The 113,692-nt window shown below is 69.4% G+C and carries 107 protein-coding genes and 2 pseudogenes (2 of these 109 only partly in view); 36 read left to right on the forward strand and 73 right to left on the reverse strand.

The features are described 5' to 3' along the window. Together ELQ94_RS08315 and ELQ94_RS08320 are read left to right on the forward strand one after the other, a co-directional pair. Positions 1-1,643, forward strand: the 3' portion of a protein-coding gene (locus ELQ94_RS08315) for an MMPL family transporter (RefSeq protein WP_127049062.1). Its footprint begins 475 nt before the window's first position; only the last 1,643 of its 2,118 coding nucleotides appear in the window; its start codon lies off the left edge, out of view; it ends in the stop codon at positions 1,641-1,643. 181 nt (positions 1,644-1,824) lie between these two features. Continuing rightward, entirely contained in the window at positions 1,825-2,781 is a 957-nt protein-coding gene (locus ELQ94_RS08320; protein ID WP_127050209.1) for an NADP-dependent oxidoreductase, read from the forward strand. Here the strand turns inward: ELQ94_RS08320 and ELQ94_RS08325 are convergent. The 10 genes from ELQ94_RS08325 to ELQ94_RS08370 form a co-directional block, all read right to left on the reverse strand. After that, positions 2,778-4,118, reverse strand: coding sequence for a DUF6716 putative glycosyltransferase (locus tag ELQ94_RS08325; protein WP_127049063.1), 1,341 nt, complete (start codon positions 4,116-4,118; stop codon positions 2,778-2,780). The two genes, ELQ94_RS08320 and ELQ94_RS08325, sit on opposite strands and share 4 nt — an antisense overlap. A gap of 26 nt (positions 4,119-4,144) precedes the next feature. After that, positions 4,145-5,017 (reverse strand): N-acetylneuraminate synthase family protein, encoded by an 873-nt coding sequence (locus ELQ94_RS08330; RefSeq protein WP_127049065.1) that lies wholly within the window; start codon positions 5,015-5,017, stop codon positions 4,145-4,147. Beyond that, the gene (locus tag ELQ94_RS08335) at positions 5,014-6,351 is read right to left on the reverse strand and encodes an acylneuraminate cytidylyltransferase (protein WP_127049067.1); all 1,338 of its coding nucleotides are present in this window, start codon (positions 6,349-6,351) and stop codon (positions 5,014-5,016) included. Before ELQ94_RS08335 ends, ELQ94_RS08330 begins: the two co-directional genes overlap by 4 nt. A gap of 362 nt (positions 6,352-6,713) precedes the next feature. Beyond that, positions 6,714-9,410: a helix-turn-helix transcriptional regulator gene (locus ELQ94_RS08340; RefSeq protein WP_127049069.1), complete on the reverse strand. Its 2,697-nt coding sequence runs from the start codon at positions 9,408-9,410 to the stop codon at positions 6,714-6,716. Between the two features lie 211 nt (positions 9,411-9,621). After that, positions 9,622-10,140: a universal stress protein gene (locus tag ELQ94_RS08345; RefSeq protein ID WP_166404693.1), complete on the reverse strand. Its 519-nt coding sequence runs from the start codon at positions 10,138-10,140 to the stop codon at positions 9,622-9,624. 195 nt (positions 10,141-10,335) lie between these two features. Beyond that, the gene (locus tag ELQ94_RS08350; RefSeq protein WP_127049073.1) at positions 10,336-13,470 is read right to left on the reverse strand and encodes a LamG-like jellyroll fold domain-containing protein; all 3,135 of its coding nucleotides are present in this window, start codon (positions 13,468-13,470) and stop codon (positions 10,336-10,338) included. A gap of 177 nt (positions 13,471-13,647) precedes the next feature. After that, on the reverse strand, positions 13,648-14,748 hold the full coding sequence (locus ELQ94_RS08355; protein WP_127049075.1) for a substrate-binding domain-containing protein: 1,101 nt from the start codon (positions 14,746-14,748) through the stop codon (positions 13,648-13,650). A 49-nt stretch (positions 14,749-14,797) separates the two neighbouring features. Then, the gene (gene mmsB, locus ELQ94_RS08360) at positions 14,798-16,114 is read right to left on the reverse strand and encodes a multiple monosaccharide ABC transporter permease (RefSeq protein ID WP_127049076.1); all 1,317 of its coding nucleotides are present in this window, start codon (positions 16,112-16,114) and stop codon (positions 14,798-14,800) included. Further along, positions 16,111-17,661, reverse strand: coding sequence for a multiple monosaccharide ABC transporter ATP-binding protein (gene mmsA, locus ELQ94_RS08365; RefSeq protein ID WP_127049078.1), 1,551 nt, complete (start codon positions 17,659-17,661; stop codon positions 16,111-16,113). Before mmsA ends, mmsB begins: the two co-directional genes overlap by 4 nt. Positions 17,662-17,924: 263 nt before the next feature. Next, positions 17,925-18,965 (reverse strand): LacI family DNA-binding transcriptional regulator, encoded by a 1,041-nt coding sequence (locus tag ELQ94_RS08370; protein WP_127049080.1) that lies wholly within the window; start codon positions 18,963-18,965, stop codon positions 17,925-17,927. Between the two features lie 308 nt (positions 18,966-19,273). On the opposite strand from ELQ94_RS08370, the gene ELQ94_RS08375 reads away from it, so the two are divergent. Both ELQ94_RS08375 and ELQ94_RS08380 read left to right on the forward strand, forming a co-directional pair. After that, entirely contained in the window at positions 19,274-19,465 is a 192-nt protein-coding gene (locus ELQ94_RS08375; RefSeq protein WP_127049082.1) for a DUF3073 domain-containing protein, read from the forward strand. 27 nt (positions 19,466-19,492) lie between these two features. After that, positions 19,493-20,143 (forward strand): NUDIX domain-containing protein, encoded by a 651-nt coding sequence (locus ELQ94_RS08380; protein WP_243696922.1) that lies wholly within the window; start codon positions 19,493-19,495, stop codon positions 20,141-20,143. Between the two features lie 84 nt (positions 20,144-20,227). Here ELQ94_RS08380 and purF read toward each other — a convergent pair whose 3' ends face one another. The 4 genes from purF to ELQ94_RS08400 form a co-directional block, all read right to left on the reverse strand. Continuing rightward, complete coding sequence (gene purF / locus ELQ94_RS08385; protein ID WP_127049085.1) at positions 20,228-21,685, reverse strand: amidophosphoribosyltransferase; 1,458 nt, start codon at positions 21,683-21,685, stop codon at positions 20,228-20,230. A gap of 123 nt (positions 21,686-21,808) precedes the next feature. After that, the gene (gene purM / locus ELQ94_RS08390; RefSeq protein WP_127049087.1) at positions 21,809-22,915 is read right to left on the reverse strand and encodes a phosphoribosylformylglycinamidine cyclo-ligase; all 1,107 of its coding nucleotides are present in this window, start codon (positions 22,913-22,915) and stop codon (positions 21,809-21,811) included. Then, a complete protein-coding gene (locus tag ELQ94_RS08395; RefSeq protein ID WP_127049089.1) occupies positions 22,912-23,349 on the reverse strand; it encodes a cell division FtsX domain-containing protein in 438 nt (145 codons plus the stop codon). The genes purM and ELQ94_RS08395 overlap by 4 nt, the downstream gene beginning before the upstream one ends. A 97-nt stretch (positions 23,350-23,446) precedes the next feature. Then, positions 23,447-23,821 (reverse strand): sterol carrier family protein, encoded by a 375-nt coding sequence (locus ELQ94_RS08400; RefSeq protein WP_127049091.1) that lies wholly within the window; start codon positions 23,819-23,821, stop codon positions 23,447-23,449. Between the two features lie 19 nt (positions 23,822-23,840). Here ELQ94_RS08400 and purD point away from each other — a divergent pair, with 19 nt between their 5' ends. Continuing rightward, positions 23,841-25,130 (forward strand): phosphoribosylamine--glycine ligase, encoded by a 1,290-nt coding sequence (gene purD / locus ELQ94_RS08405; protein ID WP_127049093.1) that lies wholly within the window; start codon positions 23,841-23,843, stop codon positions 25,128-25,130. A 48-nt stretch (positions 25,131-25,178) separates the two neighbouring features. Here the strand turns inward: purD and ELQ94_RS08410 are convergent, their stop codons facing one another. The 3 genes from ELQ94_RS08410 to ELQ94_RS08420 all read right to left on the reverse strand — a co-directional run bounded on the left by ELQ94_RS08410 (position 25,179) and on the right by ELQ94_RS08420 (position 32,472). Continuing rightward, positions 25,179-27,029: a glucoamylase family protein gene (locus ELQ94_RS08410; RefSeq protein WP_127049095.1), complete on the reverse strand. Its 1,851-nt coding sequence runs from the start codon at positions 27,027-27,029 to the stop codon at positions 25,179-25,181. A 134-nt stretch (positions 27,030-27,163) separates the two neighbouring features. Beyond that, positions 27,164-28,819, reverse strand: a complete 1,656-nt coding sequence (locus tag ELQ94_RS08415) for a glucoamylase family protein (RefSeq protein ID WP_127049097.1) — start codon at positions 28,817-28,819, stop codon at positions 27,164-27,166. A 254-nt stretch (positions 28,820-29,073) separates the two neighbouring features. Continuing rightward, a complete protein-coding gene (locus tag ELQ94_RS08420; protein ID WP_166404694.1) occupies positions 29,074-32,472 on the reverse strand; it encodes a LamG-like jellyroll fold domain-containing protein in 3,399 nt (1,132 codons plus the stop codon). A gap of 210 nt (positions 32,473-32,682) precedes the next feature. Here ELQ94_RS08420 and ELQ94_RS08425 point away from each other — a divergent pair, with 210 nt between their 5' ends. Then, positions 32,683-33,615 (forward strand): phosphoribosylaminoimidazolesuccinocarboxamide synthase, encoded by a 933-nt coding sequence (locus ELQ94_RS08425; protein WP_127049101.1) that lies wholly within the window; start codon positions 32,683-32,685, stop codon positions 33,613-33,615. 30 nt (positions 33,616-33,645) lie between these two features. Here the strand turns inward: ELQ94_RS08425 and ELQ94_RS08430 are convergent, their stop codons facing one another. From ELQ94_RS08430 to ELQ94_RS08450, 5 genes are all read right to left on the reverse strand, one after another. Continuing rightward, positions 33,646-34,500: a PKD domain-containing protein gene (locus ELQ94_RS08430; protein ID WP_166404695.1), complete on the reverse strand. Its 855-nt coding sequence runs from the start codon at positions 34,498-34,500 to the stop codon at positions 33,646-33,648. Beyond that, positions 34,485-35,060 (reverse strand): hypothetical protein, encoded by a 576-nt coding sequence (locus tag ELQ94_RS08435; protein WP_127049105.1) that lies wholly within the window; start codon positions 35,058-35,060, stop codon positions 34,485-34,487. The genes ELQ94_RS08430 and ELQ94_RS08435 overlap by 16 nt, the downstream gene beginning before the upstream one ends. A gap of 116 nt (positions 35,061-35,176) precedes the next feature. Beyond that, complete coding sequence (locus ELQ94_RS08440; RefSeq protein ID WP_127049107.1) at positions 35,177-36,580, reverse strand: HNH endonuclease signature motif containing protein; 1,404 nt, start codon at positions 36,578-36,580, stop codon at positions 35,177-35,179. 170 nt (positions 36,581-36,750) lie between these two features. Then, positions 36,751-37,386, reverse strand: a complete 636-nt coding sequence (locus tag ELQ94_RS08445) for a TetR/AcrR family transcriptional regulator (protein ID WP_127049109.1) — start codon at positions 37,384-37,386, stop codon at positions 36,751-36,753. Between the two features lie 159 nt (positions 37,387-37,545). Beyond that, entirely contained in the window at positions 37,546-38,820 is a 1,275-nt protein-coding gene (locus ELQ94_RS08450; protein WP_166404696.1) for an alcohol dehydrogenase catalytic domain-containing protein, read from the reverse strand. A 255-nt stretch (positions 38,821-39,075) separates the two neighbouring features. Between ELQ94_RS08450 and purS the strand changes: the two genes are divergently transcribed. The 7 genes from purS to ELQ94_RS08485 all read left to right on the forward strand — a co-directional run bounded on the left by purS (position 39,076) and on the right by ELQ94_RS08485 (position 48,753). Continuing rightward, entirely contained in the window at positions 39,076-39,372 is a 297-nt protein-coding gene (gene purS, locus ELQ94_RS08455; RefSeq protein WP_127049113.1) for a phosphoribosylformylglycinamidine synthase subunit PurS, read from the forward strand. Next, positions 39,369-40,064, forward strand: a complete 696-nt coding sequence (gene purQ, locus ELQ94_RS08460) for a phosphoribosylformylglycinamidine synthase subunit PurQ (protein WP_127049115.1) — start codon at positions 39,369-39,371, stop codon at positions 40,062-40,064. Before purS ends, purQ begins: the two co-directional genes overlap by 4 nt. 343 nt (positions 40,065-40,407) lie before the next feature. Next, a complete protein-coding gene (locus tag ELQ94_RS08465; protein ID WP_166404697.1) occupies positions 40,408-42,066 on the forward strand; it encodes an ABC transporter ATP-binding protein/permease in 1,659 nt (552 codons plus the stop codon). Beyond that, positions 42,063-43,841: an ABC transporter ATP-binding protein gene (locus ELQ94_RS08470; protein ID WP_127049119.1), complete on the forward strand. Its 1,779-nt coding sequence runs from the start codon at positions 42,063-42,065 to the stop codon at positions 43,839-43,841. Before ELQ94_RS08465 ends, ELQ94_RS08470 begins: the two co-directional genes overlap by 4 nt. A 358-nt stretch (positions 43,842-44,199) precedes the next feature. Beyond that, positions 44,200-44,472, forward strand: a complete 273-nt coding sequence (locus ELQ94_RS08475; protein WP_243696923.1) for a hypothetical protein — start codon at positions 44,200-44,202, stop codon at positions 44,470-44,472. Positions 44,473-44,730: 258 nt separating this feature from the next. Continuing rightward, positions 44,731-47,037 (forward strand): phosphoribosylformylglycinamidine synthase subunit PurL, encoded by a 2,307-nt coding sequence (gene purL, locus ELQ94_RS08480; protein ID WP_243696924.1) that lies wholly within the window; start codon positions 44,731-44,733, stop codon positions 47,035-47,037. 231 nt (positions 47,038-47,268) lie between these two features. Beyond that, a complete protein-coding gene (locus ELQ94_RS08485) occupies positions 47,269-48,753 on the forward strand; it encodes a sugar porter family MFS transporter (protein WP_127049127.1) in 1,485 nt (494 codons plus the stop codon). Positions 48,754-48,766: 13 nt separating this feature from the next. Here ELQ94_RS08485 and ELQ94_RS08490 read toward each other — a convergent pair whose 3' ends face one another. Next, positions 48,767-49,060, reverse strand: a complete 294-nt coding sequence (locus ELQ94_RS08490; protein WP_127049129.1) for a DUF2510 domain-containing protein — start codon at positions 49,058-49,060, stop codon at positions 48,767-48,769. A gap of 103 nt (positions 49,061-49,163) precedes the next feature. Between ELQ94_RS08490 and ELQ94_RS08495 the strand changes: the two genes are divergently transcribed. From ELQ94_RS08495 to ELQ94_RS08515, 5 genes are read left to right on the forward strand one after another with little or no spacing between them, the layout of a single operon-like run. Then, entirely contained in the window at positions 49,164-49,889 is a 726-nt protein-coding gene (locus tag ELQ94_RS08495) for an AAA family ATPase (protein ID WP_127049131.1), read from the forward strand. A 20-nt stretch (positions 49,890-49,909) separates the two neighbouring features. Next, positions 49,910-50,818, forward strand: coding sequence for a serine hydrolase domain-containing protein (locus ELQ94_RS08500; RefSeq protein WP_127049133.1), 909 nt, complete (start codon positions 49,910-49,912; stop codon positions 50,816-50,818). 9 nt (positions 50,819-50,827) lie between these two features. After that, positions 50,828-52,693, forward strand: coding sequence for a glycoside hydrolase family 15 protein (locus ELQ94_RS08505; RefSeq protein WP_127049135.1), 1,866 nt, complete (start codon positions 50,828-50,830; stop codon positions 52,691-52,693). Further along, positions 52,690-53,565 carry an SMP-30/gluconolactonase/LRE family protein gene (locus tag ELQ94_RS08510; protein WP_127049137.1) on the forward strand — a complete coding sequence of 292 codons (876 nt, stop codon included), beginning with the start codon at positions 52,690-52,692 and terminating at the stop codon, positions 53,563-53,565. Before ELQ94_RS08505 ends, ELQ94_RS08510 begins: the two co-directional genes overlap by 4 nt. A 47-nt stretch (positions 53,566-53,612) precedes the next feature. Then, positions 53,613-54,248 carry a Pr6Pr family membrane protein gene (locus ELQ94_RS08515; RefSeq protein ID WP_127049139.1) on the forward strand — a complete coding sequence of 212 codons (636 nt, stop codon included), beginning with the start codon at positions 53,613-53,615 and terminating at the stop codon, positions 54,246-54,248. On the opposite strand, the gene ELQ94_RS08520 is transcribed toward ELQ94_RS08515, so the two are convergent. The 4 genes from ELQ94_RS08520 to ELQ94_RS08535 form a co-directional block, all read right to left on the reverse strand. Continuing rightward, positions 54,245-54,871: a DUF1349 domain-containing protein gene (locus tag ELQ94_RS08520; RefSeq protein ID WP_127049141.1), complete on the reverse strand. Its 627-nt coding sequence runs from the start codon at positions 54,869-54,871 to the stop codon at positions 54,245-54,247. The two genes, ELQ94_RS08515 and ELQ94_RS08520, sit on opposite strands and share 4 nt — an antisense overlap. A gap of 58 nt (positions 54,872-54,929) precedes the next feature. Continuing rightward, the gene (locus ELQ94_RS08525) at positions 54,930-55,232 is read right to left on the reverse strand and encodes a hypothetical protein (protein WP_127049143.1); all 303 of its coding nucleotides are present in this window, start codon (positions 55,230-55,232) and stop codon (positions 54,930-54,932) included. A gap of 83 nt (positions 55,233-55,315) precedes the next feature. After that, positions 55,316-55,693 carry a VOC family protein gene (locus ELQ94_RS08530; RefSeq protein WP_127049145.1) on the reverse strand — a complete coding sequence of 126 codons (378 nt, stop codon included), beginning with the start codon at positions 55,691-55,693 and terminating at the stop codon, positions 55,316-55,318. A 77-nt stretch (positions 55,694-55,770) separates the two neighbouring features. Then, positions 55,771-56,478, reverse strand: coding sequence for a helix-turn-helix transcriptional regulator (locus tag ELQ94_RS08535; protein ID WP_127049147.1), 708 nt, complete (start codon positions 56,476-56,478; stop codon positions 55,771-55,773). 278 nt (positions 56,479-56,756) lie between these two features. Between ELQ94_RS08535 and ELQ94_RS08540 the strand changes: the two genes are divergently transcribed. The 3 genes from ELQ94_RS08540 (at position 56,757) to ELQ94_RS08550 (ending at position 59,503) form a co-directional block, all read left to right on the forward strand. Then, positions 56,757-57,557, forward strand: coding sequence for an SDR family NAD(P)-dependent oxidoreductase (locus ELQ94_RS08540; RefSeq protein WP_127049149.1), 801 nt, complete (start codon positions 56,757-56,759; stop codon positions 57,555-57,557). 73 nt (positions 57,558-57,630) lie between these two features. Then, positions 57,631-58,176, forward strand: a complete 546-nt coding sequence (locus ELQ94_RS08545) for a Dps family protein (RefSeq protein WP_127049151.1) — start codon at positions 57,631-57,633, stop codon at positions 58,174-58,176. A gap of 133 nt (positions 58,177-58,309) precedes the next feature. Beyond that, entirely contained in the window at positions 58,310-59,503 is a 1,194-nt protein-coding gene (locus tag ELQ94_RS08550) for an NAD(P)/FAD-dependent oxidoreductase (RefSeq protein WP_127049153.1), read from the forward strand. 27 nt (positions 59,504-59,530) lie between these two features. Here the strand turns inward: ELQ94_RS08550 and ELQ94_RS08555 are convergent, their stop codons facing one another. Then, on the reverse strand, positions 59,531-59,734 hold the full coding sequence (locus tag ELQ94_RS08555) for a hypervirulence associated TUDOR domain-containing protein (protein ID WP_127049155.1): 204 nt from the start codon (positions 59,732-59,734) through the stop codon (positions 59,531-59,533). A 63-nt stretch (positions 59,735-59,797) separates the two neighbouring features. Here ELQ94_RS08555 and ELQ94_RS08560 point away from each other — a divergent pair, with 63 nt between their 5' ends. Next, positions 59,798-60,679: an SDR family oxidoreductase gene (locus tag ELQ94_RS08560; protein WP_127049157.1), complete on the forward strand. Its 882-nt coding sequence runs from the start codon at positions 59,798-59,800 to the stop codon at positions 60,677-60,679. An 85-nt stretch (positions 60,680-60,764) separates the two neighbouring features. On the opposite strand, the gene ELQ94_RS08565 is transcribed toward ELQ94_RS08560, so the two are convergent. Both ELQ94_RS08565 and ELQ94_RS08570 read right to left on the reverse strand, forming a co-directional pair. Beyond that, the gene (locus tag ELQ94_RS08565) at positions 60,765-61,631 is read right to left on the reverse strand and encodes an AraC family transcriptional regulator (RefSeq protein ID WP_127049159.1); all 867 of its coding nucleotides are present in this window, start codon (positions 61,629-61,631) and stop codon (positions 60,765-60,767) included. A 150-nt stretch (positions 61,632-61,781) separates the two neighbouring features. Continuing rightward, positions 61,782-62,390 (reverse strand): class I SAM-dependent methyltransferase, encoded by a 609-nt coding sequence (locus ELQ94_RS08570; RefSeq protein ID WP_127049161.1) that lies wholly within the window; start codon positions 62,388-62,390, stop codon positions 61,782-61,784. Positions 62,391-62,569: 179 nt separating this feature from the next. On the opposite strand from ELQ94_RS08570, the gene ELQ94_RS08575 reads away from it, so the two are divergent. After that, on the forward strand, positions 62,570-62,986 hold the full coding sequence (locus tag ELQ94_RS08575; RefSeq protein WP_243696925.1) for a GNAT family N-acetyltransferase: 417 nt from the start codon (positions 62,570-62,572) through the stop codon (positions 62,984-62,986). Between the two features lie 24 nt (positions 62,987-63,010). Here the strand turns inward: ELQ94_RS08575 and ELQ94_RS08580 are convergent, their stop codons facing one another. Continuing rightward, positions 63,011-63,721 (reverse strand): CPBP family intramembrane glutamic endopeptidase, encoded by a 711-nt coding sequence (locus tag ELQ94_RS08580; RefSeq protein WP_127049163.1) that lies wholly within the window; start codon positions 63,719-63,721, stop codon positions 63,011-63,013. A gap of 50 nt (positions 63,722-63,771) precedes the next feature. Here ELQ94_RS08580 and ELQ94_RS08585 point away from each other — a divergent pair, with 50 nt between their 5' ends. Then, a complete protein-coding gene (locus ELQ94_RS08585; protein WP_127049165.1) occupies positions 63,772-64,359 on the forward strand; it encodes a TetR/AcrR family transcriptional regulator in 588 nt (195 codons plus the stop codon). A 27-nt stretch (positions 64,360-64,386) separates the two neighbouring features. Here the strand turns inward: ELQ94_RS08585 and ELQ94_RS08590 are convergent, their stop codons facing one another. The 12 genes from ELQ94_RS08590 to ELQ94_RS08645 form a co-directional block, all read right to left on the reverse strand. After that, positions 64,387-64,824 (reverse strand): GNAT family N-acetyltransferase, encoded by a 438-nt coding sequence (locus ELQ94_RS08590; RefSeq protein WP_208007590.1) that lies wholly within the window; start codon positions 64,822-64,824, stop codon positions 64,387-64,389. A 13-nt stretch (positions 64,825-64,837) separates the two neighbouring features. Continuing rightward, positions 64,838-65,353 (reverse strand): tetratricopeptide repeat protein, encoded by a 516-nt coding sequence (locus tag ELQ94_RS08595; RefSeq protein ID WP_127049169.1) that lies wholly within the window; start codon positions 65,351-65,353, stop codon positions 64,838-64,840. A gap of 11 nt (positions 65,354-65,364) precedes the next feature. Continuing rightward, complete coding sequence (locus ELQ94_RS08600; protein ID WP_166404698.1) at positions 65,365-66,015, reverse strand: GrpB family protein; 651 nt, start codon at positions 66,013-66,015, stop codon at positions 65,365-65,367. A 55-nt stretch (positions 66,016-66,070) separates the two neighbouring features. After that, the gene (locus ELQ94_RS08605) at positions 66,071-66,826 is read right to left on the reverse strand and encodes an ABC transporter permease (RefSeq protein WP_127049173.1); all 756 of its coding nucleotides are present in this window, start codon (positions 66,824-66,826) and stop codon (positions 66,071-66,073) included. 5 nt (positions 66,827-66,831) lie between these two features. Further along, entirely contained in the window at positions 66,832-67,608 is a 777-nt protein-coding gene (locus ELQ94_RS08610) for an ABC transporter permease (protein ID WP_127049175.1), read from the reverse strand. Continuing rightward, positions 67,605-68,342, reverse strand: a complete 738-nt coding sequence (locus ELQ94_RS08615) for an ABC transporter ATP-binding protein (protein ID WP_127049178.1) — start codon at positions 68,340-68,342, stop codon at positions 67,605-67,607. The genes ELQ94_RS08610 and ELQ94_RS08615 overlap by 4 nt, the downstream gene beginning before the upstream one ends. Before the next feature lie 80 nt (positions 68,343-68,422). Further along, positions 68,423-69,073, reverse strand: a complete 651-nt coding sequence (locus ELQ94_RS08620) for a response regulator transcription factor (protein ID WP_127049179.1) — start codon at positions 69,071-69,073, stop codon at positions 68,423-68,425. Beyond that, positions 69,070-70,224: a sensor histidine kinase gene (locus tag ELQ94_RS08625; protein ID WP_127049181.1), complete on the reverse strand. Its 1,155-nt coding sequence runs from the start codon at positions 70,222-70,224 to the stop codon at positions 69,070-69,072. The genes ELQ94_RS08620 and ELQ94_RS08625 overlap by 4 nt, the downstream gene beginning before the upstream one ends. Positions 70,225-70,251: 27 nt before the next feature. Continuing rightward, complete coding sequence (locus tag ELQ94_RS08630; RefSeq protein WP_127049183.1) at positions 70,252-72,213, reverse strand: glycogen debranching N-terminal domain-containing protein; 1,962 nt, start codon at positions 72,211-72,213, stop codon at positions 70,252-70,254. Then, on the reverse strand, positions 72,210-73,001 hold the full coding sequence (locus tag ELQ94_RS08635; protein WP_243696973.1) for a carbohydrate ABC transporter permease: 792 nt from the start codon (positions 72,999-73,001) through the stop codon (positions 72,210-72,212). Before ELQ94_RS08635 ends, ELQ94_RS08630 begins: the two co-directional genes overlap by 4 nt. A 110-nt stretch (positions 73,002-73,111) precedes the next feature. After that, positions 73,112-74,242: a carbohydrate ABC transporter permease gene (locus ELQ94_RS08640; RefSeq protein ID WP_127049187.1), complete on the reverse strand. Its 1,131-nt coding sequence runs from the start codon at positions 74,240-74,242 to the stop codon at positions 73,112-73,114. A 2-nt stretch (positions 74,243-74,244) separates the two neighbouring features. Next, on the reverse strand, positions 74,245-75,495 hold the full coding sequence (locus ELQ94_RS08645) for a sugar ABC transporter substrate-binding protein (protein ID WP_127049189.1): 1,251 nt from the start codon (positions 75,493-75,495) through the stop codon (positions 74,245-74,247). Positions 75,496-75,671: 176 nt separating this feature from the next. On the opposite strand from ELQ94_RS08645, the gene ELQ94_RS08650 reads away from it, so the two are divergent. Together ELQ94_RS08650 and ELQ94_RS08655 are read left to right on the forward strand one after the other, a co-directional pair. Then, positions 75,672-76,709: a LacI family DNA-binding transcriptional regulator gene (locus tag ELQ94_RS08650; protein ID WP_243696926.1), complete on the forward strand. Its 1,038-nt coding sequence runs from the start codon at positions 75,672-75,674 to the stop codon at positions 76,707-76,709. Between the two features lie 10 nt (positions 76,710-76,719). Continuing rightward, a complete protein-coding gene (locus tag ELQ94_RS08655) occupies positions 76,720-77,274 on the forward strand; it encodes a hypothetical protein (protein WP_127049193.1) in 555 nt (184 codons plus the stop codon). Here ELQ94_RS08655 and ELQ94_RS08660 read toward each other — a convergent pair. From ELQ94_RS08660 to ELQ94_RS08675, 4 genes are all read right to left on the reverse strand, one after another. Beyond that, positions 77,263-77,778 carry an AAA family ATPase gene (locus ELQ94_RS08660; RefSeq protein WP_127049196.1) on the reverse strand — a complete coding sequence of 172 codons (516 nt, stop codon included), beginning with the start codon at positions 77,776-77,778 and terminating at the stop codon, positions 77,263-77,265. The two genes, ELQ94_RS08655 and ELQ94_RS08660, sit on opposite strands and share 12 nt — an antisense overlap. 85 nt (positions 77,779-77,863) lie before the next feature. Beyond that, positions 77,864-78,718, reverse strand: a complete 855-nt coding sequence (locus ELQ94_RS08665) for a hypothetical protein (protein WP_208007592.1) — start codon at positions 78,716-78,718, stop codon at positions 77,864-77,866. Between the two features lie 60 nt (positions 78,719-78,778). Then, entirely contained in the window at positions 78,779-79,153 is a 375-nt protein-coding gene (locus tag ELQ94_RS08670) for an HNH endonuclease (RefSeq protein WP_127049198.1), read from the reverse strand. Positions 79,154-79,303: 150 nt separating this feature from the next. Continuing rightward, positions 79,304-80,227, reverse strand: a complete 924-nt coding sequence (locus ELQ94_RS08675; RefSeq protein WP_127049200.1) for an AraC family transcriptional regulator — start codon at positions 80,225-80,227, stop codon at positions 79,304-79,306. 111 nt (positions 80,228-80,338) lie between these two features. On the opposite strand from ELQ94_RS08675, the gene ELQ94_RS08680 reads away from it, so the two are divergent. Next, positions 80,339-81,076 carry an SDR family oxidoreductase gene (locus ELQ94_RS08680; RefSeq protein WP_127049202.1) on the forward strand — a complete coding sequence of 246 codons (738 nt, stop codon included), beginning with the start codon at positions 80,339-80,341 and terminating at the stop codon, positions 81,074-81,076. A gap of 107 nt (positions 81,077-81,183) precedes the next feature. Here the strand turns inward: ELQ94_RS08680 and aztD are convergent, their stop codons facing one another. The 4 genes from aztD to aztB are packed head-to-tail and all read right to left on the reverse strand — an operon-like array spanning position 81,184 to position 85,500. After that, positions 81,184-82,389, reverse strand: coding sequence for a zinc metallochaperone AztD (aztD, locus tag ELQ94_RS08685; protein ID WP_208007593.1), 1,206 nt, complete (start codon positions 82,387-82,389; stop codon positions 81,184-81,186). Positions 82,390-82,426: 37 nt separating this feature from the next. Next, positions 82,427-83,353: a zinc ABC transporter substrate-binding protein AztC gene (gene aztC, locus ELQ94_RS08690; protein ID WP_127049204.1), complete on the reverse strand. Its 927-nt coding sequence runs from the start codon at positions 83,351-83,353 to the stop codon at positions 82,427-82,429. 2 nt (positions 83,354-83,355) lie between these two features. Further along, entirely contained in the window at positions 83,356-84,591 is a 1,236-nt protein-coding gene (locus ELQ94_RS08695) for an ABC transporter (RefSeq protein ID WP_127049206.1), read from the reverse strand. A gap of 45 nt (positions 84,592-84,636) precedes the next feature. Beyond that, positions 84,637-85,500, reverse strand: a complete 864-nt coding sequence (aztB, locus tag ELQ94_RS08700; protein ID WP_208007594.1) for a zinc ABC transporter permease AztB — start codon at positions 85,498-85,500, stop codon at positions 84,637-84,639. A 56-nt stretch (positions 85,501-85,556) separates the two neighbouring features. Here aztB and aztA point away from each other — a divergent pair, with 56 nt between their 5' ends. Then, positions 85,557-86,255: a zinc ABC transporter ATP-binding protein AztA gene (aztA, locus tag ELQ94_RS08705; protein WP_127049208.1), complete on the forward strand. Its 699-nt coding sequence runs from the start codon at positions 85,557-85,559 to the stop codon at positions 86,253-86,255. Here the strand turns inward: aztA and ELQ94_RS08710 are convergent. After that, positions 86,233-86,601, reverse strand: coding sequence for a VOC family protein (locus tag ELQ94_RS08710; protein WP_127049210.1), 369 nt, complete (start codon positions 86,599-86,601; stop codon positions 86,233-86,235). The genes aztA and ELQ94_RS08710 overlap by 23 nt on opposite strands. Positions 86,602-86,664: 63 nt before the next feature. Between ELQ94_RS08710 and ELQ94_RS08715 the strand changes: the two genes are divergently transcribed. Beyond that, positions 86,665-87,114, forward strand: a complete 450-nt coding sequence (locus ELQ94_RS08715; protein ID WP_127049212.1) for a MarR family winged helix-turn-helix transcriptional regulator — start codon at positions 86,665-86,667, stop codon at positions 87,112-87,114. 37 nt (positions 87,115-87,151) lie between these two features. Here ELQ94_RS08715 and ELQ94_RS08720 read toward each other — a convergent pair whose 3' ends face one another. Next, the gene (locus tag ELQ94_RS08720; RefSeq protein ID WP_127049214.1) at positions 87,152-87,820 is read right to left on the reverse strand and encodes a TetR/AcrR family transcriptional regulator; all 669 of its coding nucleotides are present in this window, start codon (positions 87,818-87,820) and stop codon (positions 87,152-87,154) included. A gap of 107 nt (positions 87,821-87,927) precedes the next feature. Here ELQ94_RS08720 and ELQ94_RS08725 point away from each other — a divergent pair, with 107 nt between their 5' ends. Further along, entirely contained in the window at positions 87,928-90,732 is a 2,805-nt protein-coding gene (locus ELQ94_RS08725) for an MMPL family transporter (protein WP_127049216.1), read from the forward strand. Further along, positions 90,729-92,738 (forward strand): YhgE/Pip domain-containing protein, encoded by a 2,010-nt coding sequence (locus ELQ94_RS08730; protein ID WP_127049218.1) that lies wholly within the window; start codon positions 90,729-90,731, stop codon positions 92,736-92,738. Before ELQ94_RS08725 ends, ELQ94_RS08730 begins: the two co-directional genes overlap by 4 nt. A 70-nt stretch (positions 92,739-92,808) precedes the next feature. Here the strand turns inward: ELQ94_RS08730 and ELQ94_RS08735 are convergent, their stop codons facing one another. The 7 genes from ELQ94_RS08735 to ELQ94_RS08765 all read right to left on the reverse strand — a co-directional run bounded on the left by ELQ94_RS08735 (position 92,809) and on the right by ELQ94_RS08765 (position 99,483). Continuing rightward, positions 92,809-93,741, reverse strand: coding sequence for an SDR family NAD(P)-dependent oxidoreductase (locus tag ELQ94_RS08735; RefSeq protein WP_127049220.1), 933 nt, complete (start codon positions 93,739-93,741; stop codon positions 92,809-92,811). Next, on the reverse strand, positions 93,738-94,037 hold the full coding sequence (locus tag ELQ94_RS08740) for a chorismate mutase (protein WP_127049222.1): 300 nt from the start codon (positions 94,035-94,037) through the stop codon (positions 93,738-93,740). Before ELQ94_RS08740 ends, ELQ94_RS08735 begins: the two co-directional genes overlap by 4 nt. A gap of 29 nt (positions 94,038-94,066) precedes the next feature. Beyond that, on the reverse strand, positions 94,067-95,473 hold the full coding sequence (locus ELQ94_RS08745) for a permease (RefSeq protein WP_243696927.1): 1,407 nt from the start codon (positions 95,471-95,473) through the stop codon (positions 94,067-94,069). Then, positions 95,470-96,423 (reverse strand): ABC transporter ATP-binding protein, encoded by a 954-nt coding sequence (locus ELQ94_RS08750; RefSeq protein ID WP_127049224.1) that lies wholly within the window; start codon positions 96,421-96,423, stop codon positions 95,470-95,472. Before ELQ94_RS08750 ends, ELQ94_RS08745 begins: the two co-directional genes overlap by 4 nt. 410 nt (positions 96,424-96,833) lie before the next feature. After that, on the reverse strand, positions 96,834-97,793 hold the full coding sequence (locus ELQ94_RS08755) for a DMT family transporter (protein WP_127049226.1): 960 nt from the start codon (positions 97,791-97,793) through the stop codon (positions 96,834-96,836). 129 nt (positions 97,794-97,922) lie between these two features. Further along, positions 97,923-98,549: a GNAT family N-acetyltransferase gene (locus tag ELQ94_RS08760; protein ID WP_127049228.1), complete on the reverse strand. Its 627-nt coding sequence runs from the start codon at positions 98,547-98,549 to the stop codon at positions 97,923-97,925. A gap of 76 nt (positions 98,550-98,625) precedes the next feature. Next, positions 98,626-99,483: a helix-turn-helix transcriptional regulator gene (locus tag ELQ94_RS08765; RefSeq protein WP_127049230.1), complete on the reverse strand. Its 858-nt coding sequence runs from the start codon at positions 99,481-99,483 to the stop codon at positions 98,626-98,628. Between the two features lie 165 nt (positions 99,484-99,648). Between ELQ94_RS08765 and ELQ94_RS08770 the strand changes: the two genes are divergently transcribed. Then, positions 99,649-99,972, forward strand: coding sequence for a putative quinol monooxygenase (locus tag ELQ94_RS08770; protein WP_127049232.1), 324 nt, complete (start codon positions 99,649-99,651; stop codon positions 99,970-99,972). A gap of 20 nt (positions 99,973-99,992) precedes the next feature. Then, complete coding sequence (locus tag ELQ94_RS08775) at positions 99,993-100,685, forward strand: SDR family NAD(P)-dependent oxidoreductase (protein ID WP_127049234.1); 693 nt, start codon at positions 99,993-99,995, stop codon at positions 100,683-100,685. 177 nt (positions 100,686-100,862) lie between these two features. Here ELQ94_RS08775 and ELQ94_RS17745 read toward each other — a convergent pair. From ELQ94_RS17745 to ELQ94_RS08790, 4 genes and pseudogenes are all read right to left on the reverse strand, one after another. Next, positions 100,863-101,908: pseudogene (locus tag ELQ94_RS17745) on the reverse strand (agmatine deiminase family protein). Continuing rightward, positions 101,905-102,249, reverse strand: a complete 345-nt coding sequence (locus ELQ94_RS17725; RefSeq protein WP_341807726.1) for an amidohydrolase family protein — start codon at positions 102,247-102,249, stop codon at positions 101,905-101,907. Before ELQ94_RS17725 ends, ELQ94_RS17745 begins: the two are co-directional and overlap by 4 nt. 11 nt (positions 102,250-102,260) lie before the next feature. Further along, positions 102,261-103,613, reverse strand: a pseudogene (locus ELQ94_RS08785) (amidohydrolase); the annotation flags it as partial. Positions 103,614-103,801: 188 nt separating this feature from the next. Further along, positions 103,802-104,995, reverse strand: coding sequence for a lactonase family protein (locus ELQ94_RS08790; protein ID WP_127049236.1), 1,194 nt, complete (start codon positions 104,993-104,995; stop codon positions 103,802-103,804). Between the two features lie 38 nt (positions 104,996-105,033). Between ELQ94_RS08790 and ELQ94_RS08795 the strand changes: the two genes are divergently transcribed. After that, complete coding sequence (locus tag ELQ94_RS08795; RefSeq protein WP_127049238.1) at positions 105,034-105,642, forward strand: maleylpyruvate isomerase family mycothiol-dependent enzyme; 609 nt, start codon at positions 105,034-105,036, stop codon at positions 105,640-105,642. Between the two features lie 73 nt (positions 105,643-105,715). On the opposite strand, the gene ELQ94_RS08800 is transcribed toward ELQ94_RS08795, so the two are convergent. From ELQ94_RS08800 to ELQ94_RS08835, 8 genes are all read right to left on the reverse strand, one after another. Continuing rightward, positions 105,716-107,002 carry an adenylosuccinate synthase gene (locus ELQ94_RS08800; protein ID WP_127049240.1) on the reverse strand — a complete coding sequence of 429 codons (1,287 nt, stop codon included), beginning with the start codon at positions 107,000-107,002 and terminating at the stop codon, positions 105,716-105,718. A 58-nt stretch (positions 107,003-107,060) separates the two neighbouring features. Continuing rightward, complete coding sequence (locus tag ELQ94_RS08805; protein ID WP_127049242.1) at positions 107,061-107,543, reverse strand: DUF3151 domain-containing protein; 483 nt, start codon at positions 107,541-107,543, stop codon at positions 107,061-107,063. 185 nt (positions 107,544-107,728) lie between these two features. After that, complete coding sequence (locus tag ELQ94_RS08810; RefSeq protein ID WP_127049244.1) at positions 107,729-108,685, reverse strand: ABC transporter substrate-binding protein; 957 nt, start codon at positions 108,683-108,685, stop codon at positions 107,729-107,731. Positions 108,686-108,708: 23 nt separating this feature from the next. Then, positions 108,709-109,539 carry an ABC transporter permease gene (locus ELQ94_RS08815; protein WP_127049246.1) on the reverse strand — a complete coding sequence of 277 codons (831 nt, stop codon included), beginning with the start codon at positions 109,537-109,539 and terminating at the stop codon, positions 108,709-108,711. Next, on the reverse strand, positions 109,536-110,207 hold the full coding sequence (locus tag ELQ94_RS08820) for an ABC transporter permease (protein ID WP_127049248.1): 672 nt from the start codon (positions 110,205-110,207) through the stop codon (positions 109,536-109,538). The genes ELQ94_RS08815 and ELQ94_RS08820 overlap by 4 nt, the downstream gene beginning before the upstream one ends. Further along, complete coding sequence (locus ELQ94_RS08825) at positions 110,204-111,061, reverse strand: ABC transporter ATP-binding protein (protein ID WP_127049250.1); 858 nt, start codon at positions 111,059-111,061, stop codon at positions 110,204-110,206. Before ELQ94_RS08825 ends, ELQ94_RS08820 begins: the two co-directional genes overlap by 4 nt. A gap of 140 nt (positions 111,062-111,201) precedes the next feature. Continuing rightward, positions 111,202-111,864, reverse strand: a complete 663-nt coding sequence (locus ELQ94_RS08830) for a TrmH family RNA methyltransferase (RefSeq protein ID WP_127049252.1) — start codon at positions 111,862-111,864, stop codon at positions 111,202-111,204. A 57-nt stretch (positions 111,865-111,921) separates the two neighbouring features. Next, positions 111,922-112,713 (reverse strand): hypothetical protein, encoded by a 792-nt coding sequence (locus tag ELQ94_RS08835; protein ID WP_127049254.1) that lies wholly within the window; start codon positions 112,711-112,713, stop codon positions 111,922-111,924. Positions 112,714-112,771: 58 nt separating this feature from the next. On the opposite strand from ELQ94_RS08835, the gene ELQ94_RS08840 reads away from it, so the two are divergent. Both ELQ94_RS08840 and ELQ94_RS08845 read left to right on the forward strand, forming a co-directional pair. Beyond that, complete coding sequence (locus ELQ94_RS08840; protein WP_243696928.1) at positions 112,772-113,260, forward strand: HIT family protein; 489 nt, start codon at positions 112,772-112,774, stop codon at positions 113,258-113,260. Beyond that, complete coding sequence (locus tag ELQ94_RS08845) at positions 113,257-113,640, forward strand: cupin domain-containing protein (RefSeq protein WP_127049258.1); 384 nt, start codon at positions 113,257-113,259, stop codon at positions 113,638-113,640. The genes ELQ94_RS08840 and ELQ94_RS08845 overlap by 4 nt, the downstream gene beginning before the upstream one ends. 16 nt (positions 113,641-113,656) lie before the next feature. Here the strand turns inward: ELQ94_RS08845 and ELQ94_RS08850 are convergent, their stop codons facing one another. Next, positions 113,657-113,692 carry the final stretch of a hypothetical protein gene (locus ELQ94_RS08850; protein ID WP_127049260.1) on the reverse strand. It continues 723 nt past the right edge of the window, so only the last 36 of its 759 coding nucleotides appear in the window; its start codon lies beyond the right edge, outside the window; it ends in the stop codon at positions 113,657-113,659.

Genomic DNA, 113,692 nt, shown 5'->3' on the forward strand with positions numbered 1-113,692 from the left:
GATTCCAGGACGACGTCGCGGACGCCTTCGCCGGCGCCGACGTCCGCCTCCTGCTCGTCACGGTCATCGTCGTCGCCGTCCTCCTCATCGTGACGTACAGGAGCCCCGTGCTCTGGATCGTCCCGCTGGCTGTCGTCGGAACGGCGGACGGCCTCGCCCGGATCGTCGCGACCGCCCTCGCCGAGGCCGCGGGGGTGACGATCGACGCCTCCGTCGGCGGAATCCTGTCCGTGCTCGTGTTCGGCGCTGGCACGAACTACGCGCTCCTGCTCGTCGCGCGGTACCGGGAGGAGCTCCTCGTGCAGGAGGACCGGCACCGGGCCATGACCACGGCCGTCCGGAGCGCTGGCCCCGCGATCGCGGCGAGCGGTGGCACCGTCGCCCTCAGCCTCCTGACCCTCCTGCTCGCCTCGCTCTCCGGCAACCGGGCTCTCGGTTTCGCGTGCGCGGTCGGTGTGGTGATCGCGATCGTCTTCGCCCTCGTCGTCCTGCCCGCCGCGCTCGTCGTGTGCGGACGAGGGTTGTTCTGGCCATTCGTCCCCCGCGTCGGACACAGGGCCCACCGCGCGCAGCGACCGGGGTTCTGGACGCGTCTCGGTCGCGGTGTCTCGCGGCGACCGGCGATCGTCGCGACCGCGTCCATCGCCGGCATCGGCGCACTCCTGCTCGGCCTCGGCGGCTACACCGTCGGGCTGTCCCAGACGGACCAATTCCTCGGCAGCCCGGACTCCGTGCTCGCGCAGGAGACCATCGACACATCGTTCTCCGCCGGTCTCACGAGCCGGACGACCGTCCTCACCCCGGACGGCGCGGCCGACGACACCGCCTCCCTCGTCGGGGACCTCGACGGCGTCGACACCGTCCAGGCCGGGGAGAGCGACGGGACGCTCACGGCCGTCTCCGTGACCCTCGACGCGGAACCGGAGAGCGAGGCGGCCTTCGACACCATCCGCTCGATGCGGGCGGCGATCGCCGACGCGGACGGAGCGGTGTCCGACGCCCTCGTGGGCGGATCGGACGCGACCGCCCTCGATACGGGGGACGCCGCCGCGGCCGACCTCGCACTCATCGTGCCGATCATCCTCGCGATCGTGTTCGTGATCCTCGCCCTGCTCCTGCGGTCGCTCGTCGCTCCCGTCCTCCTGATCGCGAGCGTGCTCGCGACCTTCTTCGCGAGCCTCGGTGCGGGCAACTGGCTCTTCCTGAACGTGCTCGACTTCCCGGCCTTCGACGCCAACGTCACGCTCTACGCGTTCCTGTTCCTCGTTGCACTCGGGGTGGACTACAACATCTTCCTCACCACGAGGGCGAGAGAGGAGCGCGTACTGCACGGGACCCGCGAGGGCATGATCCGCGCGCTCGCCTCCACCGGAGGCGTCATCACGAGCGCCGGCATCCTCCTCGCCGCCGTCTTCGCCGTACTCGGCGTCCTGCCCGTCGTCGCTCTCACCCAGGTCGGCATCATCGTGTGCATCGGCGTCCTCCTCGACACTCTCGTAGTGCGCACGGTGCTCGTCCCCGCCCTCGTCTTCCTCACGGGCGACGCCTTCTGGTGGCCGACCAATGCACCCCTGGAGGCGGCTCGCGAACCCGCCACGGGCGCACGAAACGAGCGCGAAACACGAGAGTTATCTGGGAGTTGACGCCGCCGTAACACCCCGGAATCATTGCCTGACTTGACTGGATCCGTTCGTTAGAGAGCCTCATCCTCCACCGCGTGGACGACGGCGGGATCACAGGGGAGTGCACGCGATGCGACTGGGTGTGAGGGATGCATGGCAGGCACGATCGGCTGAGGTTCCGCTCGACGAGATCCCACCGTCGATGACGGCGGCCGTCATCGACGGGACCGGTGACCCATCTGTCCTCCACACCGCGTCGGGGCCCGTCCCCGCTCCGACCGGGTCGGAGTTCCTCGTGCGGGTCGTCGCGGCCGGAGTGAACCCGCTCGATGCGAAGACGAGAGCGGGAGACGGCGTCGCCTCGGCCATCGCCGCGTACCCGGCCGTGCTCGGTCAGGACTTCAGCGGCGTCGTCGTCCGGTCGCCGTACGAGGCGCACCCCCTGCGTCCCGGTACCGAGGTGTACGGCGTCGTACCCGTCCCGCGCTACTCGGGCAGCTACGCCCAATACATCGCTGTCCCCAGCCTGAGCGTGGCTCGGAAGCCCCCCACCCTCTCCCACGTCGAGGCCGCTGCCGTGCCCGTCGCCGCCCTCACCGCGTGGGGCATGGTCGTCGAGCTCGCGAAGGCGCACGACGGGCAGCGCATCCTGATCCACGCCGGGAGCGGAGGGGTCGGCCACTTCGCCGTCCAGTTCGCGAAGTACTTCGGCGCCCACGTCACGGCCACGGGCTCCACCCGCAACCTCGAGTGGTTGCGCGAGCTCGGGGCGTCCGTGGCGATCGACCACACGACCACACGATTCGAGGACGTCGTCGGCGAGGTGGACGCGGTCATCGACCTCGTCGGCAATGTGGGCGGCGACACCGGTTCGAGGTCCTTGCGGGTGCTCCGACCGGGCGGGCTCATCGTCAACGCCCCGACGGGGAGCTGGCCCACCCTCCTCGATGAGGCGGAGGCCGCCGGGGTCCGAGCCACCACCTACCGGGTGGCACCGGACGGCGACACCCTCTCGACGATCACCCGCCTCCTCGAGGCCGGCGACGTCAAGGTGTTCGTCGACCGGGTGTTCGATCTCGCCGATGCCGCAGCAGCCCACGAGGCCCTCGAGGACGGGCACACCAGGGGAAAGCTCGTCCTCAAGGTCGCCGACAGCTAAGCGGCGGGCCGGCTCGATCGGGCGATGCGACGGGCGAGTCGGACGGCGCGTCGGGCGGGAACCGCCACGAGCACGGCGACCCGCCCGCTCAGGGTGCGATCGACGTCACCCAGCATGCGCTTGCGCTCCCACGCTCGCCGAAGCCCCCACCCCACGCGATTGAAGCGCTGTCGGTTCACGCGCGTCGGCACCGTCTGCTGCCGGGCGACGAGCTCGTCGAGCGTCCGGACCCAGTCGTCGACATCCCGGCCGTGCAGGTAGTTGTCGTCGAGCCAGGACGCCGCGGGGCGGGCGAACCGTCCAGCCACGAGATCCTCGGCATCCCCGAACAGACCGCTGCCCTCGAAGACGAGGTTGATGAGCTTCTCACTCACACCGAAGTCCGAGGGGAGCAGGACGGGCACGCCGGCGGCCACCGCCTCGAGGGCGGCCGTCGAGCTGACGGTCACGAGAGCGGCGGCACCCTCGAGGTGCTCGGCCATGGGCCCGTCCGCGACGACGACGTTCTCGGGGACGTCGCCGCCCACGAGATCGAGCAGGTCTGGAGCCTCGAGCAGGGTCGCGTAGTCCCACCGCTCCGCGTGGGTCTGGGCCTCCCCCGCCCGCGCACGGACCTTGATGACGACCCGCAGATCGGGTCGCACCAGCGCGAGCCGGACGAGCCAGGACAGCAGGAGGACCCGGTCGGACCGACCGGAGGGGACCTTCGCCTGCGCGGCGAAGACGACGGCGTCGCGGCGCGGTGTCCCGCCGTCACCGTCCGTCCCCTCGGCGCCGGGTGCCGCTTCGGGGTCCGCGTCCACCAGGAACGGGAATGTCGCGAGACCGAAGCGGGAACGGACGCCGAGGCGATCGGCGTTCGCCGTGAACTCACGGACCTCGCGTCGACTGTGGAGCACGACGAGGTCCGCCTGCTCCCGGTACACGACGGCCTTGGGATTCGCGGGGATCGTGATACCCGGCAGCCCCGAGACGATCACCGGCCGTCGGGACCGGTCGACGACGTGCCGGACGAGCACCCGCACCATGGGACCTCGCACCGACAGCAGGACGGCCTGAGGCCTTTCCGCGCGCACGAGGGCATCGAGGTCGGGGAGATCCACGAACCGCACAGAGGCGGGATCGAAGACGCTGCCCACGAGGGCCGATGCGAGCTGGCGATCGCTCGGTTGCATCGGATTGCGGACGACGACGAGGTCCCGCCCCCATCCGTCCGGGAGGCGGGAGGCCAACGCAGCGCCCCACTTCACGTAGGAGTCGGTGTCCCCGATGACAAGGAAGCGACGCTCGGGAACGGTCTCCGCCCTCCGAGCGTCCGCCGAACGAGGACCCGTCACTCGTGGACCCGACGAACGAGCACCCGTCACACGAGGACCCGGCGGAGCTTCGCCATCGGCGCCTGCTCACCCGGGAAGACGCGCTTGACCCCGTCACCGAGGGCCTCGTCGACGACCCGGATGCCCTCGATGAGCTGGGCGAAGTCGGTCGGCTCGAGGGACGCGGAGTGGTCGGAACCCCACATCGTCCGGTCGAGCGTGATGTGGCGTTCGACGACGCGGGCTCCGAGGGCGACCGCCGCGAAGGAGATCTCCAGCCCCGGCTCGTGACCCGAGTAGCCGACCGGAAGGCGCGGGTAGCGGTCCGCGAGGGTCCTGATCGTGCGCAGGTTGGCCTCGTCGGCGGGAAGGGGGTAGGTCGACGTCGCGTGCAGGATGACGAGCGACGTCGGGTCGAACGTCTCCACGGCCGCGTCGATCTGCTCGATGGTCGACATCCCGGTCGAGAGGATGATCGGCTTCCCCGTCGCGGCGAGCGCCCGGAGCAGACCGAGGTCCGTCACGGAGGCCGAGGCGACCTTGTGCGCGGGAACGGAGAGCTCCTCGAGGAAGGCGACGGCCGGCTCGTCCCACGGGGATGCGAACCAGTCGAGACCGCACAGCGTCGCATAGTCGCCGATCTCGATGTACTGCTCACGGTCGAACTCGACGCGGCGGCGGTACTCGAGGTAGGTCATCGTGCCCCACGGGGTGTCACGCGGCGTGTTCTTCATGTGCTCGGGCGTCGAGATGTCGGGGGTGCGCTTCTGGAACTTGACAGCCTGCGCCCCCGCCTCGGCCGCGACCTCGATGAGGTTCTTGGCCAGGTCGACCGAACCGTTGTGGTTGAGACCGATCTCGCCGATGACGTAGACGGGGTGACCGTCGCCGATCTGCGAGCGTCCGATGGTGACGGTCATGATGATCTCCGTTCGTTCGTGAGGTGCTCCGCCGGGAGGTCGTCCCGGCGGTCGTGTGCGGGTGCGGCCGTCCGGGCCGCGATGATGCGATCGGCCAGTTCCCTGACCGCACCGGAGCCTCCCCGCGAGGCGAGGACGACGCGCGCCGCGGCGCGTGCGGTCGGGTGGGCGTCGGCGACGACCACGGACCAACCCACGATGCGGAGCGCCGGCAGGTCGCCGACGTCGTTCCCGAGGTAGGCGATGCGATCGAGCGGCACTCCGATCCGCTCCGCCCACTCCGTGAGGACGTCGCCCTTGTCTCCGCGGGTGTCGTCGCCGTCCACACCGTGGATGACGTCAACGCGGAGCTTGGCCGCACGGGCCGCGACGACGGCATTGCGCTCGGCCGAGAGGATGAGGACGGGGATCCCGGCGTCGCGGAGCTGGCGGACGCCGTGGCCGTCGCCGCGGTGGATCCGGACGCTCTCGCGGCCGTCCTGATCGACGACGGCCGTGTCGTCGGTGTGCACGCCGTCGAAGTCGGTGACGACGGCCTCGACCTCGATGAGCTCACCACCGTCGTCGACAGTGGCCCGGAGCTCCGGTGTGTCGATCGCCGAGACCGCGCGGGCCAGCTCGAGGTCGGCGGGGACGTCGATCTCGATCGCGTGACGCTCCGGCACCGATTGCACCGCGACGAGGCCGAAGAACCGGTGGCCCGAGGATCGGAAGCCGGCGGCGTCCATCGCGTAGAACGCACCCGTCTCGCGGTACTCCGCGGCACGGTCCTGGCGGCGGGGGCGTGATGCCCTGTCGTGGTTGACGCCGACGACGCCCTCGTTCGCACCCCCGTCCCGCCAGAGGAAGACGTGGGTCGGGACCGCCGAGAAGACGACGTCGGCGCTTCCGGAGATCACGCGTCTCACGGCCTCGTCGAGATCGACGGGGTCGATGAGGGGGGAGGTCGCCTGCATCAGGACGACGGTGCCGATGGGGCGCCGTCCCGAGGCCGTGTCGGCCTCGATCGCATCGAGAGCATGCAGCACCGCGGACTCCGAGGAGGCGGTGTCGCCCGAGAGCTCGTCGGGGCGCTCCACGACGACGGCCCCGGAGTCGATGGCGATCCGGGCGATGTCCGCGTCGTCGGTCGAGACGACGACGAGGTCGATGCTCCGCGCCGCGCGTGCGGAGCGGATCGCGCGAACGATGAGGGGAATTCCCCCGACCGTTCGGAGATTCTTGCCCGGGATCCCCTTCGAACCGCCGCGCGCGGGGATCACCACGACACTCAGGGGCACGTCGGAGAACGACGGATCGCTCGCCCCCGTCGTGCCGTCCTGACCGCTGTCCATGGGGTGACGCTAAGCGGGCGGGGTGGCCGGGAGGTGACCCGCGAGTGAACGCACGTCCCCCGGCGGACGACGGTTCGAATACGCACGTCCGGTCGGGGCGCAGACCTCCCCGGGCGTCGACCCGATCGACGCCCGAGGAGACCCGGACGACCGAGGAGACCCCGTGGGGATGGTCCCCGGCATCCGAGGCGCGGCCAGATGCAACCCCCCGGTCCATCGACCGCGCCTCGGACAGGAAACCCGATCGGCGAAGATCCGATCGGACGTTGAGAGGCGCTCCCTCCCACCGTGGCGGATACATCGGAGCCAATCGACTCCGATGTCGGATTTTGGTCCTGCCCGTGGTCCCGCCCGACACTTATTCAGGCGTCGAGCAGGCCCCGAGCGATCGCAGCGATCGCCGCTTCCTCTCGCGTCGTCGCCCCCAGTTTCCGGTAGATGCTCGCGCGCTGCTTCTTGACCGTGTTGGGCGAGACGACGAGTCGCTTGGCGATCACCGAGACACTCAACCCGGACACCAGCAGCGTCAGGACCTCCCGCTCCCGCGCCGTGAGGTCGGCGAACGAGTCGAGTCGGACGAAGAGTGTCGGCATGGCCTCGAGCTCCGAGAGCAACCGCGCGTCGGCGAGCCCCGCTCGTTCCGCGAGCAACGCGAGTGATCGGCGATCGGATTCGACGAGGAACGACCACGGAGACCGGAGCCCTTGGGAGGACAGCACCCGGAGCCCCTCCGACAGATCGTGGAGCGACGCCCGTTCTCCTCCGAGCCGGAGTGAGGCGGCCGCTCGGGCGAGTAGGAGCTCCACGCGGTTCCGCGGACCGATCCCCTGCGCCCCGAGGCCATCGCTCGCGGCGGCGACCGCCTCGAGCGCCCGGTCCTCGACGAGTGCGATCTGGGCACGGCAGACGCCGATCACCGGATCGCCCTTGTCGAAGGAGCGCAGCGCGACCTTCGACTGCGCGAGTGCGCCCACCGCGAGCGAGAGAGCGATGACGGCTCGACCGATGGCCGAACGGACGGCCGGCGGCGCGATGGTCCGTTCCCGGTCCGGAACCGCTTCGTTCACGGCCGAGATGCTGAGGAGGCTCCTCCCCTCCGCCGCGTCGAGCATCGACCGCACCGGTACGACCCTCAGCCGGATCTCGGGACCCGCCGAGCGGAGCACTCCGTCGATCGCCTCCCTCGTCGAGGCCAGATCGCCGCTCTCAGCGGCGAGGAGCGCAGATGCGAGGTCGGCCCATCCCCATCGGGACAGGCCCGTGCGTACTCGGCCGAGAGCGATGAGCTGCTCCCGTGCGAGACCCATCGCTCCCGCCGTCGCATGAGCGCTCGCGAGAAAGGCGTGAGCCTGCGCCAACAGCTCCGCCCGCACGCCGGGAGCAGCGACGACCCGCTCGGCGAGCCTCACCGCATCCTGCGTCTGACCGACCCCCAGGAAGGTCACGGCCGCCTGCAGCGTCGCGGCGGCGAGGATTCCGGGTGCCGGCGGGCGCTCGTCGATCTCGAAGCGCTCCGACGCGGCGCTCACCTCGGACGCCACGGACAGAGCAGCGGCCCACCGGCCCTCGAGTCGCAACGCGATCAGACGCACACCGAGCATCGCGAGACGGTCGTCGGGGCCGAGCTGCGATGAACGGGTGCGCGCTGCTTGCTCGGCAGCGACGAGGTAGGCCGAGCCGACGGCCTTCCCCTTGCCGCTCGTGGTGTGGACCAGTCCGAGCATCGCCGTGAGGTACGGGAAACGCCGGAGCTTCGCCGTCGCGACGGCGATGAGGGGCTCGAACGCCCCCGGTTCGTCGTCGGTCACGGCGATGAACGATTCCCGGAGGATGCGTTCCGCGAGCACGAACTGCTCCGTCCGGATCGCCCGCGCCCACGCCGCGCGCGAATCGCCCCTCCCCCACAGCACCTCGGCCGCGGCGGCGTCCGCCTCGGGAGATCGGCCCCCGTCCGCGCCGGCCACCGTCTTCTCGAGCACGCGCGCGGTGATGGGGACGAAGTGGAAACGGGAGACGTCCCCGTCGCTGTCCCAGAACCCGAACCCGAGGGATCGCGCGGCATCGAGCCATTTCCGCGCCCGCTCCGTGTCCACCGCTCCGAGCCGTGCCGCTTCCCGGTCGGTCACGCCGTCGAGGAGGGCGGCCCGCTGCAGGAACGTCCAGAACTCGTCCTCCGAGGACCCGCCCGGTGCACTGACCGATGCGACGAGCGCGTCCGCCACGCGACCGACGACGGTGTCCATCTCGCGGACCGCCGTGAGTCGCTGAGACCCGTCGAGTCTCTCGGCGAAGAGACGCGTCGCGAGCGGCATGCCCCCCGTGATCTCGTGGACCTCCGCGGCGAGCTTCGCATCGACGGTGAGGACGGAGCGGACGATCACGAGCGCACACTCTCGCAGCGTGAAGAGGAGTCCTTGTGCCTCGATCTCCATCAGATCGAGGGCCGAGCCGTCGTCCTGGCGATCGAAGGAGCTCACGCTGCGGGTGGCGATCACGAAACGCAGTCGATCGGTCACCCGGAGCATCGCTCTCACGTCCTCTTCGACGGCGGGGGACTCGAGCGCGTGGGCGTCGTCGATGACGATCGTGAAGTCGGTGTCCAGGTGCGATGCGAACCTGGTGAGGTAGCGCCGGAGGTCACCTCCGGCACCGAGCTGCGCGGCCGACGGGAGCCAGCGACCCTCCACTACGAGGGTGCCCGAATCCTCCACCATGGCGAAGACCCTCGTCCAGAAGGTCGCCCGGTCGACGATGTCATCGTCGACGTCGACCCAGACTCCGTCGACGTCCGACGCGTTCGCCCACTGGGAGACGAGCATCGTCTTCCCGAACCCCGAACCGCCGCGCACCAGGGTGATCCGATGACGCGCCTCGAGCAACGCCACGAGGTCGGGGCGTCGGATGGCCCACGCCGGTTCGACGGGAGCCCCGTAGATCGGTCCGGTCGACGACGTGCGTCGTCCCGCTCGCTCGGCGCGCGATCCCGACCCACCCCCCGGCGGTACCGGCCGCGTTCCTCCGGCGTCGAATGCTCCTGCGCGCTCGCCCGTTGCCGTCATGTGAACCCCGCCCTTTGTCGACCGATCAGTGGGCATCACACTGGCCATTCGACGAGGGCATCGGGGGCTGATCGGGAAAATATGGTCCGATAAATGGTCCGCTTCTTCGTCCTGGTGACGATCCGGGGGCATGTGCGGCTGATCATGGCCCCTGAAAGGAGGGCCATGATGGCGAGGACCCGAGCCCGGAGAAGCGACGACGGTCGTCCTCCTACGGCCGTCCGGCCTCCCCATCGCTCCAGGGCAGCTCCTCGGTCCGGCGGACGGGTGACAGCGGCACGACGATGACCGGCTGTCGCTGCCGATGGGCGAGATGGGCCGCGATCGATCCGGTGAAGAACTCCTGGAGCCCAGCGCGGAAGCCGGGTTCGCGCGTGCCCACGACGATCGATCCGACCTCCTCACGGTCGGCGATCGAGCACAGGGCGGCGGACGGCTCACCCTCGGCGGTCACCACGCGCCAGCGAGCCCCGGAGCTCTCGAGGGTCGGTCGGACCTGATCGTCGATCCAGGTCGAGTCGATCTCGCTCTCGACGTTCGCGTCGTAGGGAACGAAGGCCACGGAGCCGTCGGCCCAGAGGCCCGCGGTGTAGCGCGTCGCGTCTACCCATGCCACGACGAGCTCGGCGCCGAAGGCCACGGCGTACTCGGCGGCGACACGGAGCACGGCCTCGGGCTGGCCGGGGACGATACCGACGAGTACCGGACGGGTCGAGGGTCGAACGGTCATGGTCTCAGCCTCCTGCGTGGCGGAACCTCGGACACCTCGCATCGTCACGGCACGGTCCGCCTGGCCTCACCACTCGACGCACGATCAGCATATCCACGGCGCCCGTCACCCACCACGAGGCGCCGCCGGAACGATCCCGTCCGGCGGCGCCTCGTGACGGCTCGCCCAGAGGCTGATGGTCCGTCGCTCCCGCCGCTACGGGATCCGAACGACGGAGAACTCCTCCACAGAGAAGGTGGTCGTCTCCGGCCGACCCGCGTAGTAGATGATGCCGACCGTGCCGGCCGCTTGCAGGCCGGAGGAGGTGTCCGTTCGGTCGATCTGCCACGTGGTGGGTTCGGCGGCATCTCGGAACCAGGCTTTGGCCCGGAGCGCGGTCGACCCGGTGCCGGAGACCTGGAACCGGAGGGAGATCTCTTGACCGGCGGTGTATCCGACGCTCGTCAGGTTGACGCTCGCGAGCGTCTTCCCCGAGGCCTGGACGTCCAGCCGCGTCTTGGAGGGCTCGACGATGATGCGAGCGGCGTATCGGTCCGACCCGACACCACGACCGATGAGACTGACGTAGTGAGACGACGTACCCGCCGACCGATCGAGGGAGAACGTCATCGTCGAGTCGGAGCTCGTCTGGGACACGGCCGGGAGGGTCGCCACACGCATGTGTGCGGGCGCGACGCGGATGATCCCCGAGCCGGCGCTCGTGCTGACCCCGCTCGTGGTCTCCGATACGGCCCAGGCCCCGCCGGTCTCGGCCGAACCCCATCCCGAGGAGACCGACCGCTCGAAGCGGTCGAACGCCACGGCCGACGGCTCCGGCTCGGGCTCGGGCTCGGGCTCGGGCTCCGGCTCGGGCTCCGGCTCCGGCTGGGTCTGGGGTGCCGCCGCCGTGTGGCCTGCGATGGTCGCGCCGGACAGGACGCGGTCGTAGAGGGCCACATTGTCGATCGCACCGTCTAGGAAGTCGCTCGTCGGCGCCGACGGCCACCCGGCGATCGTGTTCCCCCCGACGTTCCAGTACCCCTCGAATACCCCCGCCGCGGTGTCCTCGACGCGCGATCCGACGAGTTCGCCGTCGACGAAGAGCTGCAACCCGCTCGAGCCGAGGGTGGCGACCACGTGATGCCATCGACCGTCGTTGTAGGCCAACGGCGTCGTGACCGTCTGCGCGCTGTCCGTCCAGACACCGAACACGAGCTGGCCGGTGTCCGTCATGTACACGTGTCGGTCGTGAGCCGCGTTGGTCGCTTCGCGGGTATGACCGAACCCGAGGATCTGGCCACCGGTCGTCGTCTCGGTGGAGAACCACGCCTCCGCGGAATAGGTGGTGGGCGCAGTGACCGACGCCTTTTGGGCGACGAATCGGGTCACTCCGTCGAAGGCCCCCGCGCTGCCCGCATCGTCGCTCTCGATGCCCTGCACCCGCTCGGCCACGGTGGAGAGGTCGTTGGTTCCGGCCCAGTCGAAGGTCGTCGACCCTGCCGTCTCATTGAACGGCCAATAGGACACGGGAGCGTCGCGGAGGACGATTCGGTCGTAGTCCGTCGCCGGCCCCGTCGATCCGGCCGTGGCGGTGAAGGACACCGCGTCGCTCAGCGTGGAATTACCGTCCGGGTCGATCGTCTTCACTCGATAGCCGTACTTCTTCCCGGCGACGAGACCGGTGTCGATCGCGCGGACGGTGGGTGTGTCCCAGAAGCTGGAAGAGATCCAGTCCGTCTCGAAGACGGGCGTCGCGGTGTTCCCGTCTCGGATCACCTGGTACCGGAGGCGCGAGCTGTCTCGATCGTCGTTGGCCGGCCAGCTGAGGCGGACACCGTTGCCCTCGAACGACTCGGTGGTGACCACGAGCTGGGCGCCAGACAACCGCGGTCCGTTCTTCTCCGGCGCAACGGGAGGGGCTGCGAATCGCGCCAGGCCGTTCTGTCTGGTGCCGTTGACGGAACGGAACTCGCCGCCGTAGAGGACGTAACCGTCCCCGGCCGCCACGTCCCAGGGGCCCTGGTTCGCCCCGGTGAAGAGACCGGTGTCGAAGGCGGGGAACCAATGCAGGAGCGAGGGGGCCGGCTGACCGGCGTGGCCCCAGAAGGTCGTGGTGGTAGACAGATTCGTGCCCGTGGCGGCGTCCGAGAAAGCGAGTCCTCGATACTGTCCCTCTGGGGCGATGTAGTCGCCGAATCCGCCGACGTTGCTGCAGTCGTGGTGATGTCCGGCCGTGTAGACGACGTCGCCGACGGGCCGGACCGAATAGGTGTCTCCTCGGCAGTCCTCGAGCCACTCGATGGAACCGTCCACTGCTCTCGCTTTGAACGTGCCCTCGAAGTTCCCCGTGCCGTAGGCCCATCCCGTTCCGTAGACGGAGTCGCCCGCCACGGCGAGGCTGTAGATGCCGGACTTCTGCTCTTCTCCGTTCCGCACCACGTCTCCGATCGCCCACGGTTGCGTTACACCGGAATCGGGAGAGACCGACGCCATGCCGAGCGACGTCTTTCCCCCGCCGACGGTCTGAAAGGATCCCCCGAGGACTACCCGCGCACCCGACCCGGCGACGACGATCGCCTTCACGTCTCCGCCGACAGGCGCGGGGTTCCACGGCAGCAGAGCACCCGTCGCTGGGGAGAACGCTGCCGCCCGGCTGCGGGTCGCCTTCTGGGCCGTCGTGAACGCGCCGCCGGCATAGAGCACGGACCCCGACGCGGCGAGCGAGTGGACGGCCTTGTTGAGCACGGGGGCGAACGTCGTGTCGAGCTTCCCGGTGGCGACGTCGAATGCGGCGATGCGCGACCGGGCGACGCCGTTCACCGTCGTGAAGTCTCCCCCGACGTAGAGCTTCTTGCCGTCCGCCGAGACCGCGAGGGCGCGGACGGGCGCGTTGAACGTGGGAGCGAACGCCAGCAAGGCACCGGTCGTCACGTCGTAGGACAGCATGTGCGAGCGGGCGACGATCTTCTGGCCGACGCCCGCGCCGGACGGCCGCGCCTTCGTGAACGCCCCAGCCGCGAACACGGTCTTGCCGACCACGACCTGGTCCCAGACCACCCCGCCGGCGTCCATGTCGTTGCGGGCCGCAACCGTCCCGTCACCGATCTGCGGGGTGGGGAGAAGATCGGCGGTCACCGTTGCCGGAGTGGTGGGATCGGCCGGATCGACGGGAGACCCCTCCGCCCGTGCCGACGCGGCGGGCACGATCGAGACGACGACCAGCGCCGCCGCGGCCGACATCACGAGGAGCCCACGAACGAGGCCCGCTCGGCGAACCGTCTCGGCCCACGTCCTGGTAGCGACCGCACCGTCGGATGCGTTCGTGCGGGTCGGTGAGAAGCTCGGCGACATCGGTATGGTCCCCCCGGAGTGCGATGTACAGAACGTGATCAGTCCTCACATTCACACCGAGTCTCGCCGACCTGCCGCTTCCCCGCTCCCGGAAGCGCCTCCCCTGTGGATAAGCGGAACGGGCGGGCCGGAAGAATCCGACCCGCCCGTTCGCGGTGGTGGTACTGGTGAGACGACTCAGCCTTCGGTGAGCGGCCCGAGGGTCGGGTCGTTCGCGTAGGCCTCTGCCGCGTTCTCCTTCGTCACGATGACGGGGGGCAGGAGGAAGGACGGCACGACGACTTCGCCGTTGTCGTAGGACTCGGTGTCGTTGACCTCGACGTCCTCGCCCTTCTGCAGCTGCTCGGCCATCGTGATCGCCTGCGCGACGAGCGCGCGGGTGTCCTTGTTGATGGTGGAGTACTGCTCGCCGGCCATGATCGACTTCACCGAGTCGACCTCGGAGTCCTGACCGGTGACGACGGGGATGTCGCGGCCGTCGGCCTTGACCGACGTGATGATCGCACGGGCGAGGTTGTCGTTCGGCGACAGGACGCCGTCGAGCTGGGTGTCACCCGAGTACGAGCTCGTGAGGAGCGAGTCCATACGGCTCTGCGCGTTCTCGGCTTCCCAGCCCTGCGTGGCGGTCTGCTGGATGTCCGTCTGGCCGGAACCGACGACGACGTCGCCGCTGTCGATGGCCGGCTGGAGGACCTCCATGGCACCGTCGAAGAAGACCGCCGAGTTGGCGTCGTCCGGCGAGCCGGAGAAGAGCTCGATCGTGTACGGCCCCTCGCCCTTCGCCGCCATGCCGTCGAGGAGCGCCTGGCCCTGGAGACGGCCGACCTCGGCGTTGTCGTACGCGACGTAGTAGTCGAGGTCAGCCGTGTTGAGGATGAGGCGGTCGTACGCGATGACGACGGCGCCGGCCTCGTGGGCCGCGGCCACCTGGGTGCCCAGCTGCGAACCGTCGGCCGCGCCGATGATGATGACCTTCGCGCCCTTCGTGATCATCGACTGGATCTGCGACTGCTGGTCGGCGACCGTGCCGCTCGCCGCCGCGTACTGCACGTCGGACTCGAAGCCCGCGTCGGCGAGGCCCTCGGTGAAGAGGTCGCCCGCGAGGACCCAGTTCTCCGACGTCTTCGCGGGGAGCGCGACGCCGACGAGGGAGTCCGCGGCGAAGCCGGCTTCGTCGCCGCTTCCGCTCGAGGTGTCGTCCGTACGGCTGGAGCAGCCGGCCAGGACGAGCGCAGCAGCCGAGGCCAGAGCCACGGTTGCGAGTGCTGATCTGCGCATTGTTTTCACTTTCTCTTGGGTGTTGGGGTTGTGGGGGTAATGGACAGGTCTATTTGTTGGCGGTGACCGCGCCGGGCTTCGCCGTGTCGGGCGTGCCGGTCGTGGGCGTCGGGGTCTGGTCGGTCGGTCCGTTGTTCCGCTTCGACGTGAAGAGCCCGATGATCGAGAACCGACCCTGGGTCTTGTTGTAGACGTCGATCGCGACGGCGAGCAGGAGCACGAGGCCCTTGATGATCTGCACGAGGTCGGCGCCGGCGCCGACGAGCTGCAGGCCGTTGTTGAGGAAGGCCATGACGAGACCACCGATGATGGCGCCGATGACCGTGCCGACGCCGCCCGCGACGGCGGTGCCGCCGATGAAGGCCGCCGCGATCGCGTCGAGCTCCCAGCCGTTGCCGTCCTGGCCTCCGGACGCACCGGCTCGGGCGATGAAGATCATGCCCGCGAGGCCCGCGAGGCCCGCGAGGATCGACATGTTCATCATCACGAAGAAGTTGACGCGCTTCGACTTGACGCCCGAGAGCTCCGCCGCGTGCGAGTTGCCGCCGACCGCGTAGATGTGGCGGCCGATGATCGTGTTCCGCGTGAGGAAGCCGTAAGCGAGCACGAGGGCGATGAGGATGATGCCCGAGACCGGGATGCTCGTGCCGACGCGACCGCCGGCGAAGAGGAATGCGGCGTACAGGACGACGGCACCGAGGATCACGACGCGGAGCACCGACACCCACACGGGCGCCGTCTCCGACCCCATCTCCGCCTGCGTGCGGCGGGCCCGCCATTCGCGCCACGCGATCGCCACGACGGCGAGGATGCCGAGCAGGAGGGTGAGGTTGTTGTACCCCGTATTCGGACCGACCTCCGGCAGGTAGCCCGCTCCGATCACGGTGAAGCCCTCCGGCACGGTCACGGCGGTCGCCGCTCCGATCGCCTGGTTGCCACCGCGGAAGATGAGCATGCCCGCGAGCGTCACGATGAACGCCGGAACGCCCACGTAGGCCACCCAGAAGCCCTGCCACGCTCCGATGAGTGCGCCGACGACGAGGCCGAGCACGATCGCGAGCGGCCACGGGAGATCGAAGTCCGCCATCGCCTTCGCGACGACGATGCCGGTGAACGCCGCGACCGAACCGACCGAGAGGTCGATGTGGCCGGCGATGATCACCATCACCATGCCGATCGCGAGGATCAGGATGTAGGAGTACTGGTTCACGACTGCGATGAGGTTGCCGGGCGTGAGTGTCAGACCGTTGGTACCGATCTGGAAGCCCACGATGATGGCGACGAGGCTCGCGAGGATACCGAACTGGCGAGCGGTCGACGTCGTGCCGCCCCCGAAGATCTTCTTGACGTCGGAGAATCCGCTCATGCTGCTGCAGCTTTCTTGTTCGTGGAGGTCATGCTCTTCATGAGCATCTCGGGTTCGGCTTCCGCCGCGGTGAACTCGTCGGTGATCTGGCCCTCGAAGATCGTGTAGATCCGGTCGGAGAGGCCGATGAGCTCGGGGAGCTCCGAGGAGATGACGATGACGCCCTTCCCCTGAGCGGCGAGCTGCTGGATGATGCCGTAGATCTCGAACTTCGCTCCCACGTCGATGCCGCGGGTGGGCTCGTCGAGGATCAGCAGATCGGGGTCGGTGAACATCCACTTTGCGAGGACGACCTTCTGCTGGTTGCCTCCCGAGAGCTTCGACACCCCCTCGTCGACCGTCGGCGTCTTGATGCGCAGGCTCTTGCGGTAGTCGTCCGCGATCGAGTGCTCCTTGAAGTCGTCGACGACCTGCCCGCGCGAGATCTTCGAGAGCTTCGCCGAGACGACGCTGCGCTTGATGTCGTCGAGCAGGTTGAGCCCGAGCGACTTGCGGTCCTCGCTCACGTAGGCGAGACCGTGGTCGATCGCCTCGCTCACGTTCCGCAGCTGGATCTCGCGACCCTCCTTGAACACCTGTCCGGAGACGAAGTTGCCGTAGGAGCGGCCGAAGACGCTCATGGCGAGCTCGGTGCGACCGGCGCCCATGAGGCCGGCGAAGCCGACGATCTCGCCCTTGCGGACGGTGAAGCTCTCGTTCCGGCACACGAGGCGCTCGGCGACGAGCGGGTGCTGCACCGTCCAGTCGCGGACCTCGAAGAGGACCTCGCCGATGTGCGGCGTGCGGTCGGGGAATCGCGACTGCAGGCTGCGGCCGACCATGCCGCGGATGATGCGGTCCTCGTTCACATCGCCGCCACGCACGTCGAGGGTCTCGATGGTCTTGCCGTCGCGGATGATCGTGATCGAGTCGGCGATGCGCTCGATCTCGTTGAGCTTGTGGGAGATCATGATCGACGCGATCCCCTTGCCCTTGAGGCCGAGGATGAGGTCGAGGAGGTGCTGCGAGTCGTTCTCGTTCAGAGCCGCGGTCGGCTCGTCGAGGATGAGCAGCTTGACGTCCTTGTTGAGGGCCTTCGCGATCTCGACGAGCTGCTGCTTGCCGACGCCGATGTCCTTGACGAGAGTGTCGGGGTCGTCGCGGAGGCCGACGCGGGCGAGGAGCTGGATGGCGCGCTTCTTCGCCTCCTTCCAGTTGATCACTCCCCCGCGGCTGGGCTCGTTGCCGAGGAAGATGTTCTCGGTGATCGACAGTTCGGGGATGAGCGCGAGCTCCTGGTGGATGATGACGATGCCGGCGGCCTCGCTCGAGCGGATGTCCTTGAAGCGCATCTCCTGCGCCTGGAAGACGATGTCGCCCTCGTACGTGCCGAAGGGGTAGACGCCGGACAGCACCTTCATGAGCGTGGACTTGCCGGCACCGTTCTCTCCGCAGATCGCGTGGATCTCGGCGGCGCGCACCGTGATCGACACGTCGGAGAGCGCCTTGACGCCGGGGAACTCCTTGGTGATCGAGCGCATCTCCAGGATGACGGGTTCATCGACCATGCGACTGCACCTCCCGAGTGACTCGGGTCTCGGCGCGACGGATTCGCATTCACTGCCTCCACAAGGACGTCGTTGTCGTGGCGGGCCGGTCGGTCCGTCAACTGCTGGAGCACGTGTTCGATCTAATGTGACCGTTCACATGCCCGCGATCACGATAGGCCCGGGACGAGACCATGTCAACCGGGCGACCGCATCCCGAGCAAGACCGTTTCCGGACCGTGACCTCGGCGCGTCATCGCCCCTCCGTTCGACGCCGGGCGAGCTCAGCGCCAGCCGGCGGTCGGAGGCGCGGTGGACTCGCGGACCATGAGCGTCGGGCGGATGAACTCGACGCTCCCCGGTCGACCCTGGTCGAGCTCCCCGATGACGAGTTCGACGGACCGGCGCCCCACAGCGGCGAAGTCCTGCCTCACGGTCGTGAGCGGCGGCAGATAATGCGCGGCATCCGGGATGTCGTCGAAGCCGACGACACTCACGTCGTGGGGCACGGAGAGGCCCTCGTCGCGGAACGCGTGCAGCAGACCGAGCGCCATCTGGTCGTTCGCGGCGAAGACCGCGGAGAAGTCCCGCCGCCTGACCAGCTCGACCCCCGCACGATAGCCGAAGTCGGCGGACAGCTCACCGAGGATGGGCGCGCGCACCGGTAGGTCCTTCTCCCCGAGCTCGAACAGGAAACCCTGCATGCGCTCGTCGGCCTCGATCCAGTCCTGCGGTCCGGCGACGTGGATGATCGATCGGTGACCGAGCTCGATGAGGTGCCGGGTCGCCATGCGTGCACCCTCGTACTGGTCGACGGCGAAACTGTGGGCGCGCCCCGGACGCTTGTTGTGGATCGACGAATCCAGGGTGACGAGCGGGAGGTCGAGCGAGCTGTCCTCGATCGCCTCGAACACGCTCACCTTCGGCGCCACCACGATGAGGGCCTCCACGGCCTGGCTCACGAGCCGCTCGAGGGCGGCGGCGATGGTCTCCGGCGTGCTGCCCGTGGTCACGAGGGCGAGCCGGTAGCCGGCGAGGTCGGCCGCGACCTCCATCGCGTGCACCATGGTCTGCGGACCGTAATGGGCGTACTGATGCGTCGAGAGGACACCGATGGTGCGGGAGCGGCTCGTGACGAGGGCGCGTGCCGCCTGATTGGGCCGGAACCCGCTCTCCTCGATCGCCTCCAGGACGCGCTGCTTCGTCTCCGGGCGGATCTTCTCGCTGCCGTTGAGGACGCGCGACACGGTCTGGTAGGACACCCCGGCGATCGCGGCCACGTCGCGGATGTTGGGCGCGCGCCCTCTTCCAGCTTCCGGCGGCATTGCGCGCTCCTAGAATCAGGGTCGATGTGTACGTTCACACGACGGGGGACGTGCTCATTGTACGCAGGGCCCTCGCCGCGCTGCAGGCTCGCTCCCGCGCGGCGACGACCGCGATGTCAGAGCCACCGTGGTAGACTCCAAGGCAGTCTTAGTCGTTCTCTGGTTAGTGAAACCGCCGGTTCGCCACATCGAGAATCCCTGACCCGCAGAGCATGCTCCGCACGGCACGTCCGTACGGTCCGATCCTCCCCGGGACCAGTCGATATCTCGCTTCGTGGGCCGGTCACCGAATCGTAAGGGGGTCTCGCATGGGGCGTGGCCGTCAGAAGGCAAAGCACACGAAGATCGCGCGGGAGCTCAAGTCATACAGCCCCAACGTGAACTACGATGCGCTCGAACGCGAGCTCACGGGTCATGACCCTGAGTCGTACTCCGATGAGGAGATCGCGAAGTGGTCGGAGTACGCCTCCGACGGCTCGGACGAATCGAAGCGCGCGTAGCGATCGATCGTGGTTCAGGGTGTCCGCGTGGTGGGTGTAGACGAACCCGACCGTCGCGGCCGGACCGGTCTCGACCGCGTCGGCCGTGACCTCTCGGGCAACCCGCGGGTCCGTGTCGTCGATGTCGAGGTCCTCTCGACCGATTGGCACGTGACGCGCGCCACGACCCTCGAGGTCCAGGACGCGTCGGGCGAGTGGTCCCGTCAGCGACGCGAGACGTACGACCGCGGCAACGGGGCGACGATCCTTCTCTACGATCCCGCGCGGCGCACCGTGCTGCTCACACGGCAGTTCCGTTTCCCCGCCTACGTCAACGGCCACGCCGACGGCATGCTCGTCGAGACGGCCGCCGGCCTGCTCGACGACGATTCCCCGGAGGCGGCGATCCGTCGCGAGGCCGAGGAGGAGACGGGTGTCGTGCTCGGAGAGGTCCGGCACGTCTTCGACGCCTACATGAGCCCGGGATCCGTCACCGAGCGCCTTCACTTCTTCGCCGCGCCCTATGCGGGAGGCGGGCTCCACGGCACGCGAGCCGGGCTCGAGGCCGAGGGGGAGGACATCGAGGTGCTCGAACTCGACATCGACGAGGCCGTCGCCTCGATCGGTAGCTCGATCATCGACGCGAAGACGATCATGCTCCTGCAGTGGGCCGTCATCTCCGGCCCGTTCGCCCGCTGACACCCCACCCCGTTCCCCGCTCTCCCTCCTAGAGATCCCCTCGGTGCTCGACTTTCAAGCACCGAGGGGATTTTTAGGGGTGGGTCACGAGAGCTGGGTGCGCTCGACCCACTCGAGGTACTCGGGAGTGACGGTGCCCGTCACGTACTCGCCGGTGAAGCAACTCATCTCGAGGCTCGTGACGTCCGAGCCCTCGATGATGGCGGACTCCATGTCCTCGACCTCCTGGTAGATGAGGTTGTCGGCTCCGAGCTCGCGTGCGATCTCGGGAATCTTGCGCCCGGCGGCGATGAGCTCGCGCCGGGTGGGCATGTTGATGCCGTACACGTGCGGGAAGCGCACGGGGGGCGCAGCCGACGTGAAGGTGACCTTGTTGGCGCCGGCCATCCTGGCCATGTCGACGATCTCCTTCGACGTCGTGCCGCGCACGATGGAGTCGTCGACGATGAGGATGTTCTTGCCCTTGAACTCGCTCGACATGGCGTTGAGCTTCTGACGCACGCTCTTCTTGCGCTCGGCCTGCCCCGGCATGATGAAGGTGCGGCCGACGTACCGGTTCTTGTAGAAGCCCTCGCGGTACTCGACACCGAGCTTCTGAGCCACCTGCATGGCCGCGGGACGCGATGAGTCCGGGATCGGCATGACCACGTCGATGTCGCCGGCGGGGGTGTACTTCGCGATCGTGTCGGCGAGGCGGTTGCCGAGCCGCAGGCGTGCCTCGTACACCGAGATGCCGTTCATGATGGAGTCGGGACGAGCCAGGTACACGTACTCGAAGGAGCACGGGATGAGGCGCGGTTCCTTCGCGCACTGACGGGAGTAGAACTCGCCGCTCGGGGTGATGAAGACGGCCTCGCCGGGAGCGACCTCGCGAACGACCTCGTAGCCGCTCGCCTCGAGGACGAGGGACTCCGACGCGACGATCCACTCGTCGCCCACGAGGCCGGCCGCGCGCCGCCCGAGCACGAGAGGACGGATGCCGAAGGGGTCGCGGAAGGCGAGGAGGCCGTGGCCCGCGATCATCGCGATCGCTGCATACGATCCCTCGACGCGTTCGTGCACCTGCGAGACGGCGGCGAAGACCTGGTCGGGATCGAGATCGAGCCCGGACACCTGGCTCTGCAGCTCCGTGGCGAGCACGTTGAGGAGCATCTCGGTGTCGCTCGAGGAGTTCACGTGCCGGCGGTCGACGTGGAAGAGGTCGTCGGCGAGCTCACGCGTGTTCGTGAGGTTGCCGTTGTGCACGAGGACGATGCCGTACGGGGCGTTCACGTAGAACGGCTGGGCCTCGTGCTCGTTCGCCGCGTCGCCCTTGGTGGCGTACCGCACGTGGCCGAGGCCGACGGTGCCGAGGAGCGAGCGCATGTCCCGCGTACGGAACGCCTCCCTGACCTGGCCCTTGAGCTTCTTGACGTGCACCGTCTGGCCGTCCACCGTGGCGATACCGGTGGAATCCTGACCGCGGTGCTGCAGGAGGAGGAGGCTGTCATAGACCTGCTGGTTGACCGGCTCATGTGAGACGATTCCGACGATGCCGCACATGCTGGGCGCTGGCTCCTGGGGGATCTGGGAAGTGTCCGAACGGACGCCCCTAGTCTCGCATACGGAGACCGGCTCACGTCCCGGTCCGCGGGGTCGCCCGAGGTCGACCGGGCGGTGGTGCGATCAGCCCGCGAAGGACCCCACGAGGCGGACGGCGCCGCCGTCGACCCCCTTCGCCCCCTGCTCGAATCCGGTCAGATCCCGAGACGACGTCGCGACGGTTCCCACGGCCCACGTGGGGATGCCACCGGCCGTCAGCACCTCGGCGACCGCGGACGCCCGCGCGGCGTCGACGACGGCGAAGAAGCCGATCCCGAGGTTCCATGTGCCCTCGGAACTCTCGAGGCTCGTGCCTGCGAGCTCGCTCAGCGCACGGAACACCGGTGCGGGCGACCACGTCGAGCGGTCCACCTCGACCCAGGAGCCCCGCGGCAGCACGCGTGCGAGGTTGGCGGCGATCCCGCCTCCGGTGACGTGCGAGAGCGAGTGGATCGCGCCCGCCGAGCGCTCGTCTCCCAGGGCGTCGAGCAGAGGTGCCGTGTAGAGGCGCGTCGGCTCCAGCAGGACCTCGGCGACCACTCCGCCGAGGTCGTCGGAGTGGTCCGTGAGCCCGATCCCGCGCGAGGCGAGGATGTGACGCACGAGGGAGAAGCCGTTCGAGTGGAGGCCGGAGGACTCGAGCGCGAGCACGACGTCGCCGTCCAGCACCCGCTCCGCGCCGAGGACCGCGTCGGCCTCGACGACGCCCGTCGCGGCACCCGCGACGTCGTAGTCGTCCGGCGCCATCAGTCCGGGGTGCTCGGCCGTCTCGCCGCCGACGAGCGCGGTGCCCGTTGCCTCGCACGCGCGGGCGATGCCGGTGACGATGGAGGCGATGCGCTCGGGCACGACACGGCCGCACGCGATGTAGTCCGTCATGAACAGCGGGGTGGCGCCGACCACGACGATGTCGTCGACGACCATGCCGACGAGGTCCTGACCGATCGTGTCATGGCGGTCGATCGCCTGGGCGAGCGCGATCTTCGTGCCGACCCCGTCTGTCGAGGTCGCGAGGAGGGGTGCGCGATAGGCCGTGAGCGCCGACGCGTCGAACAGTCCGGCGAAACCGCCGACGCCGCCGCGGACCTCGGGTCCGTGCGTCGCGGACACGGCCGCCTTCATGAGTTCGACCGCGCGGTCTCCCGCTGCGGTGTCGACTCCGGCATCGCGGTACGTGTCGGTTGCGCTCATGATCGGCGGGACTCCTCGTCGGGGTCGGGGGTGGTGGATTCTGTGGCGGCGATGGCGGCGGCTTCGTCGTCCGTCACCTCGGTCACCGGACCGGCGACGTCGATCCTCTCGACCTCGACCTCGACGGCGCCGCGGGCCATGACGCGATCGAGGATGATCGCGACGAGGGCTCCGAGCGCGGCTCCGAGCGGGATGAGGCAGACGAGGAGGAATCCGAACACCTGGGTGAGACCGAACTGCGTGCCGTCCTCGGTCACCGTGGGGCCGCCGTCGGCCGGGCGGAACGCGAAGGTGAGGATGAGCGTGGCGACCACTCCGGCGATCGCACCGAGGGCGAGGAAGCCCCACACCTTCGGGGCACGGCGCACGACGACGCGCTCCCGTGCGGGGACCGGGTCACCGGGATCGGCGGGCGAGGGCTGTTCGGAGGTCACTCCCCCATTCTCCCTCACCGGGTCCGCCCTCCGCGACGGCCCGTCCGGGATGCCGGCGGCCGCTGCGGCGCCAGCCCCCGGATCGAGCGCCCCGGGCTCACCGCCCCGATTCGCCCGGTAGTCGGAGCGGCAGCACGGGCGTGAGGTCGGCCCGCGATCCGGAGGCGTGCACCGTGCCTCCGGCGAGGGCGTCGCGCCATGACAGGTCGCCGCTCGCGAGGGCGAGCCACGTGCGCGCGTCGGTCTCCACGACGTTCGGCGGCGTGCCCCGCGTGTGGCGGGGCCCCTCGATGCACTGGATCGCTGCGAACGGCGGCACCCGCACCTCCACCGTGTGGCCAGGGGCGACCTCCGCGAGGTGCTGCAGCGTGTATCGGACGGCCGTCGCGACGACGGGTTTCTCGGCGTCGCCGCCGCGGGCGTTCGCGACGGCGTGCAGGCCCTCGCCGTCGGGAATCCGTGCTCGTGCCATGACCAATAGGCTAGTGGCCGTGAAGATCCTCGTCCTCGGCTCCGGTGCCCGCGAGCACGCCATCGTCCTGTCGCTCCTGTCGGAAGGACGCGGCCACGAGATCACCGCCGCGCCGGGCAACGCGGGGATCGCCGCGAGCGTCCCGACCGTGGACCTCGACGCGAACGACCCCGTCGCCGTGGCCAACCACGCGATCGCCCGCGGAACCGACCTCGTCGTGATCGGCCCGGAGGCCCCCCTCGTCGCCGGCGTCGCCGACGAATTGCGCGAGCAGGGCATCGCGGTGTTCGGCCCCGGTCGGGAGGCCGCGGAGCTCGAGGGGTCCAAGTCCTTCGCCAAGCACGTGATGGAGTCGGCCGGAGTCCCCACAGGCCGCGCCGTCCGCGCTGGCACGGCAGCCGAGGTCGAGACCGCGCTCGACGAATTCGGCGCACCGTACGTCGTCAAGGCCGACGGCCTCGCGGCCGGCAAGGGCGTCATCGTGACGGACGATCGCGATGCGGCCGTCGCCCACGCGCACACATTCCTCGGATCCGGGAGCGTGCTCGTGGAGGAGTTCCTCGACGGGCAGGAGGTCTCGCTCTTCTTCGTGAGCGATGGTCACACGGTCGTCCCCCTCTCGCCCGCCCAGGACTTCAAGCGCGCCGGCGACGGCGATACCGGCCCGAACACCGGGGGGATGGGAGCGTACTCGCCGCTCCCCTGGCTCGACGAGGTCTTCGGATCCGAGGCCGACTTCGTCGCCGAGGTCACCGAGACGGTCGCCCGCCCCGTCGTCCGGCAGCTCGCGGAGGAGCAGACGCCCTTCGTGGGTCTGCTCTACGCCGGCCTCATCCTCACGTCGAAGCGCGAGGGCCCGGACGACCGGGGGATCCGCGTCATCGAGTTCAACGCCCGATTCGGCGACCCCGAGACCCAGGTGGTGCTGCCCCGACTCACGACGCCGCTGTCCGAGCTGCTCCTCGCCGCCGCGACGGGCACTCTCTCGGACGTACCCGTCCCCCGGTTCTCGGACTCGGTCGCCGTGACCGTGGTTCTCGCGAGCGAGAACTACCCGGCCGCACCGGTCACAGGCCGCGTCATCGACGGAGTGGACGCGGCGGAATCCGTGGAGGGCGTGCACGTCGCGCATGCCGCGACCGCCGTCCGCGACGGTGCACTCGTCGCAACGGGTGGCCGCGTGCTGAGCATCGTCGGGGTCGGGGACGACTTCACCGACGCACGAACGCGGGTCTACACCGCACTGTCGGAGATCACCCTCGAGGGCTCCCACCACCGCAGCGACATCGCGGCTCGCGTCGCGCGCTGAGCGCGGCGCGTCTGCCGAGGTGCCGATCCGGCACCGGTGGCCATCGCGTCACTCGAGCGTCGTGCCGAAGACCTGCTGCTCGACGAGGGGGCGCAGCCTCTCCTCGAGGCAGCCGGAGACGAAGTACCGCTGGAGGAGCCCGTCGCCCAGCGCGTTCCCGACGGACGCCAGGATCATCGACTGGTCGAGGCTCAGATGCGTGTCGGCGATGAGGCCGCTCCGGGCGTCCACCGCGTCCGCGAAGCCCCCCGGTCCGTACAGTCCGTAGTCGACCCTCAGCCTCTCGAGGTTCTCCATCGCACCCCGCGGGTCGTAGGGCAGCGCGAGGAACGATGCGTACGGGGTGACGACGTCGCCCGAGACGGTCCTGCCGCGCTCGGGAGTGCCGGGGCGCCGCGGGTCGCTCGATCCGCCGGGTGAGGCGGTGACCCCCGACGCCGCGAGCGTCGCGCGGATGCTCAGGCCGTCGATTCCGTACACCCCGTATCCCCCGGCCGGGTCGGCGGCCGGGCTGACGCCCCATACGCTCGCGCCCGCCGGACCCACGGTGTGACTCGACTGCGCCGCGACCGTCGCCGCGTGGTTGAGGGCCCAGGAACGCGGCCCCCAGTCGGCCTCCGGGACGAGGAGATCGGGCATGAGGGCCTCGAACATGCTGCCGTCCCAGGACGGGACGATGTCCATGCCGTCGTAGGAATACGTGGATTCGAGGACCTCGAATCCGTCGTACGATCGCGTCTGCGCGACGCGAGGTTTCATCCACCCGGATCCGGAGGCCGAGACCGGACCCGTCCGGGACGGGGCCGCATAGGAGCTCTCGGGCAGTTGGCCGTTGGCGATCCCGACGTAGCTGGCGATCCGTGCTTCGGAGGCGATCGTGTCATAGGAGGCGCAGGTGGAGAACACGTCGCCGTCTTTCTCGGCGCACTGTCCCAGCGGGCGTTCCGGCCAGAACCCCACCCGCATGAGCCCCGCACCATCGGCCGCCTCCTCGTCGAGGAACGACGAGAAGTCCATCGACATCGAGAGAGCCGTGGCCTGCTCGGCCACCGTCGGCTCCGCGGCGGCCGCGATCCGGAGGGCCGCGGCGAGCCAGCCGTTGTCGACCGTGGAGAGGAATGAAGAGATCGTCTCGTCGTCGCCGGGCCAGACGGTGAGCTTCTCCGCCGTCTGCGGCGAGTACCAGTTGTAGAACATGCCGCTCGGCGTATGCCGCTCCATCGAGGCGAGAGTCGAGACCGTGCTGCGCATCCGGGACGCGGCATCGTCGGCCGTGATGATACCGAGATCGCGCGCGACGACGGCCGACCAGAGGTAACCGCCGATGTCGGTCGGTGACGTGTACGGTGCCGGCTCGCGGAGGGAGGAGTCGACGTGGTCGGCTACGAGACCGGTCTCGGGCACGAGCATGGCGTCCATCGATGCCCACGTGTCGACGGCGTACAGGCGCAGCGTCGCCTCGTCCTCCGCGGTGAGGGCAGGATCACCGCCCTCGTCCGCGATCCGGTCGTCCTCCGCCCGGTCACCTCCCCATCCGTCACCACCCGTTTCGGCGCTGTCGGATCCGTCCCCGTCTGCCGCGTCGTCCGGGACCGGTGGCGCGGACACCCCGGGGGCGGCGGGGAGCAGATCCTCGTCGATCCGTGTGGGACCGGGCGAGGTCGTCGGGGCGGTGGAACCCGGATCCGCCGGGGTCGAGAGGGACGGGGTCCTCTCCACCACCGCCTCGTCACCGAACCGTCCCGCGAGTCCGCGCTGCGGGGCGAGGGCAGCACACGCGGAGACGAGCAGCACGAGGACCACACCGCCCAGCGCTGTAGCTGCGGCGGTCCGTCGTCGACCCCAGCCTCGTGCGCCGCTGTTCCGTCCGTTGCCTCGAGCGGCGACGCGTCGTCCCATGTCCGATCTCTCCTCCCCGATCGGCAGCCCGCCGTCAGTCGAGTGGATCACAGGAGCACCCCACGGAAACGCGTCACCCCCCTCGACCTGGGGATAACCGGTCGAGGGGGGTGAGGCGTCGCGGCGGACTCCGGTCAGCGGGGCATCGTGGAGCCGAAGACCTGGGCGGCGACGAGGGGCCGGACGGTCTTCTCGAAGGATCGGTCGACGAAGTAGTCCTTGAGCGCGTCGTCGTCGAGAGCGTTCCCGATAGCGGCCATGATCATCGACTGGTCGAGGCTCAGGTAGCGCTCGGCGGCCGTGCCGGAATCGGTCGAGACCGCATCGAGGAAACCGCCGTCTCCGTAGGCTCCGAGATCCGTCTCGATGCCCGCGAGGTTGTCGAGGGCGCCGTCGGCGTCGTACGGCAGCGCGAGGAAGGACGCGTGGGGTGTGACGACGCCCTCGCCGTAGTCCGGTTCCGGGTTCGTCGCCTCTCGACAGCCGTCGTAGCCGCGATCGACGTCGGTGGCGGGTTCGTCACTCGCGTACCCGTCGGAGCTGATGCCGAGTCCCTCGACACCGTATTCGCGGTATCCGCCGAACGGGTCGCTCGCCGGGCTGAAGCCCCAGTAGCCGTAATCGGCCTCCTCGAGGCCGTGGAACTCCTGCGCCGCGACCGTCGCGGGGTGGTTCACGCCCCACGACCGGGGTCCCCACTCCGCTTCCGGCACGAAGAGGTCCGGCATGAGCGCCTCGAACATGCTGCCGCCCCAGGAGGGGACGAGCCTCATGTCCGCGTACTCGTAGGTGCCCTCGAAGACGCTCACGCCCGAGTACTCGCGCGTGACACCCTCGGGCTTCTGCTCCTGCCATCCGAAGTCGCAGCCCTCGTCCGGCATCGTCCGGAGCGTGCCGTAGTACGCCTTCGCCGGAATCTGCCCGTTGGCGATGCCCAGATAGGTGGCGATGCGTGCCTCGCTCACGGTGGTGTCGTACCAGTGGCATGTGTAGAGGACCTCGGGAGCGTCATCGTCGTCGCCGTAGTTGCCCGGGACCGTGCACGTGTCGCCCGGCTGGTCCACCCAGAAACCACCACGATTGAGGCCGGCGCCGTCAGCCGCCTCGGTGTCGTGGAACCATCCGAAGTCCATGGAGTCGTAGAGCGCGTCGGCCTGCTTCCGCAGCTTCGGCTCGGCATCCGCGACGACGCGCAGCGACGCCGCGAGCCACCCGTTGTCGACCGTGGAGAGGAACGGGTGCACGACGTCTCCGCTGTCCGGCCAGGTCGTGAGCTTCTCGCCCGTCTCCGGGGCGTACCAGTTGTAGAACATCCCGCTCGGCTCGTGCCGCTCGAGCTCCGAGAGCGTCTCGAGCGTCGTGCCGATCCGATCGCGGGCCTCCTTCTTCGAGATCACGCCGAGGTCGCGCGCGACGACCGCCGACCACAGGTAGCCTCCGATGTTGGTCGGCGACGTGTACGCGCTCGGCGTTCCGAGGTCCGCATCGATCTGATCGGCGACGAGCCCCGTCTGCTCGTCGGCCATCGCCGCCATCGACGCCCAGGTGTCGTCGGCGTAGCGGAGCAGCGTGCGCTCCTGCGCGCGGGTGAGTGCGTCTCCGTGCCCGCCGCCCTGGCCGTTCCCCCCTGGCCCTCCTCCCGCCCAGGCTGCGGTGCCCGCGGGGACCACGAGCAGGGCCGCGAGGCCCGCGCCGAGCAGGCCTCTGACGACGGAGCGCGTTCGCGGGTGACGACCCGTCGCCCGCCGTCGTTCGGACGGGCGCGCGGGCCCGTCGGTCGATCCAGTCATGAGAACTCCCTTGTTCCGTTGCGCTTGTATGCGCATACATCCTGACGGAGCAAGAATGGCAGAACCCGGACGACGTCCGGAACCCGCCAGCGACGCATTCTCACGAAACACCAAGGTGTGGAGAGTCGTCCCCCGAGCGATCCGGAGCGAACCCGGACGGGGTACGGATCGATAGCCGAGGTGAGCGGGAACCGAGCGAACCCCACTCACCCGAGGCGGGTGAGTGGGGTTCGCCTGTCGTCTCCGACCTCAGGTCACTCCGCGGGAACCACCGAGTAGGCCGAGAAAGCGACAGTCGTCTTGGCGGTCGCCGAGCCGGACAGATAGAACGCGAGCCCGGTCCTGCCGGGCGCCTGCAGGGCCGGCGTCGAATCCGTCGCCGTCACCTGCCAGGCCGTGGGCTCGGCCGTCTCGGTGCCGACCCAGGCCTTCGCCGACAGGACCGTCGACGCGCCGTCGGCCGTGAGGTCCATGACCATCGTCACGGTATCGCCTCGCTCATAGGCCACCTGCGGGATGTTCATGGCCTTGAGCGTGGTACCCGAGCGCTGGATCTGCAACTGGAGCACACCGTCCGCCTGCACCCGGACGCGGGTCGTGTACTTCGCCGACCCCACCTCGCGAGCGGTGAGCTGCACGTACTGCCCACCGCCGACGGGGATCTGGTCGAGAGTGAACGACACACGGCTCTGCGAGTCGCCGACCGACACGTCGTTCAGCACCGCGGACCGCGACTGACCCGGGGTGTTCGCGATCCGGCCGGACCCGTCGGCCGCGCTGAATCCGCTCGCTCCGCCCGCCACCGACCACGCGCCGCCGGTCGAGGCCGTACCCCACCCGCCGGCCTGCGATCGGGCGAAGTCGTCCGCGGCCACGGGTGCGGGACCGGCGGGGACCTCGGGCTCCTCGGGTTCCGGGGCGACGACCGAGATCGTCTGCTCCGTCGTCGCCGATGCCCCGTCGTCGTCCGTCACGGTGAGGACGACGTCGTAGTCCCCCGTGGCCGGGAATGCGTGGGTCGCCGTGACACCCTCGGCGGTGCGTTCGACGCCTGCGTCGGGTCCGAAGTCCCAGTCGTAGGACGAGATGGTGCCATCGGTGTCGCTCGACCCGCTCGCGTCGAACGCGACGTCGAGACCCTCGGATGCGGCGACGAAGGACGCCGTCGGCGCCACGTTCGCCGGCGCCTCAGGCTCCTCGGGAACCTCGGGCTCCTCCGGGACCTCGGGCTCGGTGGAGGCGTCGCCGCTAGCCGCGGTGTGAGCGGCGATCTGGGAGCCCGCGAGCTGCGTGCGGTACACGGCGACGTTGTCGATCGAGCCGGTGAAGGAGTCGCTCGACGGGCGGTCCGGCCAACCGGAGAGGGAGTACCCCCCGATGGCCCAGTAGCCCGAGTAGGCCTGCGCGCTGATCGTGTCCGCACGGGAGGAGACGAGAGCACCGTCGACGTACAGGTGCTGGCCGCTCTGCCCGAGGGTCGCGACGACATGGTGCCACTCACCGTCGTTGTACGCGGTGGTCGAGTCGACCATCCTCACAGCGCCCGGGTAGACGCCGAAGTGGAGTCGTCCGTCGTTGCCCATGTAGAGGAGACGGTCGCGGTTCCCGCCGTTCTCGTTGGTCGCCCCGACGAGGAGACCACCGGACGTGGACGTCGTCTGGAACCAGGCCTCCACGCTGAACGTGTTGGTGTGGGCCTCGATGCTCGTCGACGTCGTGCGGGCATTGCCGCCGATCGTCGTCGATGCACCCGAGCCGTCGGTCTCCGCTCCGGCGGCGCCACGCACCACGGGCGAACCCTGGAACGTCTGCGTCGCGGTTCCCGCCCAATCGGCGGCGGTCATGGACGACGCCTCATTGAGCGGCCAGTAGTGGCGCGGGGTGTCCGCGAGGACGGCGGCGTCGTACGTGGTGGTCGGGACCGTGTCGAGCTCATCGGCAGCCGGCATCGAGAAGGACACCGTCCCGCTCGATGTCGCGTTTCCGAACGGGTCGATCGTGCGCACGCGGTAGGTGTGCGTCGATCCTGCCTCGACCGCGCCATCGATGAACGTGATCGTCGGCCGATCGTAGAACGACGAGTCGACCGTCACCGTGTAGGCGGGGGTCGACTTGCCGTCGCGGATCAGTTCGTAGGTCAGCGACTCGTTGTCGATGTCGGTGTTGGCGGGCCAGGACACACGCGCCACGCCGTCGCCCAGGGCGGCGATCGTGGGGTTCATGTCGGTTGCGGAGAGCTGTGGGCCCTTCGCGTTCGGAGCCACATCGGAGGTCGCGAATCGCGCGAGACCCTGCTGCTTCTGGCCGTCGATCGTCGTGAACTCACCGCCGTAGAGCACGTAGCCCGCGGACGACGTGACGTCCCAGGGGCCCTGTGTGATGCCCGTGTACGTTCCGGCGTCGAAGTCGGGGTACCAGTGGAGGACGTTGGTCGCCGGGTTGCCGGAGAAGTTGCCGTACGTCCAGCCGGCCGGCGGCGGGTTGTGGATCGTGGTCCCGAAGCTCGCCTTGGAGTAGGCGATCGCGCGGTGGTACGCCTCCGGATCGTTGGGGAAGCTCCCCGTGTTGTCGCACGCGTGGTTGTGGCCGGCGGTGTAGATGACGTCGCCGACGGCCTCGACCGAGTAGGTGTCGCCGTGGCAGTCGGCGAGCCAGACGAGCGTGCCGTCCGTCCAGTTGGCCCGGAAGGTGCCTTCGATCGCCTGACCGCCCTGGCTGTGCTGGTAGCCCACTCCGTAGACGCTGTCCCCGTCCGAGGACAGGTCCATGATCGCGGACTTGGCACCACCGTTGCGGATGATGGAGTTCATGGCCCAGGGCAGGGTCGCTCCGGTGTCGGCCGTGACCGCACCCATCCCGTACCCGGGATTGCTCGATCCGTTGATGGACGTGAAGCTACCGCCGAGGACCGCCTTCGTCCCGTCCGGCGAGATGACGATGGCTCGCGCCGTGCCTCCGACGACGACGGGGGCCCAGGGCAGGAGCGCCGCATTCGAGGGCGAGAGGGCGGCCGCCCGGGACCGGGTCTCCTTCTGCACGGTTCCGAAGACGCCGGTGATGTAGACGGACGACTCCGTGGCCACGACGGCCTCGACCGTCGCGCTGATGGTGGGTCGGAACGTGGTCACGAGGGTCATCGACGGGAGGTCGAACGCCGCCAGTCGATAGCGGGTCTGACCGCTCACGCTCGTGAACGAACCGCCGACGAAGAGGCGCTTGCCGTCGGGCGTCGCCGAGATGGAGCGCACCTGGGCGTTGAACGCCGGAGCGATGTCGGTGCGCAGGGCACCCGTCTTGAGGTCGTAGGCGAGGAAGTTCGTCCGCGCGACCTCCTGCGTGCCGGCGGCGGCCCCGAACGGGCGGGCCGTCGTGAATTCGCCACCGACGAACACCGTGTCGCCCACGACGGTCTGGTCCCAGACGACGCCGTCGATCTGCGGCGCGGGAAGGACGTCTGCCGTCACGGTCGTCGGGGAGTTCGGCGACGACGGGTCGGTCGGAGCGGAATCGGCGAGCGCCGCCCCGCTCGGGAGGAAGGCCGATGCCGCGACCGCGACGGCCGAGAGAAGGGCCAGTCCGGCGCGTCGGGCGCTCATGATCGGGTGCAGGGGGCGCAGGCGCGCGCCCTCTCCGACGGTCTCGCGGTCGGGCATTCGTACTCCAGGGGGTGTCGACGATGAGCCGTCGGCTCGACCAGGGTTCGATCGGTACCGCAGCGAAGATGACTGATCCTCACATCGAGAGTGACAGGCACCCTGCATGCCGACCAAATGAAACCGTGCCCCCAATAGGGGGGTGATCTCCGAGGAAGGCGACCCGGACTACGGCGGAACGGGGCCGCGCGCGTCCGAGATAATGGGTCCGTGACCTCGACTCCTCTCGACCTCCCCGGCTGGACGCACGTGTACTCGGGCAAGGTGCGCGACCTCTACCGACCCGACCGTCAGGCGGAGGGCACGACCGCACCGGAGGGGACGATGCTCGTGGTCGCGAGCGACCGTGTGAGCGCGTTCGACCATGTGCTCTCCCCCGGCATCCCCGGCAAGGGGGAGCTCCTGACGACGCTGTCCCTCTGGTGGTTCGACACCCTGGACGACGTCCCCAATCACCTCCACGCCTCCCACGCGATCCTGGGGACCGGGACGGACGAGGCCCGTTCGCTCGTGCCGGCCGAGGTCGCCGGGCGATCGATGCTCGTCCGCGCACTCGACATGTTCCCGATCGAATGCGTCGTGCGCGGCTACATCACCGGCTCGGGCTGGCTCGAGTACCAGGAGAGCGGAACCGTGTGCGGCCTCCCCCTCCCGGCGGGCCTCTCCAACGGCGATCGGCTCCCCGAGCCCCTGTTCACGCCGGCTTTCAAGGCCGATCTCGGCGATCACGACGAGAACATCACCTTCGAGCGCGCCGTGGAGCTCGTCGGGGTCGAGGACGCCGAGGCGCTCCGGGCCCTGTCGCTCTCCATCTATGCGCGCGCTGCAGCGATCGCCGAGTCGCACGGAGTGATCCTCGCCGACACGAAGTTCGAGTTCGGCCGCGACGCCGCCACCGGCGAGATCGTGCTGGCGGACGAGGTGCTCACCTCGGACTCGTCGCGCTACTGGGATGCGGCCGCGTGGAACGCCGGCGGCACGCCCGCCGAGCGCATGGCGAGCTTCGACAAGCAGATCGTGCGCGACTGGCTCGCGGCGAACTGGGACAAGACGGGCACACCGCCGGACCTGCCGGACGAGATCGTCGAGCGCACGGCGGCCCGCTACCGCGAACTGCTCGAGCGGGTCACGACGACCGTCTGACGGTCCATCGCCGGCCGCGGCGGCCCGCGCTCAGCACCCGATCGCGACCGGATCCGCACGGCAGTCGCCCGGCACGAGGACCGTCTGAGCGCTGCCGACGTAGGCGTCCAGCGTCGTCTGCGCGGAGACGGAGCCGTCGACGGTGACCCAGTCGCCACCGTCGAAGCGGAACGCGACCGCGTACGCGACGTCGAGACCGACGGTCATCGTTCCCCGCTCGGTGTAGACGTGCGATGTGGGTGTCTCGGAGAACCGCGGCAACCGGAGCTCCTCCCAGGTGCGCCCCGGCTCCGTCACGGTGTCCGCGGTGCCGTCTCCCCACGTCCATGTGTAGGAGACGGGCGTGAACCGGACATCGATCGGGCGGCCGAGGAGCGTGCCACCCGTCGTTTCGTCTCGCGGATCGGCGATGAAGTTCGCGGGAAGCCCGCGCAACATCCAGCCGTTCGGCTCCATCCGGAACGTCGGGCGTGAGGGCGAGAACGACGCGAGGTCGCTCAATGTGATGGCGGGTGCGTCGGCCGGCGGGTCGGCTTCGGAGCAGTCGGGACACGGATCGAGGTCGGTGATGATGCGGCGCGGGTTGCCGCCGAGTCCCGAGCCGTCGGTGCTCGGCGCGCTCGTTCCCGGGGAGATCCCGGAGCCGCCGGAACCCTGGCCGGAGTCGGTGGGAGCGCCGTCCCCGCCTCCGGAACCCCCGGACCCGCCTCCCGGTCCCTGTTCCGTCGCTCCGATATCGACGCCCGAGCCACTCTCCGTGGATCCGGTTGGACAGATGCCGAGTCGTTTCTCCGCATCGGAACACACCCTGGCGGACGCCGATGAAGTCGACAAAACGGTCGACCCGAACACGACCACAAGGATGACGATTAGGAGACGCCGCATCCGCTGACACCTTCCGTTTGAGACGTGCCCGCCACGAGTAGAGGTTGTCCGTCGTCGCGCTCGAACGTCACTTCCATCGGAACCCGCAGTTCCCGGTCCGGATAGACGACGGCGCCAGCGGCGTCGAGAAGATCGACGTGCGTCGAATCGATGCACAGCCGGGCAGTCACGATCTGAAGGTCACCGTCTTCGCTGGATTCGATCAACTCGACATCATCAAAAACCGTGCTTCCGTCTTGCCGCCAAGTTCTCTGATCCGCGTCGAACTCCGCCTCGAGGACCGCCCAGTACTCGGCCGTGACGGTCGCGCGCAGCTGATCGTTGTCAGCCTCCCCCGGGAACGACGCAAGCATCACGTCGAACGCGGCGCTGTAGCGGGTGTAGGCGTCGATCGCCTCGGCCAGCACGGCCGCCTCAGCCGCGTCGTCGGCATCCGCTACGGACGCCGTCGGGCTCGGCGAGGCAGGATCGGCCGCCGTGCACGCCGCGGTCGAGAGTAGGAGCCCCGCACACAGCGCGATGAGCTCGACGGATCGTGTCGTTCGTCGTGATTCCCCCATGGCGGACACCATAGGCGAGCGGAAGAATGCCGCGTTCGCGGCATCCACAGGGTGGCGGCCACCAACGCCTGCGTCCAGAGAACACGATCAGATGACGCGAGCGGACGCACTCCGGATCACCCGGTACGCGGTGAGGATGGCCGAGCTCGACTCTTCGTGATCGGTGTCCATTCGTGATGTCCGGGACCGCGGACGTGCGGGACACCGTTCGGCATGGAGAGCCGCCACGGCCCGGAATCGATCCGTTGATGATGGCCCCAACAGAGCAGCACCCCGTTGTCGACGTGAGTGTCGCCGCCCGCGCGCCATGGGGTCACGTGGTGGACCTCGCACCATCCGGCCGGTGTCGTGCAACCCGGGATGACGCATCCGCCGTCGCGAGCGATGATCGCGCGGCGCTGCGAGGCGGTGAAGCAGCGCTGGGTCGAGCCGAGGGACAGGACACGACCGGCATCGTTCATCGTGACGGCCTGCAGGCCTCGGCTGTCGATGAGTCGCTCCACGGAATCCAAGGAGAGGGGCATGTCGTGCCCGTCGAGGTAGCCGACACCGCGGCCGAGGGTGAGTGCCCGCTCGGCGACCGTGACGATGACCGCCGGAGCGGCCCCGGCGAGTTCCGGGGCGTCCTTCACTCGCGACGCGGCCCCCAGGATGTCGGCGAGGACGTCATGCCGGCGCTGCGCTCGCGTGCGGTCGTCGGCCGAAGCCGGAACACGGTCTTCGTCGTCGATGAACGCGACACGTGGGACGTGCGCTTCGACGAGCCGCTTGAACGTGGCGCCGACCTCGGCGACGAGAAGCCCGGAGACGGGGATCAGCCCGTCCAGTGTCTCAGCACCGAAGCTGAGCCGCCGTTGGTATCGCGCGCGCTGTTTCCGCGGTCGGGCACCGTCGGGGTCGATCGCGAGGAGGAACGCCTTCACCTGGATCCGCACGAGATCGACACGCAGCGGCGCTTGCCCGTCGTGACCGGCCGCGAGGTCGACGAGACCCGATTCGGCCTCGTGCAGGACCACGGGATCCACGCGGGACGCGACGGCGCCGAGCTCGCGGATGATGACGTCCGCCGCCTCGATGCCGAGAGCGCCCTCCGCCAGGGCGGTCGCGACGGCGGGATAACGGGGAGATGTGGGGGCGCCGGAAAGCGCGACGCCCGGAGCCGTGCCCTCCCCGACTCGGATCCGACGGCCCGCCTCGGGATCCGAGACCCCCGCGAGCTGGGCCACGGCATCCTTCGCGGAGGCGTAACCGGCGGCGCCGAGAGTGTCGACCGGGCTATCGGCGCGTGTCCCTGCCTCGGCGGCATAGCGCACGCGCAGGGCGTCGGCGAGGCGACCGAGCCGTTCGATGCGCGGGAACCGCTCGAGGAGATGCACGCCTGTGAGTGAGGCGGGCGACGCCGCGCCGTCAGCCGACTCGGACCCCACGAGCTCGGGAGCGAACGACTCGGCGGCGAGCGCCTCGAGGAGCCCGATCGCGCCCTCGATCTGCTCGTCCGTGTGTGTTCCGTGTTCCCCCATACCTACAGTGAAGCGCACACCACCGACATTCGGACGGTATCCGGATGAGGATGAATCCCGTCCCTATTCGCACCGATCGGAGCCGTCGGGTGTGGTCGACCGAGGGCGCCAGTTGGGCACCGAGGGCGCTAGGTATAGGTGGCGCCCTCGCTCGGGAGTAGCCCTGTGGGCTAGGAGGCGGTGGCGGGGCTCCGGCGGAGCATGCGGTGGTAGCTGTCGAGGTCCACCGGGCCGGCGGCGAGGGGACGGCGCGGCGCGCCCTCCGGTCGCAGGCCGTCGAGAACGATGTCGAGCTGACGGCGCCACTGCGCGACGTACTCGCTGCCGTAGCGACCGATCGAGCCGAGCATCGTCGCGAGGAGCACGATATCGATCGACGTCACGTCGTCGCGGAGATCCCCATCGGCCTTCGCCTGCTCGACGATCTCGGTCATCGCGCCCGTGAACCGCATCGCCGGCCGACGCTCGGGATCGATGATGCCGATCCGGGTGACGATCGTCGGCATCGCCGGGTCGGCGAGCAACCACAGCCCGAGGCGGTCCATGAAGTTCACGACCGAGTCCCACGCGGACTCGTCGCCGCCGATCTCCGAGAGGAGTTCCTCGACCTCGTCCATCGAGCGCTCGAAGAGAGCCTGGACGAGCTCGTCGCGGCTCGCGAAGTTGCGGTACAAGGTCGCGATACCGACGTCGGCCCGGCGGGCGATCTCCTCGAGGGGAGCATCGATGCCGCGCTCGGCGATGACCATTCGTGCTGCGGCCAGGAGCTTCTCGTGGTTCTGAACTGCGTCACGCCGCTTGGCCACGTGGTACCGCTCTCCTCTCGCCCCCCTGGGCTGATCGTCGCGTCCCCCCGGACTGCGTCCAAGTCTATAAGGGCTCCCGGTCGGGCATTTTGCCGGACCGGCCCCCGTTTGCGGGACACCGGAGGTTCCCCGAGCGGGTGCGACGGCGAGGTCGTCCACTCACAGACCGCCCGGTTCGATCCCGATGCGCAGCGCCGATCCCGACAGGGCGTCGCTCAGAGCGTCATCCAGGCGCTCGAGCGGATACCGGTCGGACACGAGGTCGGCGAAGGGATACCGGAACCACGCGTTCGACGCGAAATCCACGGCGGCCACGAGGTGGCGCGGATCCGTGCGCTGCAGCGTCACGACCTGCGCATCGATCGGCCAGGACGGGCTGATCGCTCCCTCGTCGCGAGACGCATCGCGCTTCCGTCCACTCGCCGGGTCGGGCACCTCGCGCAGATTCACGACAGCCCTCACGTCCACCATCGACTCCGGGGCACTCTCGTCGCCCTGCTCGCGGTCGGGTGCCGACGTGTCCGCGACCCATACAGCGTCGACGAGGGAACCCCCGGGAGTTCCGGACCCCACCACGGCGATCGGCCGGGCCAGCGGGGACGCGGTGCCGTGCCCCGACGCGACCGACGCGCGGCCGGCCCGCAAGAGCCTCTCGACCTCCGACGGCCCGGCGGCGACACCGTGGGCGCCGAAGTCGAGTGCACGCGAGCGTCGCGTGGCGTCCGGCTCCACGACGACGGCGTGCGCACCCTCGTCCGCGAGCATCGCCGCGACGGTGAGGCCGACGAGATCGGCACCCGCCACGATCACCGTCTGCCCGTCCACCTCGACGACCGAACCGATGTGCTCCACGGCGGCTGCGGCGAGCGCCGTCGCACACGACAGAGGCGCGAGGACGGCGGCCGGCACGACCTCGGGAACGGTGAGGATCGTGGTGCCGGCGCGCACGAGTACGTGCGACGCGAAGCCCCCGCTCAACTCCCATCCCCGTCGGAGCCGGTCCACCCCGTATTCGCGAGCGTTCCGGCAGTCCGACGTGGCACCCCGCGAGCACGACGCGCACTCGCCGCAGCCGATCCGGCGCGACCAGACCACGCGCATTCCGACGACGAGCCGCGTCCCGTCACTCGTCGTGGCGTCGAGCCCCACGGCGACGATGCGCCCCACCTGCTCGTGGCCGAGCACGAGCGGGGCGGTGACGCCGACCCCGGTGAGGACCGCGGCCGCGTCGGAGGGGCAGATGGTCGCGAGTTCGACGGCGACGAGCACGTCGCCCTCCCCGAGAGACACCCCGGGAACGGCGATGGTCGCGTGAGCGGCCCCGGGCCCCTGCCACACCATCGCGAGAGGAGCGGGGCGGATGATGACGTCACGGCGGGTGGGTGCGGCCGTCCCGGGCACGGTCGGTGTCGTCGGGTGACGGGTCGCGCGCATCGTTCCCCCCGAGGTGATGGTCGGCTCGTCGTCGTCGCCGAGTGGCGTCCGGCACGATCCGCCGCGATCGACGCTACGGAGCGGGGCCCAACGGGCGGTTGCCCGCTGGTGGACGGACGGTGAACGGAGGACGGCTGAATCGGCGGGGGCGGGGCGATAAGGGCCCTCCCCTCGGCGTCGGGTCACGGAGCGGGCGGGCATCGACCCGGTAGGATGGGCAGCGTTCCCGTCCCCCACACTCCAGGGAGTTCACCGGTGCCCACGATCGTCGTCGACGTCATGCCGAAGGCCGAGCTGCTCGACCCCCAAGGCAAGGCCGTCGCGGGTGCACTCGCCCGGCTCGGAAACAACGAGATCACCGGCGTGCGCGTCGGCAAGCGCTTCGAGCTGACGACCGACGGCCCGGTCGACGACGCGACACTCGCGGAGGTCCGCCGCATCGCCGACGACCTGCTGTCGAACTCCGTCATCGAGAACGTCGTCGGCGTGACCGTCGTGGATGGCGCCACGGTCTCCACCGAGGCCGGCACGGGCGAGACGGTCGCTCCGTGAGGATCGGCGTCGTCACCTTCCCCGGCTCGCTCGACGACCGCGACGCGCTGCGCGCCGTCCGCCTCGCCGACGCCGAACCCGTCGCGCTCTGGCACGGAGCCCATGACCTCGACGGCGTGGACGCGATCGTCCTCCCCGGCGGCTTCAGCTACGGCGACTACCTGCGCGCCGGCGCGATCGCGGCGCACGCACCGATCATGGCCGAGGTCATCGACGCCGCCGGCAAGGGTATGCCCGTGCTCGGCATCTGCAACGGCTTTCAGATGCTCACGGAGGCCCACCTCCTCCCCGGCGGACTGATCCGCAACGACGTCGGCACCTTCGTGCGTCGCGACCAGGCACTGCGTGTCGAGCAGACCGACACGGCCTGGACGAACGGCTTCACGGCGGGTCAGGAGATCGTCATCCCGCTCAAGAACGGCGAGGGCGGGTTCATCGCTTCCGACGACGAGCTCGACCGCATCGAGGGCGAGGGTCGCGTGGCGTTCCGCTACCTCGGCCTGAACCCGAACGGCTCCCTCCGCGACATCGCCGGCGTGACCAACGAGCGCGGCAACGTCGTGGGACTCATGCCCCACCCGGAGCACGCGACGGAGATCGGCTTCGGCCCAGACACCGCCGACGCGATGCGTTCCGGCATCGACGGCCTCACCTTCTTCACCTCCGCGATCCGGGCCCTGCAGGCCGTCTAGGCCGTCACGGACCAGCCGGGCCGGCACCCGTCGACAAGCTCATGGGACGGCCGGGTGCGCTGCAGGATCGCCGCTCTCGAGCCAGCCGGACACGGACAACCGGGCCACCCGCTCGCTGAGCCTGTCGAGGCGCGGCGCGGCAGACCACGCGACGGCATCGTGCAGATCGGGCGGCGGTCCGCAACCGGACGGAACGGGTCATCTCCCGGGAGATGATGGGGTCATGACCTCCTCTCCGACCAGTCGCCCTGCGCGCCCGGCGACCCCCGGCGGATCCGCTGGAACCGGACACCCGGGCGGACGTCCAGGTGGTCACCCCGGGGGACGACCCGGTGCGCCGGCGATGGACGTTCCGCTCGATGAGCGCGTCGTCGGGGCGACCCCGCGGAGCGCGATCGTCGCGCCCATCGTGCTCGGGCTCGTGTCGGCGGCATCGCTCGCTGTGTTCTTCGTTCTCGTCGGTCGGTTCCTCGACCTGATCGCCGACGGCGCGACCGCCACGTCCACCGATCTCGCGCTGCTGTGCGCGCTCCCCCTCGTCGCCGTGCTGTGCGGTCTGATCTCGTCGCAGGTCACCGCACGGTCGGTCGGTGTCACCGAACGGCGCCTGCGCGGCCTCGTGCTCGGACAGGTCTTCGACCTCGGCGTCGCCCGCCGCTCCGATGCGGCCTCCGGAAAGCTCGTCTCGGCCGCGACGACGGACGTGGAGAAGGCTGCGGGATACCGTGCCGGCTTCATGGGCCCCATCGCCGCGACGATGGCGGGACCGGTGCTCGTGATCGTCGTGATCGGCATCGCGATCGATCCGATCGCGGCGCTCTGGCTCGCGATCGCGATCCCGGTGATCCCCCTCGTGGTCGGCGGCTTCCAGCGCGCGTTCCGGAAGGTCAGCGGCTCGTACCGGCGCAGCGCCGGCATGCTCTCGGCCGCGTTCCTCGAGGCCGTTCAGGGGCTCTCGACTCTCGTGCTCCACCGCGCGGAGGACCGCACAGCCCGCGACCTGGCGGCCCGCGGCGAGGACAACCGCCGCCAGGTGATGCGCCTGCTGGCGGCCAACCAGCTCCTCATCCTCGTGGTCGACGCCGCGTTCTCGCTCGGTACGCTCGCCCTCGCGGCGACGCTCGCCGTGGTGAGGTCGCTCGACGGCGCGCTGACGTTCGGCGAGGCCGTCGCCCTCGTCCTCCTCTCCACCCTGCTCACCGGTCCGGCCGACGTGGTCGGCCAGTTCTTCTACATCGGAGCGACCGGGCGGGCCGCGGAACGCGGCCTCTCGGGCGTGCTCGCCGAGAAGCCCACCGTGCCGGCCGGCCGCCTCGCGGCCCCCCGCTCGACGAGCGGACACGGCGAGCACGGCGCCCTCGCCGTGGAGCTGCACAGCGTGACCGCGGGTTACGACCCGGGCCGGCCCGTGCTGCAGGGGCTCTCGATGCGCATCGAGCCGGGAGAGCACGTGGCGCTCGTCGGCCCGAGCGGCGTCGGCAAGTCGACGATCGTCGCCCTCCTCAGTCGCCACCTGCTGCCCACCTCCGGCGCCGTCTTCGTGGGCAACCTCGACACGCGCGAGGCGGCGGGCGAGTCCGTGCGCTCGCTCGTGACCGTCGTCGACCAGCAGACCGTGCTCTTCTCGGGGAGCATCGCCGAGAACCTGCGCGTCGCACGAGCGGAGGCGAGCGACGCGGAGCTCCACGAAGCGATAGCGTCGGCGGGCCTCACCGCCGACGTCGAGCGCATGCCGAAGGGACTCGACACCCCCGTCGGCGAGCGCGGCCTCTCCCTCTCCGGTGGCCAGGTGCAGCGGATCGCGATCGCCCGCGCGCTGCTGCGCGACGCCCCCGTGCTCGTGCTCGACGAGCCGACGTCCCAGGTGGACCTCGAATCGGAGGCGCTCATCATCGACGCCCTCCGCACCCTCTCCCGGAACCGCACCGTCCTGACGGTCGCGCACCGCTCGAGCGCGATCCGTGACGTCGACCGTGTGATCGAACTCGGAGGCGCATCATGACCGCGACACCCGGACACACGACACCTGGACGCGCAGGCCTCGCCCGCTGGCTCCTCCACCACACCCGTGACCTGCTGAAGCCGCTCGGCCTCGCCATCGTGCTGCGCGTGATCGGCCAGCTCGTGGGCGTCGCGCTCCTCGTGATCGCCGTCGACGGAGTCGTGCGCGCCCTCACCACCGGCAACACCGACGTGCTGTGGCCCACGGTGACGACCCTCGTCGTGCTCGCGCTCGTGAAGGCGGTGCTGCGGTACCTCGAGCAGTACTCGGGGCACTACGTCGCGTTCGCGGCGCTCGCGTCCCTCCGACGCCTCTTCTTCGCGCGCCTCGCGCCCCAGGCTCCGGCGGCGACCGACGGCGCCTCGAGCGGCGATCTCAGCACTCGCGCCACGCGCGACATCGACCGCGTCGAGGTGTTCTTCGCCCATACCGTGCCGCCGGCCGTCTCCGCCGTGGTCGTGCCGATCGTGGCCCTCGTGTGGACCGCGATCGCCGTGGACCCGACCCTCGCCCTCGTGATGCTGCCCGTTCCGGTGCTCGTCGTGGCCGTGATCCCGTTCCTCTCCGGCGGCCTCACCTGGAAGGCGACGCGCGAGCGGGGCGCCGCCTCGGGACGGATCGCCGGGCATGTGTCCGACTCGATCGCGGGCGTGCGCGAGATCCTCGGCTTCGACCACCGCGACGCACGCCTCGCCGAGCTCGACGCTCTCGGGAGATCGTCCGCTCGAGCGGCCCGTCGCGTCAGTGGCGTCGCCGGCCTCCGCGGAGCCCTCGTGCAGGCGGTGCAGTTCGGCGGCATCGTCGCGCTGCTCGTGATGGGGTCGGAGCGCGCGGCCACCGGCGCGATCGACGCCACCGACATCGCCGTCGCGATCGCGGTGCTCATCGGTATCGCCGGACCGACCCGCGCCGTCGACGGTTTCGTCGCCGACCTCGACGCCTCGTTCGCGAGCGCCGCGCGACTGTTCGAGGTGCTCGAGCGCGAACCCGTCGTCGCCGAGACGAGTGCCCCCACGGATTCCCACGCTGCCCGCACCTCCTCCTCCACTACGGACGTGGTCCGCTTCGACGGGGTCTCCTTCTCCTATCCCGGCAGCGCGAGCGCGGCCGTGGCGGGCGTCGATTGGTCCGTGCCCCGCGGCGCCCACGTCGCCGTGGTGGGGGTGTCAGGTAGCGGAAAGTCCACGCTGACCTCCCTCCTCACCCGCACGTGGGATCCGACGGACGGCTCCCTGCGGCTCGAGGGCGCGGACGTGCGCACCCTGCCGCTCGGCGAGCTCCGCGACCGGGTCGCGATCGTGAACCAGCGACCGTTCGTGTTCGGGCGCTCCCTGCGGGACAACGTCCTGCTCGGCGCGCCGGACGCGAGCGACGAGCAGCTCGCCGCCGCGCTGCACACCGCAGCACTCGACGAGTTCGTCTCCTCACTTCCGGACGGACTCGACACCCCCCTTCGCGAACGCGGCGCTCGCCTGTCCGGCGGTCAGCTGCAGCGCCTCGCCCTCGCGCGCGCCGTCGTGACCGATCCGGACGTGCTCGTGCTGGACGAGTCCACCGGTGCGCTCGACCCCGCGACCGAGGCGACGGTCCGCGAGCGGCTCGCCGCCTGGGCAGCGGGTCGCCGCACGATCATCGAGGTGACCCACCGTGTGGACCAGGTACTCGGGGCCGACGAGGTGCTCGTGCTCGACCGCGGCCGTGTCGTCGAACGCGGTGTCCCGCGCACCCTCGCCGACGCCGATGGCCCCTTCGCCTCGCTCCTCGCGCGCGTCTGACCAGCCACTCGGGGACATCGCGTCGGCTCTATCGGCCCGTCGACTCGCGGAGAGGGCTGTCTCGGGTGGACGCGAACGGTCGTGTCGGGGATGGCGAGGCGACGATTCGCGTCCACCCGATGCGGTTGCCATTCTCGGGTGGACGCGAATCGTCGTCAGCGGCGCCTCTGCACGACAGATTGCGACCACTCGGAACACGGCCCGGGTGCGCGAGCGCGATCCTCCGTGCCCCGTGTGCGCTGCGTGGGAGTTCCCACAAAGAGGCACCGCTCGGGTTGACGAGCCCCCCGAGCGAGGGGAATCGTAGCCTGCGAACGAGACCGCAAAACGACACGTCAGGAGACGATTCATGCTCACCATGACCGAGACCGCCAGCACACTCGTCCGCACCATCACCGACCAGTCCGTCGGCACGACGGAAGGCGGCCTGCGCATCAGTCAGGCCGACAGCACCACCGACTTCGCGGTCGATGTGGTCCCCGCTCCGGAGGCCGCCGACCAGATCGTCGAACGAGAGGGAGCACGCGTCTTCCTCGAGGAGCAGGCCGCAACGGCCCTCGCCGACCGCATCCTCGATGCGCAGCTCGACGAGAACAACGCCGTCCGCTTCTCCCTCGCACTTCCGGCCTGACGTCACACCTCAGTCGGAGGAGTCGAAGCCTTCGTCCCGGTAACCCCGGGGCGGGGGCTTCGTCCGTTAAGCCGTGTGAGCAGATCCGTCCGTATGGATGGATCTGCTGTCCGTATGGACGCCCCCGGCATCCATACGGATAGCTCCGTGGCCGAAGAGGCGGGCTCCCGCGCGGGTAGGATCGACTCGACACGTCGTCACCGCACCGCCACCCCCCTTCCACGCGATGTCCGCCCGTATCGAGGAGCCCCAAGCGCCGTGAGCACCCCCGCGTCCCCCACCGCCGTCGCCGACACCGTCGAGAACGCGAAAGCCACGCCGGAGAAGGAGCAGCCGTACGGGGCCCTCGGCCTCAAGCCCGACGAGTACGCGAAGATCGGTGAGATCCTCGGACGCCGCCCCACCTCGGGCGAGCTCGCGATGTACTCGGTCATGTGGAGCGAGCACTGCTCCTACAAGTCGAGCAAGATCTACCTCCGCCAGTTCGGCCAGAAGGTCACGCCGGAGATGACGAAGAACCTCATGGTGGGCATGGGCGAGAACGCCGGCGTCGTGGACATCGGCGAGGGCTGGGCCGTCACCTTCAAGGTGGAGAGCCACAACCACCCCTCCTACATCGAGCCCTTCCAGGGCGCGGCCACCGGCGTCGGCGGCATCGTGCGCGACATCATCTCGATGGGCGCTCGTCCCGTCGCCGTGATGGACCAGCTGCGCTTCGGCAAGATCGACGACCCGGACACGGCGCGCGTCGTGCACGGCGTCACCTCCGGGATCTCCTTCTACGGCAACTGCCTGGGGCTGCCGAACATCGGCGGTGAGACCTACTTCGACCCGGTGTACCAGGGCAACCCGCTCGTCAACGCACTCTCCGTGGGTGTGCTGCGCCACGAGGACCTGCACCTCGCCAACGCGACCGGCGCGGGCAACAAGGTCGTGCTCTTCGGCGCCCGCACCGGCGGCGACGGCATCGGCGGCGCCTCGATCCTCGCGTCCGATTCGTTCGACAGCACGGGCCCGACGAAGCGTCCGGCCGTGCAGGTGGGCGACCCGTTCGCCGAGAAGGTGCTCATCGAGTGCTGCCTCGAGCTCTACCGCGACGACCTCGTGCAGGGGATCCAGGACCTCGGCGCCGCCGGCATCTCCTGCGCCACGAGCGAGCTCGCCTCGAACGGCGACGGCGGAATGCACGTCGAGCTCTCGCATGTTCTCCTGCGCGATCCCTCACTCACGCCCGAGGAGATCCTCATGTCGGAGTCGCAGGAGCGCATGATGGCGATCGTCGAGCCCGAGAAGCTCGACGCGTTCCTCGCCGTCACCGCGAAGTGGGACGTGGAGACGAGTGTGCTCGGCGAGGTCACCGGTACCGGTCGCCTCGTGATCGACTGGCACGGCGAGGAGATCGTGAACGTCGACCCGCGCACGGTCGCGATCGACGGACCCGTGTACGAGCGCCCCGTCGCCTACCCCACGTGGATCGACGCCCTCAACGCGGACACCGCCTCGACGCTCCCCCGCCCGCAGACGAGCGACGAGATCCTCTCGCAGTTCCTCGCGCTCGTCGCATCGCCGAACCTCGCGTCGAAGAACTGGATCACCGACCAGTACGACTACTACGTGCTCGGCAACACCGCTCTGAGCTTCCCCGACGACGGCGGCATGATCCGCGTCGACGAGGAGTCCGGTCTCGGCTTCGCGATCGCGACCGACGCGAACGGCCGCTATTGCCAGCTCGACCCGAGCCAGGGTGCGAAGCTCGCCCTCGCGGAGGCGTACCGCAACGTGGCCGTCTCGGGCGCCGTCCCGGCCGCCGTCACCGACTGCCTCAACTTCGGCTCCCCGGAGAACCCCGAGGTCATGTGGCAGTTCTCGCAGGCCGTCGAAGGACTCTCGGATGCGTGCCTCGAGCTCGGCATCCCCGTCACGGGCGGCAACGTCTCGTTCTACAACCAGACGGGCGACACCCCGATCTTCCCGACGCCCGTCGTGGGCGTGCTCGGCATCATCGACGACGTCGCGCGCCGAGTGCCGTCGGGCTGGCAGGACGAGGGCCACAACATCTACCTGCTCGGCACCACGGCCGAGGAGTTCGATGGATCGGCCTGGGCCGCGACCGTGCACGAACACCTCGGTGGTCGCCCGCCGGCCGTGGACCTCGCCGCCGAGAAGCAGCTCGCGGGGCTCCTCCACGCCGCGTCGCAGCAGTCGCTCCTCGCCTCGGCGCACGACCTGTCGGACGGTGGCCTCGCGCAGGCCGTGGCCGAGAGCGTCATGCGCTTCGGCGTCGGCGCCCGTGTGTGGCTCGGTGAGATCATGCAGCGCGACGGCATCGACCTCACGACCGCGCTCTTCTCCGAGTCGACGGGTCGCGTGATCGTCTCGGTCCCGCGCGAGGACGACGTGCGCTTCCAGGCGCTGTGCGACGTGCGCGGCTACCCGGTGCTGCGCATCGGCGTGACCGACGGTACGGCGCTCGAGATCCAGGACGTCCTCACGATCGAGGCGGACGACCTCCGCGCCCGCTCCGAGGCCACCCTCCCCGCGCACTTCGGCGGTGCCGCGCTCTGATCCGGATTGCGTCGCGTCCACTCGGAGTCTGACTCGAGCCCGAGTGGACGTGAAGTGTCGCGTGGGGCGCTCCGTGGCGACGATTCGCGTCCACTCGGCCGGAGGCCGGAGGCCGGAGACCGGCGACGGAAGCCAGGGAGCGGAGCGATCCATGCGAGCGGATGCGTATCCCCCCGACCCGATCTTGTCCACCGTTGCACCATCGCGCTCGGACGGTACTAACGTGTTCGGGTGACCGAGAGCAGTAAGACCTCAGACGACGCCCGCTTCACCGTCAAGACTCCGTACGGTCGACGAGCGATCGCGCTCTCGATCGCCGCAGCGGTCGGTGGCTTCCTCTTCGGCTTCGACTCGTCCGTCATCAACGGCGCCGTCGATGCGGTGGACGGGAACTTCGAGCTCGGCAGCGCGCTCACGGGCTTCGTCGTCGCGGTCGCGCTCCTCGGGTGCGCGGTCGGCGCGATCATCGCCGGCAACCTGTCCGACCGCTGGGGCCGCCGCCGCGTCATGATGATCGGTGCCGTCATGTTCTTCGCGAACTCGATCGGCTCCGCGCTCACCTTCAGCCCGTGGGACCTCATCGTCTGGCGCATCGTCGGCGGCATCGGCATCGGTATCGCGTCCGTGGTGGCTCCCGCGTACATCGCGGAGATCGCACCGCGACAGATCCGTGGCAGCCTCGGCTCCCTCCAGCAGCTCGCCATCACCCTCGGTATCTTCACGGCTCTCCTGAGCGACGCGCTCCTCGCGAACATCGCCGGCGGCGCCTCCGAGCAGCTCTTCTGGGGCCTCGAGGCGTGGCGCTGGATGTTCCTCGTGGGCGTCGTGCCGGCCGCCGTCTACGGCATCCTCTCCGTGACGATGCCCGAGTCTCCGCGCTACCTGCTCACGAAGGGTCGAACGGACGAGGCGCGGAAGATCTTCGCGCGGCTCGTGCCGAAGGACGACCTCGACCGCGCCGTGCGCGACATCCAGACCGCGATCGACGCGGACAAGAAGAACGCGAACGCGTCGCTGCGCGGGAAGTCGTTCGGCCTGCTGCCGATCGTCTGGGTGGGCATCATCCTGTCGGTGTTCCAGCAGTTCGTGGGCATCAACGTGATCTTCTACTACTCCACGAGCCTGTGGAAGGCCGTCGGTTTCAGTGAGTCCGATTCGCTCACGGTGAGCGTGATCACCTCGGTGACGAACGTACTCGTGACGATCGTCGCCATCGTCCTCGTCGACCGCGTGGGCCGGAAGCCGATCCTCCTGAGCGGGTCGCTGCTCATGACGCTGTCGCTCGGCGCCATGGCTCTGGCGTTCTCGTTCTCGGAGGGCTCCGGCGATGACGTCTCCCTCCCCGGTGCCTGGGGACCGATCGCCCTCGTGGCGGCCAACCTCTTCGTCGTGGGCTTCGGCGCCTCGTGGGGACCGCTCGTGTGGGTGCTGCTCGGCGAAATCTTCCCGACCCGGATCCGCGCCAAGGCGCTCGGCGTGGCCGCCGGTGCGCAGTGGATCGCGAACTTCCTCGTGACGGTGACGTTCCCGCCGCTGTCCGAGCTGTCCCTCACCCTCACGTACGGGATGTACGCGGCCCTCGCGGCGCTGTCGTTCCTCTACGTGTGGAAGAAGATCCCGGAGACGAACGGCATGGAGCTCGAGCAGGCGGAGACCCTCTTCGCCGACTCCGACAAGGCGAAGGCCAAGGCCAAGTCGGACAAGGCGCGCGGCTAGCGGCGAGACCCGCCTAGTCGCACTGCTGCGTCTCGCCGCAATAGACGCCCTGCCACGTCTCGAGGTTGAGGAACGGGGCGAGGGGTATGACGACGGCGAGGATCAGCGCGATTCCGGCCATCACGAGCAACGCGAACGAGATGCCGCCGATCCACCAGGCCGCGGCGTAGCTCGTATTCGCCGGCCGCGGACCGGACGGTGCGATCGCCTGTGCCGGCTGGGTGTGTTCCGTCCAGCGCCAGCCATCCCACCACCGGACCATTCCCGCCGTCGACGGATCGGGGTACCAGTTCGGGGGTGCGTTCATGGGGTTCATTATCGCGCCGGCCCTCGATGCTCCCGCAATACTCGTCGGGGCAACGGCGCTGAGCGATCGTTGTCCGTGACGGGGACGGTGACACACTGGACGCATGGCATGGCGTGAGGCTCCGGTGATCCGCGTGGATCGGTACGCCGACGCCGAGGTGGACGAGCGTCAGTGGCCGGCGACGATCCCCGCGGTCCGGCAGCTGCTCGGGGAGGGGTTCGAGCTCTCCCCCGGCGTCACGTTCCTCGTGGGCGAGAACGGCTCAGGCAAGTCCACCATCCTCGAGGGCATCGCTCTCGCCTACGGGATGTCGCCGGAAGGCGGGTCGACGTTCGCGCACCACTCCACCCGGGCGTCGGAATCGCCGCTGTCGGACTGGCTCCGTATCCGGCGGGGTCTCGGTGCCAACCGCTGGGGATTCTTCCTCCGAGCCGAGACGATGCACTCCTTCTATACGTATCTCGAGGAGAACCCGTCGATGAGGGGCGAGCCGACCTTCCATGAGATGAGCCACGGGGAGTCGTTCCTGGCGATCCTCGAGAGCCGCTTCGACGGGCCGGCGTTCTTCTGCCTCGACGAGCCCGAAGCGGCCCTGTCGTTCTCGTCGGTCCTGACTCTCATCGCGACGCTGCAGCGGGTGGTCTCCGAGGGCGGACAGGTACTCTGCGCCACCCACTCACCCGTGCTCGCGTCGCTCCCCGGCGCCCGGATCCTCGAGACGGGGCCGTGGGGCATCCGCCCGAGCACGTGGGAGGATCTCGACGTCGTGCAGCACTGGCGGCGTTTCCTCGACGAACCCGGGCGCTACCTCCGTCACCTCGCAGAGTGATCGTTCGGCAGACTGGAGCGGTGACCCGAGCTGAAACCGTCCGTGACCGCATCGTCGAGCAGGTCGCCGTACAGGGTTTCGGCGCCCACGGCCTGCACGTCCTCATCGGCGAGGACGAGGCCGGCCACCGCTGGACCGACGACGTGCGCGAGGAGATCCACTCGGTCGCGAAGGGCATCTGCGTGCTGGCAGTCGGCCTCGCCGCCGAAGACGGATTGATCTCGATGGAGACGACGGTCGGGGAGGCGTTCCCGGACGCGGCGTTCGGCGACGGCACCGCGGAGGTCACGCTACGACGGCTCCTCAGCATGTCGAGTGGCGTCGATCTGCCGTGGTCGCCCACCCTGTTGACCGACTGGCCCGACCTGGCGCTCGAATTCCTGAGCAGGCCGTCACGCGGCCCCGTCTTCCAGTACGCGACCGCGAGCACGTACACGGCGATGCGCATGCTCGAGACTCGTGTCGGCGACGTCGGAGCGTACGTGGACCGGAAGCTGTTCGCCCCTCTCGGCATCCACGACGTCCCGTGGGCTCGCTGCCCTCTCGGCTTCGTCGCGGCCGGTGAGGGGCTCGCTCTCCGCACCGAGGAGATGGCCCGCGTGGGCCGATTGATCCGTGACCGCGGTCGTTGGCGCGGTGATCAGTTGGTGTCAGCCGAGTGGATAGACGCGATGCACTCCGGCTGGGTGACCGCCGGCGTGAACCCCGGCTACGACCGCTACGCCCTCGCCGGTTGGGACGGCCCGGGCGCAGGCTGGCGCCTCCACGGCGCCTACGGGCAACTGCTGATCTTCGTGGGCGACGCCGTGGTGACCTTCACCGCGCACGACCACGAGGGCGCCGATCGTATCGCGGCGTCGGTCGTCGCCCTGCTCACCGAGGTCGCGCCTGAGCGCAAGCCACCCCGCCTGCCACCCCACCCTGCCTAGGGTGAGGGGATGAAGGCCGTTCCCCCCTCCCCGTCCGACGACTACGCACCGCTGCGCGACTACGCCGTGATCGGAGACGGGAAGACCGCCGCCCTCATCCGCCCCGATGGACGCGTGGACTGGCTTCCCGTTCCGGCACTCGACGGCGTGCCCGTGTTCGCGGCGCTCCTCGACGAGGAGGGTGGAGGACGGATCGAGCTGTGTCCCGAGGGCGAGTTCCGCTCATCGCGACGGTACCTCGACGGCACGAACGTGCTGCAGACCACCTTCACGACCGACACCGGCACGGTGCGCGTCACGGACGCCCTCGTCACGGGCGTCGCCGGACCACTGCCGTGGACGGAGCTCGCGCGCCGCATCGAGGGGCTGAAGGGCTCCGTGAAGATGCGCTGGGTGGTGCGCCCCGGCACCGCCCTCGGCACCGTGTCCCCGTGGGTCGAGTATCTGCCGACGATCGGCGACGACCCCGAGAAGCCCACCGATCCCGGGCCGGACGAATGCGCCGTGCTGCACGTGGACTCCGTGTCGATCGCCGTCGCGGGCTGCGATCACGGCCCCGGCGAGACCGAGCGCCCGACGGACGGCCGCGAGATCGGCGAGGACGGCGACGGCATGCCGCAGGGCGCTTTCGAGACGAGCGCGGGTTCGACCCACGCGCTCGTGATCGCGGCGACCCATGACGAGCCCCTGCACGTGCCCGATCCGGAAGAGGCCGTGCAGCGCGTGCAGCGCACGGTGGACGAATGGCGGCAGTGGTCGAAGGTGTTCACGTACGACGGACCGTGGGCGGATGCGGTCCAGCGCAGCGCGCTCGCGCTCAAGCTCCTCATCCACAGCCAGACGGGCTCGATCGCCGCCGCCGCGACGACGTCGCTGCCCGAGAGTCGCACGGGTGGGAAGAACTGGGACTACCGCTTCGCCTGGGTGCGCGACCTCGCCTATACGACGCACGCGCTCGTGCGGTTCGGTCTGCGCGAGGAGACCCAGGCGGCTCTCTCATGGATGCTCCGCACGGTGAAGGCGGACGGCACGCCGCTGCGCGTCTTCTTCGACCTGCACGGCCGGCCGCCCGGCGACCCGGTGGAGCACCAGGTTCCGGGGTGGCGTGGCATCGGCCCCGTCGTCACCGGCAACCCCGCGGGCGAGCAGCTGCAGCTCGGCGTCTACGGCGACCTGCTCGACATCGCCCGCCTGCACGTCGACGCCGGCAACGTGCTGGACGTGCCCACGCGGCGCCTCCTCGCCGCCACCGCCGACACGACGTGCGACCTCTGGCGGCGCCCCGATTCCGGCATGTGGGAGCTGCCCGCCCTGAACCGCCACACCTCGAGCATGATGGGCTGTTGGCAGGCGCTCGACGCCGCCGTGCATCTCGCCGAGGTCGGCGGCCTCACGGGCAGCGTCGACCGGTGGCGCACGGAACGCGACCGCATCCACACGTGGGTGTGGGAGAACTGCTGGTCGGAAGAGAAGCAGGCCTGGACGATGTTCGCGGGCGGCGACGAGCTCGACACCTCCGTGCTCCTCCACGCCCCGAGCGGCTTCGACCGCGGTGAGCGCATGGCCTCGACGATCGACGCGATCATCGCGGAGCTCGGCACGGACGGGCCGCCCTACCGCTACTCGGGGGTCGAGACGGAGGAGGTCCCGTTCGTGGCGTGCGGTTTCTGGCTCGCCTCGGCCCTCGCGTGCACCGGCCGTGTCGACGATGCCCGCGCGCTCATGGACCGGATGCTGTCGTATTCCAACGACGTCGGCCTGTACTCCGAGATGCTCGACCCCACGACGGGCGAGTTCTGGGGCAACCTGCCCCAGGGCCTCAGCCACCTCGCCCTCATCAACGCCGCCATCACCATCGAGGAGCTCACACGATGACCGATCCCCTGGACACCTTCCGTCGTTCGCGCGCCGTGCTCGTCGAGAGCCCCTACTGGGATGCCGGGCTCGGCGCGCTCTGCTGGGTGGACATCACCGCCGGCACCGTCCACATCAGCCCGCTCGACGGATCCGTGGACGGGTCTGACGACACGGTCATCACGCTGCCGCCGCCCGTCTCCGCGGTGCAGCCGCGGGCCGGTGGCGGGTTCATCGTCGCGGGCGACCGCGATCGCGTCCTCCTCCTCGACACGGACGGCGCCGTCGAGCGCGAGCTCGCGACGCTCCCGCTCCGCCACGAGGGCCTGCGGGTGAACGAGGGCAAGGTGGACCCGTTCGGCCGTTTCGTGATCGGCGGCATGGTCGTGGTCGGCGACGACCCCGTGGCCGAGTTCCATCGCGTGTCCGCGGACGGATCCATCGAGACGCTCGCGAGCGGTTTCGGCACGACGAACGGGCTCGAATGGTCGGACGACGCGGAGACGATCTACGTCACGGACACGAACGTCTCCACCGTCTTCCGCGCACCGTACGACGAGACGGGCCCCATCGGCGAGCTCACGCCGTTCCTCGTGGGCAAGCCGTCCGACGGCCTCGTTCGCGACGCCGACGGCTACTTCTGGAACGGCCTCTACGGTGAGGGCGTCGTGGTGCGCTGGGCGCCCGACGGCACGATCGACCGCACCGTGGAGGTCCCCGCCCCCAACGTGACGGGCGTGACGATCGGCGGCCCCGACCTCCGCACCCTCTTCGTCGGCACCGCCCGCGAGAACCTCACCGAGGAGGACCTCGAGGCGAAGCCGGGCAGCGGCGACATCTTCACCCTCCGTCTCGACGTGCCGGGTCTGCCGGTGAATGCGTTCGCGGGGTAGGTGGGCGGAGGGTCTGGTCTCAGCGGGGGGGCGGTACTGTCGCCGGTATGACCTCCGCGGACGCTGCCCCCGTCGCCGCGCGGTGGGTCGCCGTGGCGCGGCTGGGGCTCGGGGTCGCGATTCTCGGCGTTCTGGGGTTCGCATACCTCGAGGGTGGCGACCGGAACCCGTTCGACTTCTTCGGCTACTTCACGAACCTGACGAGTCTGCTGACCGCTTTCGTCCTCATCTCCACCGGTCTCTCCGGGAGTGCCGGACGACGGGTGCCGGGCTGGCTCCTTTTGTCGCGCGCCGTCGCGACGGCCTGCCTGCTCGTCATCGCTGTGGTCTACAACGCCTTCGTTCCCGGCACCGGCTCCGCTCCGCCGTGGGTGAGCGTGAGTCTCCACCTCATCGTCCCCGTGCTGGTGCTGCTCGACTGGGTGCTGATCGGTGACAGGGGCGCCCTGCCCTGGCACCGGCTGTGGCTGATCCTGCCGTACCCGGCCGTGTGGGTCGCCGTCGTCCTGATCCGCGGGGTGACAGACGGCTGGGTGCCGTACGGCTTCCTCCTGCCGGAGCGCGGGGCCCTCTCGCTGACCCTGAACGTCGCCGGTCTCCTGGGCGCGCTGCTTCTCGCGGGTGTGATCGTGTGGTGGTGCAGCCGTTACCCCGCACGAGCGACCCGTGCGTCGCGCCCCTAGGACCCGTCGCGGAGGTCGGCCAACGTGACGGAGCGGAAGGCGACGTCCGAGAAGGTCACGTCGCACCCGTCGCCCATCGGGCTCTGCACCTCGAGGCCCACGCGCACGCCGCTGGAGAGCGGCCCGAAGGAGAAGGCCCGGACGAAGCTCCACCGCTCGCCGTCAACGGAGGCGTGGAAGGCCCATACCCCGGACTGACGCGCGACGCGCAACCACACCTCGCGGCCGGCGACGTCGAAGGCGTTCGCATCGTCGGACAGCCCGCGAGTCACGACGGTTACGACCATCGGGGTACCGTCGGGGGAAAATTCGAAGCACAGCTTCGCCCAGTGCGTCTCGTCCGCCCAGAGGAAGAGCGTGCCGGCGTCGAAGGTGTCGCGAAAGTCGACGCCGACGCGCGCGGAGAACGCGAAGTCGCCGGCGGGCGGGTCGCCGAGCACCGCGACCGCATTCATCTGCGACTCGGCCGCGACCCCGCCGTCGCCGCCGCTCGGGTCGACGAAGAAGTCGCTGTGGGGCTTCGCCGTCACCGACACGGAGCTGGCGTCGCTCCGCCACACCCAGTCCTCGTTGGGGACGAGCGGGAAGGGGACGTCGGCGAGCTGCAGCGTGTTGTGATTCATGGACACCATTATCGAGGAGGCGCATTCGGCGCTACCGCAGCGACGAGCACCCCCGGGGTCAGTTGCGAGGCGCCGGCGTGTCCGCGAAGAATCGCGCCAGGAACACGCCCATGACCGCTGCCCCCGCCCCGACCGCGAACCACTCGCGACCGGAGGTGCGCCTCCCGAGGACGACCATTCCCCCGACGACGTTCATCCCGCTCCACACGACGTTCAGCCCGGGCGAGGACCGCCCCCGGCCGGGTGGTGACGCGAATGGCGTGGGGAAGCGCCGACCCTGCACACCCGCGACACCGTGCGGGACGGCATTCGCGAGCAACACCCCGGCGGCGACGCGACTGAGCACTCGACGAGAAGACATCTGCCCCTCCATCCTGTTGTCGCGAATCTAGCTCCGCACGAGCGACCCGGCAATGAGCCTGTCCGCGCGGTCGATTCCCCCGATCATCGCGGGGCCGGCCGCGAGAAGAGGTTGACGAGGGTGCCGTCGGGATCACGGAACAAGGTGGACCTGTTGCCCCACGGCATGGTGGTGGGTTCGAGCACGATGTCCTCGAGCACGTCGTGGAGGCGAGCGAACTCCGCGTCGACATCGGTTACGAGGAACTCCACGATGATCGAGTTGTTCCGGCCCGGTTGCGGTGCGTCGGCGCCCAACATCGCGACGGTCGCCGTGCTTGCGATCGCGACGGCGCCCGACGCCGTTCGGATCTCGGCGAACACCGGCGCGGGCCGCGTCGCGGTCGTCCCCGTCACCGCCTCGTAGAAGCGGGTGAGTCGGTCGACGTCGTGCGTGATGATGCGGATCGATGCGAGGTCCATGGTCTTCCCTTTCCGTCGCACCGTCCGGCACGACGACCTCATCCTCGTGTCCTCGGACGACAACGTCGTGTCGGTGTTTAGGTCGGGTCGTCGCCCAGACCGACCGCTCGCAACCGTCCCTCGACGATGCCGAGATCCTCCGCTCGAAGCGGTCGCCGCGGTGCTCGCTCGCCCAGTATCTCCGCCTGGACCATGCGGTCGCCGCGGAACGCACGCAGCCCATCGCGGAGCCGACACCACGCGATCAGGTACCAGTCGTTCCCCTTGCCGACGAACCCCATCGGCTCGACATCGCGCATTGTGGCCTCTCCGTCGCGGTCGATATAGGAGAGCCGGAGGACGTGCCCTGTCCGGAGCGCGTAGGCCACGCTCGGCGGTGCCTCATTCGACCTGTCGTCGCTCAGTAGGTGGATGCGGGTGGCGAGCTCCGCCGTTTGCTGCAGGCTACGATCCTCCATGACCGCGAGGACCTTGCGGAGGGCCGACGTGGCCGAATCGCGGAACGGGCTCGTCGCCAACGTCCCGAGAGCGATCATCACGGCGAGCGCCTCGTCGACCGTGAATCCGAGGGGCGCGAGGGTGCGCGCCGCGTCGAGGCAGTATCCGCCGGTGCGGCCGGGTTCCGCCCAGATCGGAACCCCGCCCTGCTGCAGTGCCGAGATGTCCCGCTCGATGGTTCGCGAACTGACCTCGAACCGTTCGGCGAGCCACCGCGCGCTCCGGGGCCGCGGCGACACGGCCCGCAACTCCTCCACGAGGGCGTACAGCCTGTCGGTGCGCGTCACACCTCGACATTAGCTTCGAGGCAGGAACGGCGTCCCCACTCCACGGCTTCACGGCGTCCGCCTGAGACGTTCCTGAGTGTCGGATCGGAGACCTCGATCGCACCTCGAAACGAATCCGCCGATGATCGGGCAATTCAGGCCGACGGCGTCCGCCGTCGCCCGCCGGGTGAGCGTGCGCAACCCCCTGCGATCCCGCCTCAGGAGGAGAACACTCGATAACGAGCGATGCGGGAACGCAACGCAACAGACACAGCACGACGATACGAAGACGGAGACACATGGACCTCGGAATCAGCGGACGGACTGCACTCATCACCGGCGGAGACTCGGGGATCGGCTGGAACACGGCCCGCATCCTCCTCGCCGAGGGCGCGACCGTCGTGATCTCCGACAAGGACCAGGCCAAGCTCGACGAGGCGGCCGCGAAGCTCGACGCCCCGGAGGGCAAGCTGTTCGCCTTCTCGGCCGACATCACGAGCGTCGACGACCTGGCCACCCTCCACTCCCAGACACGTGAGGCCGTGGGCGAGATCGACATCCTCGTTCAGTCTTCGGGCATCACCGGCGCGCAGGGTCTCTTCCACGAGATCGACGACGCCGGCTGGGTGGACACCCTCGAGGTCGACCTGCTCGGTCCGGTCCGGCTCGTGCGCGAGTTCCTTCCCGACCTCCGCTCCGGCGGATGGGGACGGCTCGTGTTCCTCGCGAGCGAGGACGCCGTGCAGCCCTACGACGACGAGCTCCCCTACTGCTCGGCCAAGGCCGGCGTGCTCGCCCTCGCGAAGGGCCTCTCGCGCAGCTACGCCACGGAAGGCCTGCTCGTGAACGCCGTCTCCCCCGCGTTCATCCACACGCCCATGACGGACGCGATGATGACGAAGCGTGCCGGCGAGCTCGGCACCGACGAGGAGACGGCCATCAAGTCGTTCCTGGACCAGGAGCGCCCCTACATGGAGCTCAAGCGCCGTGGAGAGCCGAAAGAAGTGGCGAATGTCGTCGCGTTCCTCTGCTCCGACCTCGCCTCGTTCGTGAACGGCTCCAACTACCGGGTCGACTCCGGCTCGGTCGCCACGATCTGACCCTCACCGGTTCCCCGACCCCCATCCATCAACGACGACGCCGCGATACCCGCGGCACAAAGGAGAAGAAGAGATGACGGACACACTCGACCGCACCACCACCGCCCCCGCCGACGCCGGAGCGAAGAAGACCCGCCGCCAGAACGCCGAGAAGGGCTTCGTGGCGACGAAGGAACTCACCGACAGCATGCAGGCCGTGCTCGTCGACCTCATCGAACTGCACCTCCAGGGCAAGCAGGCCCACTGGAACATCGTGGGCCGGAACTTCCGCGACCTGCACCTCCAGCTCGACGAGATCATCGACGCAGCGCGCGAGTTCAGCGACGAGGTCGCCGAGCGACTCCGCGCGCTCCACGCGGTGCCGGACGGCCGTAGCGATACTGTGTCGGCGACGACGTCCCTGCCGGAGTTCCCCCACGGCGAGATCGACACGACGGATGCCGTCGACCTCGTCGTCCAGCGCCTCGAGGCCACCGTCGGCACCATGCGCGAGGTCCACGACACGATCGACGACGCGGACCCGACGAGCGCCGACATCCTCCACGGCATCATCGAGAAGCTCGAGCAGTACGCGTGGATGGTGGGTGCGGAGAACCGCACCGCCAAGCGCCTCAGCTGAGCGAACCCCCACATCGGCGCAGCCGATCGGCAGCCCCACGCGTGGAGACGCACGTGGGGCTGACCCGTCGGGCTCCCCAGAAACACCCTCAACGTCCCTCACACCCGTCGACCCCCGTCAGGAGAACCGGAACATGGACCCCGTGAAGTACCTCATCATCGGCGGCGGCATGGTCGCCGACTCGGCCGCCCGCGGCATCCGCGAGCTCGACGAAGACGGCTCGATCGTCGTCCTCAGCGCCGACGTCGACGAGCCGTACACGCGACCCGCCCTGACGAAGAAGCTGTGGACGGACGAGGAGTTCACGTGGGACAAGGTGCCGCTCGGCACCGCTGAGGCGACGGGCGCCGACGTGCGTCTCTCCACCGAGGTCACGGCGATCGACCGAGCCGCGCGTACCGTCACGACAGCGGACGGAGAGACGGTCGCGTACGAGCGCCTCCTGATCGCGACGGGCGGGACCCCGCACAGCCTCGAGGGCGAGACGGACGACCGCGTCATCACGTTCCGGAGCGCCCAGGACTACCACGCACTGCGGAAGCGCTCCGGCGCCGGCGTGCGTGCCGTGGTGGTGGGTGGCGGCTACATCGGCCAGGAGCTCGCGGCCGCCCTCATCCAGAACGAGACCGAGGTCACGATCGTGACCCCCGACGAGACGCTCGGCGGGTCCATGTTCCCCGCCGACCTCGCCCACCACGTGGAGGACCGGTTTCGCGCCGCGGGCGTGACCGTGCGCTCCGGCCGGCGCGTCGAGACGGTGGAGCTCGACGACCACACCGTCACCCTGCGGCTCGACGACGGGACCTCGATCGACGCGAACGTCGTCGTGACGGGTCTCGGTGTCACGCCGGTCACGGGGATCGCCGAGGCCGCCGGACTCATGGTGGACGACGGCATCGTCGTCGACGAGCGGCTCCGCACCACCGACGAGCACATCTGGGCGGCCGGCGACGTCGCGTCCTACCCGGATGCGATCCTGGGTCGCACTCGCGTCGAGCACGTCGACAACGCCGAGCAGATGGGCCGCGCCGCCGGACGATCGCTCGCCGGAGCCGACGAGCCGTACACGCACACGCCGCTGTTCTACTCCGACGTCTTCGAGTTCTCGTGGGAAGCCGTCGGCACGCTCGACGCCGAGCTCGAGACCGTCGAGGACTGGACGGAGGAACTCGAGTCGGGCGTCATCTACTACCTGGACGAGGGGCGCCCCGCCGGTGTGCTCTTGTGGCGCACGGACGGTGGAACCGACGAAGCCCGCGAGGTGCTCGCGAACCCGCCGGCCGACCCCGCGGAACTCATCGGTCGCATCCGCCCGGGGGTCGCCTGACGACACCCTCGGACGGCCGAGTTGGGCTCACTCCGCCGTGAGGGACGACTCCTTGTGAGCCGCTTCCTTACCGGACTTCTCCGACTCGACGATCCAGTACGGATCGTCATCGGTGGGCTTGAACGTCTGCCCGTCGAATTCGAACTCGCTCACACGCTTCCGCACGGCCTTTCCGTGCGTCTTGCCCTGAGACGTGTTCCACGACACCTTGTCACCTTTTGAGATAGCCATTCCAGCAACCTATGCAGCGTCCGGAATCCTCCGGAACCCGTTGCGCGATACGAGGAGAACCACATGTCACACCTGACCGACCCCACCACCGCCCACCCCCAGCCGCCGTTCCCGGGCACGAAGCAGCCGGTCCCCGGAGACTTCTACAAGATGGACCCGACCCCCGACCACGGTGAGAAGACCTACGAGGGCCACGGCCGTCTCGCCGGTCGCCGCGCTCTCATCACCGGTGGCGACTCGGGCATCGGCCGCGCCGTCGCGATCGCCTTCGCCCGCGAGGGCGCCGACGTCGCGATCGGCTACCTCCCCGAGGAGCAGGAGAACGCCGAGGACACCGCGAAGCTCGTCGAGGAGGCAGGACGCACCGTCGCCCTCCTCCCCGGTGACATCTCGAAGGAAGAGGTCTGCCAGCAGCTCGTCGCCGACACGGTGTCGAAGCTCGGCGGAATCGACCTGCTCGTCATGGTGGCCGGCATCATGCCGACCGTCGACAGCATCGACGACCTCGACACGGGCGTGCTCGACCACGTCATGAAGACGAACGTCTACTCGCTCTTCTGGCTGACGAAGGCGGCCTCGCCGCACCTCGAGCCCGGCTCCGGCATCATCACGACGGGCTCCATCCAGAGCTTCCAGCCGTCGCCCTCGCTCGCGGAGTACGCCACGAGCAAGGCCGGCATCACCAACTGGACGCGTGCGATGGCCGGCCAGCTGGCCCCCCGCGGCATCCGCGTGAACGGCGTCGCACCCGGCCCGTTCTGGACGCCGCTGCAGCCGTCGAGTGTCCCCCCGGAGAAGCTCGAGTCCTTCGGTGAGGACACCCCGTTCGGCCGCCCCGGCCAGCCGGCCGAGCTCGCGTCGACGTACGTGTACCTCGCGTCGAACGAGTCGAGCTACACGAGCGGCGAGACCATCGTCGTGAACGGCGGCACCACGGGTCACTGACCCTCAGCACCACACAGAAAGCGTCCCCGCACTCGATTGGTCGAGTGCGGGGACGCTGTCGTTCAGCGGGGGTATGCGGCCCGCGTCAGGCGCGCTCGACCGGGAGCCAGAGTTCACACGTCGCCGTGGTGAAGTCGTCGTTGCGGTCGAGGACGGCGACGATCGAGGGTCCGGGACGCAGCCGCCACGGGTTGGAGGGGAACCAGTCCGTCGCGGTCGCCGCCCACGCCGACTGGAGGGCGCTCGGGTGGTCCCCCTCGGTCCGGAAGACGGCCCACGTGCCCGCGGGAACCTCGATCGCGTCGAGGTCCGCAGGTGTCGGAGTCTCGTCGCTGATCGCGACGCCGTGGAGGTAGGTCAGCTCACTGCCCTCCGTGTAGTCCGGGTCGACCGAGTCGCTCACCTGGAGCAGGCCGGCGGGATCGATGGTGCTCAGTCCCTTCAGTCGGAGGTGCTCCGCTGCGGGCAGCGACGCGATGTGCTCCTGGATGTGCGGATTGACGCCGTGGTGGATGAGCGGCACGCGGGCGGCGTGGCCGATGAGGCGGAAGGCCGGGCGGTCGATGATGCGAGTGTCCATGGTGGTGTTCCCTTCGACGGTCAGGCGAAACCTGAGTTGTGGTTGTGCGCGAAGGGGGCCGCCGTCGCGCCGCACGTCGCCGGGACCGACTCCGTGGACGGAACGGAACGCTCGACCGAAGGCCTCGGTCGAGCCGTAGCCGTAGCGCGTCGCGATCGAGAGCAGGCCGTCGTCACCGAGCACGTCCGCCGCGGCGACCGTCATGCGGCGCCGCCGGATGTACTCCGACAGCGGCATCCCCGCCAGCGACGAGAACATCCGCCGCAGGTGGTACTCCGTCGTTCCGAGACCCGCCGCCACCCGGGCGATGTCGATCTCCTCGGTCAGGCGTTCCTCCACCTGTTCGATCAGTCGGTTCAGTTCAGCGATCACGATGCTCCCTTCGCCATCAACACTCGCGGAGAGTCGTGATGCGAACCCTACTATCGCGGTCCGATCCGATCGCGTGGTCCCACTCCCCAGAACCGTGATGTGTCGCAATCTGTTGCCTGATGACGGGATCTGGCAACAGATTGTGACACCTCACGGAAGGTAGAGGGTGCGACGGCGGCAGAGGATCGCGCCGACCGGCCGCTGGCCCTCGGCGGTCCGGCGGTGGGTCTCGATCACGTCGAAGCCGACTGCCTGCAGGAGCCGGTGGAGCTCCTCGGCCGGCCAGCGGTAGGCGCGCACGACGGCGTGGTCGAAGGGTTCGGTCGATATGCCATCGAAGTAGCCGAGGAGGAGGAGACCTCCCGGGCGCAGCGTGCGGGCGAACTCCGCGAGGGGCGCGCCGATCCGCTCGGGCTCGTGATGGATCGTCGAGAACCAGGAGAGGACGCCGCCGAGCGACGCGTCGGGCTCGTCGAGGTGGTCGATGCTCCCGACACCGAACCGCACCTCGGGGTACGTTGCCCGGGCGTGATCGATGAACGAGGGCACGAGGTCGATGCCGCGGACGTCGAGCCCGCGGCCGTCGAGGTGGTTCGTCCAGTGCCCGGGGCCGCAGCCGGCATCGAGGGCACGTCCCCTCACCGCGTCCGCCCACGACTCCACGAGCTGGCGGTCCGACGGATGCACCGCACTCATCGACCCGAGGAGATCCGTGTACTCCGCCGCCCGCCCCGCGTATGCCGCGGTCACATCCGTCATCCGGCCAGGGTATCGAGCGCCGCGGCCTGTCGCCGAGCGGCACCCGGTGCTAGCGTCGAGGCAGCAACGGCTCGTTGTGAGAGGGATGAAGGGAGCAGCTGATGACCATGTCTCGCCGTTCCCTCTTCACTTCCTAGAGGCCACGCTCGATCGTGGCCCCCTCTGCAAGGAGCCACACTGTGCGCGCGTCCAATCTCGATCCCATCCGCTACGACTGGCGGGGATCCGTCACCAACTCCGAACTCAACGCTCTTCACGCCGAGGCGTTCGACCACCACCTCTTCGACGACGACTGGGTGGACCAGCTCGATCGCTTCAGTCTCGGCTGGGTCACCGCCCGGGACGGCGAGGGGCTCGTCGGCTTCGTCAACATCATCTGGGACGGCCTCGTCCACGCCTTCGTCGAAGACACGATCGTCGCCGCGCGAGTACGACGGCAGGGCGTCGGTGTCCGCCTGATCGCCGTCGCCCGCGACCAGGCAGCCGAGGCGGGGTGCGAATGGCTGCACGTCGACTTCGAGGACCACCTCAAGGACTTCTACCTCGGTGCGTGCGGATTCACCCCCACGAGCGCGGGACTCATGAAACTGCGCTGATCTGAGTCGCGTCGGAGGCGAGCGTCACCCGCCCGTGTGGTGCGCGATCGTGGGGATGAGGATCGGGAGGTTGACGCACAAGTGCAGGAGCATGCACGCGGGCAGGTTGCGGGTCTTCGCGTAGAGCACGTAGATCGCGAGCGTTCCGACGCCGGCCGTCCAGAGCCACTGCACACCGAAGAAGACGAGGTGAGGCGCGACGAACAGCGGCACAGTGATCGCGAAGGCGATCCAGCGTCGCCCGGTCAGCTCGCTCAGGCGTTCGATCGGGTACCCGCGGTACAGGATCTCCTCGAAGACCGCCGCCGAGACGATCATCCCGATCACCGCGATGATGGGCAGCGATGCGATCGTCTCGGTCCCCCGATCCTCCGCCGGTGGGACGAAGGTGAGGACGAGCCACTGCCACACCATCACGGCACCGAAGAGGTAAAGCGCCCACTCGAGCTGTTTCCCCTGCGGCTTCCGCAAGCCGATGGAGGCGAGGGGGCGGCGTTCGACGAAACCCATGTACGCCAAGAGCGCGCCCACCGCGATCACGTTCCAGACGATCGACGACGCGGGGCCGGAGATCCCGAGCTCGAGGCCGAACGCATCGCGGATCCGAGGCAGCCACATCGGTGAATAGGCGATCGCGACTCCCCCGATTGCGATCGCCCAGAGCAGTCCGGCGTGCCGTGCAGGAGTGGCAACGGGCCGAGGACCGCGAGCGTCGGACTCCGTCTGATCATTCATAGAGCAACCACTCTAGAGTGTTCACTCTTCAAATGCATTAGACTTCTCACGTGCCCCGGCCGATCGATCCCGAGAAGTACGCGTCGAAGCGCTCGGCGATCGTCAGTGCCGCCTCCAGCCAGTTCGCCAGCCACGGCTACCAGCGGTCGACGACCGCTGGGATCTGCCGCGAAGCCGGCATCTCGTCCGGCACGTTCTTCCACTACTTCCCGAGCAAGCTCGACGTGCTCGTCGCGGTGCTGGAATCGGGTTGCGACGACCTCCGCGCCCGACTGACACGCACAGAGGAGTCGTCGTCCGGGTTCGACGCCGTGCTCCGCTACGCGGAGGAGTTGCAGGCCGAGGTGAGCGACGACTCCTTCGCCGTGTTCGTCGCGGGGATCGCCGGGCTCGAATCGGAACCGCGGGTCGCAGCGGCCCTCGCCACGGAGGCGGAACTGGTCGCCGACTTCCTCCTCCGCAACGTCGACCAGGGCCAGCGGAGCGGCGAGCTGCGCACGGACGTTCCCGCGCCCGACCTGGCCCGCTGGGTCTCGTGGCTCCTCGACGGCGCGTCTCAAGCCGCCGCGGTGGAAACGTCGGCACTCGGATCCCCGCTTCGCGACGCCGTGCGGGCACTCCTCGACGCGCCGAGCTGAGCCGACGGCGACACAGAGGGCGGAGAACTAGCTTTCGTTCGTCCGAGCGGGTTCGAGGACCATGAGTTTGTGCGGATCCGGCATCGTGACAAAGCCGGCCTTCTCGTAGAGGCCGTGCGCGTCGGCGGTCGAGAGCAGCACCCGCTTCAGATCCATGGGAGCGAGCTCGTCGACCACCGCCTGCGCGAGGAGCAACCCGAGCCCCTCCCCGCGGTGGTCCCGATCGACGTAGACGTCGCACAGCCACGCGAAGGTCGCTCGATCGGTCACCACCCGCGCGTACGCGCACAGCCCGCCGGCCGCGTCGTAGACACCGAAGTTGAGCGAGGCCTTCGCTGCGCGTTCGACGGTCTCCTGTGAGCGCCCGAGCGCCCAGAACGCGTCGGTCGAGAGCCAGTGGTGCACCTTCGCGAGATCGATACGCTCCAGGTCGGTGTCGATGACGTAGGTTCTCGTTCCACTCACGAATGGAACCGTATCAATCGGCCGGCCGCTCGGGCAGGTCGAGCGAGGCCAGGTACTCGACGTTTCCGCGGAGGGCCGGCTTGTACCGCTCGAGCTCGGCGGCGTCGACGTGATCGGCGAGCAGCGTCAGGAGGCGTGCGAGGGCCGCGTCGGCTCGGCCGGCGGCGTGCAGGCTCAGCGCCTCGAATGCGCCGAGAGCGACCGAGCCGGGGAACTCCTCGCGGGCACGCGCGAAGATCGCGAGCGAGTCGTCGATGCGTCCGACGTTGCGCAGGGTGCTCCCGTACTGCAGGAAGCAGCGTCGGCGGAGGTCACCCGTCAGGCCTGCATCGATCGCTCGTTCGTACAGGCCGAGGGCTCTCGATTCCTCACCGGCGGTGTCGTAGGCCCCGCCCATCTCGTAGAGGACGCGCGCGTCGTGCGGGTACTGCTCGACGATCGGCCGGAGCGCCGCGATGGTCGGTGCCATGTCGTCCCGGTTCCGGGCGGCGAAGATCCGGTCGAGTTCCTCGTACAGCGCGTCGCTCATCGTTCTCCCTCTCAAGTGCGGTTACCGTCCACCACGCTAGCGGGCAGCCCCGGTCGCGGTTGAGGATCGTGGTGGTGGAAGGGATCCGCGAGGAAGGCGCGCTCGTAGATGTCGTAGACGGCCGCCGCCTTCAGGTCGTTGTAGCGTTCCCCGCCCGTGGCCTCGACTGCGGCCGTCTTGGCCGCGCCGTAGCGCTCCCGATCGGATGCGTTCGCACCGAGCCACTCGGTGAAGAGCGCATGCCGCAGGGGCTCGACGGCACCCGGGCTCCACACGTGCAGGTTCGTGTTCGGCCGAGCGAGCGTGAGGTGCCGATGGGGATCGCCCGCCATCGCGTCCCGGAAGATGAGGCGGAAGCCGGCGGCCTCGAGCGGTGGGAGGTAGGCGCCTTCGTCCTCGACGTCGGGGACGGTCAGATCGATGTCGATGACCGGCTTAGCCGCCAGCCCGGGGACCGCGGTCGAGCCGACGTGTCGGATCTCGATCACCTGGTCGCCGATCGTGTCGGCGATGAGCCGCCCCACTTCGATGAAGTCGTCGCGCCAGCGTGCGTCGTGCTCCCGAACGGGACCCGGCGGAGTCTGCCGGTCGGCGATCCGCTGACCCTGACGCCTCGCATTCGCCTCAGCGGCGAACGACAGCCAGAGGGGATGTGTCGTCATGGTCCCACCCTCTCGGGAAGAGCCGTCCATGTCGAGCCAGCGAGCGGACAGTCCTTCAGCCCCCGCCCGTATCGCGTGCGCGGAATGCCAGCCATCCGGCGATGCCGAGCAACACCGTCCACGTCGCCATCACGATCCCACCGGGGATCGGGTCCAAGAGCCCGACCCCCGGGTAGCTCGTGAGGAGTTGCATCCCCGCGACATCGGGGAGGTATTTCAGGAGGGGCGCGAGTCCGAGAAGCGAGAGTGTCACGCCGAGCACGAGCGGCACGAGCACGGCCAACGCGACCACGATGGAGCGCGTGAGGAGCGTGAGGAGCGCCGCGATGAGACCGATGAGGACGTAGTTGATCGAGACACCAATGAGATTCCACCCCATGCCGGCGGTGAACTCGGACAGACTCAGGCCATGCTCGCCGAGCGTCGCGTGCTTCAGCACGACGGCCGCTGTTGTTCCGAGGAGACCGACGAACACAGCGAGAGTCGTGACGACGACGAGCTTCGCGGCCAGCACGCGACCACGGCGCGGGTCAGCGAGAAGCATGGTCCGGAGCTGCCCGCCGCTGTATTCGGTCCCTGCGACAAGTGCCGCGAGCAGGATGACGAGGGGTTGACCGAAACCGGCGGTCTCGAAGCCGTGCGATTCGATCGGGAACGATGATGCGGCGGCCACGGTGGGGTCCAAGGACAGCCCGGACGCCACGGCGAGCGCCGGGGGCACGACGATCGCCGCGACGAGAGCGCCGATGATGCTCGGTAGCGAGAGGGCTTTCGTCCATTCGGCGCGGAGGGTGCGGAGCAGGCGGATCATCGGGTTCACAGGTCCTGACGTGCGAACGAGACGGCCGCCGCCGCGAGGAGAACCACGGCCCAGGCGACCTGGACGACCCCGCCCAGGGCCGGCGCGAGGTACACGCCCGCAGCGGGGTCGGTGAAGAGAGCGGCACCTGCGACGACGGGGAGGTAGGCCGCGCCGTCCCAGAAGCCGGCGAGGAGGTCGCCGACGCCGATCACGAGCGGGACGACGAGCACGAGCGGGAGGATCGCGGTGCGGGCGAGCACCCCGACGGCGAAGGCGATGAGCGCGGTGAGCGTCCAGGCGAGAACGATCCCGCCGAGATTCGCCCAGATCGCCGCGTTCAGCGTCCACGGGTCGATCCCCGTGGCACCGGCGGCGTGGGTGATGACGAGGGTGCCCCACATCGTGAGGAACGCGATCACCGCGACGGCGGCCGCCAGGAGCAGAGCCTTCACGAGGAACACACGCAGCCGCCGCGGTGTGGCCAGGAGCGTGGTGCGGATCTGGTTGGCTGCGCCGTACTCACTCCCCGCCCACAGCGCGGCGAGGACGACCACGAGGACGTATCCGAAGCCGGCCATTTCGAAGCCGCTGTACTCGATCGGGATCGGTTCCGCCGAGAACAGTCGGGGGTCGTCCGGGTCGAGATCGACGCCGGACACGGCGTTCATCGCCGCTATCGGCCAGGTGGCCAGGATGGTGATGAGCGCAAGGACCACGGCCGAGCGCGCCGCGAGGAACTTCGTCGACTCCGATCGGATGAGCGATACGGCCCGCCGTGTGGAGGCCGTCACGGGGCGATGCCCTCGGAACCGCCGGCTGGGCGTCCGTGCCGTTCGTCCGTCAATGCGAAGAAGGCCTCCTCCACCGAGTCGTGCTCGCCTCTGACCTCGGCCGCGCTGCCCGCGGCGACGACGCGCCCGCCCGCGATGATCACGACGTCGTCCGCGGTCTTCTCCATCTCGGCCATGAGGTGGCTCGACACGAGCACCGTCCTCCCCTCATCGGCGAGCGTGCGCAGGAACAGTCGGATCCAGCGGATGCCCTCCGGGTCGAGCCCGTTCGTCGGCTCGTCCAGCACGAGGACCTCGGGGTCGCCCAGCAGTGCGGCGGCGATGCCGAGCCGTTGACCCATGCCGAGGGAGAAGCGCCCGATCCGTGTCCTCGCCGCGTCGCGGAGGCCGACGAGGTCGAGCACCTCGTCCACCCGTCGCCGCGGGATGGCGTTGGACTGCGCGACCCAGGTGAGGTGCGATCGCGCCGTGCGGCCCGGGTTCGCTCCGGGGCCGTCGAGCATCGCCCCGACCGTCCACAGCGGCCGATCGAGAGAACGGTAGGGCACACCATCGACGAGGGCCGTCCCACTCGTGGCGCGGTCGAGTCCGAGGAGGATGCGGAGCGTCGAACTCTTCCCGGCCCCGTTCGGCCCGAGGAAGCCTGTGACCCGACCCGGCCGCGCCGTGAAACTCACATCATCGACGACCGTGCGAGCGCGGTGCCGTTTCACCAGGTGACTGATCTCGATCATGCGTTCCAGCCAAGCGAACCGCCCGGCATCCGTCAGTCTGCGAGAGTCGACAATTTGTCCCCTGTGTACGCTTCAGCCGGTCAGGGCCCCGAGGGGCCGACGAGCCCGCTCTCGTAAGCGATGACCACGAGCCCGGCACGGTCGCGCGCCTGCAGCTTGGCGAGGATGCGACTCACGTAGGTGCGCACGGTCGTCGACGTCACGAACAGCGCTGCGGCGATCTCGGCGTTCGATCGTCCGTGCCCGATGAGGACGAGCGCCTCGCGTTCCCGGGCCGTGAGCCGTTCCAGCTCCGGCCGCGATCGGGTGGAGGCGAATCGTCCGATGAGCCGCTTCGTCACTTCGGGAGCGAGCAGCGCGTTGCCGTCGTGGGCCACGCGGATGGCGTGGAGGATCTCCCTCGGCGGGCTGTTCTTCAAGAGGAAACCCGACGCGCCGACGCGGAGGGCCTCGAAGACGTACTCGTCCAGATCGAAGGTCGTCAGCACGATCACCCGTGACTCGGTGCCGTTCTCGCCGAGCCGCCGCGCCGCGTCGATTCCGCTGATTCGCGGCATCTGGACATCCATCAGAACGACGTCCGGCCGATGCTGCCCGACGAGTCGCACGGCGGCCTCGCCATCGCCCGCCTCGGCGACGACGGTCATGTCGTCCTCGCTGTCGATCAGCAGGCGGAGCGAGGCGCGGATCGATGCCTCGTCGTCGGCGATGAGAACGCGGATCGCTGTCATGACGTGGGCTCTCCGGCAGCCACGGTGAGCGGGAGACGAACGGACACGGCGAACCCCTCGCCCGACGACCCGATGTCGAGGATGCCGCCGACGAGCTCGACGCGTTCGCGCATACCCATCAGCCCATGGCCTTCTCGGAATCCGGATGGAGCTCCGCGACCGTCGTCCCGGACCTCGACGTCCACGGCGTCCGCGCTCACGCTGAGCCGCACGGCGACCGAGGACGCGGAGGAATGACGGATCACGTTCGTCACCGACTCCTGGACGACGCGGAGGACGGTCGTCCGCACGGTGGCAGGAAGGCCGTCGAGGTCGCCGTCGGAGTCGAAGCGGGAGGCGATTCCAGACCGCTCGGCTGAGCGCACGACGTCGGCGAGCGCGTCCATCAGCGGCACGGAGGCCGGCGTGGAGGCCACCTCGCGTTCGGCCTGCAGAAGCTGCTTCAGGTCCGACAGGGACGAGCGCGAGTCGGCCTCGATCTCACGCAACACGTCGCGCAGCTCGGCCTCACCGAGAGCGGAGACGTGGGCGGACACACCCGCGCGGACGCCGATGGTTCCGAGCGAATGGGAGAGCACGTCGTGAACGTCTCGCGCGAGCCGCAGCCGCTCCTCGGCCCGTGCCCGCGCGGCGACCTCGGCCCGCATGCGCCGCGTGCGAACACCCAGCACCCAGGACGCCGCGAGCACGACCACGCCGAGCAGCATCCCTCGTACGCGGTCCTCGATCCCGTCGGCCCCGAACCCGAGCGACACGACGGCGACGACGACCACGACGGCACAGAGGCTCCACGGGAACCGCCGGACCCCGCGCGTTTCCGCGAGCCTGAGCACGGCGAACCCGGTCAGGACGAAGGGGTCGGCGGTCAGCCCCAGGACCCACGCGATCCCGGTCGCCAGCCCGGCGACGGCGACGCCGAGAACTGGTCGCCGTCTGCTTACGACGACGCCGACCACCGCCAGCGCGGCCAGCGAGAGCTGCACGGTTCGGCCGGAGCCCTCTGCGGGAACGACTGTGACCCACAGCCCGGCGACGAGAGCGGACCCGATGACGAGGTCCCGCACCCCGGCCCACCGCCGGACGCCACTCGCGTATTTGCCGGAGGACCGCCCGCGACCGCGCCGATCCACCTGCCCCGACGCGACGTCCATCCGGCCATCGTACGGTCCAGGGTCGAGCTACCCGACTCTCCTCCGGGCGGGCCGATCAGCCGAGGACCACCGCCTAGGAGCTGCGCCCCGTCTCCGCGTCACGTCCATAGCCGTGATGGCGGCCGCCGCGGACCACGCCTGCGGGCGGCACGCGGCCGGGTAGGGAGTCGGCACGCTCGTCACCTCCGCGGCGTCGCCCGAGTGCAGTTCGGGCATGCGGAACGCGAAGCCTTCGGCCGCGGCGAGGAGTCCGTCCACGACCAGCCGGGCTTCCTCGTGCCGTCCCGCGCGGGACATGCCGTGGGCGACGATCGCGGAGTCATGGGTCCAGACGCTGCCGCCGTGGTAGCTCATCGGCCAATAGCCGGCCCCCTGCGTGGACATCGTCCGCAGCCCGAATCCGGACAGCATGCTCGGACCGACGAGCAGCGCGGCGACGTGCGCCTCGTCGTCGGCATCGAGGATGCCGGTGCCCAGGAGGTGGCCGATGTTGCTCGTGAGGGTGTCGACCGGTCGCTTGTGCGCGTCGAGGGCGATCCCGGGGTAGCGCCCCTCGGGCGTCTGCACCCAGTAGGCCTCGGCGAACCGCGTCTTCAGCGCGGCCGCCCAGTCGCGCAGCTCCGATCCGCCCGGTTCGCCGAGCCGGTCGAGCACATCGGCCCCCGCGAGCGCGGCCTCGTACGCGTAGCCCTGCACCTCGCTGAGCGCGATGGGGCCCTCCGCGAGCGAGCCGTCGCGCCACTGGATCGAGTCCCCCGAGTCCTTCCACCCCTGGTTCGCGAGGCCGTGGCCGGTGGTGTCGATGTAGTCGATGAAGCCGTCGCCGTCGCTGTCACCGTGGTGCAGCAGCCAGTCGAGCGCCGCGCGGAGCGTCGGCAGGAGCGAGCGCACCTCGTCGTCGGGCATGCCCGCCGCCCACGCCTCGGAAAGGAGGCAGACCCAGAGCGGCGTCGCATCGACGGTGCCGTAGTAGACGGGCGGAAGGAGGATGCCCTCTCCGGGCATGTCGACGGGAGCCCCGCGCAGTTCGTGGAGGATCTTGCCCGGCTGCTCGGCGGTGCTCGGCTCGTCCTCGGTTCCCTGGAGCCGCGCCAGCACCCGCAACGTCGACGCCGCGATGCGCCAGTCGACGGGCAGCATCATGCGCGCGGCCCATAGCGAGTCCCGCCCGAAGAGCGTGAAGAACCAGGGCGCTCCCGCGGCGAAGAACTCGTCCTCGGGGTGATCGGGCAGCGCGAGTCGGAGCGCGTCGAGGTCGCCGAGGGCCTGCTGCACCCAGCGCTCCAGTCGCGGGTCGCCGTTCTCGACGTGCACGTCCCACCCGGTGTCGCGCGTCACGCCCCGCACGACGAGCCCGGGGTCGGTCAGCGACTGGCGCCAGGACAGTTCCACGCGCTCGCGCGGCCCCAGCTCCACCTCCCAGGACAGTGTGATGTCCTCGCCCGCCACCTCGAGGTGGGCGTCCGGCGTTGTGATCTCGAGAGCCATGTCGCCCGACGAGCCGCGGACGGCGTCGGAGTCGACCGCGAGCGAGACGGCGCCCGGCCTGGGCGCACCCGACTTCACGTCGGTGAGGGAGGCGAAGTCGGGCGTGAGCGTCAGCCGCACCGTGGTGCGCACGGCCGCGGCGAGCGCGGATTCGACCGAGATCGTCTCGTTCACCTCGCCGTCGGCGACCGTGCGCTCGCGCAGGATACGCACCTGCGGGTCCGGGAACCGGTCGTCGATCTCGCGGAGCAGACCCCCGAAGACCACGCGCGACGGACCGTCCGGCGACACGGAGATCCACTCGGGCAGGTGGCCGTCATACGTGAGAACGGCCCGACGGAGGAATCGCACGTCGCCGTGATAGACCCCGTCGATCGCCGATGCGCCCATGTCGCCGGAGCGCGCCGACCACACCTGGGTGGGTGCGCGGAGGGCGATGACGGAATCGTTGAGCAGGGGCTGCCGGGGAATTGCGTGGCTGACGTCCGATGCGTTGGTCATCCTTTGACGGCTCCTTCGGTGTTGTTCATGATGCGCTTCTGGAAGATGAAGAAGAGTACGGCGACGGGGATCGTCATGATCGCCGCTGCGGCGAGCTTGAGAGGATACTGCGTCCCCTGGCTCAGCTGCCCCGAGGCGAGACTCGCGACACCCTTGGTGAGCGTCGTCAGTTCGGGCGATTGCGTCGACACGATGAAGTGGCTGAGCTCGTTCCACGATCCCTGGAACGACAGGATGATGATCGTGATGAGCGCCGGCCGTGCCATCGGGAGCACGATCGACCAGAACACCCGGAAGGTGCCGGCGCCGTCGATGCGGGCCTGTTCCTCGACCGAGACGGGGATGGATTCGAAGAAGTTCTTCATGATGAAGACACCAGCGGCGTCAACAAGCAGCGGAAGGATCATGCCAGCGTACGAGTCGTACATGCCGATCTGGTTGAGCACGAGGAACTTCGGGATGAGGAGCACGACGGCCGGGACGGCCATGACCCCGACGACGAACGCGAAGATCACGCCGCGTCCTCGGAAGTCGAGCCGCGCCAGCGCGTAGCCGGCGAGCGAGACGAAGAACACTCGGCCGAGGGTCACGCACACCGTCACGATCGCCGAGTTCATGAACCAGATCGGGTAGTCGCTCCGCCCGAACAGCGCCTCGTAGGCTGCGAACGTCGTCGTCTGCGGCACGAGGGAGAGCGCACTGCTCGCCGCCTCGGCATCGGTCTTGAACGAGGTCGCAACCTGGACGAGGAACGGGAAGATGTACACGATGGCGAGCGAGATCAGCATCGCGTAGAGCAACGTCTGGCCGGCGGCGAGACGGCGGGGGCGTCGACGCGGCGTGGACGACCTCGCGGGGTCCACCTGACGGACCGTCGCCTGCGCCGGGATCACTTCGCTCATCGCTTCGTCTCCGTGATCTCGTGCGGGGTCGCCTCGTGCGGGGGGACCTCGTACTGGCGGGCCCGGCGCTTCGACACCGGGCGCTCACGGAGCACCCAGCGCTGGAACACCGTGAAGGCGATGATGATGAGGAAGAGGATGAAGGCGATCGCAGAGCCCTCGCCCCACTCCTGACTGACGAACGCCGACTGGTACGACAGGTAGGCGGGCGTCAACGTGGTCTTCGCGGGACCGCCCTGGGTGCCGGTGTAGATCTGCTCGAAGACCTGCCAGCAGCCGATCAACCCGAGCGTGAGCACCGTGAACAGCGTCGGGCGCAGCTGGGGCAGCGTGATGTAGCGGAAGCGCTGCCACCCGGTGGCCCCGTCCATCACTCCGGCCTCGCCGAGTTCGGCTCCGACGTTCTGCAGGGCCGCGATAAAGAGGAGCATGAACGTGCCGCTCGTCGTGAAGATCGCCATGAGCATGAACGCGAACATCGCGACCGACGGTCCGCCGATCCACTCGAACCAGGACACTCCGAGCGGCCCGCCGGAGGTAAGCGCCTCGGGCGCCCCCGTGATGCCGATCGTGGCGAGAGCGTTGTGGAAGATCTGGCTGGGGTCGTTGAACCAGTTGGGTCCTTCGACACCGAACCAGCCGAGGAAGGAGTTGACCACTCCGGTGGTGGAGAAAAGGAACAGCCACAGGATCGTGATCGCGACCGAGCTCGTCACCGAGGGGAAGTAGAACGCGGTGCGGAACAGTCCGCGGCCGCGCAGGATGGCCCGATTGACGAGGACCGCGAGGAACAGCGACAACGCCGTCTGAAGCGGCACGACGATGAGGACGTACCACGCGTTGTTGCGGATCGAGAGGCCGAAGTTGCGCTCCGCGAGCCCGCCTCCGGAGGTGACCGCCGCGTAGTTGTCGAGGCCGACGAACCCGACGTTGCCCGAGAAGGGGCTCCCCCTCCCCTGCCAGTCCGACACGCTGACCCAGATGGCCATGAGCACGGGGACGAGGAGGAAGAGCCCGAGGATCAGGATGACCGGGGCGGTGAATAACCAGCCCGCGGCGACCTCCCCGCGCCGGATCCCGGAGGACTTCCGGGATCCGGCGCGGCGAGCGGTGACCGTGTTGGGCATGGTCAGCCGACCGAGGCCTCGAGGTTGGACTGGACCGACTGCAGGATCGCGGCGGGGTCACCGGTCGCGAGCGACTCGAGCTGAGCGTTGAAGTCGGCGACCACGTCGGCCGTTCCGGCCTGCGTGGGGAGGAACTGGGCGTAGTCCGCTCCCGCGAGGAAGGCGGCGTCCTCCGGGTTGGCCTCGGTCCACGCGTCCGCGGCGGACTGCACCGACGGCATGGGGCCGAACGCCTCGGAGAAGGCGAGCTGCTGGTCGGCGGCCGTCAGGTACTCGACGAGCTCGAGCGAAGCCTGCTGGTTCGGGCTGTCGGCGGCCATCCCCCAGCAGTTCGTGTACTGCAGGGTGCCCTCGCCGGACGGGCCAGCGGGCAGCTCGGCGACCTGGTAGTTCACGTCGGGGTAGTCGGCGGTCATTGCGCCGCCGATCCAGTTGCCCTCGATGACCATCGCGGCGAGTCCCTGACCGAAGGCCTCTCCACCCCATCCGGCGCCGATGTCGGCGGCGTAGGCGAAGGTGCCGGCGTCGAGGTTCTCCTTGACGTATTCGAGGGCCTCGACGTTCTCGGGGCTGTCGGCGACGACGGTGTCACCGTCGACGAGCGCTCCTCCGGCCTGCGCCATGAAGGCTCCAACGCGCTGGTACTCGGCACCGAATGCGAGTCCCACCTGGCCGTCCGTCGTGAGGGTCTCGCTGACGTCTGAGAGCTCGTCCCACGTGGTCGGAACGTCGGCGTCGGTCAGGCCGGCGGCCTCCCAGAGGTCGGTGTTGATCACGAGACCGAGCGTGGAGAAGTCCTTGGGCGCGCAGTAGAACTCGTCGTCGTAGGTGAAGTTCTCGACGAGCGCCGGGTAGAAGTCGTCCTTGTTCGACAGCTCGTCGCCGTAGGCCGTGAGCGAGCCGTTGTCGGCGTAGCCGGCGATCGCGTCGGAGGAGAGATAGAAGAGGTCGGGCGGCGAACCGGCCGCGAAGCCCTGGGCGAGCTGCTGATTGAGGTCGCTCGCGACCTCGACGGTGGCCTCGACGCCGGATTCCTCCGACCAGGCGGCGACCGTGTCTTCGACGGCGGTGGCCTCCGCGTCTCCGCTCGCGGCGATGAGGATCGTGAGTCCGTCCTCAGAGGACGTGAGTCCTTCAGTCGTGCTGCCCTCGGAATCGTCGAATCCCGAACCGCCGCACCCACTCAGAACAAGAACGCCGGCGACCGCCAGCGCACCGGCGCCGAACATCGCGCGTGATTTGTGCCGTGTCATCTTTCTCTCCTTTGACGAAAGTTGGCAGCTGGTCGTGCCCTCGCGGACCAAAACTTGATCGTTCAAATTGCTGCTGGTCGAAAAGCTACAGTCCGGAAATTCCGCTGTCAAGCGGTGGGACGCTACGGTGAAGCCACGCGATTTGATCGTTCAGGTCGCGAGGGATGAGGAATGTAGTGACGAAGCTGCCGACGGTCGAGGACGTTGCGAAGGTCGCGGGCGTCTCGCGCCAGACCGTCTCCAACGTCTTGAACTCTCCCGGCATCGTGCGCGAGACCACGCGGAAACGCGTGGAGCAGGCGATCGACGAGCTCAAGTACCGCCCGTCCGCGGCCGCTCGGCAGTTGCGCACGCGGCGCAGCTCCGCGATCGGCGTGCACCTCGATCCCTACAGCGGCGGCATCTCCGGAGTCCTCCTCGACCGGTTCGTGCACGCCCTCACCGAGCGGGCAAGCGAACGGGGCATGCGCGTGTGTGTCTACAGCGCGCGCACGCCCGAGGAGGAGATGGAGCGGCTCGGCGCCCTCATCGACGGGGGCGAGATCGACGCCGCCGTCGTCACCGGCACCTTCTACGGCGATCCCCGTACCGGCTGGCTCACGCAGAAGAACCTGCCGTTCGTCTCCTTCGGTCGACCGTGGGGCGGCGACGACGTCTTCGCCTCGGCGCACAGCTGGGTGGACGTGGACGGCGCTGTCGGGACCGCCGCCGCCACCACGTGGGCGCTCGCGAACGCCGGCCCGAGGGTGGGCTGGTTCGGGTGGCCGTCCGACCAGGGCACCGGCGACGACCGACGACGCGGCTGGCAGGAGGCCATGTCGGCGGCCGGAGCCAGCGGCCCCGTGTTCGAGGTGGCGGACGATGTCGTCGCGGCCCGCCAGCTCATGACCGCCGCACTCGCTGAAGACGGCCTGCGCGACCGGTTGGACGCCCTGGTCTGCGTCAGCGACTCGCTCGCCGTCGCGGCACACCTGGCCGCAGCCGACGCCGGCCGTCAGGACCTCACCGTCATCGGCTTCGACAACACCCCCGTCGCCGAGGCCCTCGGGCTGCCGAGCGTCGAGCAGTCGCCGGAACTCGTCGCCGCGGGCGCCCTCGACCTCCTCATGGGCGAGACGGGAACAGTCGTCGCCCCCCTCGATTCCGCGACTCCCGCCGAACACGTCCTCGTCGCGCCGCGTCTCGTCGTGCGCGAACCGGCTCTCCACCGCTGAGACGGCCGACATGACGATGGACTCTTCAGCCGGCCCGCTCGCGCTTGTCGTGATCGCGGGCCCGCAGGCCTCGGGCAAGAGCACGCTCGCCGCGGCTCTCGCCACGGACCTCCGGAGCAGGGGCGAACGGGTGGCACTCGTGGAGCTCGATCAGATCGCCGGGATGGCGCTGCCGACCCTTCCGAGTTGGGAGGACGCGCACCAGATCTTCGAGACGGTGACGAGTCTCTGGCTGCGGACCGACGTGACGTGCGTCATCGCCGAGGGTTCGGGCTCGTGGGACGAAGTCGCGCGGATCCTCAAACGAGTACCCGCGACGCCAGTCACGGTGACGGTCGCCACGACGGCACCGTTCGAGGCCGCGCTCGCCCGGGCGCAAGCGGACCCGACGCGGGGAATCTCCAAGGAACGAGACTTCCTCACCGGGGTGTACGAGCAGTGGTCACGCGAGGTCGACGGGACCCTGTGGGATCTGTTGATCGACACGGGCGATACCGACATCGATCACGGTGTCGCTCGCATCGAGGCCGCCCTCGCCTCCGCCCGGGGCGCTTCAGCTCTGTAGCCGCGCCACCTCGGACATGATTCGTTGTGCGAGGGACACAATGTCCACCTCTCCCGTCGTGTCGACATCGATGAGCGGCCCGACTCCCAGTGCGGCGACCGGCTCTCCCCACAGCTCTTCCTCAGTTCGGAGTATGTCCAGATGACGATCATCGCGCTGTCGAGAGGCGTAACGCGCTGTGACCGTGTCCCGGTCTGTCAGACACCGAATCTCCACACGAAGACCGGGAAGGCCTTCCGCGAGTGGCTTGGTGTAGTCGAACCAGGTGCTGTCGATGACGGCACCTGGACAGGTGCGAGCAGTCCGGAGTACCGCGTGCACAGCGGCGACTCCCAGTCGTCGAGAAGCGGCGACATCGCGAGGCGGACCGAGGGCGTCCATCAACGCTTCTTTGACCTCGTCCTTGCTCAGGTACGGCAACCCGAGTTCGAGAGCGAGCGCTGCGGCCAGAGTGGACTTCCCGGAGGCAGGCCAGCCACCGACCAACACGAACAGTGGTGTCATGCGTCACCTCCATGTTCTTTTGTCGTCACGGCTTGGGTCTCCAGACCAGTCATGTGCGGTCGACATCGTCGACGAGGTCGACCGTTCACGATCGGCCGACCAGCGGGAGCTCCGATGCGAACGCGTCGAGCAGGTCGACGTCGTATCGATCGGACCGCATCGTCGGAACGAGGCCGTCGATACCTGCGGAGGGAAGCTCCCAGGTGACGACGCCGGGAAGGAGGCCGTCCATCGTTCGGTACCACTCCTCGAGAGGCTCCCGGAGGCGGAGGTGCAGGTCGAAGGAACGCCGCGAGCGCGTCGGGTCGCCGACTCTCTGTCGTCGCAGAACCTCGTCGTTGGGAAGCGTCACACAGACGGCATCGGCGAATCCGATGTGCCGCCGACTCATCGCTTCCCGCACGGAGGCCAGCTCGTGGAGGTACCGCGACACGGGAGCCTCTCCGATTCGCGCCAAGCACCAGGAGTAGTGCAGCTTGATCGGATCGCTGTCGCAGACGGCCACACCGTCCCGGTCTTCGAGGGTGATCGCCAGCGACCAACGATCGATGTTGACCCCGGTCCAGTACCTCGCCTGGATCTCAGCGTCGGCTCCGTCCGGTTCCCTCCCGGTCGGCGCGTACTCGGCGACGAACTCAGCCACGGCCGCGCGACACCAGGTCGTCTTTCCCGCAGCACTCGGCCCCTCAACGGCAACGATCACTCGACGATGGTACGTGCGGATCGTCAAGGATATGCTCGAATCGACCCGCCCTAGCCGTAGCTTCACCCCATGACTGCGGCCGTTTCGGAGAGGGAGGCAGTCCCGTTCGAGCCGGGCCGGGTGGGTGTTCGACCTCGTTCCGACGAGTCCCTGATTGCGATCGATCTGAGGATCGGAGAAATCAGGGATGACAACTTCCACAACCGAGCTGTCGCGCGGTTGAACGACACCAGTCATCTCCTCGACTGAAGACGACATCTGCCCGGCCGAAGCAGTCGTCCTCGTCGTGGGAAGAAACTACTCCGCAGACAGAAGTTCATTCAGGATCGTCGCCTGACGGACGAGGAACGTTCGCTCGTCCAGTTTCTTTCGGCGAAGCCACGCAGTGACCTCGTCATTGTGTTTGCTCGCGTTGCACGAGGCGCAGGCGGGAACCACGTTCTCCAGGGTGTAACGGCCACCACGCGAGATCGGCTGGATGCAATCCCGCTGCACGGCGACATCTGTGGCTCGGCAGTAGGCGCAACCGCCCCAGGCCTCGCGGATATCGGCCCATTGCTCGGCTGTGAGGTCGTTGTCGACGCGACCCAGCCGCGATTTTCTTCGCTTGGCATACCGTGCACGAGCCGCCCTCGACCTCGTAGCGGCAGGGAACTTGCGACCAGGGGGCACACGATTACCGTACTGCGTCGACCACTCCCGGCACGGTCGATACTGCCGCGTGGTGGCTCCTCGCCATAGACCCTTCAGAGACTCGCAGGGCAAGGCTGACGACGGTCACCGCGCAGAACATCGGTGCTACGTTCCCTCACTGAGACACGGCTACGCCTCCTGGCGGATCCGCGTTCGGTAGGCCAGCGGCGACTCGCCGAGGTGGCGCTTGAAGGCGGAACTGAACGCGCTCTCGGAGGAGTAGCCGAGCGTGAAGGCGAGCGCTCCGACACGGGTGTCACCCCCGCGGAGTTCACGTTGCGCGATCAGCATGCGCCAGTCGATCAGATACGCCAACGGCGGGGTGCCGGCGACGTCGCGGAAGCGTTGCGCGAACGTCGTGCGGGACATCGAGGACACCCGTGCGAGGTCCTCCAGGCTCCAGCTCTTCGCGGGTTGCTCGTGGATGAGGGCGAGCGCGGGGCGGAGCCGCTCGTCGGCGAGAGCCTTCAACCATCCGGCGGGCATGTCGGCGTCCTGGATGAACCCGCGGATGATGTCGAGCACGATCAGCTGCCCGTACTGACGGATGGCGAAGTCCGCGCCGACCCGCTGCGCGACCATCTCGGAGAACAGTCGTTGGACGTGCCCGCGCAGGTGCGGGCCGACAGCACTGGATGCGCCGACGTGCGCGACGGGTGGCAGGGTTCGGAGGAGGAGTTCTCTGCCCGTCGGGTTCAGGTCGACGCGACCTCCGATCAGGATGTCGACCTCGGGTGCGTCGGCATCGGCGTCGCTGATCGACGACCCCGCCGACGGCGGCTCGACGATCTGGGCATCTCCGGACCCCTCCCCTCCGTCGAGTGTCAGCCAGGACCGCCCGTTGAGCACCGCGACGTCGCCGGCGGCCAGCACGATCGGCTCGTCGATTCCGTCCGTGGCCAGGGAGGCGTTGCCCCGGACCACGGCGATGAACTTGAGGTCGTCGTCGATGACGCTGTGGGTATGCCACCGACCGCGGAGCGCGGAACCTCCCGATACGACGCTGCGCACCTCGATGAGATCGAGAACCTCGGAGAGTCGGTCGATCGCCATATCCGGACTATAGAGCATGAAAAACGGATCGCGCATTATTCCGAATACGACGTGAGGGCCTCAGGCTGGTTCTACGGTCCGGAGTTCCCGGCCCGTGGAAGGAACAACACCATGACAGACCAGATGATCGTCCTCGTGACCGGAGCCAACAAGGGAATCGGTCGCGAGATCGCCGCCCAGCTCGCGCAGCTCGGCCACACCGTCATCATCGGCGCGCGCAGCCTCGAGCAGGGCGAGCGGACCGCGGCCGAGCTCCGCGCCGCCGGGGCATCCGTCACCGCGGTGGCGCTCGACGTCACCGACCCCGGCTCGGTCGCCGCAGCGGCCGACAGCATCACCGCCAGCCACGGCCACCTGGATGCGCTCATCAACAACGCCGGGATCAGCCACCAGCCCGGCGCCGACATCGCCGGGCAGATGCCGGCGACCGCGGACGTCGACCACGTCCGCTTCGTGTTCGAGACGAATGTGTTCGGCGTCATCACCGTGACAGCTGCGTTCCTGCCGCTCCTGCGCCGCTCCGATTCGCCCCGAATCGTCAACGTCTCGAGCAGCGCGGGCTCCCTCGCGGCCATCTCCGATTTCGCCAACACCGACCCGATCGCCCTCGGCTACGTCCCGTCCAAGACCGCACTGACCGCGGTCACGATGATGTACGCGCGGGGCCTGGAGACCGAGAACATCCTCGTCAACGCCGTCTGCCCCGGCTTCGTCGCGACGGACCTCAACGGGCACCGCGGACACCTCACCCCCGCAGAAGGAGCCCGCTCCGCGGTGACCATGGCCACGATCCCCACCGACGGACCGACCGGCACCTTCACCGACGTGGACGGCCCCGTCGCCTGGTGACGGGTTGGGCGCCACGCCGCCGGCATCGTTGCCTATCGGTGTGCGCCTGGACGACGAGAAGGGGCGCGGAGCCGTCGGCTCCGCGCCCCTCTGTCGTTCTCGTAGGACTAGCCCGCGGCGACGGCGATCTCGTTCGGCGTGACGTCGAGCTCGCCCGTCGCGACGATCTCGCCGGTGCTCAGGTCGACGGCGTGGATGCTGTCCGTGGCCGGTTCCGTCACGTAGGCGATGCCGTCGGCGACGGTGATCGCGGGGTGCGGGTCCTGCCACTCGACGGGCGACTCCCACGCGTCGATGACCGGGTAGGACTCCGTGAGCTCGCCGGTCTCCGGGTCGAGCACGTGGATCGCGCCGTCCGAACCGATGATGTACGCGAGGTCGTCCGGGCCGCGCGCGACACCGCGGAAGGTGTACTCGACACCCTCGGGCAGGTCGACGACCTCGAGGGAGTCCGCGGTGGTGTCGATGAGGGTGACCGCGTCGAGGAAGTAGCCCTCGGCGTCGGGGTCGCTCTTGTAGTCGCCGACGACGATCGGGCTGGTCTCGCTGACGTACGCGTTGCCCATGCGGCCGTAGGGCTGGTCGGGGGCGTCGAGCTTCACGATCTCGCCGTCACGGTAGACGAGCGCGCCGTCCTCGCAGCCGAACACGACGGCCTCGTCGGCCGCGGTGCCCTCGCCGTGAACGCCGGGGCACTGGTCGTTCGAGGCGGTCACGGCGCCGGAGGCGTCGCGCACCTCGATGCCGTTGCGTCCGTCCGCGTTGCCGACGGTGGTGAGGAAGGTGCCGTCCTCGAGCACGACGGAGACGCCGTGGTGCGCCTCGACGCCCGGGATCGTCTCGACCTCGGGGAGGCCGTCGGAGGACGCGAGCGCGTCGGTGTCGAAGATCGTCGTGTCGCTCGTGCCGTCCGCGTAGAGGATCGTCTTGCCGCCGTGTCGGACGACGTGGCCCGGGGTGTCGGCGGCGAAGATCGTGTCGGTGAGCTCGGGCTCCTCCGTCGTACCGGCGCCGGTGTCGAGCACCTGGAAGCCTTCGCTCATGGTGACCATGACGCTCCGGCCGTCGCCGGCCGGGTTGAGGCGCGTGAACTCCTCGCTGTCGAGGTCGGCGACGGTCTCGAGGGTCGTGCCGTCGAGGACGAGGATGCCGCCCTCGTAGGCGACGGCGATGCGCGCGTCGGCTGCGGAGGCAGCGGCCGAGCTCGCGGGGTCGTCGGCCGGTGCGGCGCTCGACGAGCAGGCCGCGAGGGTCGCGATCGTGCCGAGGGCGAGCAGGGAGATGCTCGCTCGTCGGAGGTGCGGGGTGTGCATATACGTGTCCTTCTTCTCTGGTGGGGATGTTGGACTCTCAGCGAGAGAGCCCGGTTGCGATGCGCTCCGTGTTGACGCGCATCATGGTCAGGTAGTCGGGGGCGCCACCCTCGGGGCCCGTGAGCGACTCCGTGAACAACTCGACGACGTCGACGCGCACGTCGGCCTCGCTCGCGAGAGCCTGGACGAGCCGGTCCGGCGAGGACGATTCCGCGAAGATCGTGGGCACACCGGTCTGCTCGACGGCGTCGACGAGATCGGCGAGGTCGGAGGCCGACGGGGCCGCGAGGGTCGTGCCGCCGGGGATGACGGCCCCGACGACCTCGAAGTCGAACCGATCGGCGAGGTAGCCGAAGACGTGGTGATTTGTGACGAGCGCCCGGCGCTCGTCCGGGATCGCCCCGAAGGCATCGGTCATCTCCGCGTCGAGGTCTTCCAGCTCCGCACGGTAGGCGGCCGCGTGCTCTTCGACGGCACCCGGATCCGCGCCCTCGAGCTCCGTGAGCACGGGTTCGAGCGCATCGACGACGTCGATCATGCGCGCGGGATCCGTCCAGAAGTGCGAGTCGGGGCTCCCCTCGGCATCGCCCTCGCTGTAGTCGAGCACGTCGATGGCGTCGCCCGCGACGAACGTCTCCACGCCGTCGGCCTCCGCGGCGTCGAGGTGCTGCTGCAGCCCCTCCTCGAGTCCGAGTCCGTTGGAGACGACGAGATCGGCCGAGCGCAGGCGCGCGGCCTCCTGGGCGGAGATCTCGAACGAGTGCGGGTCGGCGTTCGGCTTCATGAGGGTCACGACCTCGGCCTCGTCGCCGACGAGTTCGCCCACGACATCGCCGAGGATGTTCGTCGAGACGATCACGACCGGGCGGTCGTCACCGGCCGACGTGCAGCCCGCGAGGGAGAGGATCAACGCGGCGGCCGTCGTCCCGGCGGCTACCGATGCGCGCAGAGGGTTCCGTGCCATGGTCAGCGTCCCGTCTCGGCCGTGAAGGCCGGCTCGGTGGCGGTCTCGAGCGTGCGCGCGATGCGTGCGCCGTCGGCGTAGTCGATCTCGAACAGCAGGCGCTCGGAAGGGGCGCTGAGATAGGCGCGCTGCTGATCGGCGATGAGCGTCGGGGACTGCCCCTCAGCGAGGGAAGCGGCGACGAGAGGTTCGGTCTCGGCCACGACGGCCCCGGTCGCATCCAGCACGAGCACGCGGCCGTCCGCGGTGAGGGCGAGCACGTGCTCGTCCTCGTCGTCCACCGCCGTCACCTGCACGAACGGAGCGGGAGCGGGCAGCAGTGTCCAGGAACGCTCGCGGGTATCGAGCAACCAGACCCCCTCGTCCCCCGCGAGCGCGGCGACGGTGGGACGGCCCTCGCGGTTGTCGAACGCCGTCGCGGCCGGGGCGGTCGTGCCCTCGGGGTACGGGATGCGTTCCACCGTGAGCTCGTCGCCGTCGACCGAGGCGAGCAGGGCACCGTCGTTGCACCCGATCACCGCCCCCACGCGTGTGGTGATCGTGCCGGCCGCATCCGGGCAGGACTCGACGAGGTCGGTGGGCTCCCCGTCGGCGGTGTAGCCGACGACGGACGTCTCGGCGCCGGAGCCCTCCGTGACGAGCGCGAACGATCCGACGGGTACGACCATGCCGGCGCCGGGATCGGTCGTGAGGCGGAAGAGTTCCGAGACCTCGCCCTTCGAGAGCGCTTCCGTATCGAGCAGCACGGCGTCGCCGGAGTCCGCGAAGAAGACCCCGGTGCCGCCCGTCGTCGACAGGTTCGTCGTGGCGACGGTCGCGTTCCCGGTACCCTCGACCGTTCCGACCAGGCGCGGGTCGGCCCGGTAGTAGTGGAAGTGGTCGACGTGGTCCCAGGTCCACACGCCGCTGTCGACGATCTCGATGCCGGACTCCGTCTGCGCGAAGAGGTAACGGCCATCGGTCGTCATCGCCTCCGGGGCTCCGATGCTGCCGAGCTCCGTCACGCTCTCGTCGAGGAGGTCGAGGTGGGAGACGGCACCCGTCGGGTCGATCGAGGTGAGACCGAGGCGCGGCTCCGAGAGCTCGGCCGCGTTGGCGACCGCGCCGTGTCCGTCGCCCGTCGACTGGTCGGCCGTGGTCCCGCCAGCGGGAGGCGCAGCGGGATCGGCGGAGCAGGCGGGCAACCCGACGGCGAGGATGCCGATCAGGAGAGCGGAGGTGGTGTTGCGGAAGCGCACGTGGACCTTTCAGGTGAAGCGGAAGTGGAGAGGAGCTGGCGGGCGTTACGCCGGGACGGCAGACCGCACCGGTCGCGGTCGGAGTGACGTGAGCGACGCGCGCGTCGCCCACGACAGACCCGAGACGGCGATGGCGGTCGCCGCCACCGAGGCCCCGGCGGCCGTCGCCGCGTGCCAGGAGACCAGAAGCCCGATGAACACGGAGACGACACCGAGGACGGCGGCCAGCACCATGCGCGTGGGGATCCGGGTGGTCCACTGCCCGGCGGCCACCGCCGGCGCGAGGAGCAGTCCCACCACGAGGAGCGAGCCGACGGCCTGGTACGACGCGACCACCGCGAGGGTCACGAGCCCGACGAGCACGGCCTGGGCGGAGCGCGGCCCGAGCCCGAGCACGGCGGCGATACGGGTGTCGAGCGCGAGCGCCACGAGCGGCCGATGGAAGGCGGCGGCGAGCGCGATCCCGGCGAGCGCCGCGACCGCGAGGAGCGCGATGTCGAGAGACGTGATCGCGAGGATGTCGCCGAAGAGGATCGATGTCGCGTCGGTCGCGAAGCTGCCCGAGTGGGAGATGACGATGACGCCGAGCGCCAGCATCGAGACGAAGAGCAGGCCGATGCTCGTGTCGTAGGAGAGCCGCGCACGGCGCTGCAGGGCAGCGATCCCGACGCTCATCGCGACGGCACTGACCGCCCCACCGACGAGCACGGGCATCCCGAGGACCGTAGCGAACGCGACGCCCGGCAGCATGCCGTGGGCGAGCGCCTCGCCGAGGAACGCCATCCCGCGGATGACCACCCAGGTGCCCACGACGCCGCAGAGCACGGCGACGAGCGAGCCGCCCACGAGGGCGCGCTGGAGGAAGTCGAGCGCGAACGGCTCGAGGATTCCGTCGATCGGGGAGGGCATGACACCCGACCGTAGTCGATAATGAGAACAGTTATCAAATGCGTACACTGGACGACATGACGTCGACGATCACCCACCCCGCGCCGCGAGCACAGCTACGCGGCATACGCGTCGACTTCGACGGCCGGAGTGCGCTCGGAGGCGTGGATCTCGACGTGCACGCCGGTTCGATGACGGTTATCGCGGGGCCGAACGGCGCCGGCAAGTCCACCCTCCTCGAGGTGCTCGCCGGCACACGCGAACCGTCATCCGGAACGCGCTCGGTCGAATCCGCCATCGCCTTCGTGCCTCAACGCACGGCCATCTCCGACCGACTGCCCGTCACCGTCCGCGACGTCGTCACCGTGGGGGCATGGGGCCGGACCGGTCGCTGGCGCCCCCTCCACGCCGACGCCCGAGCAGCGATCACCGAGGCGATGACCCGGCTCGAGATCACGTCCCTCGCGACCGAACCATTCGCGGCCCTCTCCGGCGGACAGCGTCAACGCGCGTTGCTCGCACAGGGGATCGCGCGGGGTGCCGGCCTCCTCCTCCTCGACGAACCCACCACGGGGCTCGACCGGGACAGCGCCGAGCGCATCCGGGCGATCATGCGATCGGAGGCCGAGAGGGGGACGGCCGTCGTCTGCGTGTCGCACGATCCCGCCGTGATCGACGAGGCCCACCGCGTCGTGCACCTCACCGACGGCCTCGTCGCCGGACTGTCGGAGACGGCATCGGACGATGCGGGCGTCAGGCGCGGTCGTGCAGGGTGATCCGGTAGCCGTCCGGGTCCGCGAAGGTGAAGGTGCGACCGAACGGGCCGTCCACGGGGGCCGAGACGATCTCGTGACCGTCGGCCTCGAGGGCGTCGTGGATGGACTGGACGTCGGTGGCGTGGAGCCAGATCGCGGCGCCGATGCCGGGCTGGTCGACCGACGCGAGGTCGGTGCCGGGCACGACGTCCCGCAGTGCGAACGCGATCGGGCTCGTCGTGAAGACCACGGCGTGCGGCGGGCCCTCCGGCGAACGGACGAGACCGAGGTAGTGCTCGTAGAACGCCTGCGAGGCGTCGAGGTCGCGGGACTGGAGGGAGATGAAGTCGGGGCCGGTGACGGGCATGAGGACTCTGCTTTCTTCTATGTCAGTTGTCTGACATAGACCACCGTATGTCAGACTACTGACATGAGTCAAGGCGTCATCGAACTCGAGACCTCGCTCGGCTACCTGCTCAAGGAGACGTCGAGCGCTCTCCGGACGGCCATGGAAGCGGTCCTGCGCCCGCTCGGCATGACCATGACGCACTACTCGTGCCTCGAGCTCCTCGCCCAGCGACCCGGCCTGTCGAACTCCGAGCTCGCGCGTGGGGCGTTCGTGACGCGGCAGTCGATGAACGTTCTGCTGCAGACTCTCGAACGCGAGGGCGACGTGACCCGGCCGGCCGAGGCCCGGGTCGGGAAGGTCCTGCCCACCCAGCTCACGCCCGCCGGTCGTCGTCGACTCGAGGAGGCGAGCGCCGCGGTCCGCTCCGTGGAGGTACGCATGCTGCGCGACCTCGCACCCGAGGAACAGACGGCCGCGCGCTCCATCCTGCGAAGCATGATCGCGAACCTCCGCGCGCACGAGGAGGCCTGATCGACCAGGCAATCAACCCGGCCGGTTGACGGGATCGTCAGTCCTCGTCCGGCTCCGTGACGAGGTGCACGTAGGCGACGATCGCGTCGAAGGCGAGGGAGTCCTCGGCGGCGACATCGGGGGCGCCCGCCACGCCGGCGAGGAGCTGATCTTCGGTGATCGCGCTGAAGAGCGCGAGGAGCGTGCGGGAGATGAGCTGGAGATCACCGACGAATCGCAGCCCCGCGCCCAGCGTGACTGTCTGCAACAGTTCGACGACGCGGTCGTTCAGCCGCCGCGAGAAGTCGACGTAGCGCGGCGCGATGGCGCCGTCGCGCATCGCGAGCAGGCGGTACTCCGCGACGATCCGATGCCAGTTGGCCTCCCCACCTACGAACGCGATCATCGTGCGCACGACCTCGGCCACCACGTCGGCGCCGTCGGTCGGCGTCGCCGGCAGCACGTCGCGAGCGAGTTCGGAGGCCTTCAGAAGCGTGCTGTCCACCTCTCGATCGGACAGCGCGAAGAACAGCTCCTCCTTCGACTCGAAATTCGAGTAGAAGGCGCCGCGCGAGAAGCCGGCGCGCTCGCAGATCGCCTCGACCGACGCGGAATGCACGCCCTCCTCCGCGAAGACCTCGAACGCCGCATCCATGAGGCGTTCGCGCGTGCGGCGGCGGCGCTCGGACTCGGCGACGGGCTGCATGCTATCGACGTCTGAAGACATCTGGGCCTTTCCTGTGGAGGATTGCGATACATCAGTGTATCGGGATACATTCGTGTATCGGATACGCCGGTGTATCGAAAATTCCATCCCTTCTCACTGGAGACCGCGTGTCCTCACTGTTGTACTCGCTCGGCCGCTGGGCGTTCCGCATGCGCAAGACCGTCATCGCGGTCTGGATCATCCTGCTCGCGCTCGCGGGCGGCTCCGCGCTCCTCTTCAACCAGGGCACCGACAACGGTGTCTCGATCCCCGGCACCGAGTCTCAAGAGGCACTCGACCGCCTGAGCACCACGTTCCCGCAGGTGAGTGGGGCGTCCGCACAGATCGTGGTCGACGTCGCGTCCGGCTCCACCGTGAACGACGACGACGTGAAGGACCCCATCGAGGACGCCCTCGCGAGCCTCGACGACCTCGGCCAGGTCGACACCGCCCAGTCCCCGTACGACGAGATGATCGACGGCTCGATCTCGGACGACGACCGTGCCGCGATCATCTCGATCCAGTTCGACGGAGCAGCCGGCGACATCACCGAGTCCACGCGCGACGACGTCACCGAGATCGCCGCGACCCTCGCGGACGACCTCCCCTCCGGCGCCGAGAGCGCGCTCGGCGGGCAGCTCTACAGCACGTCGTTCCCCGCGTTCACGATCACCGAGGTCATCGGCATCATCGTCGCCCTCGTCGTGCTCATCCTCACGTTCGGTTCGGCCATCGCCGCGGGCATCCCACTTATGACGGCCCTGCTCGGCGTCGCGATCACGATCGCGCTCATCTACCTCTCGACCGCGTTCGGGGCCGTCTCCTCGACCACTCCGATGCTCGCCCTCATGCTCGGCCTCGCGGTGGGGATCGACTACGCGCTCTTCATCATCTCGAGACACCAGGACAACCTGAAACGCGGGATGGAGCCGGAGGAATCGGCGGCTCAGTCGGTTGCTACGGCCGGGTCCGCCGTCATCTTCGCCGGCCTCACCGTGATCATCGCCCTCGTGGGCCTCTCGGTCGCCAACATCCCGTTCCTCACCGTCATGGGCGTCGCCGCGGCGGTCGGCGTGGGCATCGCGGTCATCATCTCCCTCACACTCATCCCTGCCGTGCTCGGGATCTGGGGCATGCGGATCGTGCCGAAGCGGACGCGACGTGCGATCGCGGCCCGCGAGGCGCACGACCCGCTGTCCCACGCCTCGTCCGATGGCGACACCGTGAAGCCCAACCGCTTCTTCCACGGCTGGGTGAAGGCGGCCACCCGCTGGCCCATCGTCACGATCCTCGCCGTCGTCGGCGCCGTCGTGCTCCTCGCGCTGCCGGCCGCAGGTCTCCGTCTCGCGCTGCCCGACGCCGGCGCCCTCCCGCCGGACGACCCCGCTCGCATCGCATACGACATGGTGTCCGACAACTTCGGCGAGGGCTTCAACGGCCCGCTCATCGTCACGGGCACGATCGTCGAGAGCACCGACCCGCTCGGACTCATGGACGACCTGAAGAGCGAGATCGAAGACCTCGACGGCGTCGCCGCCGTGCCCCTCGCGACCCCGAACCCGACGGCCGACACCGGCATCATCCAGGTGATCCCGGAGGGCTCGCCCGACTCGGAGGAGACGAAGGCGCTCGTCGCGGAGATCCGCGGCCTGCACGACTACTTCCTCGACGAGTACGACGTGGACCTCTCCGTCACCGGCTTCACCGCCGTGGGCATCGACGTCTCCGACAAGCTCGGGGAGGCCCTGCTCCCCTTCGGCATCCTCGTGGTCGGACTCTCGCTCATCCTCCTCACGATGGTGTTCCGCTCCATCTGGGTGCCCGTCACCGCGGCGCTCGGCTACCTGCTCTCGGTGCTCGCGTCCTTCGGCGTCGTCGCGCTCGTGTTCGAGAACGGCGTGGGCGCCGACCTGCTGCACGTCGCGAACACCGGGCCGGTGATCAGCTTCATGCCGATCATCCTCATGGGTGTGCTGTTCGGACTCGCGATGGACTACGAGGTCTTCCTCGTGGCCCGGATGCGCGAGGACTACGTGCATTCCGGAGATGCGCGCCGCTCGATCACGACAGGCTTCCTCGGATCAGCGAAGGTCGTCACGGCTGCCGCCGTGATCATGTTCGCCGTGTTCGCGGCTTTCGTGCCCGAGGGCGACACGAACATCAAGCCGATCGCGCTCGGCCTCGCGACCGGCGTGTTCGTGGACGCGTTCATCGTGCGCATGACGCTCATGCCCGCTGTGCTCTCCCTTCTCGGCGAGCGCGCGTGGTGGATCCCGCGCTGGCTCGACAAGGCGCTCCCCCACTTCGACGTCGAGGGCGAGGGCATCCACAAGGAGCTCGCGCTGCGCGACTTCCCCGCGCCGGGAGCCGACGTGGCCGTCGCCGCGGAGGGTGTCCGCGTCGCCGAGGACGATGCGGTGATCCTCTCGGACCTCTCCCTCATGGTGCCGAACGGTGGTTCCGTCGTGATCCACGGCGCCTCCCCGCTCACGGTGTCCGCGGCGCTCCTGACCCTCACGGGTCGGCTCGCTCCCAGCGAGGGCAAGCTCAAGGTGGCCGGGCTCCCCCTGCCCGTCCGTGCGAGCGGAGTGCGCTCGCGCACCGGGTACGTCGACCTCGGTCGCTCGGACGATCCGGTGATCGCGCTGCGGCGTTCGCTCGCCGAGCGCCCGTCGGTGATCGCGATCGACGGCGTCGACCTCGTCACGGACACCACCGTCCGGGCGCAGCTCCGCGACCTGCTCGCGGGTGCGACGAGCAGCTCGGTGTACGGCGAGCCCGTCTCACCGCTCGCGATCCTCCTCGGCACCACCGGCGACACCGCCGACGTGCTGCCCGCACCGGGCGCCACCCACACTCTCACCCAGGCGAGTGCCGCTCACGCAGCGCCCACCATGGACCCTCGACACGCAGGAACGCAGGTACGCGCATGAGCACCCCCGTCAGCATCCTCGAACGCGCCGGCAGCCGCCGCAGCATCGGCTGGGTCTCGATCCTCGGCATCATCCTCGTGCCGCTCGTCGTGGCGGGCATCCTCGTGTGGGCGCTCTGGAACCCCGAGGACCGCCTCCCCCAGGTGACTGCGGCTATCGTGAACAACGACGAACCCGTCGAGATCGACGGACAGCAGGTACCCCTCGGGCGCCAGCTCTCCGCCGGACTCGTCGGCAACGACGACACCAACTACACCTGGGTCATCACGGACGAGGACGACGCGGAGGCCGGCCTCGCGGACGGGAACTACGTGGCCGTCGTCACGATCCCCGAGAACTTTTCCGAGGCGGCGACCTCCGTCGGCGGTGACGCCGACGAGGCCGAGCAGGCCACGATCGACGTCACCACCTCGGACCGCACCCGACTCGTCGACGACGCGCTCACCTCCACCATCACCTCCACGGCCGCGTCGCTCACGGGCCAGGAGCTCACGACCTCGTACCTCGAGAACGTCTACGTGGGCTTCAACACCCTCGGCGACCAGCTCGGCGAGGCCGCCGACGGCGCGCAGCAGACCGCCGACGGCGCCGACTCGCTCGCGAGCGGCGCGAACGATCTCGCCACCGGCGCGGGCGAACTCGCGACGGGCGCCGACACCCTCGAGTCCGGGGCGAGCGAACTCGCGACGGGCGCCAGCGGACTCGCCAGCGGCGCGAGCGAGCTCAACACCGGTGTCCAGGGACTCGCGGGCGGGTTGAACGACCTCAACACCGGCGCCTCGGCACTTCCGGACGTAGATCAGGCGGCGGCACTCGCGGCAGGCGTCGACTCGCTCGCTGACAACACGACGGCTGTTGCCGGCGGCGTGCAGCAGTACGTCGACGGTCTCGAAGAGCTCGTCGCCGGCTGTGCAGTCGCCGAACGCGTCGACCCGATCTGTCAGGGACTGACGGCAATCGTGCAGGGTGACGGAACAGCCCAGAATCCGGGACTGTCGGCGACGGCCAGTGGGCTCACACCGATCGCTAGCGGTCTCCAGGATCTGTCCGGCCAGGTCGGACCGCTCGCGAACGGCCTTCCCGCCCTCCGCTCCGGGATCTCCCAGCTCGCCGACGGCGGCAACCAGCTCGCCTCCGGCTCGAGCCAGCTCTCAACCGGAGCCGGCCAGCTCTCGTCCGGTGTGAGCCAGTACGCCACAGGCGTTTCGCAGTTCTCCGACGGTGTGACACAGCTCGCGGGCGGAACGACGACGCTCGCGGAGGGCGCCGGAGGCCTCGCGGACGGCGTCGGCCAGCTCGCCGACGGCCTCGACACGGCAGTGGAGTCCCTTCCCTCGTACACCGAGGGCGAGCGTGAGAACCTCGCGTCCGTCGTGGCCGACCCCGTCGCCGCAGAGGGCGGCGGCATCGACTTCGGCTCGAAGGGAGCCCCGTTCTATGCGGTGCTCGCGCTGTGGATCGGAGCGCTCGGGTCCTTCGTCCTCTTGCGCGCCGTCCCCACGTCGCTCGTCGGGTCCACCCGCTCGTCGGCCGCGCTCGTGCTCCGCGCGTTCGCCCCGGCCGCCATCGTCGGCGCACTGCAGGGTGTTCTCGTGGCGGCTGTGCTCCAGCTCCAGCTGGAGTTCGGGGCCGCCGAGTGGTTCGGCTTCGCCGGGTTGCTCGCCCTCGCAGGCATCGCCTTCGCCGCGGTCACGCAGGCCCTCATCGCTGTGTTCGGCGGGACGGGCCGGTTCCTGTCGATGATCATCGCGATCGTGACGCTCGCGACGGGAATCGTCTCGACCGTGCCAGGAGCGCTCGATACAGTGTTCGGATTCCTCCCCGTCGCACCGGCTCAAGAGGCGATCCGAGGCCTCGTGGAGGGCACCGCTGGTCTCGCGCCGGCCGTCTTCGCACTGATCCTCTGGACCCTGGGGGCGCTCATCGTCTCGACGATCCGCGTGGCGACGGAACGCACCGTCCCGACCCGCCGCTTCACGCGCACGACGTCCCCCACCCCCGCCTGACCCCTCTCGGAACAAGAAACGGAGATCGTGCGCGTCGAGACGCGCACGATCTCCGTTTCTTGTTCCGGGGTCAGGGGTGGAGGAGGGTGAGGCCCGTGGCGCGCTCGGACTCGGCCCAGATCGCGGCGGCGACGTCCGGGTCGCGGGAGACGAGCGCCGGCGTCTCGAGCACCGGGGCACCCTTCAGGCGATAGCGCGGGCCGAAGGAGTCGCCGCCGTCGGCGAGCGGGTCGATCGCGGCACGCACCGTCGGCCACGCGCCGCGGTCCTTGCCCTGCGTGACCGACGCCTGCAGGTTGTCGACGAACCGCTCGCCCGCGCCCGGCTCGTTCACTCCCCGAACCGTCGGGGTGCGGCCCGTGATCGAGTAGCCGGGGTGCGCCACGAGCGCCCGCGTCTGCGCCCCCGCCGCACGGAGTCGCCGGTCGAGCTCCAGACCGAAGGACCACGACATGATCTTCGACTGCGCGTAGGCACGCCACCCGGTGTAGCGGCGCTCGAGCTGCAGGTCGTCGACGTCGAGCCGGACGAGGCGCGTGGCGAGGCTGCCGAGCGTCACGACCCGCGCACCGGGGGTCCGCTCGAGCACGTCCACGAGCCGCGCGACGAGCGCGAAGTGGCCGAAGTGGTTGGTCACCCCCACGAGCTCGAGCCCGTCGGGGCTGACCTCGCGCTGCCGTGGCGGGTGCACGATCCCGGCGTTCGTGATGAGCACGTCGAGCCGATCGAGGGCGGAGAGCTCCTTCGCGGCGCTGCGCACGGAACCGAGGTCCGCCGTGTCGAGACGGACGACGGACACCTCCGACCCGGGGACGAGGCGCTGGATCGCGGCACGGGCCCTGGCCGCCTTCATCTGATCGCGGCACACGAGCACCACACGGGCGCCGGCTCGGGCGAGCTGCAGCGAGGTGAAGAAACCGAGCCCGGCGTTCGCCCCCGTGACGGCGACGACCCGGCCGGCCTGCGACGGCAGGCGGGCCGGGTCCCACGCGACGGTGGTCATGCGTGCTCCGAGGCGATGCGCTCGTGGTGGTGGATGACCTCGGCGACGACGAACGAGAACCACTTCTCGGCGAAGGCCGGGTCGAGTTCGCTCTCCTCCGCGAGGTTCCGCAGACGTTCCACCTGCTGCGACTCCCTCGACGGATCCGCGGCGGGGAGACCGTGGGTCGCCTTCAGATGCCCCACCTCCTGCGTGCACTTGAAGCGCTCCGCGAGGAGGTGGACGAGCGCCGCGTCGATGTTGTCGATGCTCTTGCGCAGACGGGTGAGTCGTTCGGTGACGTCGCTATCGGGCATACCGAAACCCTAGCCGCCCGCTCCCCGTCTCAGCCGAGCGAACGCTCCGGGTGCGCGAGCACGTTGGTGAGGATCGGACGCGTCGCGAGCAGCGAGACCCGCACGAGCGCGAAGCCGAGCACGAAGCAGATCGCGATGACGGCGATCGACAGCGGGGCCACGATGAGCGTCCACCCGACGAGCGGGAACACGAGGAGCCCTCCGAGAGCGGCCGACGTCATCGACACGAAGCCGAGCGGCGCCATGACGGAGCGCACACGGGCGGAGTCCATCGTGGCGAGCGGCATACCCACCCGGTCGAGGCTCACGTAGAGCTCGCGCCGGTCGAGCACGGCCGCGGCCTGGCCCACTCCCACCGAACACGCCACCATCAGGAAAGAGGCCACGAGGGTGATGAGGATACCGGTGCGGACATCGGTCGTGAGGAGCGCATCTTCGGCGGTCCCCCCTGCACTCATCGTGTCGAGGAACGCGGTGCCGGATCCGGCGACCACCGCGACGAAGCTCGTCATCGCGACGCCGCCGACGAGACGCCAGGCGGCCTTCGGCGATTCCAGGATGCCGCGGGCGGAGATCAGCTGGTCGGCCGTCTTCGCCGAACGCAGCTGGATGCGGGCGTAGACCGAGATCGCGAACGGACCGACGAGCCCGAGGACCGCGACGACGACGCCGAACGCTCCGACGAGCGCGCCCACGATGAGGGCGAGGTCCAACAGGGCCCCGAGGCTGTTCATCACGATGACCGCAGCCACGACCAGGACGACGCCGACGAGCAGCCGCACCCACGACGTGTGCGGGGCGCGCTGCTTGAGGCGCACGCCGAGCGGGGAGACGACGACGGACCGCAGTCCGACGACGGAGCTGATCGCGGCGAGCAGGGCGACCCCGGCGACGACCCCGAGGATCACGAGGGGGCCGGCCCAGATGGCCGTCGGCCCGATGGGGGCGCCGCCGAACGGGATGAGGCCGACGAGCGGCATGCTGATCGCGTACAGCGCGACACCGCCGACCGCTCCGATGATCGCGAGCGCCGTGGACTCGACGACCGTGACGAGCGTGACGGTCGCGGTCGTCGCTCCGAGGAGGCGGAGGGTCGCGAGACGATCGTCGCGTCGGCGAGCCGAGAGCCGGGCGGCGGCCCCGCCGAGGGTCGCCAGCGGAACCACGAGGAGGGCGAGAGCGAGCAGGCTCAGGATCTGGAACACCTGGGCCGTGTCGTTCGTCCATCGCCAGAACATGAGGACGCCGCCCACGACGATGAGGAGCAGCGCCGTCGTCACACCGAAGGCGACGATGGGAAGGACGACGGTCGCCGGGCTCGCCGCGCCCGGACGGGCGAGCATCCAGGCGAGCCGGACGATCGGGGCGCGACCGGAGGGACGGATCGACGCGTCGGAGACAGGGGCGGTGGCGGGTGCGGGTGCGGTGGTGGTCATCGTCCCGACTCCCATCCGGCGCCGCCGAAGGCGGGGCCGTCGCTCGTGGGCACATGGGCGATCGACGTCGTGGGAAGACCGGCCGGGCCGGCCATGGGCTGGCCTGCCATCGGCTGGCCGGCCCCGGGCTGGCCGGCGGAGGAGCCTGCGGGCTGGTGCGACGGCGCGGGGGCGGCCGGGTGGCCCGCCGGAACGTGGTGCGTGGCGGGTGTCTGCACGGCCGTACCCATGTGGGCGTAGCCGGGGGCGGGAGAGGCGGGGGCCGCGGCGGAGTCGCTCACGATCCGACCGTCCGACAGGCGCACGGTGCGCGAGCAGCGGGCGGCTACCTGGTCGTCGTGGGTGACGACCACGAGGGTGTGCCCCTGTCCCACCGTCGAACCGAGCAGCGCGTTCATCACGTCGACGCTCGTCGACGAGTCGAGGGCGCCCGTGGGCTCGTCCGCGAAGATGAGCGTCGCGCCGCCGACCTGGGCGCGGGCGATCGCGACGCGCTGTGCCTGACCGCCGGACAGCTCGCCGATGCGTCGCTGCTCCATTCCGCCGAGGCCGAGCGCTCCGAGCCAGGAGGCGGCGCGCGATTCGGCCTCGCGCCGGGGGTAGCCGGAGAGGAGCAGCGGGAGGGCCGCGTTCTCGACAGCGGTGAGTTCGGGGACGAGCAGTCCCTGCTGGAAGACGAAGCCGAAGGCCTCGCGTCGCAAGCGGGAACGCTCGCCGTCGGAGAGGGCGGCGAGGTCGACGGCGCCGAGCGGGCCGTCGAACCGGACGGTACCGGAGTCGGGGCGGAGGATGCCGGACAAGCAGTGCAGCAGGCTCGTCTTGCCGGAGCCGGATGCGCCCATGATGGCGACCGACTCCCCCTCGCGGATCACGAGGTCGACGCCCGCGAGCGCCGTGGTCGTGCCGTACCGCAGGACGAGGGACGAAGCGTGGAGGAGTGGAGTGTTCATGTCCTCAAGCCTCGTCGGGCGGGGCCCGGATGGCGTCGCCCGCCCGGATCATCCCGCATCATCCCCTGGGAGGATTCCGTCCGCGCGTCGCTCAGGCGGGACCGGCCCCCTCCCTCGGTCCCCTCTGCCCCCTCGGCCCCCTCGGCCCCGGGTGGACGCGAACTGTCGCCTCAGCACGCCCCACACGACCTCTCGCGTCCACCCGAGAACAGCACTCATCTCAAGTGGTCACGAACGGTCGCCTCAGCACACCCCACACGACCTCTCGCGTCCACCCGGCGGGGGGGGGGCAGCACTCATCTCAAGTGGTCACGAACGGTCGCCTCAGCACACCCCACACCACCTTTCGCGTCCACCCGGCGGGGACGGCGGAGGATCGGACCCGGACCCGAGCGCGAGACACCGCGCCGTCAAGCGGTCGGGGCGGTCCGGCGCGGCAGGCGGATGCGGTGCTGGGCGAGGAGGATGCCGAGGAAGATGATCACGCCGCCGAGGGGCTGATTCCACGCCAGGCTCTCGCCGAGCAGCGCGATCCCGAGCACGACGCCGACGACGGGCGTGATGTACGTGACGCTCGAGGCGGACGTCGGCCCCCACGCATCGAACACGTTCATGTTCCAGAGGTACGCGACGCCCGTGCCGAGCACGCCGAGGCCGAGAAGGCTGAGGACGATCCACACGTCGAGGTGCACGGGCGACCAGGCGACGACGGGTGTGAGCAGCACCATGATCACGGCCGCGATCGAGATGTACAGGAATGCGGCGGTGATGGGCGGCAGGCCGTAGGGGGTGAGGAAGCGGCGCATGTAACCGAAGGTGAAGCCGTAGCAGGCGACGGCGCCGAGGCAGGCGAGCTGGCCCCTCACGTCCCCCGTGAGCGCACCCACCTGCCATGGGGCCACGATCACGATGACGCCGACGAAACCGAGCACGACGCCGAGGACGCGTCCGGTGTCGAACTTCTCCACCCGGAAGAGGAGCGCGGCGAAGAGCGCGGTCATGAGCGGGGTGACGGCGTTGTAGATCGAGGCGAGGCTCGATGACACGTACTGCTCCGCCCACGCGAAGAGCTGGTGCGGGATGACCGCGTAGAAGATCGCGATCACGGTGAGGTGACCGTAGACGCGAGGCGAGCGCGGCAGCCGCACGCGCATGACGAGCGCGATGACCCCGAGTGTGAGGGCGCCGAGAACGAGGCGCGCCCACGCGACCTGGCCGAAGGAGACGCCGCCGAGCGCGACCTTCATGAAGAGGAAGCTCGATCCCCAGATGAGCCCGAGGGCGAGGAACTGCGCCGTGACGACGGCGCCGGCTCGCGGCGATCGGGGGACGGCGAGGGAGGCGGTGTCGGGGGTGCTGGTCGAACTCACGGATCGACGCTACAGCCCGTGCGGGCACGCGACCGGCGCTTTCCGGTCATCGTTGTCGCACATCCCGCCTCTCCCCAAGAGATCGCGATACAGCATCGGGTTTCGTGACGTATCGGGATCTTCATGGGGTCAGGAGAGCGGGAGGGCGCGGTCGTCGGCGGCGAGGCGCGATTCGAGGCCGGCGCGCACCGCCGGCCACTCCTCCGAGAGGATCGAGTACATCGCCGTGTCGCGCCAGCTGCCGTTGGCGCGGACACGGTCGTGGCGCAGTATCCCCTCGAAGGTGGCGCCGAGCTTGAGGATCGCTGCGCGGGATCGCGTATTGACCGCGTCGGCCTGCAGCTTCACCCGCTCGAAGCCGTGCGAGAAGGCGAGGTCGAGCAGGAGCAGCTTGCATTCCACGTTGACGGAGGTCGCCCACACCCGCGGGTCGTACGCCGTCCACCCGATGTGTGCGCCACGGTTCACGGTGTCGAGGTCGGCGAGCGACGACGTACCCACCACGACACGGCCGCCGTCCCGCGGCACGGAGACGAGGAACGGGATGCCCGTCGCCCACGGGTAGTACGACTCCGCGAAGGTGGCGAACGCCTCCGCGTCGGCGGGGAGCCCCGCAGGCCCTCCCCCGTACCCGGCGGCGAACACCTCGGGTCGTCCGATCGCCGAGTACAGCTCCGGGAGATCTGCGCGCGCGAGCGGCGACAACACCACTGTGCGGCCTCGGAGGGACTTCGGTTCGGGGCGCTGAGCGTTCACGCTGTCATTATCCCGTCACGCCGCACTCTGAATCCCGCACCCGAACGACCGGCTGCATCCCAAAGGCGGCTGTGGGCTACCGGCCGGCTTGCATCTGCGAACTCACAGCGCCGACACGGAGAAAGTCGAGCTTCTCCGCGTCGGTGCTTCTCTCACGTGCGGAATAGACGACGAGTTTGATATCGGAGTCGGGGACGGTGACGACGTCACAGTCGAGGGTGATGTCTCCGACGAGGGGGCTATGCACGGTTTTCACCAGTGATCGATGAGCGGCCGCGCGCCCTTCATCCCAGAGAGCTGCGAAGCGAGGACTCTGCCCTCGGACCTGGGCGATGAAGGCCTGGAAGCGCGAGTCGCCGCTGAGGGTTACTGCAGTTCGGCGGAGGTCCGCGACGAGGGCCCGTTCGAAGGCGTCGGGGCCGCCGTGAGCAGTGGCGATGTCAGCGATGCTGTTCTCCACGAACGTCTGCACGATGAGATTCTGGGACGGATCGCCGAGGGCGGACGGGGCACCGAAAAGGGCCCGCCAGAGCGGGGTCGAGTGCAGTAGCGTCCAATCAGCGGCGAACACCGCGAGAGGAAGGTCGGACATCCTCACCAGCATTCGTTGTACGCCCGGAGGGATGTGGTGGGAGACGGTCCCTGCCCCGGGTGGTGCCAAACCTGCGGCACGGTAGAACACATCTGTCTCCGTGCGGTCGAGTTGAAGTGCTCGAGCGAGGGCTGTCACAATCTGGGCTGATGGGGTGCGGGAGCGCCCTTGTTCAAGTCGCATCACGTAGTCGACGCTCACACCGGCGAGCTGGGCAAGCTCTTCCCGACGCAGCCCCGCTGTCCGTCGCCGCCCGTAGGACTCCATTCCGACGTCCTCCGGAAGCAATCGTCCCCGCCAGGCGCGCAACAGGCCGGCGAGAGTATCGGCGTCGGCTGGCATAGCCCCATTCTCCGCCACCCAGTGATTTTCAGCCTAGGAACACCTTTCCCACGCTGGCCCCCAGGCCGACTTGCTCCTGCAGTTGGGTAGCACGATCCTTCTCTGGCTAGCCCCTCTGTCGACGCGCAGGCTGATACCCACAACCGACGAAGAAGGAGCACGAGAATGACTGCCACACCGAACGGATACGTCACCGTCATCTGGGAAACCAAAGCGAAGCCCGGGAGGGAAGCCGACCTCAAGGCGTTCATCACCGCCGCCGTCACCCCGTCCCGACATGACACCGGAAACATCGACTACGAAGCGCACGAGGTCGACGGTCAGCCAGGCGCGTTCGTGATCTACGAGCGGTGGGAGACCCGTGAGCACCTTGATGCGCACCTGAGCGCGCCCCGGATGCAGGACCTCGTCCCGCAGATGCTTGAGCTCATCGACGGATCTATCGAAGACGGCATCACGCTTCTTCGTCCCTTCCGCCCCACGAACTGACACCAGAACCAGGAAGAGTTATGACCATCACCCTCATCACCGGCGGCAGCAAAGGCATCGGTTACGAAACTGCACGCCGCCTCATTGCGGAAGGGCAAACCGTGTGGATCGGCGCCCGCGACATCGAACGTGGCCGCCAGGCTGCTGAGACGCTGGGCGCCTCGTTCGTGCAGCTCGACGTGACTGACGACTCCTCTGTCGGCGCGGCCGTCGACACGATTCGGGCTCAGGCCGGCCACCTCGACATCCTCATCAACAACGCCGGAATCCTCGGAGACGTCACGGCTCCCGAAGACATGACTGTCGACCAGCTCCGCGCGGTCTATGAGACGAACGTGTTCGGCGTCGTCCGTGTCACCAACGCTTTTCTGCCCATCCTCCGACAAACGGCGATGCCGTCGGTCATCAACGTCACCAGCGGACTGGGATCATTCACGTTGATCCACGACCCCGAGCGTGTCGAGTCCCAGTACCCGCTCGCTGCGTATGGATCGTCGAAGACAGCGGTGACGATGCTGACGATGCAGTACGCCAAGACCACACCGGACGTGCGCTTCAACGCCGTCGACCCCGGCCAGACCGCAACCGAGTTCACGGGCAACCTCGGGCACAGTGTCGAAGACGGTGCAGCAGCAGCCGTCCACATCGCGACCCTCGGCCCCGACACTCCGACCGGAACGGTGACCGACAGCGCCGGAGTGCTGCCCTGGTAACGACGCGATGGTGTCGTTGTTTCTGCGTATTCGCCCCGGGCAGTGAGCTCCCCGCCTGCGATGCGGGTGCCCGGCTGCGTGCCATCACGGCAGAGATCGGACGCCCCGTTGAGGCATCGCCGAGGGCTCCACATCCGTCCCGAGGGCGCCACCTCTACATGGCGCCCTCGATCCGGACTAGCGCCCTCGCGGAGGGGCGGGGAGCGGGGCCGGCTGATTCTGCGTGATGCAGTGGATGCCGCCGCCGCGAGCGAAGATCGGGCGGGCATCGACGGCCACGACCTCGCGGCCCGGGTACGACTCCGTGAGGATCTCCACGGCGAGCGCGTCATTCGGGTCGCCGAACGCGCATGCGATCACACCCCCGTTCACCGGCGTGTGGTTGATGTAGCTGTAGTCGACGAAATCCTCGTCGTCGCGCAGGGTCGCCGGCGCCGGTACCCGAACGATCCGGTACGGCTCGCCGTCGGCGGCGACCGCGTCGCCGAGCACGTCCATCACGCCGCGCATGATCTCCGCATCCGGGTGCTCCTCCGCGCGCTGATCGTGCACGAGCAGCGTGTGCGGATCGGGGAACGCAGCGACGATGTCGACGTGACCCCGCGTGCCGTAGGTCTGCGCGTCGCGATACAACCCGCGGTCGAGCCAGATCACACGCTCCACCCCGAGGGTGCGCGCGAACTCCCGCTCGATGTCATCCTCCGAGGCGTCCGGGTTGCGGAACGGTCGAGTTGAACGGAGCGCGTCGCGAGCACCGTGCCGCGGCCGTCCACGTGGATGCCGCCTCCCTCGTTCACGATCGGAGACGGCACGAGCTGCACCCCTGCGCGTTCCGCGATGCGGCGGGCGGTGTGCTGATCCTGGTCCCAGCGGAAACCGGTCTGCTGACCCCAGCCGTTGAAGCGCCAATCGACGGCGGCGACCGCACCGGTCTCGTCGTGCACGAACGTCGGCCCGCTGTCGCGCAGCCAGCCGTCGTCGAGGGGAGCCTCGGCGATCTCGACGGCCGCGGAGAGACGGCGTCGCGCCTCGGCGACGTGCCCGGCGGGGACGAGCATCGTGACCGGCTGGAAGCCGACGACGGCGTTCGCGACGTTCGTCCATGCGGTGACGGCCTCGGCCGCCTCCGCTTCGCCCAGGCCGAAGGTATCCGCGGGGGCCGGCCACCCCATCCACGTGCGCGCCTGCACGCCCGCCTCGTGGGGCATGCGGAAGCCGCTCATGCGGACATCTCGGAGCGCACGGCGTCGACCGCGATCGTCACGAGATCGCGACCGACCACGGGCACACCGCCGATGAGGGTGAGCAGCACGCGCGCCTGCGCGAAGGCGTCGGGATCGACCCGGAGCGGATCGAGGGAGAAGGCCGCGAGGTCGGCCGGCCGACCGACCGCGAGGGTTCCGCCCTCCTTCCCGATGGACGCGAACACCTGGGAGGTGTAGCCCTCGAGCGCCTGCACCGCGGACAGCGCCTGGTCCGGCAGCACCGGGGCGACGTCCGGCTTGAGCGCCGGGCGCCGGAGGATCGCGTCCGCGAGTGACGCGCGCGCGTCGTACGGGGCCACGGCCAGTCGCTCCCGAGGGCCACCGTCACGCCCGCGGCGCGGAGGTCACCGATGCGCCAGGCCCTGTCCGCGCGCTCCCTGCCGAGCCGCACGGACCAGTTGTCGGTCTGGTCGGCGCGCGTGTAGTGGGTGCAGTGCGTCGGCTGCATGCCCGCGGCGATCCCGGCGTCGGCGAACACGGCGAGGACGTCGTCCGGCAGGGTCTCGATGTGCTCGACGCGGTGCTGCACGTCGGTGCGCGGGAGATCGGCGAGTGTCCGGACGACGAACTCGATCGCGCGATCGCCGATCGCGTGCGTGGCCGTGGGGATGCCGGCGGCATGGAGGAACGCCACCCGCTCGGCGTACTCCGCGGGATCGAGCCACAGCGGATCCGTCGATTCGCCGCGGGTGTCCGGCTCGCGCAGCCAGGCGGTGCCGTTGTCGATCGTGCCGTCGATCATGAGCTTGACGCCCTCGACGATCCAGCGGCGGCCCGCACGGCCCTGCAGGGAGACGAGCGCGGCCATCTCCTCGTCCGTCATCCCCGGGAGGCACATCGGCGAGATCCGCAACCGGATCCCGAGGTCCCCCGCCGCCTCCACCGCGTCGAGGAGATCGAGCGCATCGGCGTCGTGCATGTCCATCACGTGGGCACCGGTGAGCCCCGTCGCGGCCATGCCGTCGAGGAGCGCGGCGAGCTGGGCCACGCGCTCGTCGAACGTCGCGCGCGGCATGATCGCCTCGACGAGCCGCATCGCCTGGTTCTCGAGGAGCAGTCCCGTCGGCGTCCCGTCGGCGTCGACGACCACGCGGGACGCGTCCCCGAACTCGCGTTCACCCGTGACGTCGGCGAGCGCGAGAGCCTCCCGCGAGGCGATCGCCGAGTGCGCGTCGAACAGCATCACGAAGACGGGGCGCCCGGGGCAGGCCTCATCGAGCATGGCACCGTGCGGTTCGACGTCTCCGAAGAGGTTCGGGTCGAGCGCCCAGCCTGACACCCAGCCGTCCGCATCCTCGAGCTCGGACGCGGCGGCGGAAAGGGCCGCGCGCACCTCGTCGAGATCGGCACAGCCGCTGAGGTCCACTCCGGCCGCGAGATCGAGGCCCGAGACGGGGTGGAGGTGTCCGTCGACGAGCCCGGGTGTCACGACCGCGGTGCCGAGATCGACGACCCGCGTGGTGTCCGTCACCCAATCGCGCGCCTCGGATCGCGAGCCGAGAGCGACGACCACTCCATCGCGGATGGCGAGCGCCTCCACGTCACCCTCCGCGTCGTCGAGGGTGTGCACGACCTGCGCGATCACCACGAGGTCCGGGTCGAGCGGCGGCGGGGTCTGTTCGGTCACGGGTTCTCCGTCGGTGTCGCAGGCGGCGGCCGGCACGCGAGGCCGGTCCGTACGGTCGCGACGCGTAAGCGGGCCGGAGCGGCGTCACCCTGCGTCACCGCCGGGTCGGTGAGCCGTCGATGTACCGCCGCTCCGCACCCCGGGTGACGATCACGATACCTCGGAGGGTACGCGAATGCCAGAGTCGGCCGTCGATTGCATGATCGACGACGGAATCCGTCGTTTTACAGCCGAGCCGGAGCGAGACACGTCGGCGTGCCGACCTCCACGCGTCCGACACGGCGGGCGGGCTCGCCGGTGCGCTCGTCGATCGCGAACGAGTCGATGGTGCCCGACCGCTGGTTGGCCACGTGCAGCACCATTCCGTCCTCCGCATGGTGCCGCGGCCAGTCTCCGCCGCTGTCGGCGTCCGCGACCGCGCGCAGCTCGCTGCCGTCGCCGCGGATCAGCATGGTCGAGATCCGGTTGCTCCCCCGCACGCTCGTGTGCAGGTGCTCGCGCGATCCGACGACCGTGATCTCCGCGGCCGCGTCTCCGTCCTGCGCGCCGTCCGCCGTCGCTTGAGCGCCGGCCACCACGCCGTACCGCCCGTCGAGTCCCGCGCGCAGAGTGAAGACCTCGATCGAGTACTCGGTGAGCACGTGCAGGTGCCCGCTCTCGTGCCACGTGAGGTGGCGGGGACCGACGCCGCGGGGAAGGGTCACCTCGTGGTCGAGGACGAGCGGCGCCGCCGTGGACGAGCCCCTCCTCCAGAAGCGCACGAGGTCGAAGCCCAGATCGGTCGTCGCGACGCGACCGTCGGGAAGCCACCGCGAGGAGTGGGCGCGGGAGGGGCGCTCATCCGGGGCCTTCGCAGTCTCATCGGCGTCGGCGACGGCGACGGCGTCCGGTTCGTCGTCGGGCGCGGCGGCGCCCGATCGCCCGAGCAGGAGCGCCAGTCCGTCCGCCACGAGGGCGTCCGTCGCGGAAGCCGACGCGTCGCCGGTGCTCCACGGATCGCGCGCCGCCGCGAGGTCGGTCGCGCGTCCCGTCAGTCGCCCGTCCCCGTCGATCGGGAGCACGACGACCCGGCCGTCGCCGTAACACGTGGCGATCAGGGATGTGGCGTCCGGAGACACCGAGAGGTGGCACGCCCCGCCGCCCACGTCGACCGGCGAGCCGAACGCGGCGAGGGTCCCGTCGCGGGCGGCGCGCAGGGCGAGGATCAGCCCGGAGAACTCCTCGGCCGCGTAGACCACGGCGAGCGCGGGGTGCTGGACCACCCAGGACGGCGAATCCGACGCCCGGTGGGTCACGGGCACGAGTCCGCCGGAAGGGTCACGACGGAGGGCGCGGATTCCGACCCCATTGCCCTCCCCGGTGCCGGCATCGCCCGGGGTGTAGCTGCCGAGCCAGAAGGCCACCGTCGTCTCATCCATGCCTTCAGTCTGGCAGTGCGTCGTGCCAGCATGGGGTCATGGTGAGCACCGATGCCTTCCGTTCCGCGTCCGCCCTCTTCGTCGATGTCGTCGAAAGGGTGCCCGACGATGCGTGGGACCGGCCGGCGCTCGGCGACTGGGACGTGCGCGGGCTCGTCGGCCACACGGCCCGAGCATTCATCACCGTGCTCGACTACTTGGCACTCGACGCCCCGTCGTCCGTCTCGATCGAGACGGCCGGCGACTACTACGGCTCGCTCTACCTCGTCTACACGAACCCCGAATCGATCCATCGGCGCGGGGTGGACGTGGGACGGTCGCTCGGCGACGACCCGGTGTCCGCGATCCGGGTGCTGCGGGACCGCGCCCTGGCCCTCGTGGAGGGACAGCCGGCGGGGCGGCTCGTCTCGATCGGCGGTATGGGGATCCCGCTCGACGAATACCTGCAGACGCGCGTGTTCGAGCTCGTCGTGCACACGATGGACCTCGGTCGGGCCGTCGACGTCGCCGTGCCGGTGCCGCCCGCGCTCGTGGAGGCGACCGCGACGCTCGCCGCGGCGATCGCCGCCCGCACCGGCAAGGGCGAGCAGCTCCTCCTGGCCCTCACGGGCCGCACCCCGCTCCCGTCCGACTTCTCCGTCGTCTGACTGACCCCCTAAAAACCTCGCATGTGCGCGAATTCTCAAGCAGGTCCGAGGTTTTCAGGGGGGTGAGAAGGGGTCAGGGGAGGAGGTCGTGGCGGACGACGACCTCGTCGCGGCCCGGACCCACACCGATCACCGAGATGCGCGATCCGCTCATCGCCTCGAGCGCGAGGACGTAGTCCTGCGCGTTCTTCGGGAGCGACTCGAACGTGCGGCAGCCGGTGATGTCCTGCCTCCAGCCCGGGAACTCCTCGTAGATCGGCTTCGCGTGGTGGAAGTCCGACTGGGAGACGGGGATCTCCTCGACGCGCACACCGTCGACCTCGTACGCCACGCACACCGGGATGGTGTCGAGGTCGTCGAGCACGTCGAGTTTCGTGAGGACGAAGTCCGTGACGCCGTTGATGCGCGCCGCGTAACGGGCGATCGGGGCGTCGTACCAACCCACACGACGCGGACGCCCCGTGGTCGTTCCGAATTCGAAGCCCGTCGCGCGGAGGTAGTCGCCCGACTCGTCGAAGAGCTCGGTGGGGAACGGGCCGGCGCCGACGCGGGTCGTGTACGCCTTGACGATGCCGATGACGCGGTCGATGCGGTTCGGCGCGATGCCCGAACCCGTGGCCGCTCCACCGGAGGTGGCGCTCGACGACGTGACGAACGGGTAGGTGCCGTGGTCCACGTCGAGCATCGTCGCCTGGCCACCCTCGAAGAGCACGACCTCGTCGCGCTCCAACGCCTCGTGCAGCTCGAGCGCCGTGTCGGTGACCATCGGGCGGACCCGGTCCACGTAGGACAGCAGGTCCTCGACGATCTCGTCCACGGCGATCGCACGCCGGTTGTAGATCTTCACGAGCATGTGGTTCTTGACGTCGAGCGCACCCTCGACCTTCTGACGGAGGATGTTCTCGTCGAAGAGATCCTGCACGCGGATGCCGACGCGGTTGATCTTGTCGGCATAGGCCGGTCCGATCCCGCGGCCCGTGGTGCCGATCTGACGCTTCCCGAGGAAACGCTCCGTGACCTTGTCGAGCGTGCGGTGGTAGTGCGTGATGAGGTGGGCGTTCGCGCTCACCTTCAGCTTCGACACGTCCACCCCGCGAGCGGTGAGGGCCTCGAGTTCGTGGAAGAGCACCTCGAGGTCGATCACGACGCCGTTGGCGATGACCGGCGTCACACCCGGTGTGAGGATGCCCGACGGGAGGAGGTGCAGCGCGTACTTCTCGTTGCCGACCACGACCGTGTGTCCGGCGTTGTTACCGCCATTGAACTTGACGACGTAGTCGATGCGGCTTCCGAGGAGGTCGGTGGCCTTTCCTTTGCCCTCGTCGCCCCACTGGGCGCCGACGATCACGATTCCTGGCATGCTCGATGCCCTTTCCTTCGGCCGGACGAGTGCCCGGTCAGATCACTGCGCGGCCCGGTCAGTCCAGGCCGCGGATGACGAACGCCTCGGTGGACGGGGCGGGTTCGTCGCGGGTCTCCCCGAGACCCTCGATACGGGCGACGGCGGTGTCGTCGGCTCCGCGGAGGAAGTCGTCGAGGCGCGTGACCTCGTCGGTCTCGCCGATCGCCGCCGCTGCCTTGCGCAGGGCGTAGAGCGAACGGAGGACGCCGCGGTTCGGCTCGTGCGACCACGGCACGGGGCCCTGACCGCGCCAGCCCGCTTTGCGGAGCGAGTCGAGACCGCGGTGGTAACCGACGCGTGCGTACGCATACGACTGGAGGGCGGAGGCCGGGTGGAACGTGTGCTCGGCGAGCAGGGCCCAGGCGAGGGACGACGTGGGGTGGGTGCGGACGACCGTCTCGATGTCGTCGATCGTCGATGCCGCCGCGAGGGCGTCGACGACCTCGGGCTCAGCAGGCAGCCGCGTCTCGGGAATCCCCAACAGGTCGTGTCCAGTCACCCGTCCAGCGTACCGCGCGCGCCTGTGGAGCACATCCGATCGATCCGAACCGCGTCGTCTTCTGGGCCTGGCGCGGACTCCCCGCGCCCGACCGCTGCGGTCGAGGGCTATAGATACGCATCGAGGGCGCCAGGTATACCTGGCGCCCTCGATCGGGAGTAGCCCTTTCGGGGAGGGCCGTGGGGTTACTGGAAGAGGCCCTTGTCGGCGAGCCAGTCGGTCGCGAGAGTGGCCGGTGCCGCCTTCTCGTCACCCTGGTTGCGGCCGTTGAGCTCGATCAGGTCCTCCGTGGTCAGCTCGGCCGACACGGCGTCCAGGATCTCGGCGACCTCGTCGGTCGCGGCGTCCGAGTTGATGAGCGGCAGCACGTTCTGCGGCAGGATCATGTTCTCGGGGTCCTCGAGCGTCACGAGTCCGTTGTCCGCGATCGCCGGAGTGGTCGTGTAGATGTTCGCGAGGTTCACGGTTCCGTCGAGGAGAGCCTGCACGGTGAGTGGTCCACCCGAGTCGCTGATCGGCTCGAACTGGATGTTGCCGGACGGAACACCGTAGATCTCCTGCAGACCGGTGGGTCCGTAGGGGCGCTCGGCGAGCTCGGGGTTGCCACCGACGATGAGCGGCACGTCGACCGTCATGAGGTCGGTGAGGCTCTCGAGCCCGTACTGCTCGGCGAACTCGGCCGTGACGTTGTAGCTGTCCTTGTCCTCGGCCGCGGACTGCTCGAGCACCTCGTAGCCGTCGGGCAGCGCGTCGCCGAGGGCCGTGTAGACCTCGTCGCTCGTGACGGCCTCGCTGTCGGGGGCGTAGAACTGCAAGAGGTTGCCGCTGTAGTCGGGGACGAGATCGATCGAGCCGTCCTCGAGGGCCGCGACGTAGGCGTCGCGCTGACCGATCTGCATCGTGCGCTCGACCGTGTAGTCGTTGGCCTCGAGGGCCTGGGCGTAGATCTCCGCGATGATCTCGGACTCGGCGAAGCCGGCCGATCCGATCGCGATCGACTGCGAGTCACCGGATCCGCCGTCGGAGTCCGAGCCGCCGCCTTCCCCCGTGAGGGGGTCGGAGCTGGAGCACGCGGCGAGCGTCAGGGCGGCACCGGCTGCGAGCAGCCCGAGCGCGACACCATTGCGTCGTTTCGTGAACATGGGGATTCCTTACTGTGTGGGGATTACTGCGTGGGGTGTGAGTGCGTGTGTGATGCAGGAGGAGAAGACGTGGGGCCGCCACCGTATTCCGGCCGATCGGAATCGGCGCCGCCGGAATCGGCACCATCGGAGTCGGCGGCGGGTTCGACGCGAGCAGGGCGTCCGGCGCCGAGCGCTGCGGGCGAGCCGCGGAGGATCCGGACACCCTTCGGGACGGCCAGCCGCTGGATCGCCGCGAACACGCCCTCCAGCACGAGGGCCAGCACCGTCACGAGGATCGCCCCGGCGAAGACGGGCTCGAAGCGGCGCAGCGGCAGGAAATCGAAGATGTACCGCCCGAGGCCGCCGATCGGCAGGTAGGCCGCGATCGTCGCGGTCGCGACCACCTGGAGCACGGCGGAACGCAGGCCGCCGACGATGATCGGCAGCCCGAGCGGCACCTCGACCCGAGTGAGGATCTGCCACTCCGTCATGCCGATGGCGCGCGCGGCATCGATCGTGGCGCGGTCGACCGATTCGACGCCCGCATAGGCGCCCGCGAGCAGCGGCGGGATGGCCAGGATGACGAGAACGATGATCACGGGCCCGATCCCGATGCCGAGCCAGAGCGCGAACAGTACGAGGAGCCCCAGGGTGGGCAGTGCACGGAGGGCCCCCGTCGTGCTCACGACGAGGAACGAGAGGCGCCCCGTGTGCCCGATGAAGAGGCCGAGCGAGATGGCGATGACCGCCGCGATGAACACGGCCACGGCGGTGATTCCGATGTGCTCGAGGAGGCGGACGGGGATGCCGTCGTCGCCCGCCCAGTTGGCGGGGTCGGCGAGCCAGGCGAGGGCGCCGAGGAAGGAGTTCACGCGGCCGCCCCCCGTCCGCGTCGCTCGCGCTGACGGGCCACGTGGGCCCACGGCAGCAGCAACCGCCCGATGAGGACGAGCAGCAGGTCGAAGACCACGGCGATCACGATGACCCCCACGATCCCCGTGAAGATCTCGGTGGGGAAGCGCCGGTTGAGGCCGTTGAGGAAGAAGTAGCCGAGGCTCGAGACACCGATGAGCGAACCGATCGTGACGAGGCTCACGGTGCTCGCCGACACGACGCGGAGCCCCGACAGCAGCACGGGGCCGGCGAGCGGCAGCTCCACCTCGAAGAAGCGACGGACGGGACCGTAGCCGATCGCGACCGACGACTGTCGCACGTCTCCCGACACCGCGTCGAACGCGTCGGCTGCCGTGCGGACGAGCAGGGCGACGGCGTAGATCGTCATGCCGACGACGACGTTGATCGGATCGAGAATGCGCGTGCCGAGGATCACGGGGAGGGACAGGAAGAGGGCGATGCCCGGGATCGTGTAGAGCAGGCCTCCGAGGGTGAGGATGGCGCCCCGGAAGGGCGCGTAGCGATGCGCGATCCACCCGAGCGGCACCGCGATGAGGAATCCGAGCAGGATCGGCGGAACGCTCAACGCGATGTGGTCGAGCGTGAGGCGCCAGATCTGGCCGAAGTTGGCGAGGACCCAGGTCATTCCGGAGCCGACCCCGCAGCCGTCCCGGCCATACCGCCGGGACCGTCGGTGAGGACTCCCGCGACCCGGCCCGTTCCGTCGACGAGCACACGATCGCCGTGCTCCGCGTCGATGTGGAGCGCGCGACGGCCACGTTCGGCCCCCACGAAGCTCGCGACGAACTCGTCGGCGGGATTCGCGAGGATCTCGGCCGGGGTGCCCGCCTGGGCCACGATGCCGCCCGTGCGCAGGATGACGACCTGATCGCCGAGGAGGAAGGCCTCGTCGATGTCGTGCGTCACGAAGACGATGGTCTTCGACAGCTCGCGCTGGATGCGCAAGAGCTCCTGCTGGAGCTCGTCGCGCACGAGCGGGTCGACGGCGCCGAAGGGTTCGTCCATGAGCAGGATGTTCGGGTCCACCGCGAGGCCGCGGGCCACGCCGACGCGCTGCTGCTGACCGCCCGACAGCTGCGCCGGGTACCGCTTCGCGAGCGAACGGTCGAGACCGACCGTGTCGAGCAGCTCGAGTGCGTGTGCGTGCGCCTCGGACTTCTTCACCCCGTCGAGGATGGGCACGTTGGCGACGTTGTCGATCACCGTGCGATGCGGCAGGAGCCCCGAGTTCTGCATGACGTAGCCGATGCGCCGACGCAGCTTCACGGGGTCGAGTTTCGCCACGTCGTCGCCGTCGATGGTGATGCGGCCACCCGTGGGATCGACCATGCGGTTGATCATCCGGAGCAGCGTGGTCTTGCCGCTGCCGGAGGAACCGACGAGCACCGTGGTGGATCGGGACGGAATGGTGAGTGTGAAGTCGTCGACGGCCAGGGAGCCGTCGGGGAATCTCTTCGAAACGCCCTCGAAAGCGATCATAAGTACCGGGCTCCCCTCGTGTGGATCGACGTCCGGTCGTCTGGACTTAGAAGCCTAGGCACAACCACCGACACCCCGCCACGGGGTGCCGCCGGGGAGCGCCGCGCGGATCCGCGTTTGGCAATCTCTCGTTCGATGCGCTACGCCGGTCGGATGGCGTGGGCACGCACCCACTCGTGCATGACGATGGCCGCAGCGGCCGACGCGTTGATCGAGCGCGTCGAGCCGAACTGCCGGATCTCCACGACCCTCTCGGACGCCGCGATCGCCTCGTCCGACAGGCCAGGGCCCTCCTGGCCGAAGAGGAGGACGCAGCGTTCCGGGAGGGGCAGCTCGTCGATCGGACGCGACCCGTCGACGTTGTCGACGCCGATCACGGGGATGCCGCGTTCGGCGGCCCAGTCCACGAGATCGGCGACGGTCTCGTGGTGGATCACGTGCTGATAACGATCCGTGACCATGGCTCCGCGCTTGTTCCAGCGCCGCCGTCCGACGATGTGCACGGTCTCCGCGAGGAACGCGTTCGCGGTGCGCACGATCGACCCGATGTTCATGTCGTGCTGCCAGTTCTCGATCGCCACGTGGAACGGGTGACGGCGCGCATCGAGATCGGCGACGATCGCCTCCATCGACCAGTAGCGATAGGCGTCCACGACGTTGCGGGTGTCCCCTCGCTCGAGGAGCTCCTGGTCGTAGCGCGGGTCGTCGGGAAGCTCCCCGATCCACGGTCCCACGCCGTGCGTCGTGTGTTCGGGGCTCGGGTTCTCGAGGCTCCGATTCTGGTCGTCCGCTGGGCGCTGCACCCGTCCACCCTAGGACGCGTGCGGCTCCGCCCCGACCCCGCCGTCGACGGTCGTCGATCAGGACGCGTGCCGGCGGAGCATCCCCGGCTCGGCTCGACGAGCGGACGCCGCCTGCTCGGCGTCGATCACGTTCCGCGCCTCCAGGTCGTCGAGCGCCTCGCGGATATCCGCCTGTACCGCCTCCTGCTCCCTCGGTGGAAGCTTCCTGAAGGCCGTGATCGTCGGCGACGGTTTCTCCCCGTCGTCCGTCAGGGCGGGGCGTTCCCGGAATACCAGCAGGACGATGACCGACACCCCGGCGATCCCCGTCGCGGCGAGGATGAAGAACATCCATTGATCGCCGTAGAGGACCTCGGCGCGCACGTCGCCCCTCGCCAGCAGCCCGAACGAACTGAGAAGACCGAGGGCGAAGAGGACCCCGCTGTAACCCCGCGCGATGCCTCCCCGGCGGCCCGCGACGAAGTAGCCCACGACCAAGACCACCGTGATGACCAACGCGATGCCGTAGAGGACACCCGCGACAGGCAGGCGCGTGGTCCAGTCGAACGGCGTCGACGAACTGCGCCACCCCTGCGAGAACAGGGTCGAGAACGCCCAGATCGGTGAGCCGAATGCGGCGAGCATCACCACGAAGAGGGGCCACACCCAGAACGGCAACCTCTCGTAGCGCTTGCCCTCGTGGTACCGGCCCTTCGGATCGATGGTGGACAGGACCTTCGGGTAGGCGCGGAGCGCGGCGACGTCGACCGACCTCCAGTCCACGGTGTCGCCCGGCTCGTACCCCGATACCCAGTACCGCGCGGTGGTGCCGGGAGGGACCGGGGCGGGGAGCTTCTTCTCACGAGCCATGGCAGCAGCATCCCATGTGTCGACAGACCTCCCTGCGTCATCGGGCTACGGTCGAGTCGTGGAGGACCTGCGAGCGACGTCGCACGAGCCGGAGGGCTACCGGTGTCCGTTCTGCGCGCTCATCGCGGGAACCCCGATGGACGCGCCGATCGCCGCCGACGTCGTGGCCGAGCGGGAAAGAGCCGTCGCGTTCATCTCGCCACGGTGGTGGGCGCGCAACCCGCGCCATGTCATCGTGGTCCCCCGCACCCACGTGGAGAACCTCTACGACATCACGTCGCCGGACCTCCACGGCGTCATGGACCTCGTTCAGGAGGTCGCGCGCGGGATGCGAGGGTCCTACGGGTGCTCCGGAGTCTCCACCCGACAGCACAACGAACCGGACGGCGACCAGGATGTCTGGCACCTGCACGTCCACGTCTTCCCGCGCTACCCGGACGACCGGCTCTACGAGACACGGCCGCTCGACGTCTTCGTGCCATCCGAGGAGCGCGCGTCGTTCGCGCGGCGACTCCGGACCGTACTGGGGACCAGAATGGGGTCATGACAGTCATCCCCGGCATCGATGTCGCCGCAGAACTCGAGAAGGTCGTGGCGCATTGGACGCCCCGGGTCGTCGGGCAGGTGAACGACCAGTACGTGAAGGTCGCGAAGCTCCTCGGTGAGCTGATGTGGCACGCCCACGACGCGGAGGACGAGATGTTCATCGTCGTCTCGGGTCGACTCCGCATCCAGCTGCCGGACGATCAGGAAGTGGTGCTCACCCCTGGCCAGTTCTACGTCGTCCCGCGCGGCGTGCAGCACAACCCGGTGGCGGAGGAGGAAGTGCACATCGTCCTGATCGAGACCGTCACGACCGCGCACACGGGGAACGTGATCAGCGAGCGCACCGTGCCCGTCGAACGCCAGCTGGGCGATCTCCGCTAGGCGAAGTCCGCTCGGCTCAGGCGCAGGGGACGGCGAGGTCCGTCGGGGCGGC

The sequence above is a fragment of the Labedella endophytica genome, from assembly GCF_003990045.1.
Lineage (GTDB): Bacteria > Actinomycetota > Actinomycetes > Actinomycetales > Microbacteriaceae > Labedella > Labedella endophytica.

Excerpts from the sequence above, each read along its gene's own strand:
- ELQ94_RS08320 (WP_127050209.1), top strand. The coding sequence starts at position 1,825 with ATGACGGCGGCCGTCATCGACGGGACCGGTGACCCATCTGTCCTCCAC.
- ELQ94_RS08330 (WP_127049065.1), bottom strand. The coding sequence starts at position 5,017 with ATGACCGTCACCATCGGACGCTCGCAGATCGGCGACGGTCACCCCGTC.
- ELQ94_RS08335 (WP_127049067.1), bottom strand. The coding sequence starts at position 6,351 with ATGGACAGCGGTCAGGACGGCACGACGGGGGCGAGCGATCCGTCGTTC.
- ELQ94_RS08340 (WP_127049069.1), bottom strand. The coding sequence starts at position 9,410 with ATGACGGCAACGGGCGAGCGCGCAGGAGCATTCGACGCCGGAGGAACG.
- ELQ94_RS08345 (WP_166404693.1), bottom strand. The coding sequence starts at position 10,140 with ATGACCGTTCGACCCTCGACCCGTCCGGTACTCGTCGGTATCGTCCCC.
- ELQ94_RS08350 (WP_127049073.1), bottom strand. The coding sequence starts at position 13,470 with ATGTCGCCGAGCTTCTCACCGACCCGCACGAACGCATCCGACGGTGCG.
- ELQ94_RS08355 (WP_127049075.1), bottom strand. The coding sequence starts at position 14,748 with ATGCGCAGATCAGCACTCGCAACCGTGGCTCTGGCCTCGGCTGCTGCG.
- mmsB (WP_127049076.1), bottom strand. The coding sequence starts at position 16,114 with ATGAGCGGATTCTCCGACGTCAAGAAGATCTTCGGGGGCGGCACGACG.
- mmsA (WP_127049078.1), bottom strand. The coding sequence starts at position 17,661 with ATGGTCGATGAACCCGTCATCCTGGAGATGCGCTCGATCACCAAGGAG.
- ELQ94_RS08370 (WP_127049080.1), bottom strand. The coding sequence starts at position 18,965 with ATGCCGCCGGAAGCTGGAAGAGGGCGCGCGCCCAACATCCGCGACGTG.
- ELQ94_RS08375 (WP_127049082.1), top strand. The coding sequence starts at position 19,274 with ATGGGGCGTGGCCGTCAGAAGGCAAAGCACACGAAGATCGCGCGGGAG.
- purF (WP_127049085.1), bottom strand. The coding sequence starts at position 21,685 with ATGTGCGGCATCGTCGGAATCGTCTCACATGAGCCGGTCAACCAGCAG.
- purM (WP_127049087.1), bottom strand. The coding sequence starts at position 22,915 with ATGAGCGCAACCGACACGTACCGCGATGCCGGAGTCGACACCGCAGCG.
- ELQ94_RS08400 (WP_127049091.1), bottom strand. The coding sequence starts at position 23,821 with ATGGCACGAGCACGGATTCCCGACGGCGAGGGCCTGCACGCCGTCGCG.
- ELQ94_RS08410 (WP_127049095.1), bottom strand. The coding sequence starts at position 27,029 with ATGGGACGACGCGTCGCCGCTCGAGGCAACGGACGGAACAGCGGCGCA.
- ELQ94_RS08415 (WP_127049097.1), bottom strand. The coding sequence starts at position 28,819 with ATGACTGGATCGACCGACGGGCCCGCGCGCCCGTCCGAACGACGGCGG.
- ELQ94_RS08420 (WP_166404694.1), bottom strand. The coding sequence starts at position 32,472 with ATGCCCGACCGCGAGACCGTCGGAGAGGGCGCGCGCCTGCGCCCCCTG.
- ELQ94_RS08430 (WP_166404695.1), bottom strand. The coding sequence starts at position 34,500 with ATGCGGCGTCTCCTAATCGTCATCCTTGTGGTCGTGTTCGGGTCGACC.
- ELQ94_RS08435 (WP_127049105.1), bottom strand. The coding sequence starts at position 35,060 with ATGGGGGAATCACGACGAACGACACGATCCGTCGAGCTCATCGCGCTG.
- ELQ94_RS08440 (WP_127049107.1), bottom strand. The coding sequence starts at position 36,580 with ATGGGGGAACACGGAACACACACGGACGAGCAGATCGAGGGCGCGATC.
- ELQ94_RS08450 (WP_166404696.1), bottom strand. The coding sequence starts at position 38,820 with ATGCGCGCGACCCGTCACCCGACGACACCGACCGTGCCCGGGACGGCC.
- ELQ94_RS08465 (WP_166404697.1), top strand. The coding sequence starts at position 40,408 with ATGGACGTTCCGCTCGATGAGCGCGTCGTCGGGGCGACCCCGCGGAGC.
- ELQ94_RS08470 (WP_127049119.1), top strand. The coding sequence starts at position 42,063 with ATGACCGCGACACCCGGACACACGACACCTGGACGCGCAGGCCTCGCC.
- ELQ94_RS08475 (WP_243696923.1), top strand. The coding sequence starts at position 44,200 with ATGACCGAGACCGCCAGCACACTCGTCCGCACCATCACCGACCAGTCC.
- ELQ94_RS08490 (WP_127049129.1), bottom strand. The coding sequence starts at position 49,060 with ATGAACGCACCCCCGAACTGGTACCCCGATCCGTCGACGGCGGGAATG.
- ELQ94_RS08495 (WP_127049131.1), top strand. The coding sequence starts at position 49,164 with ATGGCATGGCGTGAGGCTCCGGTGATCCGCGTGGATCGGTACGCCGAC.
- ELQ94_RS08505 (WP_127049135.1), top strand. The coding sequence starts at position 50,828 with ATGAAGGCCGTTCCCCCCTCCCCGTCCGACGACTACGCACCGCTGCGC.
- ELQ94_RS08510 (WP_127049137.1), top strand. The coding sequence starts at position 52,690 with ATGACCGATCCCCTGGACACCTTCCGTCGTTCGCGCGCCGTGCTCGTC.
- ELQ94_RS08515 (WP_127049139.1), top strand. The coding sequence starts at position 53,613 with ATGACCTCCGCGGACGCTGCCCCCGTCGCCGCGCGGTGGGTCGCCGTG.
- ELQ94_RS08520 (WP_127049141.1), bottom strand. The coding sequence starts at position 54,871 with ATGAATCACAACACGCTGCAGCTCGCCGACGTCCCCTTCCCGCTCGTC.
- ELQ94_RS08525 (WP_127049143.1), bottom strand. The coding sequence starts at position 55,232 with ATGTCTTCTCGTCGAGTGCTCAGTCGCGTCGCCGCCGGGGTGTTGCTC.
- ELQ94_RS08530 (WP_127049145.1), bottom strand. The coding sequence starts at position 55,693 with ATGGACCTCGCATCGATCCGCATCATCACGCACGACGTCGACCGACTC.
- ELQ94_RS08540 (WP_127049149.1), top strand. The coding sequence starts at position 56,757 with ATGGACCTCGGAATCAGCGGACGGACTGCACTCATCACCGGCGGAGAC.
- ELQ94_RS08545 (WP_127049151.1), top strand. The coding sequence starts at position 57,631 with ATGACGGACACACTCGACCGCACCACCACCGCCCCCGCCGACGCCGGA.
- ELQ94_RS08550 (WP_127049153.1), top strand. The coding sequence starts at position 58,310 with ATGGACCCCGTGAAGTACCTCATCATCGGCGGCGGCATGGTCGCCGAC.
- ELQ94_RS08555 (WP_127049155.1), bottom strand. The coding sequence starts at position 59,734 with ATGGCTATCTCAAAAGGTGACAAGGTGTCGTGGAACACGTCTCAGGGC.
- ELQ94_RS08560 (WP_127049157.1), top strand. The coding sequence starts at position 59,798 with ATGTCACACCTGACCGACCCCACCACCGCCCACCCCCAGCCGCCGTTC.
- ELQ94_RS08570 (WP_127049161.1), bottom strand. The coding sequence starts at position 62,390 with ATGACGGATGTGACCGCGGCATACGCGGGGCGGGCGGCGGAGTACACG.
- ELQ94_RS08580 (WP_127049163.1), bottom strand. The coding sequence starts at position 63,721 with ATGAATGATCAGACGGAGTCCGACGCTCGCGGTCCTCGGCCCGTTGCC.
- ELQ94_RS08595 (WP_127049169.1), bottom strand. The coding sequence starts at position 65,353 with ATGAGCGACGCGCTGTACGAGGAACTCGACCGGATCTTCGCCGCCCGG.
- ELQ94_RS08600 (WP_166404698.1), bottom strand. The coding sequence starts at position 66,015 with ATGACGACACATCCCCTCTGGCTGTCGTTCGCCGCTGAGGCGAATGCG.
- ELQ94_RS08605 (WP_127049173.1), bottom strand. The coding sequence starts at position 66,826 with ATGATCCGCCTGCTCCGCACCCTCCGCGCCGAATGGACGAAAGCCCTC.
- ELQ94_RS08615 (WP_127049178.1), bottom strand. The coding sequence starts at position 68,342 with ATGATCGAGATCAGTCACCTGGTGAAACGGCACCGCGCTCGCACGGTC.
- ELQ94_RS08620 (WP_127049179.1), bottom strand. The coding sequence starts at position 69,073 with ATGACAGCGATCCGCGTTCTCATCGCCGACGACGAGGCATCGATCCGC.
- ELQ94_RS08625 (WP_127049181.1), bottom strand. The coding sequence starts at position 70,224 with ATGGACGTCGCGTCGGGGCAGGTGGATCGGCGCGGTCGCGGGCGGTCC.
- ELQ94_RS08630 (WP_127049183.1), bottom strand. The coding sequence starts at position 72,213 with ATGACCAACGCATCGGACGTCAGCCACGCAATTCCCCGGCAGCCCCTG.
- ELQ94_RS08635 (WP_243696973.1), bottom strand. The coding sequence starts at position 73,001 with ATGCTGATCTCGCTCGCCATCGTGTACATCTTCCCGTTCCTCGTCCAG.
- ELQ94_RS08640 (WP_127049187.1), bottom strand. The coding sequence starts at position 74,242 with ATGCCCAACACGGTCACCGCTCGCCGCGCCGGATCCCGGAAGTCCTCC.
- ELQ94_RS08645 (WP_127049189.1), bottom strand. The coding sequence starts at position 75,495 with ATGACACGGCACAAATCACGCGCGATGTTCGGCGCCGGTGCGCTGGCG.
- ELQ94_RS08655 (WP_127049193.1), top strand. The coding sequence starts at position 76,720 with ATGACGATGGACTCTTCAGCCGGCCCGCTCGCGCTTGTCGTGATCGCG.
- ELQ94_RS08660 (WP_127049196.1), bottom strand. The coding sequence starts at position 77,778 with ATGACACCACTGTTCGTGTTGGTCGGTGGCTGGCCTGCCTCCGGGAAG.
- ELQ94_RS08665 (WP_208007592.1), bottom strand. The coding sequence starts at position 78,718 with ATGACTGGTGTCGTTCAACCGCGCGACAGCTCGGTTGTGGAAGTTGTC.
- ELQ94_RS08675 (WP_127049200.1), bottom strand. The coding sequence starts at position 80,227 with ATGGCGATCGACCGACTCTCCGAGGTTCTCGATCTCATCGAGGTGCGC.
- ELQ94_RS08680 (WP_127049202.1), top strand. The coding sequence starts at position 80,339 with ATGACAGACCAGATGATCGTCCTCGTGACCGGAGCCAACAAGGGAATC.
- aztD (WP_208007593.1), bottom strand. The coding sequence starts at position 82,389 with ATGCACACCCCGCACCTCCGACGAGCGAGCATCTCCCTGCTCGCCCTC.
- aztC (WP_127049204.1), bottom strand. The coding sequence starts at position 83,353 with ATGGCACGGAACCCTCTGCGCGCATCGGTAGCCGCCGGGACGACGGCC.
- aztB (WP_208007594.1), bottom strand. The coding sequence starts at position 85,500 with ATGCCCTCCCCGATCGACGGAATCCTCGAGCCGTTCGCGCTCGACTTC.
- aztA (WP_127049208.1), top strand. The coding sequence starts at position 85,557 with ATGACGTCGACGATCACCCACCCCGCGCCGCGAGCACAGCTACGCGGC.
- ELQ94_RS08710 (WP_127049210.1), bottom strand. The coding sequence starts at position 86,601 with ATGCCCGTCACCGGCCCCGACTTCATCTCCCTCCAGTCCCGCGACCTC.
- ELQ94_RS08715 (WP_127049212.1), top strand. The coding sequence starts at position 86,665 with ATGAGTCAAGGCGTCATCGAACTCGAGACCTCGCTCGGCTACCTGCTC.
- ELQ94_RS08720 (WP_127049214.1), bottom strand. The coding sequence starts at position 87,820 with ATGTCTTCAGACGTCGATAGCATGCAGCCCGTCGCCGAGTCCGAGCGC.
- ELQ94_RS08730 (WP_127049218.1), top strand. The coding sequence starts at position 90,729 with ATGAGCACCCCCGTCAGCATCCTCGAACGCGCCGGCAGCCGCCGCAGC.
- ELQ94_RS08735 (WP_127049220.1), bottom strand. The coding sequence starts at position 93,741 with ATGACCACCGTCGCGTGGGACCCGGCCCGCCTGCCGTCGCAGGCCGGC.
- ELQ94_RS08740 (WP_127049222.1), bottom strand. The coding sequence starts at position 94,037 with ATGCCCGATAGCGACGTCACCGAACGACTCACCCGTCTGCGCAAGAGC.
- ELQ94_RS08745 (WP_243696927.1), bottom strand. The coding sequence starts at position 95,473 with ATGACCACCACCGCACCCGCACCCGCCACCGCCCCTGTCTCCGACGCG.
- ELQ94_RS08750 (WP_127049224.1), bottom strand. The coding sequence starts at position 96,423 with ATGAACACTCCACTCCTCCACGCTTCGTCCCTCGTCCTGCGGTACGGC.
- ELQ94_RS08765 (WP_127049230.1), bottom strand. The coding sequence starts at position 99,483 with ATGCCAGCCGACGCCGATACTCTCGCCGGCCTGTTGCGCGCCTGGCGG.
- ELQ94_RS08770 (WP_127049232.1), top strand. The coding sequence starts at position 99,649 with ATGACTGCCACACCGAACGGATACGTCACCGTCATCTGGGAAACCAAA.
- ELQ94_RS08775 (WP_127049234.1), top strand. The coding sequence starts at position 99,993 with ATGACCATCACCCTCATCACCGGCGGCAGCAAAGGCATCGGTTACGAA.
- ELQ94_RS08790 (WP_127049236.1), bottom strand. The coding sequence starts at position 104,995 with ATGGATGAGACGACGGTGGCCTTCTGGCTCGGCAGCTACACCCCGGGC.
- ELQ94_RS08795 (WP_127049238.1), top strand. The coding sequence starts at position 105,034 with ATGGTGAGCACCGATGCCTTCCGTTCCGCGTCCGCCCTCTTCGTCGAT.
- ELQ94_RS08800 (WP_127049240.1), bottom strand. The coding sequence starts at position 107,002 with ATGCCAGGAATCGTGATCGTCGGCGCCCAGTGGGGCGACGAGGGCAAA.
- ELQ94_RS08810 (WP_127049244.1), bottom strand. The coding sequence starts at position 108,685 with ATGTTCACGAAACGACGCAATGGTGTCGCGCTCGGGCTGCTCGCAGCC.
- ELQ94_RS08820 (WP_127049248.1), bottom strand. The coding sequence starts at position 110,207 with ATGACCTGGGTCCTCGCCAACTTCGGCCAGATCTGGCGCCTCACGCTC.
- ELQ94_RS08825 (WP_127049250.1), bottom strand. The coding sequence starts at position 111,061 with ATGATCGCTTTCGAGGGCGTTTCGAAGAGATTCCCCGACGGCTCCCTG.
- ELQ94_RS08835 (WP_127049254.1), bottom strand. The coding sequence starts at position 112,713 with ATGGCTCGTGAGAAGAAGCTCCCCGCCCCGGTCCCTCCCGGCACCACC.
- ELQ94_RS08845 (WP_127049258.1), top strand. The coding sequence starts at position 113,257 with ATGACAGTCATCCCCGGCATCGATGTCGCCGCAGAACTCGAGAAGGTC.